The organism is Nocardioides sp. SLBN-35 (genome assembly GCF_006715725.1).
GTDB lineage: Bacteria > Actinomycetota > Actinomycetes > Propionibacteriales > Nocardioidaceae > Nocardioides.
Genome location: NZ_VFNU01000001.1, coordinates 3,369,699 through 3,483,367 on the forward strand (window position 1 = coordinate 3,369,699; position 113,669 = coordinate 3,483,367).

The 113,669-nt window shown below is 71.9% G+C and carries 104 protein-coding genes and 1 pseudogene (1 of these 105 only partly in view); 49 read left to right on the plus strand and 56 right to left on the minus strand.

What is annotated here, in order from left to right; all coding sequences use genetic code 11:
• Positions 1 to 26: 26 nt before the first annotated feature.
• The 10 genes from FBY23_RS16395 to FBY23_RS16440 form a co-directional block, all read right to left on the minus strand.
• Positions 27 to 437: a DUF3037 domain-containing protein gene (locus FBY23_RS16395; protein WP_141799118.1), complete on the minus strand. Its 411-nt coding sequence runs from the start codon at positions 435 to 437 to the stop codon at positions 27 to 29.
• Entirely contained in the window at positions 434 to 1,219 is a 786-nt protein-coding gene (locus FBY23_RS16400; protein ID WP_260806039.1) for a HipA family kinase, read from the minus strand. The genes FBY23_RS16395 and FBY23_RS16400 overlap by 4 nt, the downstream gene beginning before the upstream one ends.
• Complete coding sequence (locus FBY23_RS16405; RefSeq protein ID WP_141799119.1) at positions 1,216 to 2,073, minus strand: polyphosphate kinase 2 family protein; 858 nt, start codon at positions 2,071 to 2,073, stop codon at positions 1,216 to 1,218. The genes FBY23_RS16400 and FBY23_RS16405 overlap by 4 nt, the downstream gene beginning before the upstream one ends.
• A gap of 1 nt (position 2,074) precedes the next feature.
• Positions 2,075 to 2,587 carry a phosphoribosyltransferase gene (locus FBY23_RS16410; RefSeq protein ID WP_141799120.1) on the minus strand — a complete coding sequence of 171 codons (513 nt, stop codon included), beginning with the start codon at positions 2,585 to 2,587 and terminating at the stop codon, positions 2,075 to 2,077.
• Positions 2,577 to 3,128 carry a regulatory protein RecX gene (locus tag FBY23_RS16415; protein WP_141799121.1) on the minus strand — a complete coding sequence of 184 codons (552 nt, stop codon included), beginning with the start codon at positions 3,126 to 3,128 and terminating at the stop codon, positions 2,577 to 2,579. The genes FBY23_RS16410 and FBY23_RS16415 overlap by 11 nt, the downstream gene beginning before the upstream one ends.
• Positions 3,129 to 3,132: 4 nt before the next feature.
• Complete coding sequence (gene recA / locus FBY23_RS16420) at positions 3,133 to 4,185, minus strand: recombinase RecA (RefSeq protein ID WP_141799122.1); 1,053 nt, start codon at positions 4,183 to 4,185, stop codon at positions 3,133 to 3,135.
• A gap of 196 nt (positions 4,186 to 4,381) precedes the next feature.
• On the minus strand, positions 4,382 to 5,662 hold the full coding sequence (locus FBY23_RS16425) for an MFS transporter (protein WP_260806040.1): 1,281 nt from the start codon (positions 5,660 to 5,662) through the stop codon (positions 4,382 to 4,384).
• Positions 5,659 to 5,853 carry a DUF3046 domain-containing protein gene (locus tag FBY23_RS16430; protein WP_141799123.1) on the minus strand — a complete coding sequence of 65 codons (195 nt, stop codon included), beginning with the start codon at positions 5,851 to 5,853 and terminating at the stop codon, positions 5,659 to 5,661. Before FBY23_RS16430 ends, FBY23_RS16425 begins: the two co-directional genes overlap by 4 nt.
• Positions 5,850 to 6,398, minus strand: a complete 549-nt coding sequence (locus FBY23_RS16435) for a DinB family protein (RefSeq protein WP_141799124.1) — start codon at positions 6,396 to 6,398, stop codon at positions 5,850 to 5,852. The genes FBY23_RS16430 and FBY23_RS16435 overlap by 4 nt, the downstream gene beginning before the upstream one ends.
• Positions 6,399 to 6,446: 48 nt before the next feature.
• Positions 6,447 to 6,971 carry a hypothetical protein gene (locus FBY23_RS16440; RefSeq protein WP_141799125.1) on the minus strand — a complete coding sequence of 175 codons (525 nt, stop codon included), beginning with the start codon at positions 6,969 to 6,971 and terminating at the stop codon, positions 6,447 to 6,449.
• 51 nt (positions 6,972 to 7,022) lie between these two features.
• On the opposite strand from FBY23_RS16440, the gene FBY23_RS16445 reads away from it, so the two are divergent.
• Both FBY23_RS16445 and FBY23_RS16450 read left to right on the plus strand, forming a co-directional pair.
• Positions 7,023 to 8,387 carry a TrkH family potassium uptake protein gene (locus tag FBY23_RS16445; protein ID WP_260806042.1) on the plus strand — a complete coding sequence of 455 codons (1,365 nt, stop codon included), beginning with the start codon at positions 7,023 to 7,025 and terminating at the stop codon, positions 8,385 to 8,387.
• Positions 8,380 to 9,045, plus strand: coding sequence for a TrkA family potassium uptake protein (locus FBY23_RS16450; protein WP_222117848.1), 666 nt, complete (start codon positions 8,380 to 8,382; stop codon positions 9,043 to 9,045). The genes FBY23_RS16445 and FBY23_RS16450 overlap by 8 nt, the downstream gene beginning before the upstream one ends.
• On the opposite strand, the gene FBY23_RS16455 is transcribed toward FBY23_RS16450, so the two are convergent.
• The 6 genes from FBY23_RS16455 to hutH are packed head-to-tail and all read right to left on the minus strand — an operon-like array spanning position 9,046 to position 16,536.
• Entirely contained in the window at positions 9,046 to 9,621 is a 576-nt protein-coding gene (locus tag FBY23_RS16455) for a DM13 domain-containing protein (RefSeq protein ID WP_141799126.1), read from the minus strand.
• A gap of 27 nt (positions 9,622 to 9,648) precedes the next feature.
• Positions 9,649 to 10,806 carry an imidazolonepropionase gene (hutI, locus tag FBY23_RS16460; protein ID WP_141799127.1) on the minus strand — a complete coding sequence of 386 codons (1,158 nt, stop codon included), beginning with the start codon at positions 10,804 to 10,806 and terminating at the stop codon, positions 9,649 to 9,651.
• A complete protein-coding gene (locus FBY23_RS16465; protein WP_141799128.1) occupies positions 10,803 to 12,110 on the minus strand; it encodes a formimidoylglutamate deiminase in 1,308 nt (435 codons plus the stop codon). The genes hutI and FBY23_RS16465 overlap by 4 nt, the downstream gene beginning before the upstream one ends.
• Positions 12,107 to 13,315, minus strand: a complete 1,209-nt coding sequence (locus FBY23_RS16470; protein WP_260806045.1) for an allantoate amidohydrolase — start codon at positions 13,313 to 13,315, stop codon at positions 12,107 to 12,109. The genes FBY23_RS16465 and FBY23_RS16470 overlap by 4 nt, the downstream gene beginning before the upstream one ends.
• A 6-nt stretch (positions 13,316 to 13,321) precedes the next feature.
• Entirely contained in the window at positions 13,322 to 14,995 is a 1,674-nt protein-coding gene (gene hutU / locus FBY23_RS16475) for a urocanate hydratase (RefSeq protein ID WP_141799129.1), read from the minus strand.
• Entirely contained in the window at positions 14,992 to 16,536 is a 1,545-nt protein-coding gene (hutH, locus tag FBY23_RS16480) for a histidine ammonia-lyase (RefSeq protein ID WP_141799130.1), read from the minus strand. The genes hutU and hutH overlap by 4 nt, the downstream gene beginning before the upstream one ends.
• Before the next feature lie 109 nt (positions 16,537 to 16,645).
• On the opposite strand from hutH, the gene FBY23_RS16485 reads away from it, so the two are divergent.
• Complete coding sequence (locus FBY23_RS16485) at positions 16,646 to 17,404, plus strand: IclR family transcriptional regulator (RefSeq protein ID WP_141799131.1); 759 nt, start codon at positions 16,646 to 16,648, stop codon at positions 17,402 to 17,404.
• A 72-nt stretch (positions 17,405 to 17,476) separates the two neighbouring features.
• The gene (locus FBY23_RS16490) at positions 17,477 to 18,286 is read left to right on the plus strand and encodes an NPCBM/NEW2 domain-containing protein (RefSeq protein WP_141799132.1); all 810 of its coding nucleotides are present in this window, start codon (positions 17,477 to 17,479) and stop codon (positions 18,284 to 18,286) included.
• A gap of 10 nt (positions 18,287 to 18,296) precedes the next feature.
• On the opposite strand, the gene FBY23_RS16495 is transcribed toward FBY23_RS16490, so the two are convergent.
• Positions 18,297 to 18,677 carry a VOC family protein gene (locus FBY23_RS16495; protein WP_141799133.1) on the minus strand — a complete coding sequence of 127 codons (381 nt, stop codon included), beginning with the start codon at positions 18,675 to 18,677 and terminating at the stop codon, positions 18,297 to 18,299.
• Positions 18,674 to 20,128 (minus strand): class I SAM-dependent DNA methyltransferase, encoded by a 1,455-nt coding sequence (locus FBY23_RS16500; RefSeq protein WP_141799134.1) that lies wholly within the window; start codon positions 20,126 to 20,128, stop codon positions 18,674 to 18,676. Before FBY23_RS16500 ends, FBY23_RS16495 begins: the two co-directional genes overlap by 4 nt.
• 60 nt (positions 20,129 to 20,188) lie before the next feature.
• On the opposite strand from FBY23_RS16500, the pseudogene FBY23_RS16505 reads away from it, so the two are divergent.
• The 7 genes and pseudogenes from FBY23_RS16505 to FBY23_RS16525 form a co-directional block, all read left to right on the plus strand.
• Positions 20,189 to 21,472: pseudogene (locus FBY23_RS16505) on the plus strand (nicotinate phosphoribosyltransferase); the annotation flags it as partial.
• A 27-nt stretch (positions 21,473 to 21,499) separates the two neighbouring features.
• Positions 21,500 to 22,084, plus strand: a complete 585-nt coding sequence (locus FBY23_RS26935) for an isochorismatase family protein (protein WP_160158384.1) — start codon at positions 21,500 to 21,502, stop codon at positions 22,082 to 22,084.
• Positions 22,081 to 22,806, plus strand: coding sequence for an NUDIX hydrolase (locus tag FBY23_RS16510; protein WP_141799136.1), 726 nt, complete (start codon positions 22,081 to 22,083; stop codon positions 22,804 to 22,806). Before FBY23_RS26935 ends, FBY23_RS16510 begins: the two co-directional genes overlap by 4 nt.
• 151 nt (positions 22,807 to 22,957) lie before the next feature.
• Positions 22,958 to 23,332, plus strand: coding sequence for a helix-turn-helix transcriptional regulator (locus FBY23_RS16515; protein WP_141799137.1), 375 nt, complete (start codon positions 22,958 to 22,960; stop codon positions 23,330 to 23,332).
• Positions 23,329 to 23,835 carry an SRPBCC family protein gene (locus FBY23_RS26235; protein ID WP_174245222.1) on the plus strand — a complete coding sequence of 169 codons (507 nt, stop codon included), beginning with the start codon at positions 23,329 to 23,331 and terminating at the stop codon, positions 23,833 to 23,835. Before FBY23_RS16515 ends, FBY23_RS26235 begins: the two co-directional genes overlap by 4 nt.
• Positions 23,832 to 24,404 (plus strand): TIGR03086 family metal-binding protein, encoded by a 573-nt coding sequence (locus FBY23_RS26240; RefSeq protein WP_174245223.1) that lies wholly within the window; start codon positions 23,832 to 23,834, stop codon positions 24,402 to 24,404. Before FBY23_RS26235 ends, FBY23_RS26240 begins: the two co-directional genes overlap by 4 nt.
• 60 nt (positions 24,405 to 24,464) lie before the next feature.
• Positions 24,465 to 25,664, plus strand: a complete 1,200-nt coding sequence (locus FBY23_RS16525) for a hypothetical protein (protein ID WP_141799138.1) — start codon at positions 24,465 to 24,467, stop codon at positions 25,662 to 25,664.
• Positions 25,665 to 25,666: 2 nt separating this feature from the next.
• On the opposite strand, the gene FBY23_RS16530 is transcribed toward FBY23_RS16525, so the two are convergent.
• Positions 25,667 to 26,650 (minus strand): hypothetical protein, encoded by a 984-nt coding sequence (locus FBY23_RS16530; RefSeq protein ID WP_141799139.1) that lies wholly within the window; start codon positions 26,648 to 26,650, stop codon positions 25,667 to 25,669.
• An 84-nt stretch (positions 26,651 to 26,734) separates the two neighbouring features.
• On the opposite strand from FBY23_RS16530, the gene FBY23_RS16535 reads away from it, so the two are divergent.
• The 3 genes from FBY23_RS16535 to FBY23_RS16545 all read left to right on the plus strand — a co-directional run bounded on the left by FBY23_RS16535 (position 26,735) and on the right by FBY23_RS16545 (position 29,702).
• Positions 26,735 to 27,082, plus strand: a complete 348-nt coding sequence (locus FBY23_RS16535) for a TfoX/Sxy family protein (protein WP_141799140.1) — start codon at positions 26,735 to 26,737, stop codon at positions 27,080 to 27,082.
• The gene (locus FBY23_RS16540; RefSeq protein WP_141799141.1) at positions 27,034 to 28,347 is read left to right on the plus strand and encodes an MFS transporter; all 1,314 of its coding nucleotides are present in this window, start codon (positions 27,034 to 27,036) and stop codon (positions 28,345 to 28,347) included. Before FBY23_RS16535 ends, FBY23_RS16540 begins: the two co-directional genes overlap by 49 nt.
• Before the next feature lie 68 nt (positions 28,348 to 28,415).
• Positions 28,416 to 29,702 (plus strand): MFS transporter, encoded by a 1,287-nt coding sequence (locus FBY23_RS16545; protein WP_141799142.1) that lies wholly within the window; start codon positions 28,416 to 28,418, stop codon positions 29,700 to 29,702.
• On the opposite strand, the gene FBY23_RS16550 is transcribed toward FBY23_RS16545, so the two are convergent.
• The gene (locus FBY23_RS16550) at positions 29,695 to 30,363 is read right to left on the minus strand and encodes a class F sortase (protein WP_222117849.1); all 669 of its coding nucleotides are present in this window, start codon (positions 30,361 to 30,363) and stop codon (positions 29,695 to 29,697) included. The genes FBY23_RS16545 and FBY23_RS16550 overlap by 8 nt on opposite strands.
• Positions 30,364 to 30,410: 47 nt before the next feature.
• On the opposite strand from FBY23_RS16550, the gene FBY23_RS16555 reads away from it, so the two are divergent.
• The 3 genes from FBY23_RS16555 to htpX are packed head-to-tail and all read left to right on the plus strand — an operon-like array spanning position 30,411 to position 36,665.
• Positions 30,411 to 34,946: an ATP-dependent helicase gene (locus FBY23_RS16555; protein WP_141799143.1), complete on the plus strand. Its 4,536-nt coding sequence runs from the start codon at positions 30,411 to 30,413 to the stop codon at positions 34,944 to 34,946.
• A complete protein-coding gene (locus tag FBY23_RS16560; RefSeq protein ID WP_141799144.1) occupies positions 34,939 to 35,736 on the plus strand; it encodes a DNA-formamidopyrimidine glycosylase family protein in 798 nt (265 codons plus the stop codon). Before FBY23_RS16555 ends, FBY23_RS16560 begins: the two co-directional genes overlap by 8 nt.
• Before the next feature lie 56 nt (positions 35,737 to 35,792).
• Entirely contained in the window at positions 35,793 to 36,665 is an 873-nt protein-coding gene (gene htpX, locus FBY23_RS16565; RefSeq protein ID WP_141799145.1) for a zinc metalloprotease HtpX, read from the plus strand.
• Positions 36,666 to 36,781: 116 nt separating this feature from the next.
• Here the strand turns inward: htpX and FBY23_RS16570 are convergent, their stop codons facing one another.
• The 7 genes from FBY23_RS16570 to FBY23_RS16600 form a co-directional block, all read right to left on the minus strand.
• Entirely contained in the window at positions 36,782 to 37,090 is a 309-nt protein-coding gene (locus FBY23_RS16570; protein ID WP_141799146.1) for a helix-turn-helix domain-containing protein, read from the minus strand.
• Positions 37,091 to 37,146: 56 nt separating this feature from the next.
• Positions 37,147 to 37,650: a CinA family protein gene (locus FBY23_RS16575; RefSeq protein ID WP_141799147.1), complete on the minus strand. Its 504-nt coding sequence runs from the start codon at positions 37,648 to 37,650 to the stop codon at positions 37,147 to 37,149.
• Between the two features lie 59 nt (positions 37,651 to 37,709).
• A complete protein-coding gene (locus FBY23_RS16580; RefSeq protein ID WP_141799148.1) occupies positions 37,710 to 42,815 on the minus strand; it encodes an ExeM/NucH family extracellular endonuclease in 5,106 nt (1,701 codons plus the stop codon).
• Between the two features lie 210 nt (positions 42,816 to 43,025).
• A complete protein-coding gene (gene pgsA, locus FBY23_RS16585; protein WP_141799149.1) occupies positions 43,026 to 43,667 on the minus strand; it encodes a CDP-diacylglycerol--glycerol-3-phosphate 3-phosphatidyltransferase in 642 nt (213 codons plus the stop codon).
• On the minus strand, positions 43,664 to 45,121 hold the full coding sequence (gene rimO, locus FBY23_RS16590; RefSeq protein ID WP_141799150.1) for a 30S ribosomal protein S12 methylthiotransferase RimO: 1,458 nt from the start codon (positions 45,119 to 45,121) through the stop codon (positions 43,664 to 43,666). Before rimO ends, pgsA begins: the two co-directional genes overlap by 4 nt.
• A 55-nt stretch (positions 45,122 to 45,176) precedes the next feature.
• Positions 45,177 to 46,757 carry a helix-turn-helix transcriptional regulator gene (locus FBY23_RS16595; RefSeq protein WP_260806587.1) on the minus strand — a complete coding sequence of 527 codons (1,581 nt, stop codon included), beginning with the start codon at positions 46,755 to 46,757 and terminating at the stop codon, positions 45,177 to 45,179.
• A gap of 5 nt (positions 46,758 to 46,762) precedes the next feature.
• Complete coding sequence (locus FBY23_RS16600) at positions 46,763 to 49,369, minus strand: DNA translocase FtsK (protein ID WP_141799152.1); 2,607 nt, start codon at positions 49,367 to 49,369, stop codon at positions 46,763 to 46,765.
• A gap of 99 nt (positions 49,370 to 49,468) precedes the next feature.
• Here FBY23_RS16600 and FBY23_RS16605 point away from each other — a divergent pair, with 99 nt between their 5' ends.
• From FBY23_RS16605 to FBY23_RS16615, 3 genes are all read left to right on the plus strand, one after another.
• Positions 49,469 to 49,897 (plus strand): hypothetical protein, encoded by a 429-nt coding sequence (locus FBY23_RS16605; RefSeq protein ID WP_141799153.1) that lies wholly within the window; start codon positions 49,469 to 49,471, stop codon positions 49,895 to 49,897.
• A complete protein-coding gene (locus tag FBY23_RS16610) occupies positions 49,894 to 50,319 on the plus strand; it encodes a heavy metal-responsive transcriptional regulator (protein ID WP_141799154.1) in 426 nt (141 codons plus the stop codon). Before FBY23_RS16605 ends, FBY23_RS16610 begins: the two co-directional genes overlap by 4 nt.
• Before the next feature lie 249 nt (positions 50,320 to 50,568).
• Positions 50,569 to 53,685 carry a M4 family metallopeptidase gene (locus FBY23_RS16615; protein WP_260806588.1) on the plus strand — a complete coding sequence of 1,039 codons (3,117 nt, stop codon included), beginning with the start codon at positions 50,569 to 50,571 and terminating at the stop codon, positions 53,683 to 53,685.
• Between the two features lie 118 nt (positions 53,686 to 53,803).
• Here the strand turns inward: FBY23_RS16615 and FBY23_RS16620 are convergent, their stop codons facing one another.
• Positions 53,804 to 55,489 (minus strand): ribonuclease J, encoded by a 1,686-nt coding sequence (locus FBY23_RS16620; protein ID WP_141799156.1) that lies wholly within the window; start codon positions 55,487 to 55,489, stop codon positions 53,804 to 53,806.
• Complete coding sequence (gene dapA, locus FBY23_RS16625) at positions 55,489 to 56,376, minus strand: 4-hydroxy-tetrahydrodipicolinate synthase (protein WP_141799157.1); 888 nt, start codon at positions 56,374 to 56,376, stop codon at positions 55,489 to 55,491. Before dapA ends, FBY23_RS16620 begins: the two co-directional genes overlap by 1 nt.
• Positions 56,377 to 56,461: 85 nt before the next feature.
• On the opposite strand from dapA, the gene FBY23_RS16630 reads away from it, so the two are divergent.
• Positions 56,462 to 57,127, plus strand: coding sequence for an alpha/beta fold hydrolase (locus FBY23_RS16630; protein WP_160158270.1), 666 nt, complete (start codon positions 56,462 to 56,464; stop codon positions 57,125 to 57,127).
• Here FBY23_RS16630 and FBY23_RS16635 read toward each other — a convergent pair.
• A complete protein-coding gene (locus FBY23_RS16635; protein ID WP_141799159.1) occupies positions 57,111 to 58,055 on the minus strand; it encodes an LLM class F420-dependent oxidoreductase in 945 nt (314 codons plus the stop codon). The genes FBY23_RS16630 and FBY23_RS16635 overlap by 17 nt on opposite strands.
• 123 nt (positions 58,056 to 58,178) lie before the next feature.
• Here FBY23_RS16635 and FBY23_RS16640 point away from each other — a divergent pair, with 123 nt between their 5' ends.
• Both FBY23_RS16640 and FBY23_RS16645 read left to right on the plus strand, forming a co-directional pair.
• Positions 58,179 to 58,556 carry a hypothetical protein gene (locus tag FBY23_RS16640; RefSeq protein ID WP_141799160.1) on the plus strand — a complete coding sequence of 126 codons (378 nt, stop codon included), beginning with the start codon at positions 58,179 to 58,181 and terminating at the stop codon, positions 58,554 to 58,556.
• Positions 58,556 to 59,755 (plus strand): hypothetical protein, encoded by a 1,200-nt coding sequence (locus FBY23_RS16645; protein WP_141799161.1) that lies wholly within the window; start codon positions 58,556 to 58,558, stop codon positions 59,753 to 59,755. Before FBY23_RS16640 ends, FBY23_RS16645 begins: the two co-directional genes overlap by 1 nt.
• 10 nt (positions 59,756 to 59,765) lie before the next feature.
• On the opposite strand, the gene FBY23_RS16650 is transcribed toward FBY23_RS16645, so the two are convergent.
• The 5 genes from FBY23_RS16650 to gcvT are packed head-to-tail and all read right to left on the minus strand — an operon-like array spanning position 59,766 to position 63,338.
• Positions 59,766 to 60,287 (minus strand): dihydrofolate reductase, encoded by a 522-nt coding sequence (locus FBY23_RS16650; RefSeq protein WP_141799162.1) that lies wholly within the window; start codon positions 60,285 to 60,287, stop codon positions 59,766 to 59,768.
• Positions 60,284 to 61,078, minus strand: coding sequence for a thymidylate synthase (locus FBY23_RS16655; protein ID WP_141799163.1), 795 nt, complete (start codon positions 61,076 to 61,078; stop codon positions 60,284 to 60,286). The genes FBY23_RS16650 and FBY23_RS16655 overlap by 4 nt, the downstream gene beginning before the upstream one ends.
• Before the next feature lie 27 nt (positions 61,079 to 61,105).
• Positions 61,106 to 61,954: a PhzF family phenazine biosynthesis protein gene (locus FBY23_RS16660; RefSeq protein ID WP_141799164.1), complete on the minus strand. Its 849-nt coding sequence runs from the start codon at positions 61,952 to 61,954 to the stop codon at positions 61,106 to 61,108.
• A complete protein-coding gene (locus FBY23_RS16665; protein WP_141799165.1) occupies positions 61,951 to 62,220 on the minus strand; it encodes a hypothetical protein in 270 nt (89 codons plus the stop codon). The genes FBY23_RS16660 and FBY23_RS16665 overlap by 4 nt, the downstream gene beginning before the upstream one ends.
• A 2-nt stretch (positions 62,221 to 62,222) precedes the next feature.
• Positions 62,223 to 63,338, minus strand: coding sequence for a glycine cleavage system aminomethyltransferase GcvT (gene gcvT, locus FBY23_RS16670; protein WP_141799166.1), 1,116 nt, complete (start codon positions 63,336 to 63,338; stop codon positions 62,223 to 62,225).
• 33 nt (positions 63,339 to 63,371) lie between these two features.
• Between gcvT and FBY23_RS16675 the strand changes: the two genes are divergently transcribed.
• Entirely contained in the window at positions 63,372 to 64,907 is a 1,536-nt protein-coding gene (locus FBY23_RS16675; RefSeq protein ID WP_141799167.1) for a leucyl aminopeptidase, read from the plus strand.
• Here the strand turns inward: FBY23_RS16675 and FBY23_RS16680 are convergent.
• Complete coding sequence (locus tag FBY23_RS16680) at positions 64,849 to 65,211, minus strand: hypothetical protein (protein ID WP_174245224.1); 363 nt, start codon at positions 65,209 to 65,211, stop codon at positions 64,849 to 64,851. The genes FBY23_RS16675 and FBY23_RS16680 overlap by 59 nt on opposite strands.
• A 112-nt stretch (positions 65,212 to 65,323) precedes the next feature.
• Here FBY23_RS16680 and sucB point away from each other — a divergent pair, with 112 nt between their 5' ends.
• Together sucB and FBY23_RS16690 are read left to right on the plus strand one after the other, a co-directional pair.
• On the plus strand, positions 65,324 to 67,123 hold the full coding sequence (gene sucB, locus FBY23_RS16685) for a 2-oxoglutarate dehydrogenase, E2 component, dihydrolipoamide succinyltransferase (protein ID WP_141799169.1): 1,800 nt from the start codon (positions 65,324 to 65,326) through the stop codon (positions 67,121 to 67,123).
• Positions 67,124 to 67,148: 25 nt separating this feature from the next.
• Positions 67,149 to 68,066, plus strand: a complete 918-nt coding sequence (locus tag FBY23_RS16690) for a TIGR01777 family oxidoreductase (RefSeq protein ID WP_141799170.1) — start codon at positions 67,149 to 67,151, stop codon at positions 68,064 to 68,066.
• On the opposite strand, the gene FBY23_RS16695 is transcribed toward FBY23_RS16690, so the two are convergent.
• Complete coding sequence (locus tag FBY23_RS16695; protein ID WP_141799171.1) at positions 68,000 to 68,611, minus strand: hypothetical protein; 612 nt, start codon at positions 68,609 to 68,611, stop codon at positions 68,000 to 68,002. The genes FBY23_RS16690 and FBY23_RS16695 overlap by 67 nt on opposite strands.
• A gap of 71 nt (positions 68,612 to 68,682) precedes the next feature.
• Here FBY23_RS16695 and lipB point away from each other — a divergent pair, with 71 nt between their 5' ends.
• From lipB to FBY23_RS16720, 5 genes are all read left to right on the plus strand, one after another.
• Positions 68,683 to 69,414: a lipoyl(octanoyl) transferase LipB gene (lipB, locus tag FBY23_RS16700; protein WP_222117850.1), complete on the plus strand. Its 732-nt coding sequence runs from the start codon at positions 68,683 to 68,685 to the stop codon at positions 69,412 to 69,414.
• A gap of 4 nt (positions 69,415 to 69,418) precedes the next feature.
• Positions 69,419 to 70,363, plus strand: coding sequence for a lipoyl synthase (gene lipA, locus FBY23_RS16705; protein ID WP_141799172.1), 945 nt, complete (start codon positions 69,419 to 69,421; stop codon positions 70,361 to 70,363).
• A 17-nt stretch (positions 70,364 to 70,380) separates the two neighbouring features.
• Positions 70,381 to 71,097 (plus strand): DUF4191 domain-containing protein, encoded by a 717-nt coding sequence (locus FBY23_RS16710; RefSeq protein ID WP_141799173.1) that lies wholly within the window; start codon positions 70,381 to 70,383, stop codon positions 71,095 to 71,097.
• 116 nt (positions 71,098 to 71,213) lie between these two features.
• The gene (locus tag FBY23_RS16715; RefSeq protein ID WP_141799174.1) at positions 71,214 to 71,792 is read left to right on the plus strand and encodes a DUF6318 family protein; all 579 of its coding nucleotides are present in this window, start codon (positions 71,214 to 71,216) and stop codon (positions 71,790 to 71,792) included.
• Positions 71,793 to 72,016: 224 nt separating this feature from the next.
• On the plus strand, positions 72,017 to 72,514 hold the full coding sequence (locus tag FBY23_RS16720; RefSeq protein WP_141799175.1) for a PKD domain-containing protein: 498 nt from the start codon (positions 72,017 to 72,019) through the stop codon (positions 72,512 to 72,514).
• Between the two features lies 1 nt (position 72,515).
• On the opposite strand, the gene FBY23_RS16725 is transcribed toward FBY23_RS16720, so the two are convergent.
• On the minus strand, positions 72,516 to 72,911 hold the full coding sequence (locus FBY23_RS16725) for an RDD family protein (RefSeq protein WP_141799176.1): 396 nt from the start codon (positions 72,909 to 72,911) through the stop codon (positions 72,516 to 72,518).
• Between the two features lie 140 nt (positions 72,912 to 73,051).
• Between FBY23_RS16725 and FBY23_RS16730 the strand changes: the two genes are divergently transcribed.
• Both FBY23_RS16730 and glnA read left to right on the plus strand, forming a co-directional pair.
• The gene (locus tag FBY23_RS16730; RefSeq protein ID WP_141799177.1) at positions 73,052 to 75,229 is read left to right on the plus strand and encodes a glutamine synthetase III; all 2,178 of its coding nucleotides are present in this window, start codon (positions 73,052 to 73,054) and stop codon (positions 75,227 to 75,229) included.
• Positions 75,230 to 75,444: 215 nt separating this feature from the next.
• On the plus strand, positions 75,445 to 76,866 hold the full coding sequence (gene glnA, locus FBY23_RS16735; RefSeq protein ID WP_141799178.1) for a type I glutamate--ammonia ligase: 1,422 nt from the start codon (positions 75,445 to 75,447) through the stop codon (positions 76,864 to 76,866).
• Between the two features lie 143 nt (positions 76,867 to 77,009).
• Here glnA and FBY23_RS16740 read toward each other — a convergent pair whose 3' ends face one another.
• Both FBY23_RS16740 and FBY23_RS16745 read right to left on the minus strand, forming a co-directional pair.
• Complete coding sequence (locus tag FBY23_RS16740) at positions 77,010 to 78,095, minus strand: lipase family protein (protein WP_141799179.1); 1,086 nt, start codon at positions 78,093 to 78,095, stop codon at positions 77,010 to 77,012.
• Positions 78,092 to 79,543 (minus strand): M28 family peptidase, encoded by a 1,452-nt coding sequence (locus FBY23_RS16745; RefSeq protein ID WP_141799180.1) that lies wholly within the window; start codon positions 79,541 to 79,543, stop codon positions 78,092 to 78,094. Before FBY23_RS16745 ends, FBY23_RS16740 begins: the two co-directional genes overlap by 4 nt.
• 88 nt (positions 79,544 to 79,631) lie before the next feature.
• Between FBY23_RS16745 and FBY23_RS16750 the strand changes: the two genes are divergently transcribed.
• On the plus strand, positions 79,632 to 80,669 hold the full coding sequence (locus FBY23_RS16750; protein WP_160158271.1) for an AsnC family transcriptional regulator: 1,038 nt from the start codon (positions 79,632 to 79,634) through the stop codon (positions 80,667 to 80,669).
• Here FBY23_RS16750 and FBY23_RS16755 read toward each other — a convergent pair.
• The 5 genes from FBY23_RS16755 to FBY23_RS16775 form a co-directional block, all read right to left on the minus strand.
• The gene (locus tag FBY23_RS16755; RefSeq protein ID WP_141799182.1) at positions 80,584 to 81,906 is read right to left on the minus strand and encodes an MFS transporter; all 1,323 of its coding nucleotides are present in this window, start codon (positions 81,904 to 81,906) and stop codon (positions 80,584 to 80,586) included. The genes FBY23_RS16750 and FBY23_RS16755 overlap by 86 nt on opposite strands.
• An 80-nt stretch (positions 81,907 to 81,986) precedes the next feature.
• Positions 81,987 to 83,006, minus strand: a complete 1,020-nt coding sequence (locus tag FBY23_RS16760; RefSeq protein ID WP_141799183.1) for an aromatic ring-hydroxylating dioxygenase subunit alpha — start codon at positions 83,004 to 83,006, stop codon at positions 81,987 to 81,989.
• Complete coding sequence (locus FBY23_RS26715) at positions 83,003 to 85,408, minus strand: cytochrome P450/oxidoreductase (RefSeq protein WP_141799184.1); 2,406 nt, start codon at positions 85,406 to 85,408, stop codon at positions 83,003 to 83,005. Before FBY23_RS26715 ends, FBY23_RS16760 begins: the two co-directional genes overlap by 4 nt.
• 156 nt (positions 85,409 to 85,564) lie before the next feature.
• Positions 85,565 to 85,918 carry a cupin domain-containing protein gene (locus FBY23_RS16770; protein WP_141799185.1) on the minus strand — a complete coding sequence of 118 codons (354 nt, stop codon included), beginning with the start codon at positions 85,916 to 85,918 and terminating at the stop codon, positions 85,565 to 85,567.
• A 75-nt stretch (positions 85,919 to 85,993) separates the two neighbouring features.
• A complete protein-coding gene (locus tag FBY23_RS16775) occupies positions 85,994 to 87,334 on the minus strand; it encodes an FAD-binding oxidoreductase (RefSeq protein WP_222117851.1) in 1,341 nt (446 codons plus the stop codon).
• A 120-nt stretch (positions 87,335 to 87,454) separates the two neighbouring features.
• Here FBY23_RS16775 and FBY23_RS16780 point away from each other — a divergent pair, with 120 nt between their 5' ends.
• The 4 genes from FBY23_RS16780 (at position 87,455) to FBY23_RS16795 (ending at position 90,537) form a co-directional block, all read left to right on the plus strand.
• A complete protein-coding gene (locus tag FBY23_RS16780) occupies positions 87,455 to 88,123 on the plus strand; it encodes a 1-acyl-sn-glycerol-3-phosphate acyltransferase (protein WP_260806058.1) in 669 nt (222 codons plus the stop codon).
• A gap of 122 nt (positions 88,124 to 88,245) precedes the next feature.
• Positions 88,246 to 88,848 carry an antibiotic biosynthesis monooxygenase gene (locus tag FBY23_RS16785; protein WP_141799186.1) on the plus strand — a complete coding sequence of 201 codons (603 nt, stop codon included), beginning with the start codon at positions 88,246 to 88,248 and terminating at the stop codon, positions 88,846 to 88,848.
• A gap of 167 nt (positions 88,849 to 89,015) precedes the next feature.
• Positions 89,016 to 89,570, plus strand: a complete 555-nt coding sequence (locus FBY23_RS16790; protein ID WP_141799187.1) for a hemerythrin domain-containing protein — start codon at positions 89,016 to 89,018, stop codon at positions 89,568 to 89,570.
• A 1-nt stretch (position 89,571) separates the two neighbouring features.
• A complete protein-coding gene (locus tag FBY23_RS16795; RefSeq protein ID WP_141799188.1) occupies positions 89,572 to 90,537 on the plus strand; it encodes a TIGR03557 family F420-dependent LLM class oxidoreductase in 966 nt (321 codons plus the stop codon).
• 112 nt (positions 90,538 to 90,649) lie between these two features.
• Here FBY23_RS16795 and FBY23_RS16800 read toward each other — a convergent pair whose 3' ends face one another.
• Complete coding sequence (locus FBY23_RS16800; RefSeq protein WP_141799189.1) at positions 90,650 to 91,597, minus strand: carbamate kinase; 948 nt, start codon at positions 91,595 to 91,597, stop codon at positions 90,650 to 90,652.
• 132 nt (positions 91,598 to 91,729) lie between these two features.
• Between FBY23_RS16800 and FBY23_RS16805 the strand changes: the two genes are divergently transcribed.
• Genes FBY23_RS16805 through FBY23_RS16820 form a run of 4 tightly spaced genes read left to right on the plus strand, consistent with a single transcriptional unit; the run spans position 91,730 to position 96,262 of the window.
• Positions 91,730 to 92,680 (plus strand): DUF2877 domain-containing protein, encoded by a 951-nt coding sequence (locus tag FBY23_RS16805; protein WP_160158272.1) that lies wholly within the window; start codon positions 91,730 to 91,732, stop codon positions 92,678 to 92,680.
• A complete protein-coding gene (locus tag FBY23_RS16810; RefSeq protein ID WP_141799191.1) occupies positions 92,677 to 93,279 on the plus strand; it encodes an ankyrin repeat domain-containing protein in 603 nt (200 codons plus the stop codon). Before FBY23_RS16805 ends, FBY23_RS16810 begins: the two co-directional genes overlap by 4 nt.
• A gap of 11 nt (positions 93,280 to 93,290) precedes the next feature.
• Positions 93,291 to 94,838, plus strand: a complete 1,548-nt coding sequence (gene fdrA, locus FBY23_RS16815) for an acyl-CoA synthetase FdrA (RefSeq protein ID WP_141799192.1) — start codon at positions 93,291 to 93,293, stop codon at positions 94,836 to 94,838.
• Complete coding sequence (locus FBY23_RS16820; protein ID WP_141799193.1) at positions 94,838 to 96,262, plus strand: DUF1116 domain-containing protein; 1,425 nt, start codon at positions 94,838 to 94,840, stop codon at positions 96,260 to 96,262. The genes fdrA and FBY23_RS16820 overlap by 1 nt, the downstream gene beginning before the upstream one ends.
• A 29-nt stretch (positions 96,263 to 96,291) precedes the next feature.
• Here the strand turns inward: FBY23_RS16820 and FBY23_RS16825 are convergent, their stop codons facing one another.
• The 4 genes from FBY23_RS16825 to FBY23_RS16840 are packed head-to-tail and all read right to left on the minus strand — an operon-like array spanning position 96,292 to position 100,073.
• Complete coding sequence (locus FBY23_RS16825) at positions 96,292 to 96,993, minus strand: spermidine synthase (protein WP_141799194.1); 702 nt, start codon at positions 96,991 to 96,993, stop codon at positions 96,292 to 96,294.
• 2 nt (positions 96,994 to 96,995) lie between these two features.
• Positions 96,996 to 98,750: a DUF429 domain-containing protein gene (locus tag FBY23_RS16830; protein ID WP_141799195.1), complete on the minus strand. Its 1,755-nt coding sequence runs from the start codon at positions 98,748 to 98,750 to the stop codon at positions 96,996 to 96,998.
• A gap of 11 nt (positions 98,751 to 98,761) precedes the next feature.
• Positions 98,762 to 99,103, minus strand: coding sequence for a DUF1801 domain-containing protein (locus FBY23_RS16835; protein WP_141799196.1), 342 nt, complete (start codon positions 99,101 to 99,103; stop codon positions 98,762 to 98,764).
• Positions 99,093 to 100,073, minus strand: a complete 981-nt coding sequence (locus FBY23_RS16840) for an Lrp/AsnC family transcriptional regulator (protein WP_222117852.1) — start codon at positions 100,071 to 100,073, stop codon at positions 99,093 to 99,095. The genes FBY23_RS16835 and FBY23_RS16840 overlap by 11 nt, the downstream gene beginning before the upstream one ends.
• 198 nt (positions 100,074 to 100,271) lie before the next feature.
• On the opposite strand from FBY23_RS16840, the gene FBY23_RS16845 reads away from it, so the two are divergent.
• The 4 genes from FBY23_RS16845 to FBY23_RS16860 are packed head-to-tail and all read left to right on the plus strand — an operon-like array spanning position 100,272 to position 104,000.
• Entirely contained in the window at positions 100,272 to 101,711 is a 1,440-nt protein-coding gene (locus FBY23_RS16845) for an amidase (RefSeq protein WP_260806059.1), read from the plus strand.
• The gene (locus FBY23_RS16850) at positions 101,708 to 101,992 is read left to right on the plus strand and encodes a hypothetical protein (protein ID WP_141799198.1); all 285 of its coding nucleotides are present in this window, start codon (positions 101,708 to 101,710) and stop codon (positions 101,990 to 101,992) included. Before FBY23_RS16845 ends, FBY23_RS16850 begins: the two co-directional genes overlap by 4 nt.
• Positions 101,989 to 103,413, plus strand: a complete 1,425-nt coding sequence (locus FBY23_RS16855; protein ID WP_141799199.1) for a sodium:solute symporter — start codon at positions 101,989 to 101,991, stop codon at positions 103,411 to 103,413. The genes FBY23_RS16850 and FBY23_RS16855 overlap by 4 nt, the downstream gene beginning before the upstream one ends.
• A 29-nt stretch (positions 103,414 to 103,442) precedes the next feature.
• The gene (locus FBY23_RS16860; RefSeq protein ID WP_141799200.1) at positions 103,443 to 104,000 is read left to right on the plus strand and encodes a hypothetical protein; all 558 of its coding nucleotides are present in this window, start codon (positions 103,443 to 103,445) and stop codon (positions 103,998 to 104,000) included.
• On the opposite strand, the gene FBY23_RS16865 is transcribed toward FBY23_RS16860, so the two are convergent.
• Genes FBY23_RS16865 through FBY23_RS16885 form a run of 5 tightly spaced genes read right to left on the minus strand, consistent with a single transcriptional unit; the run spans position 103,949 to position 108,516 of the window.
• Positions 103,949 to 104,863, minus strand: coding sequence for a LysR family transcriptional regulator (locus tag FBY23_RS16865; protein ID WP_141799201.1), 915 nt, complete (start codon positions 104,861 to 104,863; stop codon positions 103,949 to 103,951). The genes FBY23_RS16860 and FBY23_RS16865 overlap by 52 nt on opposite strands.
• A 35-nt stretch (positions 104,864 to 104,898) precedes the next feature.
• Positions 104,899 to 106,299: an aspartate ammonia-lyase gene (locus FBY23_RS16870; RefSeq protein WP_141799202.1), complete on the minus strand. Its 1,401-nt coding sequence runs from the start codon at positions 106,297 to 106,299 to the stop codon at positions 104,899 to 104,901.
• Positions 106,296 to 107,423: a M20 family metallopeptidase gene (locus tag FBY23_RS16875; RefSeq protein ID WP_141799203.1), complete on the minus strand. Its 1,128-nt coding sequence runs from the start codon at positions 107,421 to 107,423 to the stop codon at positions 106,296 to 106,298. Before FBY23_RS16875 ends, FBY23_RS16870 begins: the two co-directional genes overlap by 4 nt.
• The gene (locus FBY23_RS16880) at positions 107,423 to 108,091 is read right to left on the minus strand and encodes a DUF1028 domain-containing protein (RefSeq protein WP_141799204.1); all 669 of its coding nucleotides are present in this window, start codon (positions 108,089 to 108,091) and stop codon (positions 107,423 to 107,425) included. Before FBY23_RS16880 ends, FBY23_RS16875 begins: the two co-directional genes overlap by 1 nt.
• On the minus strand, positions 108,088 to 108,516 hold the full coding sequence (locus FBY23_RS16885; RefSeq protein ID WP_141799205.1) for a RidA family protein: 429 nt from the start codon (positions 108,514 to 108,516) through the stop codon (positions 108,088 to 108,090). Before FBY23_RS16885 ends, FBY23_RS16880 begins: the two co-directional genes overlap by 4 nt.
• A gap of 169 nt (positions 108,517 to 108,685) precedes the next feature.
• Between FBY23_RS16885 and FBY23_RS16890 the strand changes: the two genes are divergently transcribed.
• From FBY23_RS16890 to FBY23_RS16900, 3 genes are all read left to right on the plus strand, one after another.
• The gene (locus tag FBY23_RS16890; RefSeq protein ID WP_141799206.1) at positions 108,686 to 109,960 is read left to right on the plus strand and encodes an NAD(P)/FAD-dependent oxidoreductase; all 1,275 of its coding nucleotides are present in this window, start codon (positions 108,686 to 108,688) and stop codon (positions 109,958 to 109,960) included.
• The gene (locus FBY23_RS16895; protein WP_141799207.1) at positions 109,957 to 111,087 is read left to right on the plus strand and encodes a class II histone deacetylase; all 1,131 of its coding nucleotides are present in this window, start codon (positions 109,957 to 109,959) and stop codon (positions 111,085 to 111,087) included. The genes FBY23_RS16890 and FBY23_RS16895 overlap by 4 nt, the downstream gene beginning before the upstream one ends.
• A gap of 75 nt (positions 111,088 to 111,162) precedes the next feature.
• Positions 111,163 to 112,797 (plus strand): glycosyl hydrolase, encoded by a 1,635-nt coding sequence (locus FBY23_RS16900; protein ID WP_141799208.1) that lies wholly within the window; start codon positions 111,163 to 111,165, stop codon positions 112,795 to 112,797.
• Here FBY23_RS16900 and FBY23_RS16905 read toward each other — a convergent pair.
• Positions 112,766 to 113,669 carry the 3' portion of a GMC family oxidoreductase gene (locus FBY23_RS16905; RefSeq protein WP_141799209.1) on the minus strand. It continues 647 nt past the right edge of the window, so the window shows 904 of its 1,551 coding nt (coding positions 648–1,551); the start codon falls outside the window, past its right edge; its stop codon occupies positions 112,766 to 112,768. The two genes, FBY23_RS16900 and FBY23_RS16905, sit on opposite strands and share 32 nt — an antisense overlap.

Sequence of the window (113,669 nt, forward strand, 5' to 3'; positions counted from 1 at the left end):
AGTTCCCGTTATGTCGGCACTCGGCGCTAGAGGACCAGCTGCTCCAGCAGGTGCTCGAGCGTGCGGGCCGGATCGGCGGTGACCCCACCGTGGACCGGCCCGGGCTGCAGCACCGTGCTCCTCGGCGCCTTGAGGAACCCGAAGCGCGTGCTCGCGTCGTCCTTCTGCGCCCGTGAGCCGTACGCCGTCGCGCGCACGCCCACGCCGAACGCCGCGTGGGCCTCGCCGCGACAGACCCGGTCGATCGCGTCGAGCGCGGCTCGGACCGAGGCGATGTCGACGTCCGCGTCGAGCGCGCGGATCCGGTCCGCGTCGACCGACGAGCGCACGCCGAGGTAGTCCTCGGCCGGGCAGTACAGCACCACGCCCACGTTGACGAACTCCTCGCGCTCGACACGGGGGACGCAGCGCAGGGTGACGTACTGGTAGGGCTTCACGAGGCCATCTCCGGCGCCGGGAGCCAGGCCCGGCCACCGTCGCGGCGTGCGGCGAGGAAGGCGACGTACCGCTCCCGCAGCGCGTCGGGCGTCTCCGCGCCTGGGACCGGCTCGAGCCAGTCGTCGCACACGTCGGCCAGCACCCGCGCGAGCGCGTCGTCGGTCAGCCGGGCCGCGAGGTCGGCGTCCTGGGCAGCCGCCTGCGGGGCGTACCCGCGCAGGATGTGCTCGGAGGCGTCGTACGGCTGCGCGGCGAAGCGCGCCGGGTCGCCGGGGCCGCCGGACCAGGAGTGGTGGAAGTAGAGCGACGCACCGTGGTCGATCGCCTGCAGGGTGCCGCGCCAGACCAGCAGGTTGGGGTTGCGCCAACTGCGGTCGACGTTGGCGGTGAACGCGTCGAGCCACAGCACGCGGCCGGCCAGGTCGGCGTCGGGGGCGCTGGTCGGGTCGTAGCCGAACGAGCCCGGCAGGAAGTCGATGCCGAGGTTGAGGCCGGTGCTGGCGTTGATCAGGTCCTGCACCTCCTCGTCGGCCTCGTAGCGCGCGATCTCCGGGTCGAGGTCGAGCACCACCTGGTCGGGCGTGGGTACGTCGAGCAGGCGGGCGATGCCCGCCACGACGACCTCCGCGACCAGCACCCGGGTGCCCTGGCCGGCGCCGCGGAACTTGCACACGTACGTACCGAGGTCGTCGGCCTCGACGATGCCGGGCAGGCTGCCGCCCTCGCGCAGCGGCGTGACGTACCGGGTGACCTTGACCTGCTCCATCCGTCCGCTGCTCACAGGGCCTTCTCGTCGAGGAGCCGCTGCTTCTCCTTCTCGACGTCGAAGTCGGCCTCGGGCCAGTCGAGGTCGAAGGACTGCAGAGCGTCGTGCAGCAGGGTGCCGATCGCGAGGTTGCGGTACCACTTCTTGTCGGCCGGGATCACGTGCCAGGGCGCGACCTCGGTGTTGGTGCGGGCGATCGCGATCTCGTAGGCCTCCTGGTAGGCCGGCCACAGCTCGCGCTCGTCGACGTCGCCCGGGTTGTACTTCCAGTGCTTGGTCGGGTCGTCGAGCCGCGCCAGCAGGCGCTCCTTCTGCTCAGCGGCCGAGATGTGCAGCATGCACTTGATGATCGTGGTGCCCTCGGACGCCAGCTCGGCCTCCCAGGCGTTGATGGCGTCGTACCGCCGCTCGATCTCCGCCGGCGGCGCGAGCTCGCGCACACGCGCGATCAGCACGTCCTCGTAGTGCGAGCGGTCGAAGACACCGATCAGTCCGACCGGCGGCAGCGCCTTGGTGATCCGCCACAGGAAGTCGTGGGCACGCTCGTCCTCGCTGGGTGCCTTGAACGAGGTGATCCGCACACCCTGCGGGTCGACCAGGCCGACGGTCGAGCGCAGCGTGCCGCCCTTGCCGGAGGTGTCCATGCCCTGCAGCACCAGCAGGACCGAGCGGCGCCCGCCCGACTTGCCGTCGGCGAACAGCCGCTCCTGCAGGTCCGCGAGGTTCGGGCCGAGCTCGGCGAGGGCGGCCTCGCCGTCCGACTTGCCGCCGTCGAAGCCGGGCGCGGCGTCGGTCTCGATGTTGCCCAGGTCGATCGGGCCGGGCGCGACGCGCAGCGTGGACGTGAGGTCCGAGAGGGGGAAGGCCATGTCAGTGGGCCTGGCCGCCGCGCCGGTCGACCAGCGGTGGGGTCGATGACCAGGGGAAGTCGATCCAGGCGTCGGTACGGCGCCAGACGTACTCCGGGCGGATCACCGTCCACGGCTTCTCGTAGATCACCGCGGTCCTGGCCTCGGCCACGTGGTCGGCGAAGAAGTCGCGGACCACCTCGAGCGTCTTGCCGGTGTCGGCGACGTCGTCGGCGATGAGCACCCTCATGCCGGTCAGGTCGATCGCGGCCGGCGTCGGCGGCAGCATCATGGGGACGTCGAGGCGCTCGTTGATCCCGGTGTAGAACTCGACGTTGACCGCCGACAGGTTCTTCACGTCCAGCGCGTAACCCAGGCCCATCGCCAGGCCGAGTCCGCCGCGGGCGATCGCCAGCACGATGTCCGGCTCGAAGCCGTCGTCGACGACCTGCTGGGCGAGGTCGCGCACCGCGGTGCCGAACAGGTCGTAGGTCAGGATCTCGCGCTCGGGCGCCGGCGCCGCGTCAGTCGTCACCCGCCCATTCTGCACCGGCCTCGACCGACTCCGCCGCTGCCCCGAGCTCGCGCCGGACCACGGCGTACGCGACACCGGGTGAGTAGCCCTTGCGGGCGAGCATCCCGACCAGGCGCCGGGTCGCGACCGGGGCCTCGAGGCCGCGCATGCTGCGCAGCTTCTTGCGGACCAGCACGGCCGCCGTCTCCTCCTCGTGCTCCGGGTCGACCTCGGCGAGCACGGTCTTCGTGGTCTCGTCGGGCACGCCCTTGCGACGCAGCTCGGCCGCCAGCGCCTTCGTGGCGAGGCCGCGGCTGCGTTGGCGGCCCTCGACCCAGGCGCGGGCGAAGGCCTCGTCGTCGACCAGGCCGACCTCCTCGAAGCGGTCGAGGAGGCGGGTCGTCACGTCGTCCGGGACGTTGCGGCGCGCGAGGCGGTCCTCGAGCTCCTTGCGGCTGCGGGCCTTGAGGCTGAGCTGGTCGAGGAGGATCTTGCGGGCCACCGACTCGGGGTCGGCATCCTCGGTCCAGCCGTCGTCCTCGGGGGGTTCTTCGTCGCGCATCGGATCAGAACGAGTCGACGCCGATCGGCTCGTCGGAGAGGTCGTTGAACTCACCGTCGACGGTGGGGGTGACGCCGAGCTTCTCGAGGATCTTCTTCTCCAGCTCGTTGGCCAGGTCGGGGTTGTCCTTGAGGAAGGAGCGCGCGTTCTCCTTGCCCTGGCCGAGCTGGTCGCCCTCGTAGGTGTACCAGGCACCGGCCTTGCGGATCAGGCCGGCCTCGACGCCGACGTCGATCAGGCTGCCCTCGCGGGAGATGCCCTTGCCGTACATGATGTCGAACTCGGCCTGCTTGAAGGGCGGGGCGACCTTGTTCTTGACGACCTTGACCCGGGTGCGGTTGCCGACCATGTCGGTGCCGTCCTTGAGGGTCTCGATGCGGCGCACGTCGAGGCGCACGGAGGAGTAGAACTTCAGCGCGCGACCACCGGTGGTGGTCTCGGGCGAGCCGAACATGACGCCGATCTTCTCGCGCAGCTGGTTGATGAAGATGGCGGTCGTCTTGGACTGGTTGAGGGCACCGGTCATCTTGCGCAGCGCCTGGCTCATCAGGCGGGCCTGGAGGCCGACGTGGCTGTCGCCCATCTCGCCCTCGATCTCGGCACGGGGCACGAGCGCGGCGACGGAGTCGATGACGATGAGGTCGAGGGCGCCGGAGCGGATCAGCATGTCGGCGATCTCGAGGGCCTGCTCACCGGAGTCGGGCTGGGAGACGAGGAGGGCGTCGGTGTCGACGCCGAGGGCCTTGGCGTACTCGGGGTCGAGCGCGTGCTCGGCGTCGATGAAGGCCACGATGCCGCCGGCGGCCTGGGCACTGGCGACGGCGTGCAGCGAGACCGTGGTCTTACCGCTGGACTCGGGGCCGTAGATCTCCACCACGCGGCCACGCGGGAGGCCACCGATGCCGAGCGCCACGTCCAGCGCGATCGACCCGGTCGGGATCACGTCCAGGGGGGCGCGCGAGTCGTCGCCGAGGCGCATCACCGAACCCTTGCCGTACTGCTTCTCGATGTTGAGCAGGGCGGTCTCGAGCGCCTTCTGCCGGTCGTCTCCAGCCATGGTCCTCAGTCCTTCGTGTCGTGGTGGGCCAGGTACAGAGGCGACGCTAGGGCGAGGTCCCGACACAACCTGATCAGTCGTGTCGTGGGTGTGGACAACCCGCCCGGACGTCGTACCTGTGGACAGCCGAGGGACCCTGGCGGGACCCACGTTCTGCCGTACGACCAATCTAGCCGAACACCTGTTCGAAGTCGTGTCAGGCGAGTCGGCGTGTCGCGGCGCCGCGCGACTCCGCGATGGCCCGCGCCGCGCAGCCGAGCACGCCGACGACGAGCAGCAGGCTCCCCAGCGCCAGGGCGGGATAGCCGGCTCCGCCGACCACGACGCCCGCGACCGCGCCGGCGGCCGCGGCGGTCAGGCCCATGACGAGGTCGGAGACGCCCTGGACGTCGGTGCGTACGTCGAGCGGCGCGTGCTCGGCGACGAGGGTGGAGGCCGACACCATGGCGAGCGACCAGCCGACGCCGAGCAGGAACAGCCCGGCGGTCACCTCCCACGACATCCCGGTCGGGGACGACGCGCAGAGCAGCAGCGCGGCGAGCAGGACGACTCCCCCGGCGGCCAGGACCGGCGGCCGGCCGACCCGGTCGGCGAGCATGCCGACGAACGGCGAGAAGGCGAACATGCCGAGCACGTGGACGCTGATGACGATGCCGATGACCTCGAGCCCCGAGCCGCCGTGCTCCATGTGCAGCGGCGTCATCGTCATCACGCCGATCATCGTGGCGTGGGTGAGCGCGAGCCCGGCGATGGCGTAGCCGAGGACCGGGCGCTCACGGACTGTCGCGGCCGCGCGGCTCCACGACGACCCCGTCCGTACGACGCCCGGCACCGTCCGCGCGGCCGCCTCCTGCGCGGTCAGCAGCGGGTCGGGCCGCAGCAGCAGGCCGACGAGGACGGCCGCGGTGAGCATGCCGATGGCACCGATAGCGAACGGCCCGGTCAGCTCGGGGATCCCGACGGCGTCGGCGAAGGAGCCGGCCGGGCTGGTCAGGTTCGGCCCGGCGACGGCGCCGATCGTGGTGGCCCACACGACGAGCGACAGCGAGCGGGCGCGGTTCTCGTCGGTGGCGAGGTCGGTGGCGGCGTACCGCGCGGCGTTGTTGGCCGACGTCGTCGCGCCGAGCATCATCGCGCCGACGAGCAGCAGCACCATCGAGCCGGCCACCCCGGCCAGCACCGCGGTCAGGGCGCCGGCCGAGCCGACGACGTACCCCGTCATCAGTCCGCTGCGACGCCCGCGACGGGCCATCAGTGGAGCCAGCAGGAACGAGATGACCGCGGCGCCGAGGACCTGCGCCGTCTGCGCCAGCCCGGCCATCGACTCCGACCCCGACAGGTCGCGGGCGAGCAGGGAGGCGGTGGCGATGCCGATGGTGATGCCGACGGCGCCGACCGCCTGGGTGAGCACGAGGACCCGGACCGTGCGCCGCTGCACCCCGCCCAGGACCAGGTCGGGCTCGACGACGCCGGTCACCGCTCGCTCTCCGGAAGCTCGCGGACCTCCCAGACCGCGCGCCAGACCTCCTTGGGCGAGACGCCGGCCGCGAGCGCCTCGCTCGGCGTGCGGTGGTCCAGCGTGCCGATCACGAAGCTGTCGGCCCACACGTGGGCGTAGGCCCCACCGAGGTTGCGCTCCATGCGTGCCCAGAACTCGGTGTGCCTCACTCGCCCATGATCCACCGGACGTCCCAGCGGTGGTGCACCAGGTCGTGCAGGTGGTAGCTGCCGAGGGTCTCGACGGTGAAGACGCTGCCGTTGCTGCGCCGTCCCGGGCGGTCCCAGGCGTCGTCGGGGACCCGGTCGTAGGCGTCGGCGACAGCGTCGGCCGCGGCCAGCAGGTCGGGTACGACGTCCGCAGCCCGCTGCTGGTCGTACCGCTCCGCGACGGCGGTCTCGTCCTGGTCCCAGTTCGCGAAGCGCGGGTCGTCCTCGGTGAGCATCTGCTCGACGCGGCCGACGAAGACGCGGTGGACGTCACGGACGTGGCAGGCGTACTCGGTGGGCGACCAGACCGTGGGCTCGGGCCGCTCGCCGGCGCGCGGCGACTCGAGGACGGAGACCCAGAACGCCGCGTTGTCGCGGATGACGTCGCCGAAGGCGACCCGGTCGACGGCTGCCGGGTCGAACCCGCAGTCGGGGCACGGGCGGTCGAGCACCCAGGTCCAGTCCTTGGTGTCGGGGGCGATCTCGGCGGTCGTCTCGTTGGTCACGAGACCATCCTCCTGGCGCGCGAAGACCCACCACGACCCGGGATCCGGTCAATCGCCGTCGATCAACTGCCAGCGCCGTGCTGTGGCCGGGCGGGTGAGCCCGAGCAGGTTGAAGCGGGTCAGCCGGCCGAGGACAGGGCCCGGGTCGAGGTCGAGCAGAGCGGCGACCTCGTCGATCGCCTCGTCGGTGCTCTCGGCCGCGCGGATCACAGCCACCACCTCCTCGAGCCGATCGCCCACGGCGGCCGCGAACCGGAGACGGTCGAGCGCCGCCGCGCGCTCCACCGCGGGGTCCTGGGGATCCGGGGCCCGGCGGACCACCTCGTCGGCGTACTGCTCGCCATCGACGGCCCAGCTCTCCTCGACGCGCCGTGCCATGAGCTGCAGCAGGGCGCAGAGCTGGGGCACCTGGTCGGTGCGGACCACCAGGTCCTCGAGGTCGGACGCCGACACCCGCAGGTGGGGACCCGGGGTACCGGCGTCGGCGTGGGTGGCGAACCAGCCCGAGACGACGACCGACTGGTTGCGGCGCGCGCTCGGCATGGCCGCGGTCAGCTCGCGGGACGGCTCCATGCCCGCACGCTAGCCCGAACCGCGCCGGCGGGGCGGATAGGCTGCGGGATCGTGTCGAGATCGGGAGCCGTGCAGCCACGCGGTCGTCGCCCGTGGCTGCGGCACCCGGCCCAGGCCGTGGTGGTGGCCTTCCTCGTCGCCGACCTGATCGGCACCGCCCTGCTGATGCTTCCTGTCGCCCGGTCCGGCAGCGGTGGCGCCGACCCCCTGACGGCGCTGTTCACCTCGACGAGCGCCGTGTGCGTCACGGGCCTGTCGACGGTCGACACGCCGGCGTACTGGTCGACCTTCGGCGAGCTCGTCATCCTCAGCCTGATCCAGGTGGGTGGCTTCGGCATCATGACGCTCACCTCCCTGCTCACCTTGCTGGTGTGGCGTCGACTCGGTCTGCGCTCCCGGCTCACCGCGGCAGCGGAGACGAAGTCGCTCGGGCCCGGCGATGTGCGCTCGGTGCTGAAGGGCGTCCTGCTCCTCACGGTGCTCTTCGAGGCCGTGGTCGCGGCGGCGCTCACCCTGCGCTTCGCCCTCGGGTACGACGAGTCGTGGGGCCGCGCGTCGTACCTCGGCGTCTTCCACGGCATCTCGGCGTTCAACAACGCGGGATTCGCCCTCTACAGCAACAATCTCGTCGGGTTCGTCGACGATCCGTGGATCTGCCTTCCGATCGCGTTCGCCGTAATCGCGGGCGGGCTCGGGTTCCCGGTCTGGCTGGAGCTGATCCGGCACGGGACCCGGTGGCGGCAGTGGAGCATGCACAGCACGATGACCGTGGGAGCGACGGTCGCCCTCCTGCTGATCGGCACCGTCGCCGTCACCGTGGGCGAGTGGAGCAACCCCGCCACCCTCGGGTCCCTCGACACTCCCGGGCGGCTGCTCGCCGGTTTCTTCCACGCCGTGATGCCGCGGACCGCCGGGTTCAACGCGATCGACTACGGCCAGGTGGAGGACAGCACGCTCCTGGTGACCTGCCTGCTCATGTTCATCGGTGGCGGATCCGCGGGCACCGCCGGCGGCATCAAGGTGACGACCTTCCTGCTGCTGTTCTGGGTGATCTGGGCAGAGGTGCGCGGCGAGCGTGACGTCACGGCGCACGGCCGGCGGATCGCCGACCGCACGATCCGGCAGGCCCTGACCGTCGCGCTCCTCGCCGTCGGCGTGGTGACCGCGGCGACGATGCTCCTCTCGGTGCTCACGGACCTCGCGCTCGACGCGATCTTCTTCGAGGTCGTCTCGGCATTCGCGACGGTGGGCCTCTCGACCGGGATCACCGGCACCCTGCCCGGGTCGGCGCAGCTGGTCCTCGTCGCGCTCATGTTCCTCGGCCGTCTCGGCACGGTCACCCTCGTCTCGGCGCTCGCGCTGCGCGACCGTGACAACCTCTACCGCCTCCCGGAAGGACGGCCCCTCATTGGGTAAGAACCTGACCAACGGTGTGGTCGTGATCGGCCTGGGCCGGTTCGGCCAGTCCCTCGCGCTGGAGCTCGTCGCCCACGGCGAGGACGTCCTCGGCGTCGACTCCGATCCGCGCGTGGTCGCCTCCCTCGCCGGCCGGCTCACCCACGTCGTCGAGGCGGACTCCACCAGCCAGGCCGCGATGCGCCAGCTCTCCGTGGGCGAGTTCTCGCGCGCGGTGATCGGCATGGGGACCAATCTCGAGGCGAGCATCCTGTCCGCGACGGTCGCCCTGGAGCTCGGGGTCGAGCACGTGTGGGCGAAGGCCATCAGCAGCTCCCACGCCCGGATCCTCGAGCGGATCGGCGTGCGCCACGTGGTCCGCCCCGAGCACGACATGGGCAAGCGGGTGGCGCACCTGGTCCGTGGCGAGGAGATCCTCGACTATGTCGAGTTCGACGACGACTACGCCTTCGCGAAGGCACCGGCGCCTCGGGCGCTGCACGGCCGTACCCTCGGCGGCTACGGCGTCCGTCAGGAGTTCGGGATCACGGTCGTCTCGGTCAAGCACGCAGGCTCGAGGTTCGAGTACGCCACGCCCGAGACGGTGATCCGGGCCGGCGACGAGGTGATCGTGTCCGGACCGGCGGCGAAGGTCGAGGAGTTCAGCAACCTGAGCTGATCAGGCCTCGCCTCGACCGATCGCCGCGGTCCCGAAGGCGACGTTGAAGCGGTCGCACCAGATCACGACCGAGCGCATGGCGGAGAGGTCGGCGGAGGCGGGGATCTCGTAGCTCTGGTCGCCTCGGTTGCCCTTGAGCTCGCCGAGGCGGACGTAGGCGTCGTCGTCGTAGATCCCCCACGAGTCGCGGCACCCGTCGCACGAGCCGCCGCTCGGCTTGTCGGTGAGCCAGACGTGGAGGTCGGGGCCGTTGGAGGTGGCGAGGTCCTCGATGCGCAGGAAGCGGCTGCCGTCGCTGCGCCGGTAGACCGTGGCCCGGCCGGCGGTGTCGTGCTCGCCGTCGATGAAGTCGGCCGAGGCGAGCACCACCCGGGTGAGCTCGTCGCCCGACGCGGAGGGCACCGCGGTGTCGGTGAGCCCGCCGCTCGCCGTACCGACGACCGCGGCGGGGTCGTCGGCGTCGTCGGCGGTGCGGTCGACGACGAGCAGCCAGGGCTCGAAGATCGCCAGAGCCGCGACGAGTACGACGACCAGGACGCCCCCGATCGCCAGCCAGGTCGCGCGTCGGCGGCTCATGCCGCCCACCCTAGGCCAGCGTGCCGCTCAGGCGCTCCAGGTGCGCGCGACGAGCGGCACACCCGGCCGGTAGGCCAGGTGCACGTGCGTCGGCGCGTCGAGCAGGACCAGGTCGGCGCGGGCGCCGGGGACGAGCACGCCGACGTCGCTGCGACCGAGAGCGGCGGCGCCACCGGCGGTGGCGGCCCACACGGCCTCGCCCGGGGTCATCCCCATCTCCCGCACGGCCAGCGCGATGCAGAACGGCAACGAGCTGGTGTAGCAGGAGCCCGGGTTGCAGTCGCTGGCGATCGCCACGGTGACGCCGGCGTCGATCAGGCGGCGTCCCGAGGGGTACGGGTGGCGGGTGCTGAACTCGACGCCGGGCAGCAGGGTCGCGACCGTGCCGGCGTCGCGCAGCGCGTGCACGTCGTCGTCGGTGAGGTAGGTGCAGTGGTCGACGGCGGTGAGGCCGAGCTCGGCGGCGAGCCGCACGCCGGGGCCCTCGCCGAGCTGGTTGGCATGGAGGCGACCGCGAAGGCCGGCTGCCGCACCGGCGGCGAGGATGGTGCGGGCCTGGTCCTCGTCGAAGGCGCCGCGCTCGCAGAACACGTCGATCCACGACGCGTGGGGAGCGGCGGCCTCGAGCATCGGGCCGGTGACCAGGTCGACGTACCCCGCCGGGTCGTCGGCGTACTCGGGCGCGACCACGTGCGCACCGAGGAAGGTGGTCTCGTCGGTGAACCGGCGCGCGACCTTCAGCGAGCGGGCCTCGTCGTCGACCGAGAGGCCGTAGCCGGACTTGATCTCGAGGGTGGTCGTGCCCTGGCGGCGCATCTCGGCGACGTGGCGCGCGACGCCGGCCGCGAGCTGGTCGTCGGAGGCCGCCCGGGTGGCGGCGACGGTGGTGCGGATGCCGCCGGCGGCGTACGACTCCCCCGCCATCCGGGCCTGGAACTCCAGCGCGCGGTCGCCGGCGAACACCAGGTGGCTGTGGCTGTCGACGAAGCCGGGGATCACCGCGCGGCCCTGGGCGTCGAAGACCTCGTCGGCGGCGGGCGCCTCGGCCGCGGCGCCGACCCACTCCACCTTGCCGTCGGCGAGGACGACCGCGGCGTCGGTGCGCACGCCGAGCAGGTCGCCCGCCTGCGCGGCCGCCGGGTCGTTGGTGACCAGCTCGCTGATGTTGGTGATGAGCAGGCTCATGCCCAGACCTTCCCGATCGCGTCGGCGAGCGCGCGGCCCACCTGGTCGTGGTTGCCGTCGAAGACGACCTTGCCGTCGCCGACGACGTGGGTGACGTCGGCTCCGGTGGCGGCGAAGACGGCGGTGTGCTCGTCGCCGCCGGTGCCGGCGGTGCGCGCCGAGGCGAGGTCGATGGTGACGAGGTCGGCGCGCTGGCCGACCGCGATCTCACCGGCGTCGGCGAAGCCGAGGCTCCGGTGGCCGTCGGCGGTCCCGGCGAGCAGCAGCTCGGCGGCGGTCCAGTGGCCGCGTGCCTGGCTGGCGAGACGCTCGTTCATCTCGACCGCCCGCATCTCCTCGAAGGCGTCGATGATCGCGTGGCTGTCGGAGCCCAGGGTCAGGACCGCGCCGGCGTCCTGCAACGGACGGGCCGGGCCGATGCCGTCGCCGAGGTCGCGCTCGGTGGTCGGGCAGAACGAGGCGAAGGCGCGCGCCTCGCCGAGCAGCCGGATGTCCTCGTCGGTGAGGTGGGTGGCGTGGACGGCGCTCGTCATCGGGCCGAGCACACCGTGGTCGGCGAGCAGCCGGGTGGGCGTGACGCCGTGCGCGGCGACGCAGTCGGCGTTCTCCTTGACCTGCTCGGAGAGGTGCACGTGGACCGGGGCACCGCCGTCGACCCAGGGGGCGAACGCCTTGAGCGCGTCGGCCGGGACCGCGCGCACCGAGTGGGCCGCGACGCCGATCGCCGAGTCGGCGCCGGTCAGCGGCGCCAGGGCCGCGACGCGCTCGTGCCACGCCTGGGCGCTGCCGTCGGAGAAGCGCCGCTGGACACCCTCGGGCTCGGCGCCGAAGCCGCTGGAGAGGTAGAGCGTGTCGAGCAGCGTGATCCGGATGCCGGCGTCGCGGGCCGCGGCGAGCAGGGCGTTGCCCATCGCGTTCGGGTCGTCGTACGGCGTCCCGTCGGGCTGGTGGTGCAGGTAGTGGAACTCCCCCACCGACGTGTAGCCCGCGGCCACCATCTCGGCGTACGTCGCCCTGGCGAGCTCGTAGTAGGTGTCCGGGTCGAGGCGCCCGGCCACGGCGTACATCTGCTCGCGCCAGGTCCAGAAGGTGCCGCGGTCGGTCTGGGTGCGACCACGCAGCGCCCGGTGGAAGGCGTGGCTGTGGGTGTTGGCGAAGCCGGGCAGGGTCAGGCCCCGCAGCGGTACGCCGGTCTCGGTGGCGTCGGGCACGACCGAGGTGATCCGGCCGTGCTCGACCTCGACCCGGACCGTGTCGTGCACGCGGCCCTCGACCCACGCGTGCTCGAGGAGGTACGCGGTCACTTCACAAGTCCCGTCAGCGCGTCTGCAAGTGCCTCGACGCCGGCCAGACAGTCGGCCATCTCGGCGCTCTCGTACGGCGAGTGCGAGACGCCCGACGGGTTGCGGACGAACAGCATGGCGGTGGGGATGCCGGCGTCCTGCAGGATGCCCGCGTCGTGCCCGGCCTGGGTCGGCAGGACCGGGACGCCCCCCAGGCGTCCCGCGAGCTCGTCGCGCAGCGCGACGTCGAAGGCGACCTCGCCGCTCACGGACTCGGCGGTGACGGTGACCGTGGTGCCGTCGCGCCCGGCGCGCTCGGTGGCCTGGCGCTCGATCTCGCCGACCAGGGCGGCGAGGGCGGCGTCGGACTCGGCGCGGGCGTCGAGCCAGCCGGTGACGTGGGAGGGCACCGCGTTGGTGCCGTTGGGCCGGACGTCGATCCGGCCGAAGGTGGCGCGCTGGCCCTGCACGCGCGCCTGCTTGTTGGCGGCGAGCGCGGTCATCGCGTAGGTCAGCATCGGGTCGACCCGGTCCTCCATGCGGGTGGTGCCCGCGTGGTCGGCGCGACCGGCGATGTCGTAGCGGTAGCGGCCGTGCGGCCAGATCGCGTCGTGCACGCCGACCGGAGCGTCGAGGTCGATCAGGCCGCGGCCCTGCTCGACGTGGAGCTCGACGTAGGTGCCGACCCCGTCGAGCATGGTGGACCCTGCGCCGTCGGCCGGACCCTCGATGACGTCGCCGAGGCGGACGCCCTCGCGGTCGGTGAGCTCGCGCGCCACGTCCCAGGTGGTGGCACCGACCGCGAGCCGGGAGCCGAGGCAGGCCCGGCCGAAGCGCGAGCCCTCCTCCTCGACGAAGGCCGCGACACCGAGGCGCCGGGACGGCACCACCCCGCGCTCACGCATCAGGTCGAGCGCGGCGAAGGAGGAGACGACACCGAGCGGGCCGTCGTACGCACCGCCGTCGAGGACGGAGTCGAGGTGGGAGCCGGTAAGGACCTTGCCGGTCGCGGCGAAGTCGGCCGCCGGCCCCCACCACGCGACCAGGTTGCCGAACGGGTCCTCCTCGATCTCGAGCCCGCGCGAGGTGGCCGCCTCGCGGAACCACGCACGGAGCTCGAGCTCGGCCGCGTGCCACGGCTGGCGGAAGTAGCCGCCGGAGGACGCCGAGCGTCCGACGGGCGTGAGGTCACGCCACATCTGCTCGAAGTCGGCAACCTGGTCCACGCCTGCTCAGCCTTCCTGCATCGGGATCCGGACGCCGCGCTCGGCAGCGACCTCGATGGCGCGGTCGTAGCCCGCGTCGACGTGGCGGATGACGCCCATGCCGGGGTCGTTGGTCAGCACGGCCTCGATCTTCGCAGCAGCGAGCTCGGTGCCGTCGGCGACGCAGACCTGGCCGGAGTGGATCGAGCGGCCCATGCCGACGCCGCCGCCGTGGTGCAGCGACACCCAGGTGGCGCCGGAGGCGACGGCCGTCATGGCGTTGAGCAGCGGCCAGTCGGCGATGGCGTCGGAGCCGTCGAGCATGGACTCGGTCTCGCGGTACGGCGAGGCGACCGAGCCGCAGTCGAGGTGGTCGCGACCGATCACGATCGGCGCCTTGAGCTCACCGCTCCTGACCATCTCGTTGAACTTCAGGCCCGCCAGGTGGCGCTCCTTGTAGCCCAGCCAGCAGATGCGCGCCGGGAGGCCCTGGTAGTGGACCCGCTCCTGCGCCATGCCGATCCACTTGTGGAGCCGCTCGTTGTCGGGGAACAGCTCGAGGATCGCCTTGTCGGTCGCGGCGATGTCGGCCGGGTCGCCGGACAGCGCGGCCCAGCGGAAGGGGCCCTTGCCCTCGCAGAACAGCGGGCGGATGTACGCCGGCACGAAGCCCGGGAACTCGAACGCGCGGTCGTAGCCGCCCTTGCGTGCCTCGTCGCGGATCGAGTTGCCGTAGTCGAACACCTCGGCGCCGGCGTCCTGGAACTCCACCATCGCCCGCACGTGGGCGGCCATCGACGCCTGCGCGTCCTTGGTGAAGCCCTCCGGGTCGCGCTCGGCGGCGGTGTGCCAGTCCTCGAAGGCCACGCCGACGGGGAGGTAGGACAGCGGGTCGTGCGCCGAGGTCTGGTCGGTCACGATGTCGATCGGCGCCTTCATCTCGAGCAGCTGCGGGAAGATCTCCGCGGCGTTGCCGAGCAGGCCGATGGACAGGCCGCGCTTCTCGTCGCGGGCCTGGACGGCCAGCTCGAGGGCGTGCTCCAGGTCGTCGGCCTGGACGTCGAGGTAGCGGTGCTCGATGCGGCGGGTGATCCGGCTCTGGTCGACGTCGACACAGATCGCCACGCCGTCGTTCATGGTGACGGCGAGCGGCTGGGCACCACCCATGCCGCCGAGGCCGGCGGTGAGGGTGATGGTGCCGGCGAGGGTGCCGTTGAAGCGCTTGTCGGCGACCGCGGCGAAGGTCTCGAAGGTGCCCTGCAGGATGCCCTGGGTGCCGATGTAGATCCACGAGCCGGCCGTCATCTGGCCGTACATGGTCAGGCCGAGCTCCTCCAGGCGGCGGAACTCCTCCCAGTTGGCCCAGTCGCCGACCAGGTTGGAGTTGGCGATGAGGACGCGCGGGGCCCACTTGTTGGTCTTCCACACGCCGACCGGCTTGCCGCTCTGGACGAGCATGGTCTCGTCGTCCTCGAGGTCGCGCAGGGTGCGCACGAGGGCGTCGTACGCCTCCCAGTTGCGGGCGGCCTTGCCGGTGCCGCCGTAGACGACGAGGTCCTCGGGACGCTCGGCGTTCTCGGGGTCGAGGTTGTTCATCAGCATCCGCAGCGGCGCCTCGGTCTGCCAGCTCTTGGCAGTGAGCTCGGTGCCGGTCGCGGCGTGGATGGGCAGGCGGGGGTTGTCGAGCTTCTGGTCGGTCATGCGAGTTCTCCGATCACGTTGGCGACGGCACCGGTGACGGACCGGTCGGCGACGAGCTGGTAGGCGATTTCGATATCGGGGGCGAGGAACCGGTCGATGCCGGGACCGCCCACGCCGGCATTGCGGAGCAGCTCCACGACGGCGCCGGTGGCCGGGCTGGGGGTCAGCGGGGCGCGCAGGTCGAGCGCGCGGGCGGCGGTCATCAGCTCGATGGCCAGCACGCGGGTCAGGCCGTCGACGGCCCGGCGCAGCTTGCGCGCGGACGACCAGCCCATCGAGACGTGGTCCTCCTGCATCGCGCTGCTGGGGATGGAGTCCACGCTGGCCGGGTTGGCGAGACGCTTGAGCTCCGAGACGATCGCGGCCTGGGTGTACTGGGCGATCATCAGGCCCGAGTCGACGCCCGGGTCGTCGGCGAGGAACGGCGGCAGGCCGTGGTTGCGGGCCTTGTCGAGGAAGCGGTCGGTGCGACGCTCCGCGATCGAGGCGAGGTCGGCCGTGACGATCGCGAGGAAGTCGAGCACGTAGGCGACAGGCGCGCCGTGGAAGTTGCCGTTGGACTCGACGCGGTTCTCGTCGGCGAGGACGACCGGGTTGTCGACGGCCGAGGCGAGCTCGCGGGAGGCGACGGAGACGGCGTGGGCGACGGTGTCGCGGACGCCGCCGTGCACCTGCGGCGAGCAGCGCAGCGAGTAGGCGTCCTGGACCCGGTTGCAGTCGGGGCCGCGGTGGGAGGCGACGACGCCGGAGTCGCGCAGGATCGCGGTGAGGTTGGCCGCGGAGGCCGCTTGGCCGGGGTGCGGGCGGATGGCCTGCAGCTCGGGGGCGAACACGCGGTCGGTGCCGAGCTGGCCCTCGACCGACATCGCGGCCGAGATGTCGGCGACCTTGAGCAGGTCGGTCAGGTCGTTGATCGCGAGCACCAGCATGCCGAGCATGCCGTCGGTGCCGTTGATGAGGGCCAGGCCCTCCTTCTCCTGCAGCTCGACCGGGGTGAGACCGGCCGCGGCGAGCGCGCTGGCGGCGTCGGTCAGCTCGCCGGCCGCGTTGCGGACCGGTCCCTCGCCCATGAGCGCGAGCGCGCAGTGCGCGAGCGGGGCGAGATCGCCGGAGCAGCCGAGCGAGCCGTACTCGTGGACGACCGGCGTGATGCCGTGGGTGAGCAGGCCGGCGAGCAGCTCGGCGGTCTCGCGGCGTACGCCGGTGTGGCCGGTCGCGAGGGTCGACAGGCGCAGCAGCATGAGGCCGCGGACGACTTCGCGCTCGACCTCGGGGCCGCTGCCGGCGGCGTGCGAGCGGACCAGCGAGCGCTGGAGCTGGGCGCGCAGCTCGGGAGCGATGTGACGGGTGGCGAGGGCGCCGAACCCGGTGGAGACGCCGTAGTGGGGCGTCGGGGACGCGGCGAGGTCCTCGATGACCGCGCGCGCCTTGTCGATCGCGGCGAGGGCCTCGTCGCTGAGCACAACAGCGGCGCCGCCACGGGCGACCGCAACCACGTCGTCGAACGAAACCGCGCCCGAACCGATCGTCACTTTCTCCATGCCTCGATCTTGGGCCCTGGGACTGGCGCCCACCAGCGTCCCGCGGCATGATCGGTCTCAGATCCGAGACACCCTGGACCGGCCTCGCAGCCGTGGGAGGACGTACGACGTGGCACAGGTACCCGCAGCGACCCGGGCCCTGCGGGTCCTGCGCTTCCTCGCCGGCCAGCCGGAGCCGGTCGCCGTCGAGCGGATCGCGCGCGAGCTCGGGATCCCCCGCTCCACGACGTACCACCTGCTCCAGGCGATGGCCGACGAGGGTTTCGTGGTGCACCTGGCCGACGACCGCCGCTACGGCCTCGGCGTCGCGGCGTTCGAGGTCGGGTCCGGCTACCAGCGGCAGGCGCCGCTGCAGCGCCTGGCCCGGCGCCCGCTCGCCACCCTCGTCGACCGCACCGGCCACAGTGCCCACCTCGCGGTCCCGCACGGCCGCGACGTGCTCTACGTCGTCGAGGAGCGCGCGCCCGGCCGGCCGCCGCTGGTCACCGACGTCGGCGTACGGCTCCCCTCGCACCTGACCGCCAGCGGCCGCGCGATCCTCGCCCATCTGCCTGCCAGCCAGGTCCGTGCGCTCTACCCTGACCGGGCCTCCTTCGTCGACCGCACCGGTGTCGGCCCGGGCTCCCCCACCGCGCTGCGATCGGTGCTGTCCGAGACCCGGCAACGCGGGTTCGCGATCGAGGACAGCGAGGTCACCGCGGGCATGGCGAGCGTCGCGGCGGCGGTGCTCGACCACAACGAGATGCCCGTCGCCGGCGTGGCGATCACCTACCCGACCGAGGAGCTGGACGAGCGCCAGCGCGAGCGGCTGGCCGGCGCGGTCGTCGCGACGGCCGGGACGCTCAGTCGGCGGCTGCGAGGCCGGTAGGGGTCCTGCGACAGGTGCGACCGGCGTGACGGATGGGGTTTCGGCAACCCTTCTCGTGGGGATCGGTCCCCCATGAGAATCCTCACCGCTGGGCCGTCAGCACTGCTGCTGACCGCCGCACTCGCCCTGGCCACCCCCGCTGGCGCCACGACCGCACAGACGCCGTCCTCGGCCGACCGGGCCGCCGCCGGCCCGGCCATCACCATCGCCGTCAAGAGCCCCGTGGTCACGCGCGGCAAGAAGGTCGTCGTCACCGGCACCGTGACCAACAAGAAGGTCACCAAGGTGACCCTCCAGCAGAAGCGCAAGGGCACCTCGTGGAAGGCCCAGGCCACCGCCAAGGTCAAGGCCGACGGCACCTACAAGCTCAAGGACAAGACCACCACCGCGGTGACCCGGAAGTACCGCGTCATCAGCGCGACCGGGCCCAAGAAGAAGTCCGCGAAGGTCACCGTCGGGGTCTACGAGTGGAAGGACCTGACGAAGCTGAAGGTCCGCACCAGCATGGGCTGGAGCCAGCAGAACACGGTCCAGATCAACGCGACGACCTACAGTCCCGCGCTGGTCGGCTACGTGTGGAGCGGCCCGTCGTTGGTCGACTACAACCTCAACCACAACTGCATCTCGCTGCGGGCCCGACTCGGTCTCAGTGACAGCTCGGACTCGACGGCGCAGGCGACCATCTCTGTCCTCAGCGACGACACCGCGGTCTACGCGAAGTCCTTCCGCCTGACCCAGTCGGAGGTCGTGACCGTCCCGCTGGGAAGCCCGTTCCGCGTCGGCCTCAGCTTCACCGCCGACAACCCGGGCAACCTGACGCCGGCGCCCAGGACGGTGCCCGTCGCCGCCGACCCCGAGGTCTTCTGCACCTCGGGGAAGTAGCCGGTCCGGCTCAACGCTCTGCCGCGAGGTCGGCTCCGGGATTGCCCCCGAAGCCGACCTCGTTGCCGTCCGGGTCGCGGTAGATCACCTTGCGCACGCCGTCGCCGTAGACCTCCTCGGTGGCCGGCTCGACACCGCGCTCCGCGATCGCCGCGACCCGGGCGTCGAGGTCGTCGACGAAGAGCGTCTGGGCGGCGTAGCCCGCCCGTTCCGGTCGCTCCTCCACGACCAGCCAACGGTGCGGAGCCACCTCCCAGACCGACTCCGACTCGTGCGCCATGAACGACGGCGGCCCACCGAGCAGCGCCTCGTACCACGGTCGGGCCCGCGCGTGGTCGCGCACACAGATGCCAGCGAACAGCTCGACTCCGTCAGCCAGGAACTCGCTCATACAGGGGTGGACCCGGAGGTCGCGCCGGAGTCATCGGTACGCCGCACCCGGGCCGCCCACCACGCGTGGACCTCGGCGTCCCCGCCGTAGGCCGTGGTCATCACCCGGCCGGTGGCCGCCAGCAGGTGGGGCCGCTCCCCGGCGTCCGCCGCCTGGGCCCGGCGCGCCAGCGCGGCGCCCTCGGCCCAGGCCGCGGCGTCCGTGGGCAATGGCAGCGCGGCGAGCTGGCGCGCGCTGACCTTGACCGAGCCGGGGGTCAGGCCGGTGCCGAGGTAGCGGGCGGCGGCGTGCGCGACCACCGGCGGCGCGAGCAGCACGGCCAGCAGCCGCCACAGGTCCGACCGGTCGTGCGGTACGACGCTCACCACCGGCACCGACGGCAGCCAGGCCCCTGCCTCGTCGGCGACCGCCTCGATCACCCGGCCCTGCCCGGCGACCAGCAGCTTGGGGACCAGCCGTGCCTCGGCCCACCGGGCGAGGGCGCCGTCGGCACGCAGGGCGGCGAGGTCGACGGCGGGGGCGTCGTACCGCCGGCGGGCAAAGCGCGTCGGCGCCCTCCCCCAGCGCGACTCGGCGGGGTCGATCAGGCCGGTGGTGACCAGCGGGGTGCCACCGGGCAGGCGGTCGTGGACGAAGGGCGCCAGACCGTAGTACTGGTCACGGAAGTCGGCGGTGCAGGTGGCGAGGTCACCGAGCACTCCGGAGCCGGTGAGGGCGACGGCGGGGATGCCGAACCCGGGTGCGGCGAGCGCCCCCCAGCCATCGGGCTCGGTCGGCGGCGTGGCGCCGATCCGTACGACCGGGACGCAGGTGAGCACGGTGGTGCCGTCGAAGACCGGCCGGTCGCCGCACCAGAAGTCGGTGACGGCGCCGTGCTCGGCGACCGCTGCCCGGACCGGGCCGGCGTCTCGGGTGGCGAGGACCGACAGTGGCTGCACGAGGGCGACGACGCCGCCCGGGCCGGCCAGGTCGAGCGCGCGGTGCAGGAAGACCGCGCTGGTGTCGGTGTAGGCGCCGAGGGCCCGCCGGTGAGTCTCGCTCCGCCCGGCGGAGTGCCGGCGCAGCTGTCCCAGGAAGGGCGGGTTGCCGACGACGGCGTCGAACCTGCGCCCCTCCCACGCGGTCAGCCCGTCGGCGACGACGACCCGCTCGGCGATCTCCGCGGCCGGTACGTCCGGCGCCAGCGCCTGCAGCCGCTCGCGCGCGATCCGTACCGCCTCGGGGTCGAGGTCCGAGCCGTGCACCGCCCGGACGCCCAGGCGCTCCGCGGCGGCGACGAGGAAGTGCCCGGTCCCGCAGGCGGGATCGAGCACCGAGGCGGCGCCGGGCAGCGTGCGGTCGAGGATCCAGGCGACGAGATCGGGCGGGGTGTAGAACGACCCCTGGGCCCGGCGCCGGTCGGGCTCGTGCTCGGCGAGGTGCCGTTCATAGGCATCAGAGGCACCCGCCATGCTGGTGAACGCTAGACCACCGCGTTATAGTCATACTGACTACAACATCCAGGAGTCGCGATGGACCGCACCGGACTGCTCACCGACCGCTACGAGCTGACCATGCTCGACTCGTTCGTCCGCGACGGGAGCGCCCACCGCCCCGCCGTGTTCGAGGCCTTCGCCCGCCGGCTGCCCGAGGGCCGGCGCTACGGGATGCTCGCCGGGCTGGGCCGACTGCTCGAGGCGATCGAGTACTTCACCTACGACGCCGACGAGCTCGCCTGGCTGCAGGAACAGGGCGTCATCGGCGCCGAGACGGCCCAGTGGCTGGCGGAGTTCCGGTTCTCCGGCGACGTCGACGGCTACCGCGAGGGCGACCTCTACTTCCCCGGCAGCCCGATCCTCACCGTCACCGGCACCCTGGGCGAGTGCCTGCTGCTGGAGACGCTGGCGCTGAGCATCCTCAACCACGACACGGCCATCGCCAGCGCGGCCGCTCGGATGGTCGACGCGGCCGGCGGGCGGCCGATCATCGAGATGGGGGGACGCCGCACCCACGAGGAGGCGGCGGTCGCGACGGCCCGCGCCGCCTACCTGGCGGGCTTCGCGACGACCAGCAACCTCGCGGCCGGGCGCCGGTTCGGCGTACCCACCGCCGGCACCGCCGCCCACGCCTTCACCCTGGCCCACGACACCGAGGCCGAGGCCTTCCGCAGCCAGGTCGAGGCGCTCGGCGTCGGCACCACCCTGCTGGTCGACACCTACGACATCGCCCAGGGCATCCGCACCGCCGTCGAGGTCGCCGGCACCGGCCTCGGCGCGGTCCGGATCGACTCCGGCGACCTGGCCGAGGAGTCCCACAAGGCGCGGGTTCTGCTCGACTCGCTCGGCGCGACGGGGACCCGGATCGTGGTCACCAGCGACCTCGACGAGTTCGTCATCACCGCGCTCGCGGACGCCCCCATCGACGGGTACGGCGTCGGCACCCGCGTCGCCACGGGCTCGGGCCACCCGACCGCGAGCATGGTCTACAAGCTGGTCGCGATCGCCGACGCGCCGGGCGAGCCGCTGCGCTCGGTCGCCAAGAAGTCCAAGGACAAGGGCTCGGTGGGCGGGCGCAAGCACGCCTTCCGGGAGTACGACGCCACCGGAACGCTCGTCGCCGAGTGGTTCACCGGCCAGGACGCTCCTTCGCCCGGCCCTGGCGCCCGGCCAGTCCAGGTCGCCCTGATCCGCGCGGGCGAGGTCGTGCACCGGCCCGCGCTCACCGAGGTCCGCGACTTCGCGGCCGCGACCCTGGCCACCCTGCCGGCCGAGGCCCGCACGGTCGCCGCCGGTCCGGCGTACCTCACCACCACCCTGCGTGACCCAGCACGAGAGGAGACAGCGATGGACAGCACCCGCGCCCTGGTCGTCGTCGACGTCCAGAACGACTTCGTCGAGGGCGGCTCGCTCGGCGTCACCGGCGGCCGCGAGGTCGCCGAGCGGATCAGCGCCCACCTCGCCGACCACGCCGGCGACTACGCGGTGGTCGCGGCGTCCCGCGACTGGCACCACGCCGGGGAGACCAACGGCGGCCACTTCCACGCGCCCGGCGAGGAGCCGGACTTCGTCACCACCTGGCCGGTGCACTGCGTGCAGGGCGAGGCGGGCTCGGAGTACGCGCCCGAGCTGGTCACCAGCGCCGTGACGCACCATGTCGTCAAGGGCATGGGCGAGCCGGCGTACTCGGCCTTCGAGGGGGTCACCGCCGAGGGCGCGCGGCTGGCCGACGTCCTGCGCGGCGCCGGCGTCACCGAGGTCGATGTCACGGGTATCGCCACCGACTACTGCGTCCGGGCCACCGCGCTGGACGCCGTGAAGGCGGGCTTCCGGGTCCGGCTGCTCGACGGGCTGCACGCCGGCGTCGCCCCCGACTCGTCGAAGGCGGCACTCGAGGAGCTCGCCGCGGCCGGCGTGGAGGTGGCCCGATGACCTTCACCTCCGAGCACCCGCCGTTCGCCGTCGCCGTCGACCTGGCCGTGTTCACGATCCGCGACGGCGCGCTCGCCGTCCTGCTGGTCGAGCGCGGCGAGGAGCCCTTCGCCGGCTCGTGGGCGCTGCCCGGCGGCTTCGTCGAGCCGGACGAGGACGCGGAGCAGGCCGCCTGGCGCGAGCTGCGCGAGGAGACCGGCCTGGGCGAGTCGGCGCGCTTCTCCGGACACCTCGAACAGCTGCGCACCTACTCCGCCCCCGACCGCGACCCGCGCCAGCGCGTGGTCTCGATCGCCCACGTCGCCCTGGCCCCCGACCTGCCCGAGCCGCAGGCCGGCACCGACGCCGCTGACGCCCGCTGGTGGGTGGTCGACGACCTCCTCGAGGGCCCCGACGACCTGGACGGCCCGACGCTGGCCTTCGATCACCGCCAGATCCTGCTCGACGCCCGCGAGCGGGTCCGCGCCAAGCTGGAGTACACGACGCTCGCCACCGAGTTCGTCGCCGAGCCGTTCACCCTCCCCGAGCTGCGCCGGGTGTACGCCGCGGTCTGGGGCTCCCCGCCCGACCTCGGCAACTTCCGCCGCAAGGTGCTCGGCACCGACGGGTTCGTGGTCCCGACCGACGTCCGCGGCGAGGCCACCGAGGCCGGCGGGCGGCGGGCGCTGCTCTACCGGCGGGGCCCGGCGACCGTCGTACAACCGCCGATGGCGCGGGGCTGATCCTTTTCGCGGAGGCATGCGGTTTGGTCCCAAACCGCATGTTCTCTCGGCGTGTCGTTGCGGTTTGGGACCAAACCGCAACGGTTCTCGCGGACTCACGTACTCAACCCAATGGTTGACAAGCGCCCGATCAATGCCTTTAATCAACCACATGGTTGAGCAAGACGACCGGCTGTCGCGGGTCTTCGGCGCCCTCGCCGACCCGACCAGACGCGACATGGTGGCCCGGCTGGCGGCGGGCGACGCGACGGTGAGCGAGCTCGCGGCGCCGTACGACGTCTCGCTCCAGGCCGTCTCCAAGCACCTCAAGGTGCTCGAGGAGGCCGGCCTGGTGCGGCGCAGCCGCGACGCGCAGCGCCGTCCGGTCCATCTGGATGCGGAGGTGTTCGACCTGATGACGAAGTGGATCGAGCGCTACCGGCAGCAGGCCGAGGAGCGCTACCGCCGACTGGACCAGGTCCTGGCCCGGATGCAGGGCAAGGACACCGACCCGAACGAGCAGCGACACGAAGGAGCAGCAGGATGACCACGAGCAGCACCGCACCCGAGACCCTGATCGAGGCCGACCCCGACGTCCCCACGGTCCGGATCGTCCGCGAGTTCGACGCCCCGCGCGACCTCGTGTTCCGCGCGCACGTCGAGCCCGAGCTGGTCAGGCAGTGGCTGGGACCCGACACGGTCGGCATGGACATCGGCGTCTGGGACATCCGCACCGGCGGCGAGTACCGCTACACGGCGACTCGCGAGGGCGTGGAGATCGCCCACTTCTACGGTGCGGTGCACCGGGTCGACCAGAACGAGAGGATCGTGCAGACCTTCGGCTTCGAGGAGATGCCCGAGGCGGTCAGCCTCGACACGATGGTCTTCGTCGAGCTTCCCGATGGCCGCACCCGACTCGAGTCGCTCTCGGTGGTCTACGACTTCGAGTCGCGCGCCGGCATGCTCGCCAGCGGCATGGAGGTCGGCATCAACGAGGGCTACGCCGCCCTCGACCGCCTCCTCGCGTCGCTGACCGGGGCGGGCAGGTGATCCCGGACGGGCCCGCCGAGGAGCACCGCAGCATCGCGGCCACCTTCGGCGATCGGGTCCGGGGCGTGGCGGCCGACGGATGGGACGCACCCACCCCGGTGCCGGAGTGGCGGGCGCGCGACGTCGTACGCCACCTCGTGGAGTGGTTCCCCGCCTTCCTCGCCGACGGCTCCGACATCGAGCTCCCGCCCGGCCCGGACGTCGACGCCGACCCGGTCGCCGCGTGGGAGCACCACGCCGCCGCCGTCCAGGCGGTCCTCGACGACCCGGCCAACGCGGAGGTCACCTTCGCGCACCCCCGTCTGCCTCAGATGCCGCTCCCCCGCGCGATCGCGGAGTTCTACACCGGCGACGTCTTCATGCACACCTGGGACCTCGCCCGAGCCACCGGCCAGGACGACACGCTCGACGCGGAGCGCTGCCGCACGATGGTCGAGGGCATGGCGCCGCTCGACGAGATGCTGCGCCAGAGCGGGCAGTACGGCGCGAAGGTGCCGGTCGCCGAGGACGCGCCCTGGCAGGACCGGCTGGTCGGGTTCATCGGCCGCGACCCGCGGTGGCGCCCCTGACCCACTCCGTGTGCGTCGACCACTACGGTCGACGCACACGGAACGTCTTGGGGGTCTCGGATGCAGCTGATCGTCGACAACGCATGGATCATCCTGGTGGCCGGAGTGGCGCTGGGGCTCCTCGGCGCGCTGCGCCGCCGGCGGGTGTCCGCCGGGCAGCGCCGACACCCGGCGGCTGAGCATCCCGGTGGCCGGTTCGAGCCGTACGAGCAGACCCACGAGGACATCGACGAGGCGCTCGAGGAGGCCCGCGAACGGCGCGACGCCGCGTTGGCCCGGCATGACTACCCGGAGGCGCGGCGGTGGGCGACCGAGGTGGTCCAAGGTCATCCGGAGGAGGACTGGCTCGACCTCATCGAGCTCGGCACGGCGACCGCGCTCGACGGCGATCACGAGCAGGGCTGGCAGATGGTCGACCACGCGGTCGAGCAGTGCGAGCGCGCGGAGCCTCGGTTGCTGCCCGCGATGCTCGTCCACCGAGCCATCGGCCTCCTCATGTCCGGGGCCCCGAGCGAGCGTTTCATCGCGGCCGCCGAGGCGGCGAGGCGGGCGAGCCCACGCGACGAGAACCTCACCGTCCCGCTGCTGTGGTCGTTCGCCTACCAGGGACGCTTCGACGAGGCCGAGGAGCTCGGGCGGCAGCGCAGCTGGAGTGACGACGGGGGCATGGTGGCCAGCATGCTCGACATGGTCGCCACCTTCCGCCGGGTCGCCGAGCAGACCGGCACCACCCTCGAGGACCTGCACCGCCGAGGGTTCTTCACGCCCCTGTGGGACGAGCTGCGCGCCCAGCAGCTCGGGTTCGGCCTGTCGGACGCTCTTACGGCACTCGACGAGACGATGCCCCCAGCGCTCAGGGATGTCCTGCGACGTCCCGCCGGCGAGAAGGCGATCGCGGAGTCCGGTGGGGAGCGCAAGGTCCTGGCCTGGCACGACGGGCAGGACGCCGGCGCCGGTGCGGCGTGGGGCCTGGACGGCGACTTCCGCCTGATGTCGTGCGCCGAGATCCAGACGATGGATGCGGCGATCGACGCGTCCCCCGAGAAGTTCCAGCAGTGGGACGTCGAGAACGTCTACGGGGTGGCCACGCAGGTCATGACCGACGACCGGGGCGGCTACCTGATCACGATCGGTGGCGGGCGCGCGGTCCTGCGGCGAGAAGGCGTCGACGACGTCGCCGTCGCTCCCACCCTGGCCGACTTCTTCTGGGACCGGGTGGCGGCCTGGGGAGGACGCGATCCCCGTCCGCCGGCACGCTGACGTCAGCGGCGGCCCCGCAACACCCACTTCCACCAGGTCGCGTGGTACTCCCCCTCCTCCACATCGAAGACCGACCCGCACGAGGTGCAGGCGACCTCGCGCCGCGGGCGAGCACCGGGCGCGCTCACGGTCTCGCTCTCGATCCTGACCCAGCCCTTGTCGGCCTCACGCTGCGGGTCGGCGCTGCGTCGGGGGTACGTCGCGCACAGGCAGCCGCCCGAGCGAACGATCTCCAGGCGGTCCACCGCCAGCTCGACAGGGTTCCCGTCGACGATCACGAAGTCGGCTGCCCGGATCGAGGCCAGGACCGCGCGGAGCTCGGCGGCCACCGGAGCGAGCAGGGCGGCGTCTCCCGAGCCGTTGACGACGTCGATGGCGGAGTTGATCCGGGTCTTGTCGCGGCTCAGGAAGTCCTCGAGCAGCTCGGAGCGCACACCTGCCGACCTCCGCTTCCTGTTGCCGCCCTTGCCCGCCTTGCGGATCCGGGCATACATCTCGGCGTCCGCGACCGCGAGCCGGTCGACCGGCTTCTCGAGGTACGACGCCTCCAGCACCAGAGCCACGCAGAGGGCGGCACCCGACACGTGGTCGGGGTTCACCGCCAGGAGGAGAGCGCTGTCCCCGAATCTCCAGAACTCGGCCTCGGTCGCGCCCATCGCCTCCAGCGCAGCGGCGGGTACGGCGCGCGGGTCGAGGATGTGCGCCGGGTCGCCCTTCGGCGTCACCGCCGCGCAGGCGAACCTGTGCCGCTTCCCCCACCGCTGGTCGGCCGCGACGGCCAAGCGGGTCGCGAGCTCGTGGACTCGTGCCCGGTCAGGGTGCGAGGCCAGGCCGAACACGTGCATCCGGTCGAACGACTCCCCCTCGTGACCGGCCACGCTCCAGTCCAGCTGGTCCCCGCGGGCGGCGTACGGCAGGGCGGGGAGCTGGGCGATGACGTCCAGGATCTCGGCGGGGGTGCCGTGCTCGACGAAGCGCTCGGTCATGGGCGCCATCCTGCACAAAGGGTCTCGACCACACGCCGACCGCATCCGGGCGGAATGTCGGTGCCCGCGCCTAGTGTCCTTCCCATGGCGTACGACGAAGAGCTGGCCGGGCGGGTCCGTGACCTCCTCGCGGACGAGCCGGGAGCAGCCGGCCGGGAGCTGACCGAGAAGAAGATGTTCGGCGGCCTGGGCTTCATGGTCGGCGGCAACATGGCGGTCGCGGCCAGCGGCCAGGGCGGGCTGATGGTGCGCGTCGACCCGGCCGAGGGCGAGGAGCTGGTGGCGACCACGGCGGCGTACCCGATGGAGATGCGCGGTCGCTCGATGAGCGGCTGGCTGCGCGTCGACCTCGACGACGTGGCCACCGACGAGGCGCTGGGTGCGTGGGTGCGCCGCGGTGCGTCGTACGCCGCGACGCTGCCACCGAAGTGAGGTCGTTCTGGGCGGCCCTGCCCACCGAGGGCCGCTGGCTCCTGTCGACGGTCGCGATCCAGACGCTCGGGCGCGGCCTGACCCTGCCGTTCACGCTGATCTACCTCCACGAGGTGCGCGGCTTCGAGCTCGGCCTCTCCGGCACGCTGATGGCGCTGATCGCCGTCGTCGGCTTCCTGGTGACCGGGCCGGGCGGCGCCATGGTCGATCGCTACGGCGCCCGAGCGGTGCTGCTCGTCGGCCTCGCGGCCATGATCGTGGGCAACCTGACCCTGGCCTTCGCGACGACACCCGCAGTGGCCGCGGTCGCTCTGGTGCTGGTCGGCTTCAACTTCGGGGTCTCGTGGCCGGCGTTCAACGCCTTGATCGCGGCGGTCGTGAGCGGCGAGCTGCGCCAGCAGTACTTCGGCATCAACTTCGCGCTGGTCAACCTCGGCATCGGTGTCGGCGGGGTGGTCGGCGGGCTGTTCGCCGACGTCGACCGGCCGGACACCTTCACCGCGATCTTCGTCGGCGACGCGCTGACCGGGCTGGTGCCCCTGGCGCTGCTGCTCGGACCATTGCGCCACGTCCACGGCCGCGCCACCGCGCCCGAGGACGGCACGGCCCCGGCGAGCGTCGGCTACCTGGCCATCCTCCGCCAGCCCGCCGTGCGCTGGCTGACCCTGCTCACCTTCGTCGGCACCTTCATCGGCTACGGCCAGCACGAGGCCGGGTTCCCGGGCTTCGCCCGCCAGGCCGCCGAGGTCTCGACCCGCACCGTCGGCCTGGCGTTCGCCGTCAACACCGTGGTCATCGTGGTGCTGCAGTTCTCGGTGCTCAACCGGATCAAGCGACACCTGCGCACCCGGGTGATGGTCGTGATGGCCGCGATCTGGGCGGTCGCCTGGGGTCTGCTCGGCGCCGCCGGCATCGTCCCGGGCGGCGGCCTGGCGATCGCCGGGGTGCTCGCCTACATGGCGGTGTTCGCGCTCGGCGAGACGCTGCTGCAGCCGACCGTTCCGGCGATGGCCAACGACCTCGCGACCGACCACACCCGCGGGCGCTACAACGCGATCACCGCGGCGGCCTTCCAGGGCGGGGCCATCGCCGGCCCGGTCGTCGCGGGCTTCCTGCTGCAGCACGACCTCGCGGCGGCGTACATCGCGGTCATGGTCGCGGGCTGCGCGGCCATCGCGGTGATGGCGCTGGTGCTCGAGCGACACGTCCCCGTGAGCGCCAATGGCGGAGCAGAGGTGAGGTCCCCCACAACCGAGGTCGTTTGACCCCACACGATTCGGTTGTCCATCGGCAACTTCCGTAGCATTTCCTGCGTGAAGCACACGGTCCACGCATGATCTCGTTGAAGTCGTTCTGGACCGCACTTCCCACCGAGGGCCGGTGGCTGCTGTCCACGGTGGCGATCTCCACGCTCGGCCGCGGCCTGGTGCTGCCGTTCACGCTGATCTACCTCCACGAGGTCCGCGGCTTCGGCCTGGGCCTGTCCGGCGTGCTGATGGCGGTCATCGCTCTGTCGGCGTTCGTGGTGACCGGACCGAGCGGTGCCCTGACCGACCGGTACGGCGCCCGCGCGGTCATGCTCGGCGGTCAGTCCGCGATGGTGGTCGGCACCGTGCTGCTCGCCTTCGCGACCACCCCGGCAGCCGCGGCGATCGCCCTCGTCCTGATCGGCGTGAACTTCGGCTCCTCGATGCCGGCGTTCAACTCGCTGATCGCGACGGTCGTCGAGGGCGAGGTGCGCCAGCAGTACTTCGGCGTGAACTTCGCCCTCATCAACCTCGGCCTCGGCGTCGGCGGCATCGTCGGCGGCCTGTTCGCCGACGTCGCCCGGCCCGAGACGTTCACCGCGATCTACCTCGCCGACGCGGCCTCCGGCCTGATCCCGCTCGCCCTCTTCCTCGGCCCGCTGCGGCACCTGCACGGCCGGGTCCTCCACCCACCGCGCGACCTGGAGGCGGGCCTGGAGACCGGGCGGGCGCCCGGCTACGGCGCCATCTTGCGCAGCCCCGCCGTGCGCTGGCTGACCCTGCTCACCTTCGTCGCCACGTTCATCGGCTACGGCCAGTTCGAGGTCGGCCTGCCCGCCTTCGCCCGCGGCGACGCCGGCATGTCGACCGAGTTGATCGGCCTCGGGTTCGCCCTCAACACCTTCGTCATCGTGGCCTTCCAGTTCACCGTGATGGGCCGGATCCGCGGCCGGCGCCGTACCCGGGTGCTGTCGGTGATGGCCCTGCTCTGGGCCGCCGCCTGGCTGCTGATGGGCGCCGGCGCCCTCGCCCCCGGCAGCGCGCTCGCCGTCACCGGCCTGCTCGGCTTCGGGATCGTGTTCGGCATCGGGGAGACCCTGCTGCAGCCCACGCTGCCCGCGATCAACAACGACCTCGCCGCCGACCACCTGCGCGGGCGCTACAACGCGCTCAACGCCGCCGCCGTGCAGGCCGGCACCGTCGCCGGCCCGGTGGTCGCCGGGTTCCTGCTCGAGCGCGGCCACGGAGGATCGCTGATCGGCCTGATGGTGATCGGGTGCGGTGCGATCGCGGTGGTGACGTCCGTGCTGGAGCGGCACCTGCCGGCTGCGGTGAACGGGCGGGCGGCCGCCGTACCGGAAGCGGTCAGGTAGCGGTCGCCGGGCTGGCGAACCACAGCGTCCGGTGCGTCCAGTTCCCCGGCCCCAGCCGCTTGCCCGAGCACACCACGATCACGACCTGCGGCGGCCCGTCGACCGCGTCCCACCCCGGGAACCCGTCGCTGGCGAGGACCTCGGTCCGCTCGGTCACCGTGTAGCAGGCGACCTGTGGCCCCGCCCGCAGCACGATCCGGCCGCCCACGTCGAGGCCGGCGAGCAGCCTGTTGCCCATCGCTGTCCCGTCGGGCCAGGTGTGCGTGTTGAGCAGCACGTGCCCGGCCGTCGAGCCGGGCTCGATGCCGCCACGGTCCCAGGCGAAGGCGAGCTTGTCGGAGACGGGAGGTACTCCGGGCACACCGGCCGCGTCGCGCGGCAGGGCGAGCACCCGTGCCCGGCGAGCCACCCCGGGGACGGTGATCGCCGTCGGCACGAACCCGGCCGTCGCGGGCCGCGCGCACGGGTCGGCGGGCGGGTCGGCGGGCGGCGCCGGGGCCGGCGTGGGAGACGGCGAGGCCGCGGGCGGCTCGGCGGCAGGCGGTGACGGCTCGTCGCCGCCGCGCAGCAGCAGCCACCCGACGAGCACGGCGAGCACGAGCGCGACCACGAGCGCGACCAGCGCGAGGTCGCGCCGCCGGTTCCCCTCCTCCACAGCCACCCGTCCATTGTCGCGGCAGTGTCGGTGCCGTGCGGGAAGATGACGGAATGGAGGACGCCCTGGCTCGATTCAGCGAGGCGACGCGGACCTGGTTCCGCGCCGCCTTCGCCGAGCCCACCGCCGCCCAGGCCGGCGCGTGGGACGCCATCGCGCGCGGGCAGCACACACTCGTGGTCGCCCCGACCGGCTCCGGCAAGACGCTCAGCGCCTTCCTCGCCGGCCTCGACCGTCTGCTCACCACGCCGGCGCCCCACGACAGGCTGCACCGCACCCGCGTCCTCTACGTCTCGCCCCTCAAGGCGCTCGCCGTCGACGTCGAGCGCAACCTGCGTGCGCCATTGACCGGCATCCGCCAGACCGCCGAACGGCTCCATCCCGGCCGGCCGTTCCCCGAGGTCAGCGTCGGCATCCGCTCCGGCGACACCCCCGCCAACGAGCGCCGCCGGCTCGCGACCCGACCACCCGACGTCCTCATCACGACACCGGAGTCCCTCTTCCTCATCCTCACCAGCCAGGCCCGCGAGACCCTGCGCGGCATCGAGACGGTGATCGTCGACGAGGTGCACGCGGTCGCCGGCACCAAGCGCGGCGCGCACCTCGCGCTCAGCCTCGAACGTCTCGACGCCCTCCTCCCCCGGCCGGCGCAGCGGATCGGGCTCTCCGCGACGGTCCGGCCCACCGAGGAGGTCGCCCGGTTCCTCGGTGGCACCGCCCCCGTCGAGATCGTCGCGCCACCGACCCACAAGGAGTGGGACCTCCGTGTCGAGGTGCCGGTCGAGGACATGACCGAGCTCGGACAGGTGGTCGAGGACGACGACCCGACGGCACCGCCGAGCCGGGCCAGCATCTGGCCCCATGTCGAGCAGCGGGTGGCCGAGCTGATCGGCGAGCACCGATCGACGATCGTGTTCACCAACGGCCGGCGTACGGCGGAGCGGCTGACCGCGCGCCTCAACGAGATCGCCGCCGAGATGACGACCGAGGGGATCCTCCCGCCGGCGCAGGTGATGGCGCAGTCGGGGGCCGCGGCCGGCGCTCCCCCGGTGCTGGCCCGCACCCACCACGGCTCCGTGTCCAAGGAGCAGCGCGCGCTCGTCGAGGACGACCTCAAGTCCGGCCGGCTGCCGGCGGTGGTCGCCACCAGCAGCCTCGAGCTCGGCATCGACATGGGCGCGGTCGACCTCGTCCTCCAGATCGCCTCGCCGCCCAGCGTCGCCAGCGCCCTGCAGCGTGTCGGGCGCGCGGGCCACCAGGTCGGCGAGACCTCGGCGGGCGTCTTCTTCCCCCAGCACCGCGGCGACCTCGCCCCGGCCGCGGTCGCCGTCGCCCGGATGCGCACCGGCGGCATCGAGGCGCTCCGGGTCCCGGCCAACCCGCTCGACGTGCTCGCCCAGCAGGTCGTCGCCGCGACCGCCGCCGACGAGTGGGACGTCGACGAGCTGTTCGCGCTGGTGCGACGCAGCGCGCCCTACGCCCACCTGCCCCGGTCGGCGTACGACGCCGTGCTTGACCTCCTCGCGGGGCGCTACCCCTCCGACGAGTTCGCCGAGCTCCGCCCCCGGATCACCTGGGACCGGGTCACCGGCGTGATCAGCGGTCGCCCCGGCGCCCAGCGGCTCGCCGTCACCAGCGGCGGCACCATCCCCGACCGCGGGCTCTACGGCGTCTTCCTCGCCGGCGAAGGCACCAACCGGCGCGTCGGCGAGCTCGATGAGGAGATGGTCTACGAGAGCCGGGTCGGCGACGTGTTCGCGCTCGGCGCGACGAGCTGGCGGATCGAGGACATCACCCACGACCGGGTGATCGTCACCCCGGCGCCCGGCGTGCCGGGACGACTGCCGTTCTGGAAGGGTGACACCGCCGGGCGCCCGACCGAGCTCGGCGAGGCGATCGGCGCCTTCACCCGCGAGCTCGCCGCGTTGCCCGACGCCGCCGCGGAGGCCCGGGCGCGCGAGGTCGGGCTCGACGACAACGCCGCCACCAACCTGGTCGCCTACCTGCGCGAGCAGGTCGAGGCCACCCGGGTGCTGCCCAGCGACACCACCGTCCTGGTCGAGCGGTTCCGCGACGAGCTCGGCGACTGGCGCCTGGCCGTGCACTCCCCCTACGGCACCGCCGTCCACGCACCCTGGGCGCTGGCGATCAACGCCCGGCTGCGGGAGCGCTACGGCGTCGACGGGCAGGCGCTGGCCTCCGACGACGGCATCGTGATCCGGATCCCCGACACCGACGCCGACGCGCCCGGCGCCGACCTGATCGCCTTCGAGCCCGACGAGATCGAGGAGATCGTCACCCGCGAGGTCGGCGGCTCCGCCCTCTTCGCGGCCAGGTTCCGCGAGTGCGCCGCCCGCGCCCTGCTTCTCCCCCGCCGCGACCCCGGCCGGCGCTCGCCTCTGTGGCAGCAGCGCCAGCGTGCGGCCGCGCTGCTCGAGGTCGCCGCCCGCTACCCGGCGTTCCCGATCGTGCTCGAGACCGTCCGCGAGGTGCTCAACGACGTCTACGACCTGCCGGGCCTGACCACCCTGCTGCGCCGCGTCGACCAGCGCGAGGTCACCGTCACCGAGGTCGAGACGACCCAGCCCTCGCCCTACTCCCGCACGCTGATGTTCGGCTACGTCGCCCAGTTCGTCTACGAGGGCGACTCGCCGCTCGCCGAGCGCCGGGCCGCGGCACTCACCCTCGACCAGGGCCTGCTGGCCGAGCTGCTCGGCCGGGCGGAGCTGCGCGAGCTGCTCGACCCCGACGTGCTGGCCGAGGTCGAGGCAGAGCTCCAGCGCACCACCCCCGAGCGCCGCTCCCGCGACGCCGAGGGCCTCGTCGACCTGCTGCGCCTGCTCGGCCCACTCACCGCCGCCGAGGTCGCCGCCCGCGCCCGCGACGACGCCCCGGTCACCGAGTGGCTGGCTGACCTGGTCGCGTCGCGCCGCGTGGTCGAGGTGCGGATGGCCTACGGCGACGCGTGGGCCGTCGTCGAGGACGTCGCCCGGCTGCGCGACGGCCTGGGCGTCCCGGCGCCGCCCGGCACCCCTGCTGCGTTCACCGAGCCGGTCGACGATCCACTTGCCGACCTGGTCGGTCGCTACGCGCGCACCCACGGGCCGTTCACGGATCTGCAGGTCGCGACCCGGCTGGGCCTGGGCGTCGCCGTCGTCCGCCACACCCTGCAGCGGCTGGAGGCGCAGGGCCGGGTGCTGTCCGGCGAGTTCCGGCCGGTGGGCGCGGGCGAGGAGTGGTGCGACGTCGAGGTGCTGCGGCGGCTGCGGCGCCGCTCCCTGGCCCGGCTGCGCCACGAGATCGAGCCGGTCGAGCCGACGACGCTGGCGCGGTTCTCGACGGCGTGGCACCAGATCACGACCGGCAAGGGGCCGCGGGGCGTCGACGGCCTGCTGCACACGATCGAGCAGCTCGCCGGGGCGCCAATGCCCGCGAGTGCGCTGGAGTCCCTCGTCCTGCCGGCCCGGGTGCGCGACTACGAGCCGGCGCTGCTCGACGAGCTGACCGCGACCGGCGAGGTCGTCTGGTCCGGCCACGGCGCGCTACCCGGCAGCGACGGCTGGGTCTCGCTCCACCTCGCCGACCGGGCCCACCTCACCCTGCCCGACCCGGGCCCGGTCGAGGACCCGCTCCACCAGCGGGTGCTCGACGTGCTCGCGCCCGGCGGGGCCTGGTTCTTCCGCCAGGTCTCCGACCAGGTCGCCCGCGCCTGCCGCGACGCCGGTGAGGACGCTCCGCTCGACGAGGCGGTCAGCGCGGCGCTCTGGGCGCTGGTGTGGAGCGGACACCTCACCAACGACACCCTCACCCCGCTGCGCGCGCTCACCCGCTCCGGCCGGGCCGCCCACCGCACCCGGCGGGCTCCGGCGCGGCCCGGGCGCGTCGCCCGCACCGGACCGCCCGAGACCGCGGGCCGCTGGGCGCTGTTGCCGCCGATCGACACCGACCCGACCCGTCGTGCCCACGCCGCCGCCGAGCAGCTGCTGGAGAGACACGGCGTCGTGACCCGTGGCGCGGTCGTCAACGAGCGGGTGCCGGGCGGATTCGCGGCGGTCTACAAGGTGCTCAGCGCGTTCGAGGACGCGGGCCGCTGTCGCCGCGGCTACTTCGTCGAGGGCCTCGGCGCCGCCCAGTTCGGGACCGCCGGAGCCGTCGACCGGCTGCGGTCGTTCGCGACGCCGGTCGGCGAGGGGCTCGACGCCAAGCCGGTCGCGATCGCCCTGGCCGCCACCGACCCGGCCAACCCCTACGGCGCCGCCCTGCCGTGGCCCACCGCCGAGCGCGAGCAGGAGAGCGCGGGTCACCGACCGGGCCGCAAGGCCGGCGCGCTGGTGGTGCTGGTCGACGGCGCGCTGGTCCTCTACGTCGAGCGCGGCGGGCGGACCCTGCTCACCTGGACCGACGATCCCGACCTGCTCACCCCCGCGGCGGAGGCCCTGTCGACGGCGGTGCGGCGCGGGACGCTCGGGCAGCTCACGGTCGAGAAGGCTGACGGCACCGCCCTGCTCGGCAACGCAGGACCGCTGCGCGACGCCCTCGCCGCGGCAGGGTTCGTGGCCACCCCGCGCGGACTGCGGGTCCGTGCCTGAGGGGGACGCGGTCCGTCGTACCGCCGACCGGCTGGACCGGGCCCTCGCCGGCCAGGTGCTCACCGGCTCCGACCTGCGGGTCCCCCGGCTCGCCACCACGGACCTGGCGGGTGCCACCGTCGAGCGGACCGCCACCCACGGCAAGCACCTGCTGACCCGCATGGCCATGCCCGACGGCACGCCGCTCACCCTGCACACCCACCTCAAGATGGAGGGCAGCTGGCGGGTGATCGCCCCCGGCGCTCGGTGGCCCGGGCCCGCCGCGGACGCGCGGGTCGTGCTCCGCACCGAACGGGTCGAGGCCATCGGGTTCCGCCTCGGCCTGGTCGAGCTGCTGCCCACCGCCGAGGAGGCCTCCGTCGTCGGACACCTCGGTCCCGACCTGCTCGGCGCGTGGACCGACGCCGAGCGCGACGAGGCGGTCGCCCGCCTGACCGCCCGCCCCGAGCGCGTGCTGGGCGAGGCGCTCCTCGACCAGACGGTGGTCGCGGGCATCGGCACCATCTGGCTCGCGGAGAGCTGCTTCGTCCACGGGGTGAGCCCGGTCGGACCGGTCGCCACCCTCCGCGATCCCGCCCGCTTCCTCGACCGCGCCCGGAAGATGCTGCAGGCGGCGATGCGCTCCGGACGCCCCCTCACCACCGGCGACCGGCGCAATCCCGTCTGGGTCTACCGCCGGCAGCGCCAGCCGTGCCTGCGCTGCCGCACGACGATCGAGGCCGGCCAGGTCGGCGAGGCCGGCCGGGAGCGGACGACGTACTGGTGTCCGCGCTGCCAGCCCGCCACGTGACCCGGGTCTCTCGCGACGTGCGGAACGCGACACCCACCGTCGTTCGTTGACCAGGCATGCACCAGCACTTCAACGGGCTCAAGACCGCCGGCCTGTTCGGCGCGATCTTCGCGCTGCTGCTTGCGGTCGGCGGACTGATCGCGGCCGCGACCGGCAGCTCGGCGTTCATCTGGATCTTCGCGCTGATCGGCGTCGGTACGACGGCCTACGGCTACTGGAACTCCGACAAGCTCGCCATCAAGGCGATGCACGCCTACCCGGTCTCGCAGTCGCAGCAGCCGGCGATGTACCGGATCGTGCGCGAGCTCTCCGAGCGGGCCGGCCAGCCGATGCCGGCGCTGTACGTCTCCCCCACCCAGGCGCCCAATGCGTTCGCGACCGGCCGCAACCCGCAGCACGCCGCGGTGTGCTGCACCGAGGGCATCCTCGGCCTGCTCGACGAGCGCGAGCTGCGCGGGGTGCTGGGCCACGAGCTGATGCACGTCTACAACCGCGACATCCTCACCGGCTCCGTGGCCGCCGCCGTGGCGGGGGTGATCAGCTCGGTCGCGCAGTTCCTGGCGTTCACGTCGATCTTCGGCGGCGGCAACGACGAGGACCGGCCCAACCCGCTGGTCATGATCGGCACCGCACTGCTCGCGCCGTTCGCGGCCGCGGTGATCCAGATGGCGATCAGCCGCACCCGGGAGTACGACGCCGACGAGGACGGCGCCCGTCTCACCGACGACCCGCTGGCCCTCGCCTCGGCGCTGCGCAAGCTGGAGACCGGCACCGCCCGCGCTCCCCTGGCGCCGACGCCGCAGCTGCAGAACGCGAGCCACATGATGATCGCGAACCCGTTCCGGGCGGGCGACGTGCAGAAGATGTTCTCGACCCACCCGCCGATGGCAGACCGGATCGCGCGCCTGGAGGCGATGGCGCGCCGCTGAGCGGGCCGACATAACCGGAGGTTGGCCGACAAAACTGGTGCTGAGACGAGGAAGTTTCCTCGTCCCAGCACCAGTTTCACCGGTCGGCCGGTGAAACTCCCGCGACGACGGGGTCGTCAGGCGGCGGAGGCGACGACAGCCGGGCGGCGCGGCGTGATGGGGGTCGGGGCGGCGGCCACCACGGCCGCGGCCTCCTCGAGGGCCACCGCGTCGGCGACCTCGCGCAGCACGTCGGACAGCGGCATCTCGAGCGCGTCGCACAGGGACGCCAACAGCTCGGAGGACGCTTCCTTCTGTCCGCGCTCGATCTCGGAGATGTAGCCCAGGCTCACGCGGGCGGCCCCCGAGACCTCACGGAGGGTCAGTCCGAGCTCGGCACGGCGACTCCGCAGGATGTCACCGAGCGATCGGCGAAAGAGCACCATCGCGAACTCCTCTCCGTGGGTTGGGGGGTGGGTGTGGTCGGGTCCTGGGCCCAACGCTACCCGAGCCCCGAATCTTCCGCTGGCTGCCCGGCCGGTGAGACCGCGTCGAGCAGGGCCGCGACCGCGGCGTCCACCGTCGCGACCTGGATCTGCAAGCGGTCCCCGGCGAGGTCCAGGGCCACCACCCGGGTGCCGCCGGGCCCGGCCAGGCCGACGTACACGGTCCCGACCGGCTTGTCCTCCTGCCGGTCCGGCCCCGCCACGCCGGTCGTGCTCAGCGCGTACGCCGTCCCGAGCAACCGCCGCGCCCCGTCGGCCATCGCCCGGGCGCACTCAGCCGACACGACGCCGTACGTGTCGACGACGTCCTGGGGCACGCCGAGCACCTCGACCTTGATGTGCGTCTGGTAGCTCACCACGCCGCCGGCGTAGACCACCGACGAGCCGGGCACCGCTGTCAGGCGAGCGGCCAGGAGTCCACCGGTGAGCGACTCGGCCGTGGCCACACTGGCGCTGGCGGCGCGCAGCATGCGAACGAGGGCCTCGGCCGGTGACTCCATGACCGCATCGTGTCACGGGGCACCGACCGAGGCCCTCGGTCAGCCCAGGTGTGTCGGGGTCAGCGGCGCACCACCTTGATCTTCGTGGTCGCCGTCGCGGTCAGGTACGTGGCCGTGGCGGGGAAGGTGACAACGACGTTCTTCTTGCCGGGCGTCGTGAATGCCTTGAGCTTGACCGTGGCCGTGCCGTCGACCACCGTCACGGTCCGGGCCTTCTGCCCCTTGGCCTTGACGGTGACGGTCCCGGTGACCGGCTTGCCCGTGGCGTCGACCACCTTGACGACGACCTTCGCGCGGGTCTTGCCGAGCACGACCTTCTTCGGCTTGGTGGTGACGGTGAGCGTCACCGCCTGCTGCCCTGCCGGCGGCGTCACGACACCGCCGGACACCGCGATCGGGACCCGCACCTCGGTGCCGGTCTGGGCGCCGACCAGGGTCAGCGTGACGACACCCCCGGGCGTACTGGCGGGCAGGACCACGTCGACGGCGGCCGTTCCGTAGTGGTCGTAGACCGCCGTGCCGATGCTGTTGTCCACCGCGCCACTACCGAGGACCTGGTCACCGAGCTTGACCTGCAGCTCGGCGTCCTTGGGGTCGGAGCCCGACATCGCCCACGAGCCCACGTCGAACGTCACGTGGCTGCCGGGGGCGTACGACTCGGGGGCGCCGGCGGGGAACTCCACCTCGACCGCGTGCTGAGAGCCGTCCACAGGCAACGGCGTGCCGGACGCCTTGGCCGCCATGTAGTCGACCATCGCCTGCAGGTCGATCTTCCCGGTGTCCTTCTTGCTCGCGCCGTTGGCCAGCTCGAAGAAGTTGTCGCCCCCGGAGGCGAGGAACGAGTTGACCGTCACCGAGTACACCTGTGCCGCATCGACAGGTACGCCGTTCAGCCACATGCCCGTGACCTCGCCCTGGAAGGTCTGCGTCCCGCTCACCGTCACCGGAGTCTCGACATAGGTATAGGTGAACCCGCTCGACACGCCGAGCCGAAGGAACGGACGCGACGGTACCGCGCCGGCGGTGGTGCGCTGCCACTGCTGCTCGAGGACCGTCTCGATCTGAGCACCGGTCAGCTTCATGTTGACCAACGTGTTCGCAAACGGCTGGACCACCGCGGCCTGCTTGTAGGTCAGATCACGCGGGCTCCCGGTCCCCGTTCCGACCATGTCCTGCCGCAGACCCCCGGGGTTCATGAACGCGATCTGGGCGCTGCCGGACTCCGGCTGCTCGGTGGCCCAGCGCTGGACCTCGGCCACCAGGTTGCCGAGCGTCGACTCGCCGCCGCGGTTCTCGGTGCTGCCGTTCTGCAGCTTCGCCCGGTTGAACGGCCCCTGGATCTTGCCGAGGACCTTCGCCCCGAGGACGTCGGCCTGGGCGACCGCGGAGGACACGATCGGGTCGACCTTCGGGTCCGTCGGGTATCCCGTGCCGGCGATGCCGATCACGTCCTGACCCACCGCCACCAAGTCGTCACCGGCGTAGGTGAAGACCAGCTGGTTGAGGTTCTGACCGTACTGGCCGGCGGAGACGACCGGCCGCTTCGTGACGTCGCGGCCCTCGCTGGCCCACTCGTCGACGGTGTACGAGCAGTTGTAGAGCAGGTGCGTGTGACCCGAGATGATCGCGTCGACGTCGGCCGAGGTGTTCTGGGTGATGTTGCCCCACACGGTCGACGGGTCCGTGAAGCTCGGCGAGGAGCAGTCGGTCGTCGGCGAACCCTCGTGCACCAGCAGGATCACCAAGTCTGCGCCGTCGTCCTTGAGCTGCGCGGCGGCGGAGTTGGTCGCGTCCACGATGTCGGTGACCGTCACGCCCTGGATTCCGGCCGGGCTGACCAGCGACGGCAGGTCCTCGGTCACCGCACCGACGAAGCCGATCGTCACGCCGTCGACCGTCTTCGTCCAGGTCTCGGCGAGCTTGTCCGGCTTCCCGGCCGGCTCCTCGACGTTCGCTGCGATATAGGTCCAGTTCGCCCGGTCCTGGATGCGGTCGACGAAGTCGGCGTATCCGCGGTCGAACTCGTGGTTGCCGGCCGCCGACACGTCGAGGCCAGCCTTGTTGAGCGCGTCGATGGTCGGGTTGTCGTCCTGGATGAAGGACTCGAAGGTCGACGCCCCGACCAGGTCACCGGCGGCAGCGAACACCGTGTTCGGGTTGTCGGCCCGCAGCGACTTCACCGCTCCCGACAGCACCGAGGCTCCAGCGCTGTCTCCGCCCGAGGGCAGGATCCGGCCGTGGAAGTCGTTGGTGCCCAGCACCTGGACCTTCTTGAACGGACCACCGACGATGTCCGGAACGTCGATGCCGACGACCTCCGGGTTGTGGTCGGACGCTGCGAACGGCAGGTCCGGCTGCCACAGGTCGGTGACGTTGTAGTTGAACCGGCTGTACTGGTACGCCGGGGACTCGGCCGCGTTGATGTCCCACACGTCCGCGCCGGTCACCATCGCCTTCGCGGCATCGTTGGCGAGCACGTGGTCGAGGGAGCCGGAGAGGCCGGAGTAGGAGTAGCTCTCCTCGTCGGGGTCCAGCGTTGAGTCGACCAGGTGGTAGCCACGCTTGGTCAGGACCCGGATCGGGTCCTCCTGCGAGTAGGAGTTGAAGTCACCCGCGAGGAAGACCGCGTCGATGCCCCGCGCGGCCGCGAAGTCGTCCGCGAACTCGCGCAGGCGGTACGCCTGCCGGGTCCGGTCGCCGTTGAAGGCGCCGGTGTCGGCGTTGTTGGCGTTGTCGCCGGTCGCCGCCGGGTCGCTGTCGCCCTTGGACTTGAAGTGGTTGAGGACGACCGCGAACGCGTCGCTGTCGAGCGCTCCCTTGGCCTTGAACGCCTGGGCGAGCGGCTCGCGGGCGTTGGCGAACTCGGTGGTCCCGAACAGGATGTCGGAGCTTCCCACGGTCTCGACGCTCGCAGCGCGGTAGATGAACGCCGGCCGGATCACATCCTGCTCGGCAACCGCAGCGGCAACGGTGGCCTCGCCCGGGCTGTGCACGAACTTCCAGACCTCGGAGCCGGCAGCGTCGTTGAGCGCCGTGACCAGCGAGCGAAGTGCGTCGTCGCGGTCCGTCTCGCCGAGCAGCTTGATCGAGTTCTCGACCTCCTGCAGACCCACGACGTCCGCGTTCAACGCGTTGATCGCGGTGACGATCTTCGCCTTCTGGCGGTCGAGGCTCGCCTGGGTGGCCGCACCGCGAGGACCGTTGCCGGCGTTCACGCCGTTGGTGACCACACCGCAGCGGTTGTCGGCGATGTGGTTGCCCTGCCGGTCGTCGTACCAGGTGCACTGGGTGTTGACCGGCGGCGACTGGGCCGCACCGGTCGCGACGTACTGCTCACCGGTGGTGTTGAAGTAGTTGAGGACGTTGAACGTCGCGATCTTCAGGTCGCCGCCGACGGCACCTGGGGCCAGGTTGCCTGCCCGGGTGTCCTCGAAGGTCGCCGTGCCCGCGCCGTTGTCGAAGATGGGCGAGATCGGCTGGAACTTCCAGGTGTTGTTGCGGAAGTCGAGGACGACCGGACCGGTGAGGGTCACCGCCGCGCCCACCCGCACGGCATTCGTCTTGGTGAGCCACGGCAGGGGCTGATTCTTGGCGGCGGCATTCGTCATGTAGTTGAGCGATGTTCCGTCGTCCAGGGCTACGGCACGAGCCGCGTTGTCCGCCTTGATCGCGTCGAGCTCGGTGGTGTCGGTGTCGGCCGCGTGCTCGGTCGGCTGGCGCAACGGACGGTCGCCGGTGGCGAGGCCGATCTCCCCGAAGGTGTTGATGTTGTAGGAGTTGGTGACCGTGAAGTCGTCCGTGGGTGCGAGCAGCATGCCCTCCTGCGCCTCGCGCCCCGCCTCGGTCGTCGGGTAGGCGATCGCGAGGGGCGTCACGCCCTCGAGCGGCTCCGCGAGCTCGGTGACGCCACCGGCCCCGGGGGTGATCTCGGTCAAGGCGTCGAAGGCTTCGCTCACGGTGCCGGTGACCTGCACGGAATCACCGATCGCCACGTCGGACGGCATGGCGTTGGCGCCATAGACGAAGATCGCGTCGGACGCACCGGGCGTGGTGTCCGTGGCACCGGTGCCGCCGGTCTGGATGTACATGCCGTCGAAGCTGGAGTCGGCGAACGACGGGTCCTTGTACATCGCCGTGACGACACCAGTGGTCGTGACGACCTGCCCGGCCTTGGGTGAGGTGGCTCCCGTGCCCTGGATCTCGGCGATCGTGAGGGTCGTGGGCGCCGCCGCGATCGTGATCGTGAAGTCGACCGTGTCAGTCAGGGCCGTGCCGGCCGTGCTGTCGGTGACCGTCGCGGTGACCGGGAACGACCCCACGCCGCTCGGGGTACCGCTCAGAGCGCCGGACGGGCTCAGCGTCACCCCGGTGGGCGGCGTGCCGCTGGTGATCGCCCAGGTGTACGGCGCGACGCCGCCGGTCGCGGACAGGTTGACCTGGGTGAGAGCCACGCCGTTGTAGCCCGTCACCTCGGTCTGGTTCGCCGCTTCGAGCGGCTGGACCGCGTTCTCGTGGCTGTTGGTCGGCGTCGGCGCGCCGACCGTGAAGTCGGTGTTGTTCGCGTCCGTGTCGGCCCCTGTCGCCGAGCGCGCAGCCGACGTCGTGCCCGAAAGCGTCGTGCCCTGGGCGAGGGACTCGAAGGTGTTGGCCGTCCCGTAGCCGACGGCGTCGACGACGCCCGTCGTGTTCTTGATATCGCCCGTCGGCAAGTTGAGTGTGCTCTGGTTGCCAAGGACCACCAGGCCCGAACTGGTGCTCATCGCCAGGTTGCCGGTGACGTCGGCCGCGGGCATCGCCGTGCCGTTGGCCACGTTGCCCGACCCCTGGATGAGGTAGTGGCCGTGCGCCGGGATAGAGCCCGTGAGGTCGGTCTTGTTCGTGATGTTGGACGGGTTCGCCCGTGTCGCGCTGCCGTAGAAGACGGCCCAGCCGCTCAGGTCAACCGCAGTATCCGTCGGGTTGTAGAGCTCGATGAAGTCATTGGTGAACGACGACACCGGGAAGCCGCCGCCGGCGGCGAGCCCGCCGCCGCCGTACACCTCTGAGATCACCACACCCGTGCCGCCGGGGTCCGCCTGAGCGGGCGTGGTCTGGACGGCGGCGAGTCCCGTGGCGGCGATCGCCGCGCCGAGGGAGCCGAAGAGGAGCTGTTTCACTGAGCGCATGAGCTACTTCCGAGGTCGTCAAAGCGGCAAAGGACAGCCGATCGCGCGCGCCCGAGATGCCAGCGAGAACGGGGGGAAGGGTCCTTAACCTAGGCTGCGCCTCGGTCCGACTGGCAAGGGCCTGAGGAAAATCAAGTGACGAAAAGGCGACGCCCTGCCGTCAGATGTTGCCCTTGCGGTCCGGTGGACCGGACGATCTCAGCGAGACGCTCAGGCGGCCGACGGCTTGCGGATCGAGTGGCGCTGCTTCCAGACGTCGCGGAAGAACTCGTAGCCGGACCAGATGGTCAGCACGAACGCGACGAGCAGCAGCACGATCGCGCCGACGTAGACGACCTCGCCGGGTACGTCGAGCCAGCCGTCGACCTCGAGCAGCGGCAGGGTGAGGAAGCCGAGGGCGAGGGCCTGGGCGGCGGTCTTCCACTTGCCGCTCTGGGCGGCGGCGATGACGACCGACTTGAGCACCGACAGGCGCAGCAGGGTGACCGCCCACTCGCGGACCAGGACGACGATCGTGATCGTCCACATCCACCAGGTGTCCATGATGATCGACAGGCCGATGAAGGCCATGCCGGTGATCGCCTTGTCGGCGATCGGGTCGGCGATCTTGCCGAAGTCGGTGACCAGGTTGCGGGCCCGGGCGATGTCGCCGTCGACCTTGTCGGTGACCATCGCGACGAAGAAGATCGCCCAGGCGACGGTGCGCCAGGTGATCGAGTCGCCCCCGTCGTACAGCAGCGCCCAGCCGTAGAAGGGCACCAGCACGATCCGCAGCGTGGTCAGCGCGTTGGGGAGGTTCCAGTTGCTCGGCTTGGCCGCGGTCGGGGTCTGCCCCGTGCTGGTCTCGCTCATCCCTGTCCTCCTGCGGGTTCGGCGATCAGGTCGACGCCGTCGGTGGCGACGACGACCGCGGTGACGAGGTCACCCACACGCGCGTCGGGCGCGCCGAGCACCCGGGTGGTGCCGTCGACCTCAGGGCCCTGTTGGGCGGCGCGTCCCTCGATGGTGCCGTCACCGGTGCCGTCGGGGTCGAGCTCCTCGACGAGCACCTCGACGGTGCTGCCGATCCGCTCCTCCGCGCGCTGCGAGGTGAGCTCGGAGACCAGGTCGTTGAGGTGCTGGACGCGGGCGTTGATCTCGTCCTCGTCGAGCTTGCCGTCGAGCTTCTCGGCCTCGGTGCCGTCCTCGTCGGAGTAGCCGAACACACCGGTCACGTCCATCCGCGCGGCGACCAGGAAGTCGCACAGCGTCTGGAACTCCTCCTCGGTCTCGCCGGGGAAGCCGACGATGACGTTGGAGCGCACGCCCGCCTCGGGCGCGAGTCCGCGTACCTGCTCGAGCAGGCCGAGGAAGCTCTCCGGGTCGCCGAAGCGGCGCATCCGGCGCAGCACCGTGGCGCTGGCGTGCTGGAACGACAGGTCGAAGTACGGCGCCACGCCGGGGGTGGTCGCGATGGCGCGGACCAGTCCGGGGCGGGTCTCGGCGGGCTGCAGGTAGGAGACCCGGACCCGCTCGATGCCGTCGATCCCGGTCAGCTCGGGCAGCAGCGTCTCGAGCAGGCCGAGGTCGCCGAGGTCCTTGCCGTAGGACGTGGAGTTCTCCGAGACGAGGAACAGCTCCTTGACGCCCTGCTCGGCGAGCCAGTGCGCCTCCTGCAGGACGTCGGAGGGCCGGCGGCTGACGAACGAGCCGCGGAACATGGGGATCGCGCAGAAGGTGCAGCGCCGGTCGCAGCCGCTGGCGAGCTTGAGCGGGGCCATCGGGCCGCCGTCGAGGCGGCGCCGGATGGCGGAGCGGCCCGGGATGGCGATGTCGACGTCGGCGCCGAACCCGGCGGTCTCGGCCGTCTCGACGACCGCCTGCCGCTCAGCGGGGCTGATCGGCAGCAGCAGCCGCCGGTCGCGCGGGGTGTGCGGGTGCGGCCGCTCGCCGGCCAGGATCGAGCGCAGGCGGCCGGAGATGTCCTGGTAGTCGTCGAAGCCCAGCACGGCGTCGGCCTCGGGCAGCGAGTCGGCGAGCTCCTCGCCGTACCGCTCGGCCAGGCAGCCCACCGCCACGACGGCCTGCGGCCGGCCCGACTCCTTGAGGTCGGCGGCAGCGAGCAGGGTGTCGATCGAGTCCTTCTTGGCCGCGTCGACGAAGCCGCACGTGTTGACCACGACCGTGTCGGCGTCCTCGGGGTCCTCGACGAGCGTGAAGCCGTCCGCGGCGAGGCGGCCGGCCAGCTCCTCGGAGTCGACGTCGTTGCGCGCGCACCCGAGGGTGAGCAGCGCGACCGAGACGGGGTTCGTGGGTGTGCTGGTCATGTCCGGTCGAGGATACCGGCGGACGTGGGCCCGCCGGCATTCCTCGGTCGTGTGATCAGGAGCCCGCGACGGTCTTGGAGACCTCGGACCCGGTCTCGCCGAGCGCCTGCGGCTTCTTGCCGCCGATCGCGTAGGTCACCGACCCGTCGGAGCTCCAGATCCGCACCGGCGGCACCACCTTGAGCTCGGAGGTCTGCCCGAAGGCCAGGTTGCCGTCGAAGACGATCTCGCCGGCGGCGTCGCGGATGACAAGCTGGGCTCCCCCGCCGGCCGCGACCAGGCTCAGCTTGACCGGGTCGCCCTTCGCGGCGGCGGCCTTGGAGATGCCGCCGCTCTGGTTGAGGACGGGGGTGTCGCCGACCGGGGCGGGGCCGCCCATGACCAGACGGGCCACGGACCAGACCAGCACCGCGCCCATCACCGCGGCGATGAGCACCGACCAGTTGCGGCCGCCGCGGGTGCTGCGGATCGAGCCACCGGTGCCGGTGGCGAGCTCGGCCTCGAACACGCGACGAGGGTCGACGGGGGCGTCGGCATAGGTGTCGTCGTACGACGCCACGAGCGGACCCGCGTCGATGCCGAGCACCCGCGCGAGGGTGCGCAGGTGGCCACGGGCATAGAAGTCGCCACCGCAGGGAGCGAAGTCGTCGACCTCGATCGCCTCGATGACGTGGGGACGGATCCGGGTCCGCTCGGAGAGCTGGTCGATCGTCAGCCGCAGACGGTCGCGGGCGGCGGTCAGCTCGGGCCCGATGACCGGCTGGGCGGCCGGCTGCAGCGCGAGGTCCTCGAGGACGACGGTGACGTCCCCGGCCTGCTCGGTCGCGAGCGGCGCGTCGACGACCGGCGCCCGGATGAGGGTCGGGCGGTCCAGCTCGACCCGCGCCGCGAGCACGGTGGTGCGCTCGGGAGTGGGCGTCTCTTCCTCGACGGCAGCGAACTCGTCGGTGGTCTCGGTGTCCTCGGCGAGGACCACCTCACCGGTGTCCTCGAAGTCGGCCTGCCGACCGCTCAGTCCGGCTGCCACCCGCGCGGCGATGCCGCGCCGGGCCTCGGGGGCGGCCGGCGCGTCGTCGGGGTACAGGTCGCTCAGCGTGGGCACCGACTCGGCGCGGGGCGCGGTGCCCTCGTCGGCCAGGCCCGGCACCACCTCCACCACGTCGGCACGGCCGTCGGCGAGGTCGGCCAGCGCGTCGCTCAGGGAGCCGGTCTCGACGCCGACCACGCGAGTCGCCAGCGTCAGCGGTACGACGAGCTGCTGGTCGTCGTACCCGTCGACGAGGACGTGCCCGTCGCGGACCAGGCCACGTCGCGGCAGGTGCTCGAGACAGTCGATCTCGGGCCAGGCGATCCCGCGCCAGGTCGCCCCCTGGCGCACCCGCACGCCGTGGTGGTCGGCGACCAGCAGCGGAGCACGACCGTCGACGAGGGCGGCCACGTGCGCGACGGCGACCAGGGCCAGCACGCCGAAGGACACCCAGTCCAGGGTGCTGCCGCCACTGAAGGCGCGCACCGCGAAGGCGACCGTCAGCAGCGCGGCGAACCCGCCGACCGAGGCCGACAGGGCGATGTTGCGGCGGACCTCGATCTGGCGGCCGGTGGTCTCGATCGGGTGCTCGGTCGGGTTCTCGCTCATCTCGCTCACGCCTCCCCCTGGATGGTCATGATCACGGCATCGATCTCGTCGGGCTTGACCAGCACGTCGCGCGCCTTGGACCCCTCGCTGGGCCCGACGACGCCGCGGCTCTCGAGGATGTCCATCAGCCGGCCGGCCTTGGCGAAGCCGACACGGAGCTTGCGCTGCAGCATCGAGGTGGAGCCGAACTGCGTGGAGACCACGAGCTCGATCGCCTGGATGACCAGGTCCATGTCGTCGCCGATGTCGTCGTCGAGCACCTTGCTGGACGCTGCCGGCGCGGTGACGTCCTCGCGGTAGCTCGGCTCGAGCTGGCCCTTGCAGTGCTTGACGACCTGCTGGATCTCGGGCTCGCTGACCCAGGAGCCCTGCACGCGGATCGGCTTCGAGGCACCCATCGGCAGGAAGAGACCGTCACCCTGGCCGACCAGCTTCTCGGCGCCCGGGGTGTCGAGGATGACCCGGCTGTCGGCGAGGCTGGACGTCGCGAACGCCAGACGGGACGGGACGTTCGCCTTGATCAGGCCGGTGACGACGTCGACCGACGGGCGCTGCGTCGCGAGCACCAGGTGGATGCCAGCGGCACGGGCGAGCTGGGTGATCCGGACGATCGAGCTCTCCACGTCACGCGGAGCGACCATCATCAGGTCCGCGAGCTCATCGACGATCACCAGCAGGTACGGGTACGGCGTCAGCGTGCGCTCGCTGCCCGGCGGGACCTCGACCTTGCCCTCGCGCACGGCCTTGTTGAAGTCGTTGATGTGCCGGAATCCGAAGTTGGCCAGGTCGTCGTACCGCATGTCCATCTCGCGGCAGACCCACTCGAGCGCCTCGGCGGCCTTCTTGGGGTTGGTGATGATCGGCGTGATCAGGTGCGGGACGCCCTCGTAGGCGTTCAGCTCGACCCGCTTGGGGTCGACCATGATCATCCGCACCTCGTCGGGCGTGGAGCGCATCAGCACCGAGGTGATCATCGAGTTGATGAAGCTCGACTTTCCGGAGCCGGTGGCACCGGCGACCAGCAGGTGCGGCATCTTCGCGAGGTTCGCGACGACGAAGCCGCCCTCGACGTCCTTGCCGAGGCCCGCCACCAGCGGGTGGTGGTCGGTGCGAGCGACGTTGGAGCGGAGCACGTCGCCGAGGGAGACGATCTCCTTGTCGGTATTGGGGATCTCGACGCCGACCGCGGACTTGCCGGGGATCGGGCTGAGGATGCGGACGTCCTCCGAGCCGACGGCGTAGGAGATGTTGCGCTGGACGCCGAGGATCTTCTCGACCTTGACGCCCGTGCCGAGCTCGATCTCGTAGCGGGTGACCGTCGGGCCGCGCGTGTAGCCGGTGACCTGTGCATCGACGTTGAACTCGTCGAGCACGCCCTGCAGCCGGCTGACGACGTCGTCGCTGGCCTTGGAGCGCGCCCGGTGCGGGTCGCCCGGCTTGAGCGCGGTGGCGTCGGGCAGCGTGTAGACGATGTCGCCGGACAGGGCGAGCTGCTCGACGCGCTGGGGCAGGTCGGCGTGCGGCGGCGGCTCGAGCTCGCCGGTCTCGTCGTCGGCGGTCGTGGACTGCGCCAGCCGACGGGCGATGAGCGCGTTCGACCCTGCCTCCGGGTCGACCGGCTCGTCGTCGACGAGCGGCACGTCGATGGGCGTGAGCAGCTCCATCGACTCCTCGGCCGGGTTCGGCTCCTCGTCCTTCTTGCGCCGCCGCTTCTTCGGCTCGGCGAGGACCGGGGAGTCGTACGCCGGGTCGCCCATCCGCTCGAAGGTGTCGTCGATGCTCAGCGGACCGGCGTTCTCGTCGTCGTGGTGGCGGCCGAGCAGCAGGTCGCCGATCTCGCGCAGCCGGTCGGGCACGCGGTACAGCGGCGTCGCCGTGATCACGAGGACACCGAAGAAGGCCAGCAGCGCCAGCAGCGGTACGACGACCGCCGGCGCACGGAGCAGGTCGAGCAGCAGCGCCGAGACGACGTACCCGACCGCGCCGCCGCCGTCGCGCAGCGGCGTGGTGTCGCCCTGGACGGGCTCGGGGCTGCCGTTGGCGATGTGGACGATGCCGAGCAGCCCGAACGCGAAGGCGGTCCAGCCGATGACCTGGCGACCGACCGGGCCGTTGCCGACCGGGTCGCGCATGACGCGCCAGCCCGCGGCCAGCACGAGCAGCGGCACGAACCAGCCGATCTTGCCGACCGAGCCGGACACCGCGGCGCGGGTGAAGTCCATGACGCCACCGGGCACCTCGAACCAGACCGCGCCGGTGATGATCAACGCAAGCGCGACCAGGAGCAGGCCGAAGCCGTCGCGACGCTGCTCGGGGTCGATGTCACGGGCGCCGTGACCGACTCCGCGGGTGACCGCGCCGATGCCGTGGGCGAAGGCGAGCCACAGGGCGACCACTCCCCTGCCGAGCGCGGTGAACGCGCGCAGCACCGGCCCGGGCCCGCTGCGCACGGCGCGCGGGGCAGGCCGCTTCGCCGCCGACTTCTTGGCCGGCGGTCGCTTCTTGGTGGTCGTACTCCGGGTACGCGAGCTGGCTGTCTTCTTCACGCCCGAGCGGGAGGAAGAACTGGTCCTGCTGCGCGACGCCGGCGGGGAAGACGTACGGGTCGCCATGACACCAAACCTAGGCGATCGTCCCACCAGTCACAGGGACCACAGAGGGGTGTGTCTCGCTTGACTCTGCACCATGGTGCAGGGTCGATCGTCACGTCCATGAAGATCACTCCTCAATCAGCCCGTCGCGTCGTGCGCGCCTCCGCCGTCTACGACCTCATCGCCAGCGCCGGCTTCGCCCTGCCGTGGACCGTGGCCGGCACCTTCGCGCTGCTCGACAGCCTGCACCGGGCCTTCGGCCTCACCGGAGCCGTGCCCGACGCCGACGCGACCTTCACCGTCCTGTTCGCCAACCTGACCGGCAGCCTGGTCGTGGTGTGGTCCGTCGTCCGGATCTGGCGTCCCACGCTCGCCTTCGGCGCGGCCGACACCGTCGCGCGGGTGCTGTTCTCGGCCGCCATGCTCAGCGCCCTCGGCAGCGGCGCGAGCCCGGTCGTCCTCGCGTTCCTGGTCCCCGAGCTCACCTGGGCCGTGGTCCAGGGCGGCGCCGTCGCGTTGGCGAGCGGTCGTCGTACCCTCGCGGCGTGAACATCGCCGAGCTGGCCGAGCGGGCCGGGGTGAAGGTCTCGACCCTGCGGTTCTACGAGCGCCGAGGCGTGCTGCCGGAGCCGCCCCGGACCACGAGCGGCTACCGCGACTTCGACGAGTCGGACGTGGTCCGGGTGCGCTACCTGCGCCGCGGACAGCAGCTCGGGTTCACTCTCGCCGAGCTCGGCGAGCTGACCGCGCTGTCGGGGACCCGGGTGGTCGTGGCGGGCGAGGTCGCCGCTCGCGGGCGGGACAAGCTCGCCGAGATCGACGCCCGGATCGCCGACCTGGTCCAGCTCCGCGGTGCCCTGGCCGGCCTTCTCGCCCTTCAGTGCACGGATCCCGACGAGCCCTGCCCGATCATGCATTCGCTCGGGAGCGAGGCCGGTCCCGAAGTTCCTGCGGCCCAGCGGCCCGCCTGACGCAGAGTTTGCTCCGAACCTCTGGACCGCCCGCATTCCTGCCCCTAGGGTGCCGAGAACGTGCGCGGGAGCCGGTACCCCTAGACCTGCCGAGGGCACGTTCTATCTCGAGGAGAACATTTCGTGAGACTCAACCTTCCTGACGCCCTGAGGAAGGGCGTCGGACTCTCTCTCGTCGGGGCGGCCCTCGTGGTCATCCCCTCGACGGCGACGGTGGCAGCACCGAAGGATCCCTCCGTCGTGCAACAGATGCGCGGCGAGGCCAGCGGAAACGTCGCGGTGACGACCTCACCGGCCACCGACAAGGTCAGCTTCATCAGCGCGACCGAGGACCTCTACCCCTCCGAGCAACTGGGCAAGTCCCGCGGCGGAGCCGAGGCCAAGGCCAGCGGGTACGTCGACAAGTACGCCCGCGCGTTCGGTGCGACCTCCGCCCAGATGAAGCAGACGACCACGACCCAGACGCCTGCCGGCTACACGGTCGACTTCGCGCAGTCCTACCAGGGCGTGCCCGTGTTCGGCGCGAAGCTGCGCGCCCACGTCGACACCCAGGGCGACCTGACCTCGGTGACCGGGTACGTCGTACCGAAGATCGATGTGAACGTGACTCCGCGCCTCGACAAGGACGCCGCGGTCGCCAAGGCGATCAAGCTCGCCGCCGAGGCCCCGGCCGGCCGGGGTGAGGCCGCGACGGCGAAGCCGAAGGCGAGCGACCTGAGCGCGACCAAGGCGGACCTGGTGGTCTACCGGATGGGCGCGATCCAGGGCGTCGAGGGACGCAACCTGCTGGCGTGGGTGGTCGAGGTGACCGACGGGAAGCAGGTCCGCGAGACGTCGGTCCTCGACGCGGAGACCGGCAAGCCGGTCAACCGCTACACGATGATCGCGCACGCGCTCGACCGCGAGCTCATCGAGGCCCACGACGGCGACGCACCGCGCGAGACCGTCTGGGTGGAGGGCCAGCCCTTCCCCGGCGCACTCGACGAGGACCAGCAGAACGAGGTCCAGGGCACCGGTGAGGCCTACTGGTTCTTCAAGAACTCCTTCGGCCGCGACTCCTACGACGGCGAGGGCGCGAAGATGGTCACGGTCAACAACGACCCGGCCATCAACTGCCCGAACGCCAACTGGAACGGCGTGTCGACCAACTACTGCTCCGGGGTGTCCTCCGACGACACGGTGGCGCACGAGTGGGGCCACGCCTACACCGAGTACACCTCCGGCCTGCTCTACCAGTGGCAGCCGGGAGCGATGAACGAGGCCTACTCCGACATCTGGGGCGAGACCGTCGACATGCTCAACGACCGGTACAACGACGTCACCGTCGAGGGACCGGACGGCGATGTTGTTCTCGACGAGACGACCCACCGCAACGACGACGGCCGCTGCTCCCTGGCGACCCCAGGCGATCTCACCTTCACCATCAACACGCCCGCCTCGGTCGCCGGTCCCTGCGCGGTCGTGAAGCCGACCTGGTCGGCCGATTTCGGCGACAAGTTCGACCCGGCCAACACGGGCGTCACCTCCGACCTCGTGGTCGCGACCGACACGGACCCGAACCCCGACCCGGCGGTCGGCAGCACCACCGACGGCTGCGACGCCGTATGGGCCAACGCGGCAGCGGTCCAGGACAAGCTCGCGTACGTCGACCGGGGCTCGTGCACCTTCCAGGAGAAGATCGACCACGCGGTCGCCAACGGCGCCACCGGCCTGGTCATCGCCAACAACGTGGACGGCATGATCAGCCCGCCGGGGACCGCTCCGGCCGGCTTCTACGGCGCGTCGGTGTCGAAGGCGGACGGAGACAGGATCAAGTCGGTGGGCACCGCCAACATCACGATCAAGGAGAGTCTCGCCAACCGTGACGAGAGCGCGCGCTGGCTCTCGGGCGAGGACGACCCGGCCTTCGGCGGCGCGATCCGCGACATGTGGAACCCGACCTGCTACGGCGACCCGGGCAAGGTGTCGGACGAGGAGTACTCCTGCTCCACCGACGACAACGGCGGCGTCCACAGCAACTCGGGCGTGGTCAACCACACCTACGCGCTGCTCGTCGACGGTGGCACCTACAACGGCGTGACCGTCGAGGGGATCGGCCTGGACAAGGCCGCGCAGATCTTCTGGCGCACGCAGAACGAGTACCTCACCTCGACCTCCGGTTTCGCGGAGCTGGCTGACGGACTCGAGCAGTCCTGCGCCGACCTGCGCGGCATCGGCGGACTGAACAAGCTCGCGGTGGGCACCAGCCCGACCGGCGGCGCGGCCGTGGCTCCGGCGGACATGGCGCCCATCACCGCGGCCAACTGCGCAGCAGTGGCGGCCGTCGCCCAGGCGACCCAGCTCCGGGTCGAGCCCGTCCAGTGCAACTTCCAGCCGATGTTCAAGACCGGAAGTGTGAGCTGTGGCGCTGGGACGAAGACCGACGTCTTGTGGTCCGAGGGCTTCGAGTCCGGCCTCCCGGCCGGCTGGGAGGAGTCGGTCGACGCACCGAACGCGCACTTCCCGACGAAGCTGACGACCGACCTGCCGATCGTCACCGAGGGCGGCACGCAGCACAAGGGTGGCGGCACCGTGCTCTACTTCGACGACAAGGGCGACGACGGCAACTTCGGCAGCTGCCAGGGTGACGCCGACGACTACTCGTCGCGGGTCAGCATGGCCACCAAGGAGCTGACCGTGCCGAGCGGCACGCTGCCCCGCTTCTCGTTCGACCACTACATGGCCTCCGAGGTCGAGTTCGACGGTGGCAACGTGAAGGTGTCGGTAAACGGCGGCGCCTACGCCCTTGTCCCGGACGACGCCTGGCTGCTCAACGCTCCGGGCGGACACCTGGAGACCGAGGAGGGCGGCAACACCAACCCGATGGCCGGCGAGCCTGCGTTCACCGGTGCCGACGGCGGCCAGCCGACCGGCGCCTGGGGCACCTCGGCCATCGACCTGTCCAAGGTGGCCAAGGCCGGCGACAAGGTGAAGGTCCGGTTCGACTTCGGCATGGACGGCTGCAACGGCAACAACGGCTGGTTCGTCGACAACGTCGAGATGAGTGTCTGCACCGCCGGCACCCCGCCGGCCGCGGGCACCGCGACCGTCTCGCCGAAGGCGAGCGCCAAGAACGGCGTCGTGAAGATCAAGATCGCCACCGCCGGCGGCGTCGCGCTGGCCGGTCCGGTGACGGTCACGATCAAGGGCAAGACGTACACCGGGACCGTGGTCGACGGCGTACTGAAGATCAAGGCCAAGAAGCAGCTCAGGAAGCTGTGGAGGCAGGGCAAGCGCAAGGTCAAGGCGAGCGTGAACTACCCCGGTGACGCGAAGATCGCCGCGTTCAGCGCGAAGGTGACGATCAAGCTGAAGGGCAAGCAGTAGCGGTCACCCACAGGGTGCATGAATCCCCGGCCAGCCGGGGATTCATGCACCTGTCGGGGGTTGCAACCCCCATCAAGTGCTGGAATCCCCGGTCGACCGGGGATTCATGCAGCCCGACCTAGGCCTCCACGACCACCGGGATGATCATCGGGCGTCGCTTGTGGGTGTTGCTCACCCAGCGGCCGATGGTGCGGCGCACAGTCTGCTGCAGCTGGTAGGTGTCGGTGCTGCCCTCGCTGAGCGAGCGGTTGACGGCATCGATGATCGGCTGCTTGATCGACTCGAAGTCGGAGTCGGCCCAGGCGTGGCCGCGGGCGTGGATCTCGGGGCCGGCGGAGACCTTTCCGGCAACGGAGTCGACGACCACGATGACCGAGATGAAGCCCTCCTCGCCGAGGATCCGGCGGTCCTTGAGCTCGGACTCGGTCACGTCGCCGACCGACTGGCCGTCGACGAACACGTAGCCGCACTCGACCTTGCCGACCACCGAGGCCACGCCGTCGACGAGGTCGACCACGACGCCGTCCTCGGCGTACACGACGTTCTCGACGCCGGTGGCCTTGGCGAGGTCGCCGTTGGCGAGCATGTGCCGGACCTCGCCGTGGACGGGCAGCACGTTCTTGGGCTTGACGATGTTGTAGCAGTAGAGAAGCTCGCCGGCGCTGGCGTGGCCGCTGACGTGGACGAGGGCGTTGCCCTTGTGGACGACGTTGGCGCCGAGGCGGGACAGGCCGTTGATCACCCGGTAGACGGCGTTCTCGTTGCCGGGGATCAGGCTGGAGGCGAGCACGACGGTGTCGCCCTCCTCGAGGTGCACGAAGTTGTGGCTGCGCTGCGCGATCCGGGCCAGGGCGCTGAGCGGCTCGCCCTGGGAGCCGGTCGAGATGAGGACCTGGCGCTCGGGGGCGAGGTCGGCGAGCTCCTTGGCCTCGACCATGACGCCCGGGGGGACGTGGAGGTAGCCGAGGTCGCGGGCGATCGCCATGTTGCGGACCATCGAGCGGCCGACGTACGCCACCTTGCGGTCGTACTTCACCGCGGCGTCGAGGACCTGCTGGACGCGGTGCACGTGGGAGGCGAAGCACGCGACGATGATCCGTTGCTTCGACTCGGCGAAGGCCTGCTCGAGCACCGGGGTGATCTTGCGCTCGGCGGTGGTGAAGCCGGGGACGTCGGCGTTGGTGGAGTCGGTGAGGAAGAGGTCGACGCCCTCCTCCCCCAGCCGCGCGAACGCCCGCAGGTCGGTGATCCGGCCGTCGAGCGGCAGCTGGTCCATCTTGAAGTCGCCGGTGTGGAGCACCATGCCCGCGCCGGTGCGGATCGCGACCGCGAGCGCGTCGGGGATGGAGTGGTTGACCGCGACGAACTCCAGGTCGAAGGGACCGAACGAGATCCGGTCGCCCTCCTTGACCGTGTGGAACGGCGTCTGGCGCAGCCGGTGCTCGCGCAGCTTGGAGTTGACCAGTGCGAGGGTCAGTTGGGAGCCGACGAGCGGGATGTCCTGTCGCTCGCGCAGGAGGTACGGCGTCGCGCCGATGTGGTCCTCGTGCCCGTGGGTGAGCACGAGCGCCTCGACCTTGTCGAGCCGGTCCCGGATCGCCGCGAAGTCGGGGAGGATCAGGTCGACGCCCGGGTGGTGGTCGTCGGGGAAGAGCACGCCGCAGTCGACGATGAGCAGCCGGCCGTCGTACTCGAAGACGGTCATGTTGCGCCCGACCTCGCCGAGGCCGCCCAGCGGGATGACCCGCAGGCCGCCCTTGGGGAGCTTCGGCGGCGCGGAAAGCTCGGGGTGCGGGTGGCTCATCAGAGCAGGCCCGCCGCGGCGAGTCCGGCGCGGAGGTCGGCGACCTCGGCGTCGTCGAGGGCCATCAGTGGCGCTCGGACCGAGCGGTTGCCGAGCACTCCGACCAGCTCGAGGGCCGCCTTGGCGGTGGTCGCGCCGTAGTTGGGCACGCCCATGATCGCCTCGAAGGCCGGGACCAGGCCGGTGTGGATGCGCAGCGCCTCCGCGTGGTCGCCCGCCAGGAAGGCGTCGATCATGGCGCGCAGCTGGGTGCCGGCGACGTGGCCGACGACCGAGACCAGTCCGGTGGCGCCGTACGCGAGGTAGCCCAGGGTGTTGACGTCGTCGCCGGAGTAGACGACATAGCCGAGGTCGACCAGCTGGGCGGCGCGGGACAGGTCGCCGGTGGCGTCCTTGACCGCGATGACGGTCTCCCACTGCTTGGCCGCGACGTAGGTCTCGAGCGCGATCTTGGTGCCGGTGCGGCCGGGCACGTCGTAGAGCATGACCGGGACGGCGGTCGCCTCGACGACGTGGCGGAAGTGGTTGAGCACGCCGGGCTGGCTGGGCTTGTTGTAGTAGGGCGTGACGAGCAGCAGCCCGTCGGCGCCGACCTTCTCGGCCTGCCTGGCGAGCTCGACCGAGTGGCGGGTGTCGTTGGTGCCGACCCCGGCGACGACCTTGGCCCGGTCGCCGACCGCGTCCTTGACCGCGGCGAGGGTCTCGCCGTCCTCGGCACCCGTGGTGGTCGGCGACTCGCCGGTCGTGCCGGACACCACGATGCCGTCGTTGCCGTTGTCGACCAGGTGCTTGGCGACCTTCTGCACCCCGTCCAGGTCGACCGAGCCGTCCTCGAGGAACGGCGTGACCATCGCGGTCAGCATGGTGCCGAAGGGTGCAGAAGTCATGGGTCAAGGCTATCGCCCCCGGCCGGTTTCCCTCACGTCGCCACGACCCCCGGCACTGTCGGTGGCCGGTGGCAGGGTCGTCGTCATGACCGAACCCGTCCTCTTCCTCAGCGGCTCAGGCCTTCCTGCCTGGATCTGGGGCGACGTGCGCGCCGGGCTCGGCGAGTCCGCGGTGGCACCCCGCCCGGACTCCCCCGACGCCGGTCCGATGGAGTACGCCGTAGCGGCGCTCGGCTCCGTGGAGTGGCCCCGGTTCGCGGTGGTCGCACACTCCGTCGGCGGCGTGGTGGCGCAGGCGATGCTCGCAGCCGCGCCCGACCGCGTCGCGGGCGTGCTCGGCGTGGCCGCCGTCTGGCCGGCGCCCGGGCGCTCGTTCACGGCTGCGCTGCCCGTGCCCCAGCGCTGGCTGCTCCCTGCGATCCTCCGGCTGGCCGGCACCCGTCCGCCGGAGAAGCAGTTGCGCGCCGGGTTCGGCGCCGGCCTGCCGGCCCCGACCGTCGATCGCCTGGTCGCGGAGTTCACGCCCGAGTCCCGTCGCCTGTTCGTCACGGCGGCGCCCCGGGGCCGGGCGCCCGAGCGGGCCGGCTACGTCCACACGACCGACCGCGAGGTGCCGCCCGACCTGCAGCGGCGCTGCGCGCAGGCCCTGGGCGCGGACTTCACCCGCGAGCTGGCGACGGCTCACCTGCCGATGTTGCAGGACCCCGCCGGCCTCCTCGCCGCGGTCGCCGACTTCACACGTGCGGCATGACCTCCGCCGCGACCAGCCGCAGGTGGTCGAGGTCGGCGAGGTCGAGGACCTGGAGGTAGATCCGCTGGGCGCCGAGGTCGCCGTACCGCCTGATCTTCGCCACGACCTCCTCCGGAGTCCCGGCCAGCCCGTTGGCGCGCAGCTCGTCGACGTCCCGGCCGATGGCGGCGGCGCGGCGGGCGATCGCCGCCTCGTCCCCACCGACGCAGAGCACCAGCGCGTTGGACCAGGTGATCGAGGCCGGGTCGCGGCCGATCTCCTCGGCGGCCCGCCGGACCCGCCCGAACTGGACGGCGGTGAGCTCCTCGTCGACGAACGGCAGGTTGAACTCGTCGGCGTAGGCCGCGGCGAGTGCCGGCGTCTGCTTCTTGCCGACCCCGCCCACCAGCAGCGGTACGCCGCCCCGGTGACCGCTGCTCTGCACCGGCTTGGGCAGCGCCGGGCTGTCCGCGAGCTGGTAGTGCTGCCCGTCGAAGGCGTACAGCTCGCCGACCGGGGTGGACCACAGGCCGGTGACCAGCTCGAGCTGCTCGGCGTACCGCTCGAAGCGCCCGCGGGTGTCGGGGAACGGGATGCCGTAGGCGGTGTGCTCCTGGGCGAACCAGCCGGCGCCGATGCCGAGCTCGACCCGTCCGCCGCTCATCTGGTCGACCTGGGCGACCTGGATCGCCAGCACGCCGGGGTGGCGGAAGGTGGCGCTGGTCATCATGGTGCCGAGCCGGATCGTGCTCGTGTCACGGGCCAGGCCGGCAAGGGTCGTCCATGCGTCGGTGGGGCCGGGCAGCCCGTCGCCGCTCATGTGCAGGTAATGGTCACTGCGGAAGAAGGCGCCGAAGCCGAGCCGCTCGGCCTCGAGGGCGACGGCCAGCAGGTCGTCGTACGTCGCACCCTGCTGCGGTTCGGTGAAGACACGAAGCTGGACTCCCATGCCGTCCACCCTGCCAGGTGCCCGGCTGGCCGGGACCCGGGCCCCTGACGCTGCGGTTTTGACCACACCCCGGAGGGGTAGTTGGCTCGCGGCACACACAGCAGGCCGTGGAGGAAGTCAACAGTGACGATCGACATCAGGATCGACCGGATCTACCGGGCGGCGCACAAGCAGATCCCGGCGCAGGCCGCGGAGTTCAGCAAATGGGGTGTCGACATCGCGCACGCGACGGCCACGATCCAGAAGGAGATCGCGCCGACCAGTCACGCCATCGGCGGCCAGATCGGGGCGCTGGGCGAGGAGATCACCTTCCGGCTGCGGCAGCTGACGCGCACCCTGAACGACTGCGCCGTCGCGCTCGACCAGATCGCCGACGACTTCTCCGCGCGCGACGCGGAGGCCCAGGCCTTCCTGGCCGGCCACGCCAAGTGGCTCGAGACCAGCGGCTACGAGGGCACTCCCGACCAGGCCCCGCTCCCCGACCTCCCGAAGGACCTCTGATGAACCAGGCTGCGCCCGACGGCGGTGGCGGCGGGGACTTCCGCTCGGAGCTGGTGGCGGAGCTGAGCGTCGCCTGCCAGTACTTCCGTGAGCTCGCGGTCAACGAGGAGGCGGTCGAGCAGCTGACCCAGCTCGACCAGCGCCGCATCGAGTGCTCCGAGAACGGCGCGACCTACTACCCCTGGCCGGTCTCGGTCAGCTTCCCCGGGTCCCACGGTTTCTGGGCCCACACGATGATGAGGACCGCCGTCGGCGCCGGCATCCAGATCAACGACCTGATGTGGGGCGGCGACAACGGCACCCAGTTCAACGTCAGGGCCCAGCAGCTCGTCGACGCGGCGGACAGCTACGCCATGTCCCTTCACGGCGGCACCTGCGAGTACCTCTGCAACGTCATCCTCGACACCGACACGGCCGCCCTGTCCTCCGCCGCGCAGAAGCTGGCCGGCGCCGCCTCGGGCCTGATCAAGATGACCGATCCCTACACCAGCGACGGCGACTCGCTGCCCGGCTTCGTGACCGAGCTCCGGGCCAGCGGCTGGACCCCGGGATCCCTCGGCTCCGACTCGTTCTACGACTTCTACGGAACGCTAGCCATCACGGCCGAGGACTACGCCGAGTCGACCCAGATCCTCGCGGTCACCAGCATCGCCGTCGCCGCGGTCATCCAGCAGTACCGCAACAACATGATCGCGATCGTCAAGGGGGCGCGGAAGAGCGCCGAGAAGGCCCTCCAGCACTGGCAGGACTCCGCGGGACCGGTCTACGTCTCCCAGTGGGCCTCGCTGATCCGCGACGACGACATGAAGGTGCTCGACGGGATCAGCACCGCTCTGGACATCCTCGGCTTCATCCCGGTCGTCGGCGACGCCACCGGCACCCTGGCCAATGTCGTCACCGCCGGACAGTTCCTGGGCAACCTCAAGTTCCCCGCGGAGTGGAAGGTGGTCGCCGAGAGCCGCGATCTCCACGAGAACCTGCACGTCGCGATGATCGCCTGCGAGGCGGAGCTGCTGAAGGCCCTCGACACGGTCCTCAACAGCGACCAGCAGTCGGTCGTCGACGCCGACGGCAAGGCTGCCGACGCGGACGGCGACGGGAAGCCGGACACGATCACCAAGCCCCGGTCCTTCGCCGAGGAGGTCCAGCACGCCGAGGGCAACCCTTCCTGGAAGCTGCCGTCCGTCGAGTTCAGCTGACGCCGGGGGGTCAGGACCCGCCGCAGGCGAACACCCGCTCCCACCACACGATGGTGAACCCGTCTCGTGGCTCACGACGCACCTCGGCCCAGCGCTTGCGGCTGAACTCCGGGTAGTGGGTGTCGCCCTCCGGCGACAGCGGGATCTCGGAGATGACCTGCTCGTCGGCGTACGGCATCGCGGCGGCGTAGACGACAGCTCCGCCGCCGATCATCACCTGCCGGTCGTCGGGCCCGCCCTCGAGGATCCGGTCGGCGAGCGCGAGGGCGTCGGTGATCGAGTGGGCGACCTCGACCCCCTCGGCGGCGTACTCCTCGTCGCGGGTGAGCACCACGGTGGTGCGGCCGGGCAGCGGCTTGCCGATGCCCTCGTGGGTGGTGCGGCCCAGGACCAGCACGTGGCCCAGGGTGGTGGCCTTGAAGTGCTGGAAGTCCTCGGAGATCTTCCACGGGATGTCCTCGTCGGCCCCGATGACGCCGTTCTCGGCCACGGCCGCGACCATCGTGACGCGGCGGCCTGCGGGGGTGCTCATACCGCGATCGGTGCCTTGATGACGGGGTGCGGGTCGTAGCCCTCGACCGTGATGTCCTCGAGCTCGAAGGCGTCGATCTCGGTCACCGCCGGGTTGAGGATCAGCTTGGGCAGGGGGCGCGGCTCGCGGGTGAGCTGGAGCCGGGCCTGCTCGAGGTGGTTGGAGTAGAGGTGCGCGTCGCCGAGCGTGTGCACGAAGTCACCGACCCCGAGCCCGGCGACCTGGGCGACCATGTGGGTGAGCAGGGCGTACGACGCGATGTTGAACGGCACGCCGAGGAAGACGTCGGCCGAGCGCTGGTAGAGCTGGCAGCTGAGCCGGCCGTCGGCGACGTAGAACTGGAAGAGGCTGTGGCACGGCGGCAGCGCCATGTCGTCGACCTGGCTGGGGTTCCAGGCGGAGACGATGTGGCGGCGGCTGTCGGGGTTGGCCCGGACCTGCGCGATGACCTGAGCGAGCTGGTCGATGTGGCCGCCGTCGGGGGTGGGCCACGACCGCCACTGGGCGCCGTACACCGGCCCGAGGTCGCCGTTCTCGTCGGCCCACTCGTCCCAGATGGTGATGCCACGCTCCTGCAGCCAGCGGACGTTGGTGTCGCCGCGCAGGAACCAGAGCAGCTCGCCGAAGACCGACCGGGTGTGGATCTTCTTGGTCGTCACCAGCGGGAAGCCCTGGGTGAGGTCGAAGCGCATCTGGTGCCCGAACACGCTCAGCGTGCCGGTGCCGGTGCGATCGCCCTTCTCGGTGCCCTCGTCGAGGACCCGCTGGACGAGGTCGAGGTACGCGCGCACGGCCTCAGGCTAGTCGGCGGCCGGTCGTCACAGCGCGACCGTCCCGTGGATGGTCGTCAGGGTGTCGCCGCCGATCCAGATCGTGCCGTCGGCGTCGGTGTCGACGTGGACCCGGCCACGACGTCCGATCACGGTGCCCTGCGCGGCGACGTACGACGGCGGCAGGGTCCCGTCGGCGGTCAGCCACTGCGCGAGGGAGGCATTGAGCGACCCGGTCACCGGGTCCTCGGCGATGCCCGCCGCGTGGGGCACGAACGCCCGGACCTCCACCGCGCACTCGGCGCCGTCGGGGTGGGGACCGACGACGCCGACGTCGACCGGGAGCCGGCCGTGGTCCGGCGTGAGCCCGAGGACGGCCTCGGCGCTCGCGAGGCGGACGCCGACCCAGCCGGGGCCGTTGTCGGCCCAGGCGATGTCGAGGATGTCGGTGCGTGGGAGACGCAGGGCGTCGGCGATCTCGCCGATCAGGGCGTCCTCGACCGGGCCGGAGCGGAGCAGGTCGGGCGCGGCGAAGGCGAGGCGGCCACCGTCGCGGCGCAGCTCGACGAGCCCGACGCCGCACTGCTGGACGATCCGCTCACCCGCCGGCACGCCACCCTGCTCGAGCCAGGCGTGCGCCGACCCGAGGGTCGGGTGGCCGGCGAAGGGCAGCTCGGTCTCGGTCGTGAAGATCCGCAGCCGGTAGTCGGCCCCGGGCTCGGTCGGCTCCAGCAGGAAGGTCGTCTCGCTGAGGTTGGTCCAGCGCGCGAAGCGCTGCATCTCCTCCTCGCTCATCCCGTCGGCGCCGTGCACGACGGCGACCGGGTTGCCGAGCAGCGGCTCGGCGGTGAAGACGTCGACCTGGCGGAAGGCGCGGGTCGTCGTACCTGCGCTCATGCGGACAGCGACATCGGCCCGTAGACCTCGCGGTCGACCTCGAAGAGCGTCACGTGGGTGACGCCCAGGTCGGCGAGCGCCGACCAGGTCTCCCCGATCCAGGACTCGGCGTCGCCCTGGTTGGGGAAGGCCACCTCGGCGTACTCCGTCGCGTCGGCGCCGCTCAGCGTGACCTCGGCGCCGGACGCGTCCTCGAGGCGCCAGTGCCAGGGGTTCTCGGCAGGGGCGGAGGGACGGTACGGCGCGGGCTGCTCGGGGAGGCTCATGGCTACGACTCTCGCACGGAGGGCTCGACGAACGGCGGCTTGGTGATCTGGAAGACCTCGGGCCGGCCGCGCACGTCGACCATCACCTCGGCGCCGTCGTCGACGACGGACGAGACCAGCGCGAGAGCGATGCCCTTCTTCATGGTGGGCGAGAAGGTGCCGGAGGTGACCTCGCCGAGCGGGACGTCGCGCAGCAGGCGCACGCTCATGTGCGGGCGCGGGATCGCGCGGCCGGTGGAGACCAGGCCGACGAGCTTGCGGCGCGGGCCCTCCTCACGCTCGGCGAGCAGCCTGTCGCGGCCCCAGAAGGCGGGCTTCTTCCAGCCGACCGCCCAGCCGAGGCGCGCCTCGTTGGGCGTGATGTCCGGGGAGATGTCCTGGCCGTGGAGCGGGTAGCCCATCTCGGTGCGCAGCGTGTCGCGGGCCCCGAGGCCGGCGGGGACCAGGCCGTACGGCTCGCCGGCCTTCATCAGCGCGTCCCACAGGGCGGGGGCGACCTCGGACGGCGCGATCAGCTCGTAGCCGCGCTCGCCGGTGTAGCCGGTGCGGCACACGACGACCTCCGCGCCCTCGAACGGCGCCTCGACGAAGGTGAGGTAGTCGTGCCCCACGGGCAGCCCGACGCCGGCGACGACCTCGTCCGACTTCGTGCCCTGGACCGCCAGCACGACGTAGTCCCGGTGGTGGTCGAGGACCTCGACGCCCTCGGGCGCGGCCTCGACCAGGCGACGGCGTACCTCGTCGTTGTTGGCGGCGTTGGGTACGACGAGCACGTGGTCGTCGTCGCGGTAGTAGGTGAAGACGTCGTCGACGATCCCGCCGGTCGCGTCGTCGACGACGAGGCTGTACTGCGCCTTGCCGGGGCCGATCCGGTGCAGGTCGTTGGTGAGCGTGGCGTTGAGGAACTCCACCGCGCCCGGGCCGCGCACGACGAGCTTGCCGAGATGGCTGACGTCGAAGATGCCGACGCCGCCGCGGACCGCGGCGTGCTCCTTGACGACACCGGTGGGGTACTCCAGCGGCATCAGCCAGCCGCCGAACTCCGAGAACTTGGCGCCGAGCGCCTCGTGCCGGTCGTGCAGCGGGCTGGTCAGCGGGGACGGGGTCGCGTCGGCCATGGTCGGCAATCTATCGCTCGATATCCTGCGCGGGTGACGACCTTCGCCCTCCGCACGGCCAGCCCCGCCAAGACCCGCGCCGAAGCGGTCGTCGTCGGGGTGCTGCCCGACGGGAAGCTGGCGCCCGGCGCCGAGGACGTCGCGGCGGCGTACGGGCGCAAGCTCGCCGGCCTGCTCGCCACCGTCGGCCTCAAGGGCGCCCCCGGCGAGGTCGCCAAGGTGCCCACCGGCGGCACCATCGCCTCCCCCCTCCTCGTGCTGGTCGGCCTCGGTGCCGAGCCGGACGCGGCCGCCGTACGCCGCGCCGCCGGCAACGCCGCCCGCGCCGTCACCAACGCGGCCTCGGTCGCGCTGGCCCTGCCCGCCGACACCCCGGAGCTGGTCCGCGCCGTCGTCGAGGGCTACCGGCTGGGCGGGTACGCCTTCACCGCCTACAAGAGCAAGCCGGCCACGCCCACGACGCCGGCCGAGGTGGTCGTGCTGACGCCCGCCGCGCGCCGTACCGAGGTCGTGGCGGCCGTCGAGCCCGCCCAGGTCCTGGTCGACGCCGTCGTCGCCGCTCGGGACTGGGTGAACACGCCGCCGGGCGACCTGACGCCGCCGGCCTTCGCCGACGCGATCGCCGCCGCGGTGAAGGCGGCCAACAAGGGACTCGGCAAGGGCGCGACGAAGGTGAAGGTCGACGTGTTCGACGAGGACCGCCTGGCCGAGCTCGGCTGCGGCGGACTGCTCGGCGTCGGTGCCGGGTCGGCCGCTCCCCCGCGCCTGGTCGAGCTGACCTACGCGCCCAAGGACGCCGTCGCCCACGTCGCGCTGGTCGGCAAGGGCATCACCTTCGACTCGGGTGGCCTGTGGATCAAGCCGGCCGCCAGCATGGCCACCATGAAGGAGGACATGGCCGGCGCCGCGGCCGTCGTCCAGGCCACCCTCGCCGCCGCCCGCCTCGGCCTGCCGGTCCGGATCTCCGCGTACGCCGCCCTCGCCGAGAACATGGTCGGCGACGCGTCGATGCGTCCCGGCGACGTGCTGACGACGTACGACGGCACCACCGTCGAGGTCTCCAACACCGACGCCGAGGGCCGCCTCGTCCTCGCCGACGCGCTCGGCCGGGCCGTCGAGGCCGCGCCGGACGTGATCCTCGACATCGCCACCCTGACCGGCCACATGGTGATGGCGCTGGGCGACAAGATGGCCGGCGTCATGGGCGACGACGACGTCGTCGCCGACGTGCTCGCCTCAGGCGAGGCGGCCGGCGAGGACGGCTGGCCGATGCCGATCCCGGAGTTCATGGACGGGCGGATCCGCAGCTCGACGATCGCCGACCTCGCGCAGTACGACGGGATCCGCTGGGGCGGCGGCCTGTTCGCCGCGGCGTTCCTGCGCGAGTTCACCGGCGGCCTGCCGTGGGCGCACCTCGACATCGCCGGGCCGACCTTCAACAAGGGCGGCCCGTCGGGTCACCTCGCGGCGGGTGCGACCGGCTACGGCGTCGCGACCCTGCTGGAGTACCTCAGGACTCGCTCGACTGCTGGCCCCGCTGCTGCTCCCGCTGCTTCTGTGCCTGCCTGACGCGGGAGTTGTAGTCCCGCATCCGCTGCGGGATGCCGACCACCGCGGCGTCGTACGACGGGACCTGGTGGCGGTTGCAGAAGTCGTGGGCCCAGCTGATCGACGGCACCCGGCGCCGGGTCCACTCGCCGTCGTGGGCGACGAGCAGCAGGGTGACCTCGCTGACGGCGGTGCGCGGCTCGACGAACCCCTCGACGCCACGTCGCTCCTGGATCCAGGTGCGCAGGTGCTCCTCGTCGGCGCGGTCGGCTGCCCGTACCCGCGTGGAGCCGGTGCGCGTCGCGTCCCGGGCGGGGTTACTCATGCGTACCTTCGAGCGCCCGCGGAACCGGTCGAACAAACCCATGGTTCCAGTTTGCCCGAACCGTGGGTGGGCCGTTGCGACTTGGCTCGCTCGTGGTGCAAGGATGAGACCCATGGCGACCGAAGTCACTCTCCCCGCGCTCGGTGAGTCCGTCACCGAAGGCACCGTCACTCGCTGGCTCAAGCAGGTCGGCGACCAGATCGCGATCGACGAGCCCCTGCTCGAGGTCAGCACCGACAAGGTGGACACGGAGATCCCGTCTCCCGTTGCCGGCACGCTGGTCGAGATCCGCGCGAACGAGGACGACACGGTCGAGGTCGGCGCGGTCCTGGCCGTCGTCGGCGAGGCCGGCGAGGCTGCTCCGGCCGCCCCCGCTGCCGAGGCTCCGGCCGCCGAGGCGCCTGCCGCTCCGGCCGCTCCGGCCGCTCCGGCCGAGCCCGAGCCGGCTCCGGCCGCCGAGGCTCCCCCGACCCCCGCCGCTCCGGAGACGCCGTCGGCACCCGCCGCTCCCGAGCCCGCCGCCTCGGGTTCCGCCGAGGGCACCGCGGTCACCCTTCCCGCCCTGGGCGAGTCGGTCACCGAGGGCACCGTCACCCGCTGGCTCAAGCAGGTCGGCGACGCCGTCGCCGTCGACGAGCCGCTGCTCGAGGTCTCCACCGACAAGGTCGACACCGAGATCCCGTCGCCCGTCGCCGGCACGCTGCTCGAGATCAAGGCCGCCGAGGACGAGACCGTCGAGGTCGGCGCCGAGCTCGCGATCATCGGATCGGGTGCGCCTGCTGCTGCTCCGGCCGCTCCCGCCGCCCCCGCCGCTCCCGCCGCTCCCGCCGAGGCTGCTCCGGCTGCCGAGGCCCCGGCCCCGCCTGCGCCGGCCGCGGCCACCCCGGCGCCCGCCGCTCCCGCTCCGGCTGCCGAGGCACCTGCGGCTCCCGCCCCGGCTGCACCTGCTGCCCCTGCCCAGGCCGCCGCCCCGGCCCACGCCGCCGACTCCACCGACGGTCCCGGCTACGTGACCCCGCTGGTCCGCAAGCTCGCCGCGCAGCACGGCGTCGACCTCGCCCAGGTCAACGGCTCGGGCGTCGGTGGCCGGATCCGTAAGCAGGACGTCCTCGACGCCGCCGCGTCGAAGGCGCCCGCCGCTGCCGCCGCTCCGGCCGCCGCCCCCGCGGCGTCGGCCGCCGCCCCCGCGACGCCGTCCCCGCTGCGCGGCCAGACGGTCAAGGTCAGCCGGCTGCGCAAGATCATCGCCGAGCGGATGGTGGAGTCGCTGCACGTCTCCGCCCAGCTCACCCAGGTGGTCGAGGTCGACGTCACCAACATCGCCCGGCTGCGCGAGAGCGTGAAGGCGGACTTCCTGGCACGCGAGGGCGTCAAGCTGACGTACCTGCCGTTCTTCACCAAGGCCGCGATCGACACCCTCAAGCAGCACCCGTCGCTCAACGCGAACCTCGACCTCGAGAAGGGCGAGATCACCTACTACGACCGCGAGAACGTCGCGTTCGCCGTCGACACCGACAAGGGCCTGCTGACCCCCGTCGTCAAGGACGCGGGCGACCTGTCCATCTCCGGTCTGGCGAAGAAGATCTCCGACGTCGCCGAGCGCACCCGGACCAACAAGATCGGTCCCGACGAGCTCTCCGGCGGCACCTTCACCATCACCAACCTCGGCAGCTTCGGCGCGCTGTGGGACACCCCGATCATCAACCAGCCGCAGGTCGCCATCCTCGGTCCCGGTGCCGTGGTCAAGCGTCCCGTGGTCATCGACGACGAGGACCTCGGCGAGACCATCGCGGTGCGCCACATGGTCTACTTCGCGCTCACCTACGACCACCGCGTGGTCGACGGCGCCGACGCCGGCCGCTTCCTGCGTGACCTGAAGAAGCGCCTCGAGGCCGGGCAGTTCGAGGTCTGAGCCGACCCGGACAGCGGGAGTCAACGTGCACGTGGTCGTCGCCGGCTCGTCCGGCTTCCTCGGCCGCCGGCTCGTCACCGAGCTGCGCGGCCGAGGCCACGACGTCACGTGCCTGGTCCGTCGTGACCCGGCCCCCGGGCACGCCCCCGGCACCGCCGAGTCCCGCTGGGACCCGCAGTCCGGCCTGGTCGACACCGGGCTCGTCCGAGGCGCCGACGTCGTCGTCAACCTCGCCGGCGCGCCCCTGATCGGCAACCCCCACTCCAAGAAGTGGGCGCGCGACGTCATGACCAGCCGCCGTGCCACCACCGGCCTGCTCGCCGCCACGATCGCCGCGGCGCCGAGCCCGCCGGCCCTGGTGAACGCCTCCGGCGTCAGCTGGTACGGCGACCACGGGCCCGCGGAGCTGACCGAGGCCTCGGACACCCGGGGCCACGCCCTGCTCACCCGCGTCGCCCGCGAGTGGGAAGCGGCCACCCAGCCCGCGGCCGGGGCCGGCGCGCGCGTCGTACGACTGCGCACCGCTCCCGTCCAGGACCGGAGCAACGCGCCCCTGCAGCAGCAGCGCCTCCAGTTCCTCGCCGGTCTCGGCGGTCGCCTGGGCAATGGTCGTCAGTACTACCCCCTCATCTCGCTGCGCGACTGGATCGGCGCAGCAGCGTTCCTCGTCGAGCACCCGACGGCGTCGGGTCCGTTCAACCTGTGCGCGCCGGTCACGCCCACCAACGCGGAGTTCACCCGGGCGCTGGCCCGGCTGGTCCACCGCCCGGCGCTGCTGCCGGCACCCGCGGCGGCGATCCGACTGGCTGCCGGTCCGATGGCCGACGAGGTCCTCGGCTCGCTCAACCTGCGCCCGGCAGCGCTGCTCGACCTCGGCTACGGCTTCGCCGACCCCGACGTCGAGTCCGTGCTCGCGACCGGGCTGCGCGCCACCACGGCCTGAGCCGACGCGAGCAGCCACGCGTCGCCCGACCGGACGAACACCAGGCGCCGGGTCGAGGGGCCGTCTCGCGGCAGCGCCACTCGCTCCCCCGACCCCGGCCGCACGCCCATGGCGCCCGCCAACCGATCCGTGACGACGAGCACGAGCCGCCGGTCGGTGCGCCGCTGCAGCTCGACCGTGAGGACCTGCATCGCCATCCCCTCGACCCGCAGGCCGCGCCGCAGCCAGGCACGCAGCATCGCCACGTCCCGTGTCCCCGCGGGCGAGCCCCGCACGTAGAGCGCCCGGAGCGCATCGACGTCGCCGCTCGCCCAGGCCCGCGCTCGCGAGCGGTCCCAGTCGCGCAGCACCGCCAGCGAGCCCACGGCGCGAGCCACGCCGACCCGGCCGGCGGCGGGCGCGACGACGGCACGAGGGCCGGCGGCCGGCGTACCGGACGACGGCGGGCCGCCCCCGCGCAGCACCAGGACCGCGACCGCCGCGACGACCGTGAGGACGATCGCGGCGGTCCCGAGAAGGACGGCCCGAGGACCCGAGATCCGCATGGGAAGATCCTGGACCCGACCTCCGACAGGTGCCGGATCTCATCCACAGGCCCTGGAGTACGCTCGACGTCGTGACGCTGACCTTCCGCGAGGACGGACTGGGACCGGACTTCATCGACTACGTCACGGCGTCGGACCTGCAGCGCGAGCTGCACGCGCAGGTCGTCGCCGGCGAGCTGACCGACACCGTGCTCCTCCTCGAGCACCCGCCCGTCTTCACCGCCAGCCGCCGCACCGAGGCCCACGAGCGCCCCGCCGACCCGGGCGGCGCCCCGATCATTGAGGTCGACCGCGGCGGCAAGATCACCTTCCACGGCCCGGGCCAGCTGGTGGCGTACCCGATCGTCCGGCTGCCCGACCACGTGAAGATCCTCGACTACGTGCGCCGGCTCGAGGAGGCGATCATCGCCGTGTGCGCCGAGCTCGGCGTCACGACCGCGAGGATCCCGGGCCGCACCGGCGTGTGGCTCAAGGCCGACGAGAAGGGCGGCGAGCGCAAGATCGCGGCCATCGGCATCCGGGTCCGCAACGGCGTCGCCATGCACGGCTTCGCACTGAACTGCGACGTCGACCTGAGCTGGTACGACCGGTTCGTGCCGTGCGGCATCTCCGACGCCGGTGTCACCTCGCTGAGCGCCGAGCTGGGGCGCGACGTACCCGTGCGCGAGGTCCTCGGGTCCGTACGACGGCACCTGGCCGAGCTCCTGGAGTGGAAGGACTACGTCCTCACCCCCGACTACGAACCGCGGCCCGACCCTGCGAGGGTGGCCGTGCCGGTCGTCAGCTATCCCCGAGTAGGCTGAACCGGTGAGTGCGACACCCGAGGGGCGCAAGCTCCTCCGCCTGGAGGTCCGCAACGCGGAGACCCCGATCGAGCGCAAGCCGTCCTGGATCCGCACCAAGGCGGTGATGGGCCCCGAGTACCGCGGCCTGAAGAAGCTGGTCCAGACCGAGGGCCTCCACACCGTGTGCGAGGAAGCCGGCTGCCCCAACATCTTCGAATGCTGGGAGGACAAGGAAGCCACCTTCCTCATCGGCGGCGACCAGTGCACCCGCCGCTGCGACTTCTGCCAGATCGACACCGGCAAACCCCAACCGCTGGACCGCGACGAACCCCGCCGCGTCGCCGAGTCGGTCCAGACCATGGGCCTGAAGTACGCCACCATCACCGGCGTCGCCCGCGACGACCTGCCCGACGGCGGCGCCTGGCTCTACGCCGAGACCGTCCGCGCCATCCACGACCTCAACCCCGAGACCGGCGTGGAGAACCTCATCCCCGACTTCAACGGCGACCCCGCACTGCTCGCCGAGGTCTTCGAGTCCCGCCCCGAGGTCCTCGCCCACAACGTGGAGACCGTCCCACGGATCTTCAAGCGGATCCGCCCCGGCTTCCGCTACGAGCGCTCCCTCGACGTACTCACCCAGGCCCGCGCGTTCGGGCTGGTCACCAAGTCCAACCTGATCCTCGGCATGGGCGAGACCCGCGAAGAGGTCTCCCAGGCCCTGCGCGACCTGCACGAGGCCGGCTGCGAGCTGGTCACCATCACCCAGTACCTGCGCCCCTCGGTCCGCCACCACCCCGTCGAGCGGTGGGTCAAGCCCGAGGAGTTCGTCGAGCTCGCCACCGAGGCCGAGGAGATCGGCTTCGCCGGAGTGCTCTCGGGACCGCTCGTGCGTTCGTCGTACCGCGCCGGTCGTCTGTATCGTCAGGCGATGGCCGCGCGGGACGCCCGCGCCGAAGCAACTGCCTGAGGAGAACGCAGCACCCCATGTCGAACACGCCTCTCGACCCGTCCACGATGAGCCGCCGCCGGCAGATCCTCGAGACCTACAAGATGTCCCGGGAGGTCGACCCGGCCATCCGCTGGTGGATGCTCGGCTCGTTCCTGGTGTTCGGCGGCCTCGGCCTGGCGCTGTTCCGGCTGGTCCTGCCCCACAACGACTCGGTCTTCAGCTGGATCCTCGCCGGCGTCGCGACCTTCCTGATCGGCCTGCTGGCCGTGATGATCGTCTTCGGTCGCCGCGCCCAGAAGGCGGCGTTCGCCCGCCTCGACGGCCAGCTCGGCGCCGCCGCCCGCGCGCTCACCATGCTGCGCCGCGGCTGGGTGATCGAGGAGGTCGTCGGCTTCACCAAGCAGCAGGACATGGTCCACCGCGTCGTCGGCCCGCCGGGGATCGTCCTGGTCGGCGAGGGCAACCCCGCGCGCCTCAAGGCGCTGATGGCCAGCGAGCACAAGAAGCACGAGCGCGTCGCCGGCGACTACCCCGTCCACGACGTGCTCGTCGGCAAGGACGAGGGTCAGGTCCCGCTCAACAAGCTGGTCCGCCACGTCCAGAAGCTCGGCCGCCAGGTCAAGCCGGCCGAGATCACCGAGCTCCGCCAGCGGCTGCGGGCCCTCGACGCCCAGCGCCCGAAGGTCCCGCTCCCCCGCGGCCCGGTGCCCACCTCGATGAAGGGGATGCGCGGCAACCTCCGCGGTCGCTGATCCGCGTCTGCTCCTCTCTCCACAGCCCGCCGCCTGTTGGTGGCGCCTGCCGCCCGGATCGGGATAGCGTCGCGAACGCGTCCCCGGTCCGGGCGCTGCAATTCTCGGGAGGACCCATGGGCACGACGCTCCGCGCCGCCGCTGCAGCTGCCGTGCTGCTGCTCGTGGCTGGGTGCTCCGACGACGGCCCGTCCCCACGGGACCCGACCTCGACCTGGAGCCCGACGGGGAAGATGGAGACGCCCACCTCCGCCGCGCCCGACCCGGTCGAGCCCGAACTGCCTGCTGTGGCGGCCGAGGCGAGTGAGGCCGGGGCTCGGGCGTTCATCGGGTACTACTGGGAGCTGATCAACTACGCCCAGGCGACGGGCGACGTGAAGGCGCTCAAGGCGGTGTCCGGGCCGAACTGCGACGGCTGCAAGGCGGGCATCCGCGGCGTCCAAGATCTCTACTCCGATGGCGGCCACATCGAGGGCGGCAACTATTCAGTCCACCTTGACAAGGTGAACCAGCTAAAGAACAAGGATTCATCTCAATACGCGTTCGAAGCGAAGATGTCGGCCTCGACGGACAAGCAGCTCGTCGTGTCGGGCGACGGCAGCTCGACGACCAATCCGGCGGCGACGTCCGAGGTCGTGGTCGCTGTCGCTTGGCTTGGCTCGCAATGGCGCCTGGAAGCGATGCAGGTGTCGTGAGAAGGCTTCTGGCTACTGCAATCACGGCCGCTGTCATGCAACAGACTGCCGTGGCTGCTGCTGACGACGACACCGGAGCCGGGACCTCCGGCGCTGGCTTCTGGATTCAGAAGGTGCACCAGGACCAGGGAGGCCATGGCTCAAGCGGAGGCGACGTCGGCGGTGCAGGCCCCAAGTCCCAACCGGTATTGATTGGCAACGGGGCCTGCGATGCCGCTGATCAGGTGGCTGGCGAGTTCCTCAACGCAGGCTTCTGCAACACCGAGGACCAGCAGCCCGTACTCACGCTGGCCGACGTGCAGAAGGCCTTCGCCGAGCTCAAGCTCGACCCCGGCACCCTCGTCGTCCAACCACCCGACGGACTCACCCTGGTCAACTTCAAGACCAACTTCTACACGACCACAACCACCCCGACGACCTTGACCGTCACCCTCCTCGACCAACCCGTCACCCTCGAAGCCACGCCCGCCACCTACACCTGGCATTTCGGCGACGGCCAGACCACCAGCACCACCGAACCCGGCGCCGCCTACCCCGCCCTCACCATCACCCACGAATACCTCCGCAAGGGCGACTACCGCCCTAGCCTCTCCACCACCTACACCGGCCGCTACAAGGTCGCCGACGGGCCCTGGCAGACCATCCCCGGCACCGTCACCATCGACGGTCCCGGCCAACCCCTGCGCGCGATCGAGGCGAAGCCCAAGCTGGTCGGCTACTGACCTACTTGGTCAGGGTGCGCAGCGTCGCGAAGGTGACGGTCGACGTACCGGCGAACAGGTCGTGCAGGCCGCGGCCGTCGGGACGGAACACGAGCGGTGGGATGACGAGCGCGACGAGGACCTGGCGGCCGATGGCCTTGACGGGGCTGAGGCGGCGCAGGTGCCCGTCGGCGGGTACGACGCACAGGCCGGTCAGCAGCTTGCCCGCCGAGCCGCCCCCGAGCCAGGTCATCAGCCCGGACTCGACGACGAACACGATCAGGACGGCGCCGGAGGCGAAGGAGCCTGGCTTGGTGTACTCGTCGAGGCCGAAGATCGCGATCACGACCAGGGTGCACAGCAGCCAGTCCACGAGCAGGGCGAGGATGCGGCGACCCCAGGAAGCGTTCTCGATCACGCCCCAACGCTAGCGAAGCCCCTCCAGGCAACCTGTTACATGCCCGAAACACGAGGGCAACCCTGAGAAATCTGGACGCCCTAGCGTCACCTGTGCGTCGCCCGCGCGACGGCATCTGTTGAGACCACCAGGGAGTTCACATGACTTCGAACCCGACCCGCTTGGGTGCGATCCGCAACATCGAGGCGAACGAGGCGCCGGCGGCGTTCTTCGACGTCGACGAGAAGACCGGCGCCATTTACGGCGAGAACGTCTTCTCCCTCGCGGTGATGCAGAAGCGCCTGCCGAAGTCGGTGTTCAAGTCGGTCTTCGCGACCATCCAGAACGGCCAGAAGCTCGACCCCGCCGTCGCCGACATCGTCGCCTCGGCGATGAAGGACTGGGCGATGGAGAAGGGCGTGACGCACTACGCCCACGTCTTCTACCCGCTGACCGGCCTCACCGCCGAGAAGCACGACTCGTTCATGGAGCCGGTCGGCGACGGTACGGCGGTCTGGGAGTTCTCCGGCAAGACGCTGGTCCAGGGCGAGCCGGACGCGAGCTCCTTCCCCAACGGTGGGATCCGGGCGACCTTCGAGGCGCGCGGCTACACCGGCTGGGACGTCCAGTCGCCGGCGTACATCCTCGAGAACCCCAACGGCAACACCCTGTGCATCCCGACGATCTTCGTCTCGATGACCGGTGAGGCCCTCGACCACAAGACCCCGTTGCTGCGCTCGCAGAACGCGATGTCCGAGCAGGCCAAGCGCGTCCTGGCGCTGTTCGGCCACAAGGACATCGACAACGTGGTGTCGTACTGCGGTCCCGAGCAGGAGTACTTCCTGGTCGACACCGCGTTCGTGAACTCGCGCCCCGACCTGCTCAACGCCGGGCGCACCCTGTTCGGCGCGAAGCCGCCGAAGGGCCAGGAGTTCGACGACCACTACTTCGGTGCCATTCCGGAGCGCGTCCTGGGCTTCATGCACGACACCGAGCGGGCCCTGTTCAAGCTCGGCGTCCCGGCGAAGACCCGCCACAACGAGGTCGCGCCCGGCCAGTTCGAGATCGCGCCGGTCTTCGAGCGCGCCAACCTCGCCTCGGACCACCAGCAGCTGATCATGTCGACGTTCAAGTCGATCGCGAAGACGCACGGCTTCGAGTGCCTCTTCCACGAGAAGCCGTTCGCGGGCGTCAACGGCTCGGGCAAGCACGTGAACTTCTCGTTCGGTAACGGCAACCAGGGCAACTTCCTCAACCCGGGCGACAACCCCCACGACAACGCGCAGTTCCTCGTCTTCTGCGCCGCGGTGATCCGCGCCGTCCACCTGTACGGCGGCCTGCTGCGGCTCTCGATCGCCAGCGCCGGCAACGACCACCGCCTCGGCGCCAACGAGGCCCCGCCGGCGATCATCTCGATCTTCCTCGGCGACCAGCTGCAGGACGTCTTCGAGCAGATCGCCAAGGGCGGCGCAACCTCGTCGAAGCAGAAGGGCGTCCTGTCCGTGGGCGTCGACACGCTGCCCGACCTGACCAAGGACGCCGGCGACCGCAACCGCACCTCGCCGATGGCCTTCACCGGCAACCGCTTCGAGTTCCGCGCCGCCGGCTCGAACCAGACCGTCGCGGCGCCGATGGTCGTGATCAACACGATCATGGCCGAGGCGCTCGACTACCTGGCCACCGAGCTCGAGGCCGCCGTCGAGGCCGGCACCGAGTTCAACGACGCCGTCCAGTCGGTCCTCGCGAAGGTCGTCGAGAACCACGGCGCGGTCGTGTTCAACGGCAACGGCTACTCCGAGGAGTGGCACGCCGAGGCCGAGCAGCGGGGTCTGAAGAACCTGCGGACGACGGTCGACGCGCTGCCGGAGTACCAGACGCCGGAGGCCAAGAAGCTGTTCTCGACGTACGGCGTCTTCAGCGAGGCCGAGCTCGAGTCCCGCTTCGAGGTGGGTGTCGAGCAGTACGTCATGACGATCAACGTCGAGGCGAACCTGACCGAGGAGATCGCGCGTACGACGATCCTCCCGGCCGCGGTCCGCTACCAGACCGAGCTCGCCACCAACGTCGCCTCGCTCAAGGCAGCCGGCGTCGATGCCGACACCACCGACCTGCTCGCCGTCACCGAGCTGGTGACCACGCTGCGCACCGGCATCGCCGCCCTCGTCGCCGCCCAGGCCGGCGCCGTCGACCACCACGGGCTGGACGAGGCGGCGTACCACCGCGACACCGTCCTGCCCGCGATGCTCGCTGTCCGCGAGGCCGCCGACGCGCTCGAGGCCGTCGTCGCCGACGACCTGTGGTCGCTGCCGACCTACCAGGAGATGCTCTTCATCCGCTGACCCGGTCCGCCACCGGCCTGCCCCGCACTCAACGAGTGCCGGGGCAGTTCGGCGTGCGCGTTGTTAACACGGACGAAACAAACCGGTACTGCGACGGCAACAGGTCATTCGGTAGGTTGCCGGGGAGGGTTTCCGGCCCATCGCCGTACCGGTGCCCCCGAACGCACAGGCTGAACCGATGGCTGGGCCGCGGCGCCACAGCCGAGGAGGACCGAATGTTCAACAACAGCGAAGAGCTGCTCAAGTACATCAAGGACGAGGGCGTCGAGATGATCGACGTCCGCTTCTGCGACCTGCCCGGTGTGATGCAGCACTTCACCGTGCCGGCCTCGTCCTTCGACCAGTCCGTGTTCGACGACGGCCTGGGCTTCGACGGCTCCTCGATCCGCGGCTTCCAGGCGATCAACGAGTCGGACATGTCACTGTTCCCCGACCCGACCACGGCGTACGTCGACCCCTTCCGCAAGTCGAAGACCCTCAACGTCAACTTCTTCATCCACGACCCGATCACGGGCGAGGCGTACTCGCGCGACCCCCGCAACATCGCGAAGAAGGCGCTGGCGTACCTCGCCTCGACCGGCATCGCGGACACCGCCTTCTTCGCCCCCGAGGCCGAGTTCTACATCTTCGACAACGTGCGGTACTCCACCGGCGTCAACGAGGGCTACTACCACATCGACTCCGTCGAGGGCTGGTGGAACTCCGGCAAGGACGACGGCGAGAACAAGGGCTACAAGACGCGCCTCAAGGGCGGCTACTTCCCCGTCGAGCCCTACGACCACTACAGCGACCTGCGCGCCGACATGGTCAAGAACCTCGAGGCCTGCGGCCTCCAGGTCGAGCGGGCGCACCACGAGGTCGGCACCGCCGGCCAGGCCGAGATCAACTACCGCTTCGACACGCTGCTCAAGGCCGCGGACGACGTGATGAAGTTCAAGTACCTCATCAAGAACACCGCCTGGGAGCAGGGCAAGTCCGTCACCTTCATGCCGAAGCCGATCTTCGGCGACAACGGCTCGGGCATGCACGTCCACTCCTCGCTGTGGAAGGACGGCTCGCCGCTGTTCTACGACGAGACCGGGTACGGCGGCCTGTCCGACCTCGCCCGCTGGTACATCGGCGGCATCCTCGACCACGCCCCCGCGCTGCTCGCGTTCACCAACCCGACGGTGAACTCGTTCCACCGCCTGGTCCCCGGCTACGAGGCCCCGATCTCGCTGGTCTACTCCTCGCGCAACCGCTCCGCCTCGATCCGCATCCCGATCACCGGCAGCAACCCGAAGGCCAAGCGCGTCGAGGCCCGCTTCCCCGACCCGTCGGCGAACCCGTACCTCGCCTTCTCGGCCCTGATGCTCGCCGGCCTCGACGGCATCCAGAACAAGACCGAGCCGCCCGCCCCGGTCGACAAGGACATCTACGAGCTCCCGCCGGACGAGATGGCCGAGATCGCCCAGGTGCCGACCTCGCTGGGCGCGGTGCTCGAGGCGCTCGAGGCCGACCACGACTTCCTCACCGTCGGCAATGTGTTCACGCCCGACCTGATCGAGACGTGGACGTCGTACAAGCGGGAGAACGAGATCGCGCCCGTGCAGCTGCGGCCGCACCCGCACGAGTTCGAGCTGTACTACGACATCTGAGTCGTGTCCCGGGCCGGCACTGCTGGCTCGTCTGAGTGATGGCCCCGGGGTTTCCCGGGGCCATCACTCATTTCAGGCGGGAGGCGCCGGCAGGACGAACAGGACGTCCGTCGGCTGCTGGCCAGCCTCACCCGGCTTGCCTGTCAGCGTTCGCAACGGCTCCGCGCGTTTGAGGCGAGCAGCCGGGCCACCCACGCGGCGGCCGGCGCCGGCGCCCGGCCCGGAGCCAGGACGCCGGAGTGGCCGGTGCGCCACCAGTGCGGCTCGACTCGCAGGCCGGCGGCCCGGTAGCCGCGGACCAGCGAACGGGTCAGCCAGCAGGGGGCGACCTCGTCGAGGGTGGCGGCGTCGATGCGCAGCGGCGGGTCGACAGGCAGGGACAACCCGGCGACGTCGTGGGCGCGCAGGGAGCCCAGCAACCGGTCGCGTACGACGTCCCCGCGGGCTCCGAGCAGGGCGCCGGGAGCGAGGCCGCCGAAGGAGGAGCGGTGGGCGAGCTCGGTGAGGGTGCGCTCCCCGAGCTGGGGCCACAGACGGCGGGCGCGGTCGCTGAGGCCGTCGCCGTCCACCAGCACGGCCAGCTCGGGATCGACGGTGGCGGCGCCGCTGATCATCAACCCGACCAGTGCGGGCACAACGCCGAACCCGGGTGGGGTGAGCGGCCAGCGCAGCGAGAGACCGATGGTCCGGTCCATCCGGGTGACGGGCGCGAAGACCGCGCAGCCGAGCAGCGAGACGCCGGCCGGCGGGCCCGAGGCGGCGGCGTGGAGCGCGGCGACAGCACCCTCGGAGTGTCCCGTGGAGACCCAGCGGTCCGACAGGTCGAAGGACGCACGCGCCGCGACGAGCAGGTCGAGCACAGAGGTCGCCAGCGCGGGACCGATCAGGTACGGATGGGGGCCCGGGCTGCCGAGGCCCGCGTAGTCGGGCTGCAGGACGGCGATCCCCCGCTCCAGCAGCTGCGCGGCGAAGCCGTCGCCCTGCGTCATCCGGCGCAGCTCCGGGTGCCCGTCGACAGCGGTGCTCGGCGCCGAGCGGTCACTGCCGCCGGTTGTCATGTGCCCGTAGGTCACCACCGGCCAGCCGTCGACGGGCGGCGCTGCGGCCGGCAGGTGGACCAGCCCGGTCAGCACGGAGGAGCCCGAGGGGTACGACACCCGCCACGACTCCCCTGCCGCGGCGAGCGCCGCCCGTCCCCGCGCCGGCTCGCGGGCCACGACCGCGCTCACCAGCGTCCCCGAGGCAGCAGCCGGCGGACGCGGCGCGGGATCAGTCCGAGGCGCCCCGGGTGCCGCCCGTCGGCGAACGCCATCAGGTCGGCGAAGGCGTTCGCCACGGGGACCAGCTGGTCGACGTCGACCTTGTCGAGGGTGTCGGCCTCGTCGTACAGGTAGAGCGGGCCGGAGACCAGGCTGATCGTCGGTACGCCGGCCGTGAAGGTGAACGACGCGTCGGTCGGCATCCCGTCGAGCGTGAACTCCAGCAGCCCGGCGTTGAGCATCGAGGTCGCGCCGAGCCGATGGCGGCGGATCGCCCGCGCCACCGCGAGCTTCATCGGCAGCGAGACGTTCTCGAAGAAAGCCCGCGGCTCGCTGTGGTCGAGGGTCTCGAAGCACTCGTCGGCGGTACGACGCGCGCGCAGCCCGACGTGCTCGACGGTCAGGTTGAGCGCGAGCGGGTACGGCGAGTCGGCGTCGATCGTGTAGCGGCGGGCGAAGGCGCGGTGGGACTGGTAGCCGGTGAAGTGGCTGTCGAAGGTGACGAACATGAGCGTCTTGGACCAGGGGCGGCCGGCCCGGGCCCGCTCGACCGCGTGCTCGGCGAGCGCGACGACCTCCGCCGTACCGGTGGCGTCCTCGACCGCGCCGGGACCGATGGAGTCGTGGTGGGACTGCACCATCACCGTGTCCCGGGACGCGCCGTGGAGCACGCCGACCACGGTGCGCGCGGTGACTCGGCGCCGCTCGGCGACGAGCCGGAGCGATGCGACCGAGCCGGCGTGCAGCCGACGGCGCAGGGTGTCTCCCGCGGCCCGGGTGATCCACACGCCGGGCAGGGTGAGCAGGGTCCGGCGGTAGTACTCGTTGTGGTAGCCCAGTGACTCCGGGTAGTCGCGCAGCACTCCGACCACCGCCACGGCACCGGCCGCCGCGGCGTCGCGCAGCGTGCGCGTGAGCGAGGTGATGTAGGGGTTGCGGGAGCCGAGCGCGTCGCGGTTCAGCATCTGCCGCTCGGGGTCGTGCACGTACTCGCTCAGGGGCAGCAACGCCCACTGCGGCAGGTCGAAGGTCAGGTCGAAGAGCACGATCCTGCCGGTGACGTCGCGGCTGCCGACGCCGTCGGCGCCGATGTCGACGACCTCGGCCTCGACACCGTCGACACCGGTGCCGAGCGTGCCGACGTGCTCGTGGGCGGGCAGCGCACAGTGCCGGATCGGCGCGCACGGGACCTCATCCCCGTCGACGTTCAGGCCGGCCACGGAAGGCTCCCAGGCGAAGGAGCCGGCCTCCTCGACCCACACCTCGTCGAGGCCGGCGCGGCGGAACCGGTCCTCGACGTACGCCGCCGCCCGCTCACCGCCCGGCGTCCCGGTCGCCCGCGGCGCCATCGCGACCAGGTCCTCGATCGTGGCCATCAGCTGGTCGACGTCGGTCACGTCAGCGGTGCGCCGGCTCATGGCACGACCCTAGGTAGGTCGTCATATCGGCGACATCGGGCGCCGGAAAACCGACAGGTCTCAGCCGTCGATGGGCAAGACTGATCGCATGACGCCCACCGATGACGGGATCGGTCACCTCGAGATCCTGCCCGAGATCGACCTCGCACTGATCGACGCACTCCAGGTGAACCCGCGGGCGCCGTGGACGACGATCGCCTCGGTGCTCGACATCGACGCGGTGACCGCGGCTCGCCGCTGGCGCCGGCTGCACGAGGAGCGGCTGGCGTGGTGGGTGGTCACGCCGTCCGCGGCACGGCTCACCCCCTACCTGGACGCGACCCTCGTGCTGCTGCGCTGCGCGTCCGGCGCCGCCGAGGACGCGGCCGAGCGGGCCGCGGCGCCCGACTGGGTGCACACCGTCGACCTCGTGTCGGGCACGGCGGACCTCGCCGTGGTGGTGCTCGGCTCCGGGCTCGCCGAGGTGCACCGGCGCGTCGACGAGCTGGCGGTGCTGTGCCGGGGCGAGGTCGTCGAGCGCCGGGTCGTGGCCGACGTGCACGCCGAGGACGCCGGCTGGCGCCTCGGGATCTGCTCGGCCTCCCAGCGGCGCGCATTGCTGCCGCGCACCGACCAGCCGCGTCCCGCACCTCCTCGGGCCGCGCTGGTCGACGACCTCCTCGCGGCGCTCGGCGACGACGCCCGGCTCAGCGGGCAGGAGCTCGCGGCGCGGGTGGGCGGCTCGGAGCCGACGGTACGACGGGGCCTGGACCGGGCGCTGCACTCGGGAGCGATCCGGCTGGGCTGCGACCTGGCGACGCCCGCCGCCGCGCTCGGCCGCGGCGTGCTGCTCGAGGTCGAGGTCGAGGACCCGGACCGGGCCGGCCGAGCGCTGGCGGGTGCCGCGCCGGTCCACCGCTGCGTCCAGACCGTCGGCGCCGGCAACCTGACCCTCGGGGTGCGGCTGGCCTCGCTCGCCCAGCTGCCGCGGATCGAGACCGACCTCGCCGCACTGGCGCGGGGCTGGCAGGTGCGCAGCCGATCGACCGTGCTCCGCCCGGTCAAGCGGCAGGGGCAGGTGCTGGACTCCTCGGGGCGACGCGCAGCTCCTCGTCGAGGCGGTAGGCGCGGATCGCGAACAGGCTGACCAGCACCAACGCGGCGGGGACGACGGACGTGCCGGCCAGGACCGCGAGCCGGGCGGGGGCGTCGTACCGGTCGAGGCCTCCCTCGTAGCCGCCGATCGCCAGCACCACGCCGAGCAGGCCGGGCCCGAGCGCGAAGCCGAGCAGCTCGCACCCGGCCCACACCCCGGCGAAGAGGCCGATCCGGTTGTGCCCGGAGGTGCGGGCGTCGTGGGCGGCGACGTCGGGGAGCATCGCCAGCGGGAAGACCTGGATACCGGCGTAGCCGGCGCCCGTCACCGCCGACCAGACCAGGCACCACACCAGGCTGCCGGACCACACGCCGACCAGGGCGAGGAGCCCGCCGCCGAGCACGGCCGTGGCCACGAGGTACCCGGCCTTCTTGCCGCGGTGGCGCCCGAGCCAGGCCCACAGCGGCGCGGACAGGACGCCGGGCACCACGAAGGCGGCGAACAGGTAGCTGCCGGTCGTGGCGTCGCCGAGCAGCACCCGGGCGGCGTACGCGACCGCGGCGAGCAGCATGCTCGTGCCCGCGGCCTGCAGCACCAGGGCCGCGATCAGCGGCCGTGCGTGCGCGTTGCCGAGCACGACCCGCAGCTGGTCGCGCAGGCCTCCCCCGGCTGTCTCCGTGCGGACCACGGGTGCGCCGCGGGTGCACCGCCAGACCGCGAGCGATCCGGCGACGACCACCAGTCCCGCGACCGCACCCATCGCGCGGTAGCCGCCCGCGGTGGTCACCAGCCACGGCGCGACCACGCCGGAGACCGCGATCGCGGTGGTCACCACCCCGACCCGCCAGGCCATCATCTGGGTGCGGACCCCGTAGTCGCCGGTCACCTCGGCCGACATCGCGAGGTAGGGCACCTGGAAGAACGCGTACGCCGTCGCGGCCACCAGGTTGGCGAGCAGCACCCAGACCAGCGCGAGCAGGAAGGGCGTGCTCGGCCCGGTGAAGACGAACGCCAGGCCCACCCCCATGAGGGGGCCGGCGACCAGCAGGAACGGACGGCGCCGGTCGTGGCGTCGTACCCGATCGCTGAGCCGGCCCGCGAGCGGGTTGCACACGAAGTCCCACGCCTTGGGCGCGAACACGACCAGTCCGGCGAGCAGCGCGCCGACGCCCAGCTCCTCGGTGAGGTAGGGCATCAGCAGCAGCGACGGCACCGTGCCGTAGACACCGGTGGCGACGCCACCCAGCGCGTAGCCGCGCCGGATCCGCGCGGGCAGCTCGTCAGGCATGCGCCGAACGTAGAGGACATTCGGCTGGAGGCATCCAGATGCAGGAATCCGTCACGACGACACGTCACGACGACACGTCGCTAGCGTCCCCGCTCGTCCTCCACCATCGACGTCAGGATTCGCCGAGCACGTACGGCGGCCCGATCGGCCTTCACGTTGAAGTAGCGCCGCGGGGTCGTGTCCTCGTCGAGGTAGCGCTGCATGGTCTCGAGCACGGCGCTGTCCCGGCTGGCCATCTCGTGGAAGACGGCGGCCAGCTGCTCGCCCGCGTCGGGTGGGACCGCGGCACCGCGCCACGAGATCTGCAGGAACACGTGCGTCGCGCCCGAGGACCGGGGGGTGAAGGCATGGGTGCGCACGAGCTCCAGCTCGGGGCCGCCGGAGCCGGAGATCGTGTAGGTCTGCTTGTGCAGGCCCGGGGTCACGAAGGCACCGGTCTCCGTGCGACCGAACGACTCGTCACTGTCGAGACCGGAGACCTGGGCCTCCCAGGGCGCCAGGGGCGCCTTGGGCAGCTCGCGCTTGTAGGACACGGAGAGCTCGGACACCTCGACCTCCTCCAGCGGCGGCAGCGCCTCGATGCCCGGCGGCACCATCTCCGGGTGCATCGCGAACACGTTGGTCAGGTCGAGGTAGTGCTCGTGCAGCAGCAGCAGGTCGGCGGCGACGTCGCGCCGCTCCCCCACGCTGCTCCAGGCACCGTCGTGGAGCCAGGGCGTCGCGGGAGGCGGGCGCAGCCGCTCGCCGCCGGGGGTGCCGATCCAGATCCAGACGAACGGGCCGTGCTCGACGACGGGGTAGGTGCGCACCCGGGCGCCCGAGGGAGGGTTGTCCTGGGAGGGCACCCTGACGCAGCGCCCGGTCGCGTCGTACGTGCAACCGTGATAGCCGCACACCACCAGATCGCCCTCGCGGTGGCCGGCCGAGAGCGGGTAGGGCCGGTGCGCGCAGCGGTCCTCGAGCGCGGCGACCGAGCCGTCGGCGAGCCGGAACAGCAGGACGAGCGTGTCGAGGAGGCGCCGAGCGGTGAAGCCGTCGCCGGCCCCGTCCAGCTCGTCACGGGTGGCGGCGACGTACCAGCAGTCCTTGGGGTAGCTCACAGGTCCAGCACCAGCTTCTTCGACAGGGAGCGGGAGACGCAGGTCATGATCGTGTCGCCCCGCTCGCGCTCGGTCCTGGACAGCACCGAGTCACGATGCTCAGGCGTGCCCTCCAGCACGTCGGCCTCGCAGGTGCCGCAGATGCCCTCCATGCAGGAGCCCATCACGTCGACGCCGGCCTTGTCGACCGCGTCGAAGATGGTGGTCCCCTCCGGCACCGCCACCGTCACCCCCGAGCGCGAGCACTCGACCTCGAACGTGTCCAGCGCGTCCTCGGATGCCTCGACCTTCTTGGCCACGAACCGCTCGAGGTGCACGCTGCCCTCGGGCCATGCCGAGCAGCCCGCCTCGACGGAGTCCATCAGAGCCTCCGGGCCGCAGCAATAGACCTCGGTGTCTCGCCGCGGCGTCCCGAGCACGGACGCCAGGTCGAACCGGCCGCACTCGTCGCTCGGCCACACCGTCACCCGGTCATCCCCCTCGAACCGGTCGAGGAATGCCATCGACGCGCGGGACCGGCCGACGTACAGCAGGCTCCAGTCGGCGCCGCGCAGCTCGGCCGCCTCGATCATCGCGAGGATCGGGGTGATGCCGATCCCGCCGGCGATGAACTGGTAGCGCGGCGACGCGACGAGCGGGAAGTGGTTGCGCGGACCGCGCACGCGGACGGTCGCGCCCTCGGTCAGCATCTCGTGGACGTACGCCGAGCCGCCCCGGCTCTCCGGGTCGAGGAGCACCCCGACCTTCCACGAGGACTCGTCGGCCACGCTGCCACACAAGGAGTACTGCCGGGTCAGGGTCGGGCCCAGGACGAGGTCGATGTGGGCGCCGGCGGTCCAGGACGGGAGACGTACGCCGGCGGGGGCGGCCAACGTGAGCTCGACGATGCCGTTCGCCACCTCGCGGCGAGCGGCGACCTGCAGCTCGGCCTCGGTCTCCGCGGTGCTCGTCACCCAGCCCTCACGGGAGCGCAGACGCGTCGGCCGGGGAGCGGAGATCCTCCGTGGGCCGGGTCGGCGCTCCTGGCCGATCGGCGTGAGGACGACCTGCATCCTGGTGTAGCCGCGGACGAAGTTCGACTGCTGGTACTCCGGCTCCTCGACGACCTCGATGTCCTCGAACCTGGCCAGCAGCTCCTCCCACAGGATCCGCAGCTGGAGCTCGGCCAGCCGGCTGCCCATGCAGCGGTGGACGCCGATCCCGAAGGAGAGGTGGTGGCGCGCGTTGTGCCGGTCGATGACGAAGTCGTCGGGGTTCTCGAAGGTGCGCTCGTCCCGGTTCGCCGAGGCGTACCACATCACGATCTTGTCGCCCTTGCGGATGAACTGGCCGTTCAGGACGGTGTCCTGCTTGGCGATCCGGCGCATGTAGGCCAGCGGCGTCTGCCAGCGGATGATCTCGTGGACCAGCTTCGGGATGAGCGAGTGGTCGGCCCGGAGCCGGTCGAACTGCTCCGGGAACTGGTTGAGCGCGAGGACGCCGCCGGACATCGAGTTGCGCGTCGTGTCGTTGCCGCCGACCACGAGCAGGATCAGGTTGCCGAGGAACTCCATCGGCCGGTCGATCAGGTCCTTGGTGTCCTCGGACATCTGCATCAAGGTGATCAGGTCGTAGCCGGGCTTCTCGCCGGCGGCCAGGCGGGCGGCCTTGTCGTGCCACAGCGCGCTGAAGCTCCTCGCCATCTCCGCCGAGGCTCGCCACATCTCGTCCACGTCGCTCTGACCGCCGGTCGTGGAGGCGCCGGCCGCGGTCACCTCGGTCCAGTAGACGAGCTTGCGACGCTCCTCGTAGGGGAAGTCGAGCAGGGTGGCGAGCATCCGGGCCGTCAGCTCGATGCTCACTTTGTCCACCCAGTCGAACGGCTCACCGACCGGTAGGTCGTCGAGGACCTCCTTGACCCGGGAGCGGATCAGGCCCTCCATCTCCTCGAGGTTCTGCGGGGCCACGACGCCCTGGACCGCGCCGCGCTGCTGGTCGTGTCGCGGCGGGTCCATCGCGATGAACATCTCGATGTCCAAGCCCTGCGGCGGGGTGCCGATCACGATCTGCGGCTCGGCGGAGAACCTCTCGAAGTCCTTGTCGACGGTGACGATGTCGTCGTACCGGGTGATCGACCAGAACGGCCCGAACGGGCTGTCGGCCTGGTAGTGCACCGGAGCCTCGTCGCGCAGCCGCTTGAAGTACGAGCGCCACTGCCCCTGCCCGAACAGGAAGGGGTTGCTCACATCGATGTCGGTCAGCTCGAGCTCGTCTACGTCGGGGATCGGGCGCTCGACGAAGACCGGCTGCTTGTCACCGACCACCCGGCGCTTGGCCTTCTGGAACAGGTGCATGCCCTGCACCTGGCGCTCCATCGGGATGGTCGCCTGGGCCTTGTTGATGACCTGGTCGAGCACGCTCATGACGGGAACCGCCTAGTCAGAGGATTTGCGGGGCTTGTCCGAACCAAACCACGCGCCGGCGACCGGAGTCACCCGCCCTCTGCCCAGCGTGACCGCGACCTTTTGTTCCTCTGCACTAGCGGATCCGGTCGGGCCCGACACCGATCGGACTCGGCCTCAGGTCGGCTTGGCGTACGCCGCGACCCCGGTGTCGAGGATGACGCAGGCCTCGTCGCCCACGGTCCAGGCGTCGTGGCCCGGGTCGAGGTCGATGACGTCGCCGGGACCGATGTCGAACTCCGCGCCGTCGTCGGGCTTGATCGTCATCCGGCCGGAGACGCAGATGCCGGTGTGGTGGACCTGGCAGGAGTCGGTGCCGGCGATCGGCCTGACGTCGTTCGACCAGCGCCAGCCGGGCTCGAAGGTGCCGCGGCCGAGGGTGAAGTCACCGAGGGTGACCACGTCCATGTGGCCGTGGTCCTGGAAGTCGCGGCGCTCGTGCGGGGAGTCGATGCTCTGCTTGTCGGACATGGCTTCTCCTCTGTTCGGGGTCTGCTCGGGTCTGCTCGGGTCTGCTCGGGTCTGCTCGGGTCTGCTCGGGTCTGCTCAGACGGTCGCGCGGGGGCGGATGTTCTGGTTTCCCGCGAACACGTTCTCGGGGTCGTACTCCGACTTGATGGCCACGAGACGCTCGTACTTCTCGGCACCGAAGGCGGCCCGGATCCGCTCGTCGCCCTCGTCGCCGATGAAGTTGAGGTAGACGCCGCCGGTGGTGAACGGGGCGTTGGCGCGGCGGTAGTCGCGGACCCAGGCGATGTTCTCCTCGTCGTCGGCCTCGTCCATCCACGTCGCGAACGGGTGGCTGACCCAGCGGGCGGCCCGCTGGTTGAGCGGGGTGGCGTCGGCGTCGACGCGGGCCAGCGCGCCACCCCACGGGAGGAGGAGGTGCTGGGTCATCGGCGAGGGCCGGCCCGCGCCGGCGGCGAGGAAGACGTCGAGGGCCGCGTCGGGGAAGCTGTCGTGGTAGTCGGCGCTCCAGTACTGCCGCAGGCCGGGCGGGTCGTCGATCATCTGCTGGAACGCGGCATACGGCATCGGCCCGACCAAGTCGACCGCCGGCCCGAGGTCGCGCATCACCTGGACCAGCTCGGTGCCCACGGCGTGGTCGCCGTTCCAGCAGACGGCGAGGCCGACCGCCGGCTCGCCTTGGAGGTACGCCGGCACGAACTCCTCGGGCGGACCGCTGATCACGACCAGCGCGGTGCCCAGCTCGTCGGGCGCGTCGTCCGCCCAGTCCCGGTAGGCGTGCGCGACCTCGGAGGCGCGGTCGAAGGGCCACAGCATCAGACCGGCGAGGATCGTCGGTCCGACCGGGTGCAGCCGGAACTCCAGCGCGGTCACGACACCGAAGTTGCCCCCGCCGCCCTTGCTGGCCCAGAGCAGGTCGGGGTGCTGGCGCTCGTCGGCCCGCAGCTCGCGGCCGTCCGCGGTGACCAGCTCGATCGCGAGCAGGTTGTCGCAGCTGAGCCCGTACTGGCGCTCCAGCCAGCCGGACCCGCCGCCGAGCGTCAGCCCGGCGACCCCGGTCGTGGAGACCCGGCCGCCGGTGGTGGCCAGGCCGTGCTCCTGCGCGGCGGCGTCGAACTCGCCCCAGGTGCAGCCCGCGCCGACCCGCGCGCGGCGGGCGGAGGCATCGATCTCGATCCCCTTCATCGGGCGTACGTCGACCACCAGGCCGTCGTCGTTGGTCGACTGCCCGGCCACCGAGTGCCCACCGGACCGTACGGCGACCGCGAGCCCGTCGCGGGCGGCACGCTCGAGCGCCTCCCGGACGTCCGCCGGTCCGTCGCAGGCCGCGATGACGCGGGGCCGCTTGTCGATCATGGCGTTGAAGAGAGCGCGCTGCTCGTCGTACCCGGCCTCGTCGGGGCCGCACCACTTCGTCATGCTCCTGGCCTCCTGGCCTCGTGGCCCCTCCCCCACCAGCCACGATCCCCGCGCCGGGCCGCCGTGGCATCCCGTGGAATGGGGAAAAGGTCCGGACCCGGGCAGAACTAGGCTGGCCCCGTGCTGTACTCGGTCCTTCACACCACGGTCCCGCCCCTCGCCCGCGCCGTGTGGCGGCCGACCATCGAGGGCGTCGCCAACGTGCCGCTGACCGGTGCGGTGCTGTTCGCGAGCAACCACCTCAGCTTCGCCGACAGCGTGGTGATCCCGATCGTCGCACCGCGCAAGGTGGTGTTCCTGGCGAAGGCGGAGTACTTCACCGGGCCCGGCATCAAGGGCCGGCTCAGCAGGGCCTGGTTCGAGGGACTCGGCATGGTCCCGGTCGACCGCAGCGACACCCGCGCGGCGCTGAACTCGCTCGACGTGGCGCTCGACGTGCTCGGCAAGGGCGAGGCGTTCGGGATCTATCCCGAGGGCACCCGCTCCCGCGACGGGCGGCTCTACCGCGGCCGGACCGGGGTGGCGCAGCTCGCCCTGACGGCCGGCGTACCCGTCGTGCCTGTCGGGCTGACCGGGACCGACCAGCTGCAGCCGGTCGACGCCCGGTTCCCCCGGCGGGCGAAGGTCACCGTGCGGTTCGGGAAGCCACTCGACTTCGCCGGGCGCTTCGAGGGCGTCGCGCCGGGCCGGGCGCGACGGGAGGCGACCGACGAGATCATGGACGCCATCCACGCGCTGACCGGCCAGGAGCTGGCCGGCGCCTACAACGAGCGACCGGTCGACGCCTGAGCTGCGCGCGCCCGCTCCGCCCGCCCACTCCGGAGGGCTGGCGTGTCGCTCTGCCCAGGAGTAGGCAGGGACCTACCGGCGATGCCGGTCGGGCGTCGCCCTGCCCCTGAGAGGAGTGGGTCGTGTACGCACGTTCGAGCACGTTCCACGGCAACCCCGCCAAGATCGACGCGGGCATCAAGTTCGTCGAGGCCGAGGCGGCCCCGACGCTCAGCAAGATGGAGGGCTGTCTCGGGCTGTCGCTGCTGGTCGACCGCGCGACCGGCTACTGCATCGCGACCAGCTCGTGGGAGACCGAGGAGGCGATGACCGCGAGCGACGCGATGCTGCGGCCGATGCGCGACCGAGGCCGCGACGTCCTCGGTGCCTCGATGCAGGTCGACAGCTGGGAGATCGTCGTCATGCACCGCACGCACCACGCAGCGTGCTGCCGGGCCAGCTGGCTCGAGGGCGACCTCGACGCCATGACCGAGACCTTCCGGGTCGCGCTGCTCCCCCGCCTGGAGGAGATGGACGGCTTCTGCAGCGCCAGCCTGCTCGTCGACCGGGCCACCGGCCTCGGCTGCGCGACGACGGCCTGGGAGTCGCACGACGCGATGGTGGCCAGCCGCGCGATGGCCGACGAGATGCGTGAGCGCGCGGCGACGGAGTCCTCCGGCGTCGTCGTCGAGGTGCACGAGTTCGACCTGGCGTACGCGCACCTGCACGTGCCCGAGATGGCCTGAGTCTCCCGGGGTCGGGTGTGTGTGAGTGACCACTGGCTCACCCTCACCCACCCAACTCGCCGAGGCGCTGACTCCCCGCTCTCGGTATCCGCGGGGCGTTCACGGGTACGGCCTCCCTCGGGTCCGGACGTGGACCCGCGCACCCACGGACCCTCGAGGAGCAGGCCATGAGCAAGGACGTCGTCGACCTCATCATGAACGACCACCGGGAGCTCGAGAAGCTCTTCGACACTCTCCTCAACGAGCCGGACAAGAGGGCAGCGCTGGTGCCCGTGATGACCACGCTGCTCACGGCCCACAGCCGGGCCGAGGAGTCCGAGGTCTACCCGGCGGCGAGCGAGGCCGGCGGTGCCGACGACGTCGAGCACAGCCAGAAGGAGCACCTCGAGGCCGACCGGCTCGCCCTCGCACTCTCCGAGACCGACCCGTCGTCGCCGGACTTCCCGACCGCGCTGAAGAAGCTGGTCGACGCGGTCAGCCACCACGTCGAGGAGGAGGAGACGACCGTGCTGCCCGGCATGCGTGAGCACCTGGACGAGGCGCGGCGGGCCGAGCTCGGCGAGGCGTTCCTCGCCGCACGTGAGGAGCACCTCGGCGAGCAGCCGGCCGACATCACGAAGGCCGAGCTCGACCAGCAGGCCGCCAACGCCGGCGTCTCCGGCGCCTCGTCGATGAGCAAGGACGAGCTGCAGGGAACGCTCGAGGCCGAGGCGGAGTCGTGAGGTGAGGATCGGCTACTTCCTGTCCAGCGAGGAGTACACGCCGAGCCAGCTCGTCGAGCAGGCGCTGGCAGCGGAGGACGCGGGGTTCGACGGGCTGTGGATCAGCGACCACATCCAGCCCTGGAACTCCACGCAGGGGCAGAGCCCGATGGTCTGGCCGATGATCGGGGCGATCGCCCAGGTGAGCGCCCTGCCCATCATGACCGCGGTGACCTGTCCCATCGGTCGGCAGAGCCCTCTCATGGTCGCCCACGCGGCAGCGACCTGCGCCGTGCTCAACCCCGGGTTCCGGCTCGGGGTGGGCACGGGCGAGGCGCTCAACGAGCACCTGACCGGTCAGGGGTGGCCGTCCTTCGACGTACGCATCGAGATGCTGCGCGAGGCGGTCGACCTGATGCGGGCGCTGTGGACCGGCGAGACCGTCGACCACCGCGGCCGGTGGTTCACGGTGGACGACGCGCGCCTGTGGACGCTGCCCGGCACCCCGCCGGAGATCTGGATGTCGGGCTTCGGCGAGAAGGCGACCCGGGTCGCCGCCGAGATCGCGGACGGCTACGTCAACACCGCGCCCGGCGCCGAGCTCCGCTCGCTGTTCAGCGAGGCGTCGGGTGGGCGGCCGACGGCAGCCGGGCTGAAGGTCGCCTTCGCCCCCAGCAGGGAGGAGGGCGTCGAGCACGCCCACCGGCTGTGGGCCAACGCCGGGCTCCCGGGCGAGCTGGCCCAGGTCCTCCCGTCACCGCGGCACTTCGAGCAGGCCTCGGAGCTGGTGACGAAGCAGGCCACCGCCGAGAGCGTGGTCGCGGGCTCGGCCGCGGGCGAGCACGTCGCGGCCGTGCGCGAGTACGCCGAAGCCGGGTACGACGAGGTGTACGTCTCCAACATGGGTCCGCACTACCGGGAGATGATCGAGTTCTACGGCGAGCAGGTGCTGCCCGGGGTGCGGAGGTCGACGAGCGCGGCGGACTGATCGCTGTCGCTGCGGTCGAGACCACGATCCCCCAGGCCGTCGAGGACCTCGTCGTCGCCTACACCGCTCGCGGCTGACGGCCAGCCCCGCGCGTCAGCTCGTCACGGATCTTTCAGGCGGCAGGCTCGCGCTCGAGGAAGACGATGCCCTCGTCGAGCGTCGGGACGATCTCGGTGCCGACCTTGCGGGCCAGGAGGTCGTCGAGCCGGTCGAGCGGACCGATCAGGACCCGGCCGCCGGCGCGGGCGACGCGGATCGCGGCGTCCACCTTGGGCTGCATCGAGCCCTCGGCGAACGTCAGCTCGGCGATGGCGTCGGCCGAGGCGGTGACGATGTCGCGCTGCTGGGGAGTGCCCCAGTTCTCGCTGACGTAGTCGCCGTCGGTGAGCATGATCAGCACGTCGGCGCCGATCTCGGCGGCGAGGGCAGCGCTGGCCTGGTCCTTGTCGACGACGGCCTGGACGCCGACGTGGCGGCCCAAGCTGTCGAGGCGGACCGGCACACCGCCGCCACCCACGCACACGCACAGGGTGCCGTCCTCGAGCAGCCGCTGGATGAGCGGTGCCTGGACGATGGTGAGGGGCTGCGGCGACGGGACGACGCGGCGGAACGCGTTGCCGTCCTTGGCGATGGTCCAGCGGTACTCGGCCGCGGCCTCGGCCGCGTCGTGCGCGGAGTACTGCGGGCCGATCAGCTTGGTGGGCCGGTCGAAGGCCGGGTCGTCCTCGGAGACGACGGTGGTCGTGATGATGCCCGCGACCTCACGCTCGCCCTTGACGGCGTTGGCCAGCTCCTGCTGGACGACGTAGCCGATCATGCCCTGGGTCTCGGCGCCGAGGATGTCGAGCGGGTACGCCGCGACGTCCTGGTAGGCGAGGTTCTGCAGTGCCAGCAGGCCGACCTGCGGTCCGTTGCCGTGGGTGATCACCAGCTCGGTGGTGCGAGCCAGCTCGGCGAGCGCCTGGCACGTGGAGCGGACGTTGGCCCGCAGGTACTCCGCCGTCATCGGCTCGCCTCGACGCGCGAGGGCGTTCCCGCCCAGGGCCACTACGACTCGCATGAACATCCTCCTGCTTGCTGGGGTACGGCTTGGTATACCATTTAGTAGAATGGTATACCATCAGCTGAGGGACTGAGGCCCCGCTCACGGGTCCCTCACGAGAACTCACGAGCCCAGACGAAGGAGTCCCGGGTGGTGGCGACTGCCGGAGAGCACGCGGTACGGCTGGTCGACGCCGTCTCCGTCGACGCGCTGCTCGCCGACGGGCTCCCCACCGACGGGCGCACCGGCGCCGTCCACTCCGTGCACACGAAGGTCGTCAACCTGCGCACGCCCGACGGCCTGCTCTGCTGCCTGTCGAGCGACGAGCTCGACGACGCGCCGCGCACCGTCCGGATCGCCGCCGCCGACTGGGCGCGGATCGACTGGCACCTCGACGACCCGGTCCGGTTCGGCCCCCACCTGACCCACGAGTACGACGGCACGACGGTCGTGCTCGCCGGCGCAGCGCGCTGGCAGCCCTCCCCCGCCGACGCCACGGCGCTGGCCGCGCTCGCCCCCGACGAGCTGCGGGCCGCGGCCGCCACCATCGAGCGGCACCTGACGCCCCCGGCCGGCCGCACGCCGTTCGACGTCCTCAGCGCCGACGAGCTCGGCCGTCGTACGGCGGTCCTGGGCGACGCCGTCCGCGACGGCGACCGCGAGGCGACCACTGCAGCCGCGGCCCGCCTGGTCGGGCTCGGCTCCGGGCTGACCCCCAGCGGCGACGACGTGCTGACCGGCCTCGCCGTGCTCGCGGCGGCCGGCGGCATGCTGCTCGAGCGGATCCGGCCGGCCCTGGCCGATGCGGTCCTCGGCGGCAGCCCGCTCGAGGAGCGCACCACCGAGGTCAGCGCGGCGACCCTGACCGAGGCCGTCGCCGGCCGGGGGCGCCAGCGGATCCACGTCCTCGTCTCCGCCCTCGGCGCGACCGGTACCACCCCGGCCCTGGTCGACGCCGTGCTGCGGGTGCGCGCCATCGGCCACACCTCGGGCGCCGACATCCTCACCGGCCTGCGCCTCGGGCTCGCGCTCGAGGCGGACCTGCGCCAGGCGGACCGCCTCGCGGTTCCGTCACCCATCCACCCGAAGGAGATCTCGTGACCACACCCCCAGCCGACGAGCGGTACCTCGCCGCCGCGGCCGCCGGCGACCTGGACGGCGTACGCGCCGCCCTCGCCGACGGCGCCGACAAGGACGCCGTCGACCGGGAGGAGGCGAGCGCCGTCCTGGCGGCCGCGCGCGGCCGGCACCACGACGTGGTGCGCTTCCTGATCGGCGAGGGGGTCGACATCGACGCGCAGGACCAGACCTGCTTCAACCCGTTCATCCACGGGTGCATCCACGACGACCTCGAGCTCGTGAGGATCATGGTCGAGGCGGGCACCGATCTGAAGCGGCTCACCCGCTTCGGCGGCAACGGCCTCACCCCGGCCGCCGAGAAGGGCCACCTCGAGATCGTGCGCTACCTGCTCGAGAACACGAACATCAACGTCAACCTGACCAACACCCTCGGGTGGACCGCCCTGATCGAGACGATCATCCTCGGCGACGGCGGCCCGGTCCGCCAGCAGACCGCGGAGCTGCTGCTCGAGCACGGCGCCAAGCCCGGCATGACCGACGAGTGGGGCGTCACGCCCCTCGACCTCGCGCGCAAGCGCGGGTTCGACGACCTCGCCGCCGTGATCGAGCGCTACCTCTGAGAGGACCTGAGATGACCAGGTACATCGACATCCGCAAGAACACCTACCTCGACTCGGTCTCGCTCATGTCCATGAGCACCAAGGCGAACGCCGTCGAGGGCGTCACCCAGGCCCTGTTGGGCATGGCCACGCCGATGAACAAGGAGGTCCTCGCCAACGTCGGCGTCCACGACCCCGCCATCGACGCCGCCAGGCCGAGCGACCTGATGATCGTCATCGACGCCGCCGACGACCTCGTCGAGGACGCGATCCAGGCCGTCAACGACATCCTGGCCCGCAAGAGCACGGGCGCCGAGGGCACCGCGGAGGTCCGCTACCGCACGCTCGACGGCGCGTTCTCCGAGGTCCCCGACAGCAACCTCGTGCTGATCTCGGTAAACGGTGCCTTCGCCGCCCGCGAGGCCCGCAAGGCGCTCGTCGCCGGCAAGCACGTGATGATCTTCTCCGACAACGTGTCGGTCGAGGACGAGATCGAGCTCAAGAGCCTGGCCCACGACAAGGGCCTGCTGCTGATGGGACCCGACTGCGGCACGGCGATCGTCAACGGCACCGGCCTCGCGTTCTCGAACGCCGTGCGCCGGGGCTCGGTCGGCATCGTCGGCGCCTCGGGCACCGGCAGCCAGGAGATCTCGGTCCGGGTGCACGACTTCGGCGGCGGCGTCTCGCAGCTGATCGGCACCGGCGGTCGCGACCTGTCCGCCGAGGTCGGCGGCCTGATGATGGTCGACGCCATCCAGGCCCTCGCAGCCGACCCGGAGACCGAGGTCATCGTGGTCGTCTCCAAGCCGCCGGCCGAGGAGGTCGCCGAGAAGGTGCTCGCCGTCCTCGGCGCGACCGGCAAGCCGGCCGTCGTCTGCTTCCTCGGCTCACCCCGCACCGAGTCCGGCCACGCCAACGTGCAGCTCGTGTCGGGCACCAAGCCCGCCGCGCTGGCCGCCGTCCTCGCCACCGGCGTCGACGAGTCCACGCTCGACCTGCACGCCCTCAACCTCCCGCTGATCGAGGAGGTCCGCGCCAAGCTGGCTCCCGAGCAGCGCTACGTCCGCGGACTGTTCTGCGGCGGCACCCTGTGCGACGAGGCGATGTTCGCGGCGCTCGCGACGTTCGACAACGTCTACTCGAACATCCAGAAGGACCCGTCGTACGTCCTCGGGGCCACCGACCCGTCGAAGGAGCACACCTTCCTCGACATGGGCGACGACGACTTCACCGACGGTCGCCCGCACCCGATGATCGACCCGTCGCTGCGCCTGCAGCGCCTGGTCCAGGAGGCCGACGACCCCGAGGTCGGCGTCATCGCGATGGACTTCATCCTCGGCTTCGGCTCCCACGAGGACCCGGTCGGCGTCACCATCCCCGCCATCGAGGAGGCCAAGGCCAAGGCCGCCGCGCGCGGCCAGCACCTGGAGATCCTCGGCTACGTCCTCGGCACCGACCTCGACACCCCGGCGATCGCCGACCAGGTGGCGCAGCTCGAGGCCGCCGGCGTGACCATCGCCTCCTCCTCCACCAACCTCGGCCTGCTGGCCCGCGAATTCGTTGCGAAGGGTGACCACTGATGAGCATCACCAGCCTGTTCTCGACCGGCCTCAAGCCGGTCAACCTCGGTCTCGACATGTTCGCCGAGGACCTCACCGCCCAGGGCGTGGCGCCGGTCCGGATGAACTGGACCCCGCCGGGCGGCGGCGACCCGGAGATCATCGCGGCCCTCGGCCGCCTCGAGCGTCCCGAGCTGGCCGAGAGGATCGACGCCGCCAACGAGGAGGCGGTCAGCCGGGTCCTCGCCGCGCAGCCCTTCCTCGAGGGCTTCGGCCAGGCGATCGACACCGTGCCGGGGATGACCAGGAGGACCATCCTGCACGCCGGTCCGCCGATCAGCTGGGAGCGGATGTCGGGCCCGATGAAGGGTGCCGTCACCGGTGCGCTCGTCTTCGAGGGACTCGCCAAGGACCTCGACGAGGCCGGCGAGCTCGCCGGCTCCGGCGAGATCACCTTCTCCCCCTGCCACGAGCACCAGTCGGTCGGCTCGATGGCCGGTGTCACCAGCGCCAGCATGTGGGTCCACAAGGTCACCAACCGCACCCACGGCAACACCGCGTACACGAACCTGTCCGAGCAGCTCTCCAAGATCCTGCGCTTCGGCGCCAACGACCAGTCGGTCATCGACCGCCTCAACTGGATGCGCGACGTGTTCGGCCCGATCCTCGCCGGCGCGATGGAGCTCAACGAGGGCGGCCTCGACCTGCGCCTGCTCCTGTCCCAGGCCCTGCACATGGGCGACGAGGCCCACAACCGCAACGTGGCCGGTACGACGCTGCTGATCCAGGCGCTCGCGCCGTACATCCTCGAGGCGGACTTCACGACCAAGGAGAAGCGCGAGGTCTTCGACTTCGTCGCGTCCTCGGACTACTTCTCCGGCCCGACCTGGATGGTCACCGCCAAGGCCGCGATGGACGCCGCCGCGGGCATCGAGGACTCGACGGTGGTGACGGCCATGTGCCGCAACGGCGTCGACTTCGGCATCCGCGTCTCCGGCACCGGCGACCAGTGGTTCACCGGTCCCGCACAGCAGGTGATCGGCCCGATGTTCGCCGGCTACACCGAGGCCGACTCCGGCCTCGACATGGGCGACTCGGCCATCACCGAGACCTTCGGCATCGGCGGCTTCGCGATGGCCGCAGCGCCCGCGATCGTCGCGCTCGTCGGCGGCACCGTGCAGGAGGCGATGGGCTACTCGAAGACGATGAACGCCATCACCACGACCAACAACCCCAATGTCACCATCCCGGCACTGGACTTCATGGGCGTGCCGACCGGGATCGACGTCCGCAAGGTCATCGAGACCGGCATCCTGCCACTCATCAACACGGCCATCGCCCACAAGGACCCGGGCATCGGCATGATCGGCGCCGGCATCGTCCACCCGCCGCTCGAGGCGTTCCAGCAGGCGATCGTCACGCTCGCCGACACCATCGGCGCCTGAGGGGATCGGTCGGTACGTCCGCAGGACCGCTACGTCGCGGCCTTCCCGCCGCCGAAGGCGTCGGCCACAGCCCGGCCGCGGAACACGCGGTACTCCAGGGGCGAGGGCTCGCCGAACGCACCGGCCGGGACCTCGCCGCTGGCGACGACCAGGTTGCCCGGGCGTCGGCCCTTGAGGGTCGCCGGCTCGGCTCCGACCGCGACGTCGCCGAGCGCGCGGACGGCGGCGACGAACGCCCGGACCCGGGGGTACGGCGGCCGGTCGACCAGGTTGGCGACGAACATCCCGTCCGGCGCCAGGACCCGCCCGACCTGCTCCACGAAGCCGGCCGACGTCAGCGACTCGGGCACCCTCCCGCCGGCGAAGGCGTCGAGGACGACCACGTCCTGGGAGCCGTCACGCACCGCGAGGATGCCGGTCTCGCCGTCGACGGGACGCACCTTGATCCCGCTGCGCGGCGGCAGTGGCGCCTCGGCGCGGACCCGCTCGACGACCTCGGTGGCGGGCTCGAGCACGATCTGGGCCGAACGGGGCCGGGTGGCCGCGACGTAGCGCGGCAGGGTCATCGCGGCACCGCCGACGTGCAGCACCCGCAGCGGCCCCGCGGGCATCACGTCGAGGAGGTCGCCGATGCGCCGGACGTAGTCGAAGACCAGGCGGGTCGGGTCGCCGAGGTCGACGGCCGACTGCTGCATGTCGTCCAGGTCGAGGATGTAGAGATCCCCGCCCACGCTCAGTCCTCGCCGCGCATCTTCGCCCACCGGGCCCGCAGGGCGGGCGCCCGGTGCGCGTTGCCGCGCAGGTCGGCGTACCGCTCGCCGTGGACCCAGAGCAGCGCGTCGTCGAGGCGGCGTACGGCGCCCGGTGGGTAGCGGTAGCCCATCCGCTCGCGCAGCGCGTCCTCGTCGACCGAGCGCAGGGTCTCGCCGAGCGCGGCGAGCGAGGTGATGCCGAGCTCGAGCAGGAGCGCGGAGATCCAGGCGTAGTGGTCGGTGCGCGACCAGCCGGCGTCGGCGTACTGGCCGGCGAGGAAGGCGGCCAGCTCGCGCGGGCTGATCCGCGGGTCGTCCTCGTCGTACGGCTCGTCCTCGCCGGCGGCGGAGCCGACCGGGCCCTGCAGCAGGTCGCGGATGGTGGAGAACTCTCGGTCGGCGAGCTCGAGCAGCCCGGCCGCGAGGGTGAAGCGGCGGTCCAGCTCGAGGACGTGCTCGGGCGGGACGCTGCCCTTGTAGCGGATGTCGTGCTCGAACTCGGCCCAGGCGTGCTGGAGGACGGTGCGGATCTGGATCGCGGCCTGGTGGCCCTGCAGCGGGCCCTCGGAGCCGGGCTCGAGGCCGACCAACAGGTGGCGGCTGGAGTAGCCGAACCGGCCCTCGCTGGCGGTCTCCTGGCCGAGGTCGCGGTCGTCGTGGACGACGACCTGGTCGTCGAGGAGGTCGACGACGGCCTGCACGTCGCTGTGGACGTAGGTGATCACGCGGACGCCGACCTGGTCGGTGATCTCGTGCAGCGGGTCGGCGTACAGGGGGCGCCCGTCGACGGTGCGCGCGGCCTTGGCGGCGAACGAGGAGACCGACTTCGTACGGCCGGTGACGGTCAGGTAGTTGATGCCGGCCTCGTCGAGGATCGAGGTCACCAGCGCCACGAAGCCGTCGGTGACCCCGCGCAGACCGGGCTGCACCTCGGCGTAGCGGCGCACGGCGGAGCCGACGTCGAGCGGAGGCGCGCCGCGGCGCGGGCGCGGGGTGGGCTCGAGGTCGGCGGGCAGCGTCGGGGTCACGATGTAGCCGGTCTGCAGGTCGCCGTACGTCGTGGTCTGTTCGGGCCGGCGCTCGGCGAACAGGCCGATGTAGGCGCACACGACGGCGTCGACCTGGTCCTCGACGACGCGCAGCTCGCTCTTCCGGGTCGCGGTCTCGGCAGCGGCACGCAGCGCCTGCCAGGCGGGCAGGACGGCGACGTGCAGCGGCGGCTCGGCGGCAGCCAGGCCCTCGACCAGGCCGATCAGCACGACCAGCTCGGCCCGCAGCTGCTCGAGGTCGCGGCCGGCCTTGTCCTTGTACTTCAGGGTCCGGCCGAGCCGGAACAGCGCGACCGTGGCGGGGTGCGGGTAGACCTCGATGGCCCGGCGCGGGCGGCGCGAGCGCGGGTTGACGTCGAGTCCGAGCCGGGCCGCCACCCGGGCCGCGCGCGGCTGCTCGCGGAACTCCGGCTTGCCCGTGTTGGACGGGTGCGCGCCTGCGTCGAAGCGGGCGAAGTCCTTGTTGAGCGCCGCCTCGGCGGGGCGGTTGCCCGTGGCGTTGGGTACGACGATCGGCGCGTCGATCGCGACCAGGCACTCCCCCTCGACGTACGGCGCCAGCGCGGCGACGATCTCGTCGTCGTCCTGGACCGCAGCGACCGTGACGAGGGTGCCCTCACTGTCGACGACCGCGAGCCCGGTGGGCCTGCGGTCGCCCCAGGCGAGGTCGATGCCGACGAAGTGCATGCGGGCAGGGCTCAGCCGCGGTTGATCGCGACGGCCTCGCGGACCAGCGCGACGAACGCGTCGTCGTCGAGAGCCTCACCCTCGAACACGTCGACCGCGCGGCGGGTGCCGGCGTCCATGCTGGCGTTGAAGATGCCGGTCGGGTCCTCGAGCGATGCGCCCTTGGCGAAGGTGACCTTGACCTTGTCCTTGTAGGTCTCGACGGTCGCGACCAGGCCGTCGGCGGAGAAGGTCGGCACGCCGTCGGGGTTGGAGGCCTTCTTCCACTTGGCCTCCTCCACCACCGCGGGCTCCGCCGCCACGATCAGGGACCGGATCTTCTCGACGGTCTCGGCCCGCCAGTCAGCGCTCATGCGAGGACCCTACCGAGGCGTCGACCAGGACGCCGCCGCGCTTGTAGGCACGCAGCAGGGGTGTCGCGACGACCTGGTCGGCGCCGCCGATCCAGGCCGGGTCGGTCAGCAGGGCGCGGAGCCCGTCGACGTCGGGGGTCGTCACGTCGACGAGGAGCTGGTCCTCGCCGGCGACGAACGTGCAGTAGCGCACCAGCGGCGATCCGACGAGGGCTCGTCCGACGGCGTCGACCTCGGTCGGGCGGACGCGCACGCGCAGCAGGGTCTCCACCGGCAGGCCGAGGAGAGCGGGCTCGACGACGGCCCGGATCCGCAGCACCCCGCGCTCCACGAGCTGCTCGACCCGGCGCCGCGCGGTCGCGTCGGAGCAGCCGAGCAGCTCGGCGATCTCCTGCAGCGGGGTGCGGCCGTCGGCGGCCAGTGCGTCGAGCAGGGTCCGCTCGACGTCGTCGAGGCGGAAGTGCGTCTCGGGCGAGAACGGCTCCGCAGGAGGGACTCCACCCAGCGCGGCGACCTCCTCGGCGCTCAGCAGGCCGGGCAGCCACTCCGCGATGGTGCGGAAGTAGAGCAGTGCGGAGTCGGCCTGCACCTCCTCGACCCCGTCGAGGGCGGGCAGCTCGTCGAGGACCAGAGCCGCCAGCGAGGCGTACGGCGTCATCACCTCGGCGACGATCTCGGGCGCCCGGCCGAGGGCATAGACGAAGACGGTGTCGCGACGGGCCGCGACGGCAGCGGCCACGGCCGCGGTCGTGCCTGCACGGCAGCGGATCCGCAGCAGATGGGTCGGGTCGGTGTTGGGCAGGCCCACGACCTGGACCGTGCGCTCCTCGAGCAGGGCCGCGCCGCGGCGGGCCACGGTACGCACGGGCTCGTCGAGGACCTCGGCGATCCTGCGCCACGAGGCGCGCCCGTCGACCTGCAGGGCTCCGACGATCCGCTGCGACAACGGGTCCAGGGGGGCGCTCGACACGCGGCCAGTATCCGGCACCCGGCCACCTGGACCGGGGAAGACGGCCCGCATGTTCACGAAGACCTCGCCATTTGTCTCATTTTACTATTTCTTCGCGATCTATTGACCCAGATCGACATCATGACAAAGACTGTGGCCCAAACAACAGTGTGGGGTGGGTCACCCGGACCCACCGCGCACCGCCCCTGGAGGAGAACCGTGGTCGATGACCTGACCGAAGCCACCGCCCGCGAGCTGGTGGCGGGCCAGCAGGAGGGGACGTTCTCCGCACGGGAGGTCCTCGCCGCCCACCTCGAGCGGATCGAGCGCGACAACCCGGTCGTCAACGCCATCGTGACCCTCGACCGCGAGGGCGCCGAGCAGGCCGCCGCCGCGGCCGACGAGGCGGCCGTACGGCGCCGGGCGGCCGGCGTACCTCTGGCGCCGCTGCACGGCGTGCCGATCTCGTTCAAGGACACCCACGCCACCGCCGGGCTGCGCACGACCTACGGCTCGCCCCTGCATGCCGACGACGTCCCGGCCACCGACGACGAGGTCGTACGGCGCGCCCAGGCCGCCGGGGCGGTCCGGGTGGGCAAGACCAACGTCCCCGAGTTCGCGGCCGGGTCACACACCTTCAACGAGGTCTTCGGCGCCACCCACAACCCCTACGCGATCGGCCGCACCGCCGGCGGCAGCAGCGGCGGCGCGGCCGCGGCCCTGGCGGCGCGCTTCCAGCCGGTCGCCGACGGCAGCGACATGGGCGGCTCGCTGCGCAACCCGGCCGCGATGTGCAATGTCGTCGGCCTGCGCCCGACCCCGGGCCTGGTCCCCGAGCCCACCACCGGCGTCGTCTTCAGCCCCCTCGCGGTCTCCGGGCCGATGGGCCGAACCGTCGACGACGTCTCCCTGCTGCTCTCCGTGCTCGCCGGTCCCCATCGCGACGACCCGCTCTCCCACCACGGCGACCGACCCGGCGCGGCGACCGTGACGACCGCCGACCTGTGCGGACTGCGCGTCGCGTGGGCGCCCACGCTCGGTGGCCGGATCCCCGTGGAGCGCCAGGTGCTCGACGTGCTCGAACCCGCGGTCAAGGTCTTCGCCGAGCTCGGCGCCCACGTCGAGGACACCTGCCTCGACCTCGACGGCTCCGACGAAGCGTTCCGCACGCTGCGGGCGGCCGAGTTCGACCTGCTGTGGGGCGACCGGCTGGCCGTGCAGCCCGACGCGTTCAAGGCCGACCTGGCCTGGAACATCCGCCAGGGCCAGCGGCACACCGGCCGTGACGTCCTGCAGGCGTTCGCCGAGGTGACCCGGCTGCAGCGCGCCGCCCACGAGTTCTTCGACGAGTACGACGTCCTGCTGGCCCCGGTCAGCCAGGTCGCCCCCTTCCCGGTCGAGCAGGCCTGGCCCACCGACGTCGACGGCATCGCCCTGCACACCTACCTGGACTGGATGGCCGCCAGCTATCTGCTCACTCCCCTCGGCGTACCGGCGATCTCGGTGCCCGCGGGGTTCACCCCCGACGGGCTGCCGATCGGTCTCCAGGTCGTGACCCGGGCCCGGACCGACTCCACCCTCCTCGGCATCGCCGCCGCATTCGAAGCAGCGACCGGCCACGGCCGCTGCGCCCCTCGCCTCCCGGAGGTCCTCTCGTGAACCCGTCCACCCCCACCCTGGCCAGTCCGGCCCGGCTGGCGATCGCGGCCGTCCCGGTCGCCGGCTTCCTGGCCACGCCGCTGCTGCCGTTCGTCAACGGGCCGCACCTGTGGTTCGGCCTGCCGTCGGTCCTGGTCTGGACCGCCCTGTGCGTCGTCGGCACCGTCGTCGCGCTGCAGATCGTCGAGGCGAGCTACCGCCGCAGCGGCGGTGCAGAGCTCGACGCCGCCGAGCTCGCCGCATCGGAGGTCCGCCACGACGCCGAGGAGGACCAGCGATGATCCTGACCACCGCCATCATCCTCGGCATCGTCGCCCTCGGCGCGCTCGGCATGAGCGGGCGCCGCAGCACGAGCATGGCCGACTGGACCGTCAGCGGCCGCGGCTTCCCGCGCTGGACCTCCTGGTTCCTCCAGGCCGGCGACTCGCTGACCACGTTCAGCTTCCTCGGCCTCGCCGGCATCGCGTTCGGCGGCGGCGTGGTCGGCGTCTTCGCCCTCGCCTACCTCTCGATCTGCTCGATCGGCCTCTACTTCGTCGCGCCCCGGATCCGCCAGCTCGGCGAGCAGCGCGGCTACCTGACCCAGGCCGACTTCTTCTCCGACCGGTTCGACAGCCCACTGCTCGGCAAGGTGTCCGCGTTGGTCGGCGCGATCTTCCTGCTGCCCTACCTGCAGCTGCAGATCACCGGCCTGGGCCTGATCGTCGAGCTCGCGACCGGCAGCGAGGCCGGCCGCGGCCTGTCCATGGTGGTGGCCAGCCTGCTCGTCGTGGTCTTCGTCATCTGGTCCGGCATCCGCGGCATCGCCCGGGTCGCCGTGGTCAAGGACGTGCTGATGATCGCCGCCCTGCTGATCGTGCTCGGCGGCGCCGTCTTCGGCATCGCCGGCATCCCGGACACCTTCGCCCACATCCACAGCGTGGGCCCGCAGCTGCTCGACTTCAGCCAGCCCGGCTGGGACACGACGTTCTTCCTGACCGCCGTCATCGTGACCAGCATCGGCGCCGGCCTGAACACCTTCCCCCACCTGTGGCCGCCGGTCCTCGCGGCCAAGTCCGGCGAGGTGCTGCGCAGCAACTACAAGTGGCTCGCGCTCTACCAGCTGATGCTGTTCGCGCCGATCATCGTCGGCCTCACCGCCACCCAGGCGCTCGCGGCCGACACGACGGGCAACCACGTGCTGCTCGACACCGCCAACGCGACGCTGCCGTCGTGGCTGGTCGCGGTCGTCGCCATCGCCGGCGCGTCGGCCGCCATGGTGCCGGCCGCCGCCATCGCGATGGGGATCTCCTCGCTGCTCTCGACCAACCTGGTGCCGGTGCGGGAGTCGCTGCGGTTCCGGCTCAACACCGTGTTCGTCGTCGCGGCGATCAGCCTCTCGCTGGTGTTCGGCCTGGCGAACTCCGACATCGCCTCCCTGCTGCTGCTCACCTACGGCGGGCTCACGCAGATGGCCCCCGCCACACTGATCGGCCTGCGCTCGCGGGTCACCGTCGGTGCGGTCCCCGTCCTGCTCGGCATGGTGGTGGGCGTCGTGACGGTCGCCTGGATCACCTTCTTCGAGGTCCCGATCGGCAGCTGGGACTCCGGCCTGATCGCGCTGGCGCCGAACCTGGTGGTGCTGGTGGTCGCGGAGGCGGTCCGGCGCCGTACCCGGCCCTCGGTGGCCCCCGACCGGGCGGAGGCAGCGTTCGCTGGGTGAACACGAGGTGAACGTGACACCATTCCCCGGTGAACACGGCCCCTGTCGCGCTCTGGCGCCTCCTCGTCGTCGCCAGCGCGACGTGCGGGGTGGTCCTCGCGGCGCGGGAGTACGACGTGTGGTGGACCGCGCTGTCCCAGCTCTCCAACCTCGCCGTCGCCGTGTGCTTCCTCGCCCTGGCCGTCCGGGAGCCCCGCTCCCCCTGGCTGCGCGGCGCGCTGACGACCCTGATGGTGCTGGTCGGCCTGGCCTACGTGCCGATGCAGAACGGCAACCTGTGGCACGCCTGGTCGCTGCTCGAGCACGTCGTGACACCGTCCCTGGTCGTGCTCGACTTCGTCCTGGTCGGTCGCAACCACCACGCGGTGCGCTGGTGGCACCCGCTGACGTGGCTGGTGCCGCCGACGGCGTACCTGCTCTGGTACGTCGGCGACGACCTCGCCGTCTACGCGGCCCTCGACGCGGCGCACCCGGCGCAGTTCGGCCAGCGGATCGGGGTCCTGCTCGGCCTGCTGCTGACGACCGGCTTCGCGCTCTACGCCCTGGGCCGGCGCCGGGTGCCGACCGCGGACCTCACGAACGCCTGAGCGCGCGCGGTCAGCCGGACGCCCTTCATCGAGGCGACGACCACCTCCAGCGGCTCGACCGGGTCGGCGATCTCGAGCGTGACCACCTCGGCACCGTCGTAGGTCATGTCACTGGCGGGGCGCTGGTTGAGCACCGACCAGCCCTGGCCGTTGGCGACCATGGCGCGCACGGTCTCGAAGCCGGAGGTGCGGTGCCGCACGGTGGGGCGCACGCCGACCGAGGCGACCAGGCGCTCGAGGTACTGCCGGCTGTGCGGCAGGTCGAGCAGCACCATCGGCTCGTCGGCGAGCTCCTTCAGCGCGACCTTCTTGCGCCGCGCGAGGCGGTGGTCGCGCGGGAGCAGGACGTACGGCGGTGCGCCGCCGACCCGGACGTGGTCGATGTCGTCGTCCAGGTCGTAGCCGTACATCAGCGCCAGCTCGCACCGACCCGAGCGCAGCGCCTGCTTGAGCGCCGCGTGCTCGTCCTCGACGACCGAGATCCGGATGCCGGGGTGGTCGGCCTCGCAGGCGGCGAGCAGGCGCGGCAGCTCGAACGGGCCCAGCGTGGTGAAGCAGCCGACGGTCAGGTCGCCGGTGAGCGCCTGGCCGGCCGAGCGGGCCACCTCGGCGAGCTCGCTGGTGTGCACGAGGTAGCTGCGCAGCTCGCGCTGGAACGCCTCGCCGGCCGCGGTGAGGGTGAGCCCGCGGGCGTGGTGGCGCAGCAACAGCTGGACGCCGAGCTCCTTCTCGAGCTGCGCGACCGCGGTCGAGACGGCCGACTGGGAGACCATCAGCTCCTTGGAGGCCGCGGTCATGGAGCCCAGCTCCGCCGCCGCGGCGAAGTACCGCAGCTGCGTGAGCGTGAAGCCGACCTCCGCCATGGCGGCCATCCTGCCGTACCTCCCGGTCCCGGTGCTCAGCAGTCGAGGTCGTCGAGGTTGGCGAGCCGCTCGGGCCGGAGCAGGTCGTCGAGCTCGGCGGCGTCGACCCCGCCGGCCAGGGCCAGCTCGCGGACGTCGCCCCGGCCGCCGAGTGCCGCCTTCGCGATCTCGGCCGACGCGGCGTAGCCCAGCAGCGGCGTCAGCGCGGTGGCGAGCCCCGCGTTGCTCGCGGCACTCGCCGCGAGCCGCTCCTCGTCGACGGTGATGCCTTCGACGCACAGCTCGCGCAGCGCGTCGAAGGCGGCCGCGGTCCAGGCGAAGCCCTGGAGCAGGCCGTGGCAGATCACCGGCTCGAAGGCGTTGAGCTGGAGCTGGCCGCCCTCGGCGGCCATGGTGACCGTGGTGTCGGTGCCGATCACCCAGAACGCGACCTGGTTGACCATCTCCGGGATGACCGGGTTGACCTTGCCGGGCATGATGCTCGACCCGGCCTGGCGCGGCGGGAGCCGCAGCTCGCCGAAGCCGGCCTGCGGGCCGGAGGACAGCAGTCGCAGATCGTTGCAGATCTTCGAGGCCTTGACCACGACCCGCTTGAGCACGCCGGAGACCTGCACGAAGGCACCGGTGTCGCTGGTCGCCTCGACCAGGTCGCCGGCCGCGATGAGCGGTCGGCCGGTGATCTCGGCGAGGTGCGAGAGCGCGCGGCGGCGGTAGTCGGGGTGGGCGGTGATGCCGGTCCCGATCGCGGTGGCGCCGAGATTGACCTCGCACAGCAGCGAGCGGGAGTCGGCGAGCCGGGCCAGCTCCTCGCGCAGGGTGACCGCGAAGGCGCCGAGCTCCTGCCCGACCGTCATCGGTACGGCGTCCTGGAGCTGGGTCCGCCCGACCTTCGGCACCGTGCGGAAGCGGGTCGCGCGGGCGGCGAACGCCTCGGCGAGGGCGGCGGTCGACTGCTCCAGCCGGTCGATCGCCGACAGCAGGGCGATCCGGACGGCCGTCGGGTAGACGTCGTTGGTCGACTGGCAGCGGTTGACGTGGTCGAGCGGGTGCACCTCGTCGTAGGTGCCGCACGGCAGTCCGAGGATCTCGAGCGCCCGGTTGGCGATCACCTCGTTGGCGTTCATGTTGGTCGAGGTGCCGGCGCCGCCCTGGATCACGTCGACGACCAGCTGGTCGTCCAGCGCGCCGGCGCGCAGCTCCTCGGCGGCCGTCTCGATCGCGCCGAAGCGGCGCTCGTCGAGCAGGCCGAGCTCGTGGTTGGCGCGGGCCGCAGCCAGCTTGACCGCACCGAGGGCCGCGACCAGCTCGCGGTGGCGCCCGACCGGCGTACCGCTGATGGGGAAGTTCGTCAGCGCGCGGGCGGTGTGCACGCCCCAGTACGCCGAGGCCGGGACCTCGTGGGGCCCGAGCGAGTCGTGCTCGGTGCGGGTCGTCATCGCTCGGCGCTCCCGGCCACGTCGAGCGCGGTCCAGGCCAGCGCCGTGGCCGCGTCGAGCAGCGCCCTCTCGGCGTCGCCGCCGACGCAGTGCGCGGCGAACTCCGGCTGGTGGTTGAGGGCGGTGCCGGAGTTGATGCCGATGTAGGGGTGGATCGCATTGACGACCTGGGAGACGTTGCCCATGTCGGTGGAGGCACGGTTCATCCGGCGCGCGGGAGAGGTCTCGTCGAAGGTGCGCCCCAGCTCCTGCGCATTGCGCCGGTACGCCGCCAGTGCCGGGGCGAAGGTGCGGAACTCGGCGTACGGCTTGCTCTCAGGGGTGATCTCCAGGCTCGCGCCGGTGGCCAGGGCGCCGGCCTGGAAGCACTTCCAGACCCGGTCCTCGGTCTCGGCGAGCTGGGCCATCGACTCGGCGCGGACGTACCAGCGGCCCTCGGTGCGCGCCGGGATCGCATTGGGCGCCTCTCCCCCGTTGGTCATCACGCCGTGCACGCGCACCGTCGGCGGGAGCTGCTGGCGCAGCATGCCGATCGCGACCTGGGCGATGGTGAAGGCGTCGGCGGCGTTGACGCCCTGCTCGGGGTACGCCGCCGCGTGGGCCGCCTTGCCGCGGTACTCGACATGCGAGTGGGACACCGCGAACGGCTCCGCCTCGGCGACGTCGACCGGCGCGGGGTGGGCCATCATCGCCAGGTCGAGGCCGGCGAAGGCACCGCGCTCGAGCAGCTCGATCTTGCCGCCGCCGCCCTCCTCGGCCGGCGTGCCGTAGACCTCGATGGTCAGCCCGGCCACGTCGGCGAGGGGAGCCAGCGCGCGGGCGGTGCCGACGGTGATCGCGGAGATCAGGTTGTGGCCGCAGGCGTGTCCCAGGCCCGGCAGGGCGTCGTACTCGGCGCACAGGCCGAGCCGGAACGGGCCGCTGCCGATGGTGGCGTGGAAGGCGGTCTCCAGCCCGAGGTAGGCCGGCGTGACGTCGTAGCCGACCTCGGCGAGGGCCTCGGCGACCCAGCGCGAGGAGTCGTGCTCCTCCCAGCCGAGCTCGGGGTGGGCGTGCAGCTGCTCGGAGAGCCGGATCAGGCGCTCGGCGTCGGCGCCGACGGTGGCGGCGGCCCGGTCCTTCATCACTCGTCCCCGGGGACGCCGTACGACGGCGCCGTGGTCGGGTCGAGCCCGCGGGTGACGTAGTCGTCGCGCTGCGGCAGCCAGACGCCGAGCAGCTCGCGGAGCTGTCCGATCGGGTCCTCGCTCCAGTCGACGCGCAGGTCGGTGACCCGCCAGGCGACGTCGCGCACCACCGACAGTCCGGCCGAGCGGACCGGTCCGGCCTCGCCGCCGGCGGCCAGGCCGGCCTCGAGCGCGGACAGCAGCCGCTCCTCGAGCTCGCCGGTGGCGGCGCTGAAGCCGGCGGCGACGGCGTCGACGACCGCGGGGTCGGCGAGGAGGTTCCCGGCGGCGACCACGCTGTCGCCGACGACCTGGTGGTGCACGCCGAGCGAGCCCTCACCGGAGAACGCGGCGCCCTTGCCGTCGAGCCCGAGGACGGTGAGCTGGCGGTGCTGGACGTGCTCGCGGCCGTCGGTGACCTCCGCCAGCGCGGCCTCGGCGTCGAGACCGCTCTCCAGCGCGTCGAGGAGCTCGGTGCCCAGCCGCGGGTCGGTGATGTTCTGCGAGGACGCGCCACCGACGCCGGGGCGCAGGTGGATGCAGCGCGCCGCGACGGCCGGGCTGGAGGAGGTGACGGCGATGCCGACGGCGCCGGTGCCGTCGGTAGCCAGGACGGAGAAGGTCACTCGGAGATCACCGCGATCGCGTCGACCTCGACCAGCCACTCGGGACGGGCGAGGGCGGAGACGACGATGCCGGTCGAGATCGGGTGCACACCCTTGGTCCAGCGGCCGATGGTCCGGTAGACGCTCTCGCGGTAGCGCGGGTCGACGATGTAGATGGTGAGCTTGACCAGGTGCTCCATGCGGGCACCGGCCTCCTCGAGCAGCATCTTGATGTTGGCCATCGCCTGCTCGGTCTGCGCCTCGACGTCGCCGATCCCGACGGACTCGCTGGTGTCGAGGTCCTGGCCGATCTGGCCGCGGACGTACACCGTGTTGCCCGCGACGACGGCCTGGCACAGGTCGTTGTCGAGGTTCTGCTCCGGGTAGGTGACGCTGGTGTTGAACGGACGGATGCGGGTGTGGCCGCCGACGACGATGCTGCTCATGCGCACCAGTCCACCGGACCGCGGGCCATGTGTCCAACAGATCTTTCCGACCCCACTCATCAATGGAACAGATGCAACAGGATCGCCTCCCCGGACATCTGGGAAACGAATGCAGTGGACCAATAAGATCTGTTGGACAGGACCAACGGCGGCGCCCGACGATCGTCCCATGTCCCACCAGGAACCCCAGCAGGTCGAGGTCCTCGTCGTCGGCGCCGGTCAGGCCGGCGTGGCGATGAGTGAGCACCTCAGCGACAACGGCATCCCCCACCTCGTCCTCGAGCGCGAGCGGATCGCCGAGCGCTGGCGCACCATGCGCTGGGACTCGCTGGTCGCCAACGGCCCCGCCTGGCACGACCGCTTCCCCGGCCTGGAGTTCCACGACGTCGACCCCGACGGCTTCGCGACCAAGGACCAGGTCGCGGCCTACTTCGAGGCGTACGCCGAGAAGATCGCCGCCCCGATCCGCACCGGCGTCGAGGTCACCTCGGTGACCCGCAACCAGGGCCGCCCCGGCTTCCGGGTCGAGACGTCCGACGGCGTCGTCGAGGCCCGGTACGTCGTCGCCGCGACCGGCCCGTTCCAGCGGCCGGTCTTCCCGCCGATCGTCCCCGAGGGCCCCGACAGTCCCGTACCGGTGCAGATCCACTCGAGTGACTACCGCAACCCCGCCCAGCTGCCCGAGGGCAACGTCCTGGTGGTCGGCGCCGGCTCGTCCGGCGTCCAGATCGCCGACGAGCTGCAGCGCTCCGGCCGGCAGGTGTACCTCTCGGTCGGCCCGCACGACCGCCCGCCCCGCAGCTACCGCGGCCGCGACTTCTGCTGGTGGCTGGGCGTCCTGGGCCTGTGGGACCTCGAGACCCCAGCCGCCGGTGCCGAGCACGTCACCATCGCCGTCAGCGGCGCCCGTGGCGGCCACACCGTCGACTTCCGCGCACTCGCCGCGCAGGGCATCCAGCTCGTCGGCATGACGGACCGGTACGCCGACGGCGTGCTCACCTTCCGCGAGGACCTGGCTGCCAACATCGCCGCCGGCGACGCCAACCTGCTGGCGCTGCTCGACCGGGCCGACGCCTGGGTGGAGGCCAACGGCATGGACCTGCCCGAGGAGCCGGAGGCTCGCGTGCTCGGCGCCGACCCGGCCAGCGTCACCGACCCCATGCTCGCGCTCGACCTCGCCGAGGCGGGCGTGACCTCGATCGTCTGGGCGACCGGCTTCGCCACCGACTACGCCTGGCTGCCCGACGGCGCCCTCGACGAGACCGGCAAGCCGTCGCACCGGCGCGGCGTCTCGTCCGAGCCCGGCATCTACTTCGTCGGCCTGCCCTGGCTCTCACGTCGCGGGTCGAGCTTCATCTGGGGCGTCTGGCACGACGCCAAGCATGTCGCCGGGCACATCGCGACCCAGCGCAGCTACCTGACCTACGAGGCACCGAGCGCATGAGCGGGCAGCCGCGGACCGCGTTCTACCACGACGAGCGGTGCCTGTGGCACAGCACCGGCGAGGCCGTGCTGTTCCTCCCCGTGGGGGGCTGGCTCCAGCCGCTCGCCACCGGCGGCCACCCCGAGTCGCCCGAGTCCAAGCGCCGGTTCAAGTCGCTGATGGACGTCTCCGGGCTCACCGACCGGCTGGCCGTGCACAGCGCCGAGCCGGTCACCCGTGAGGACCTGCTGCGGGTCCACCCGGCGTCGTACGTCGACAACTTCCGCGAGCTCTCCGCCGGCCGTGGCGGCGAGATCGGCCCCGAGGCGCTGTTCTCGCACGGCGGCTTCGAGATCGCCGCCCTGTCGGCCGGCCTCGCCAAGCGCGCGGTCGCCGACGTCGTCACCGGCCGCTACCGCAACGCCTACGCCCTCTCGCGCCCACCGGGCCACCACTGCCTGCCCGACGAGGGGATGGGCTTCTGCCTGCTCGCCAACATCGCGATCGCGATCGAGGCGGCCAAGGCCGAGCACGGCCTGGGCAGGGTCGCCGTCCTCGACTGGGACGTGCACCACGGCAACGGCACCCAGGCCGTCTACTACGAGCGCGACGACGTGCTGACCGTCTCGATCCACCAGGAGAACTGCTTCCCGGTGGACTCCGGCGGCACCGAGGAGCGCGGCACCGGAGCCGGCGAGGGCTACAACCTCAACGTGCCCCTCCCGCCGGGATCGGGTCACGAGACCTACCTCGCCGCGATGCGCGACATCGTGCTGCCGGCGCTGCGCGCCTTCTCCCCCGACCTGATCGTGATCGCCAGCGGACTCGACGCCAACATGGTCGACCCGCTCGCTCGCCAGCTCCTCTACGCCGACAGCTTCCGCCAGATGACCGCCATGGTCATGGACCTGGCCGACGAGGTGTGCGAGGGCCGCGTGGTCGCCGTCCACGAGGGCGGGTACGCCGAGTCCGAGGTCCCCTTCTGCGGCCTGGCCATCGTCGAGACCCTGTCCGGCATCCGCACCGAGGTCGTCGACCCGTTCGAGGAGACCTTCGTCGCCCAGCAGCCGTCCGCACGGACGGTGCGGCACCAGCTGGAGATCGTGGCCGAGCTGGCCGCGGAGCTGCGCGCCCCCGCGGTGGAGTAGTCCCCCAATCGTGGCGATGCCCGGTCGTGCTCCGCAGTGGTCGACTGCGGTGGGCACGATCGGACGGGGGAACACGTGACGACCAACAGGCTCCTGCGGCTGGCCGCGGCACTGACAGGCGCGGTGCTGCTCGCCACGGCGCCGCAGCTCGCGTCGGGATCACCGGACGGCATGAGGTTCGGCGCCGTGAGCCAGCCCCGCGCGGGCGAGAGCTACCAGTCAGCTCTCCTGCGGGCCGAGGCGACCGCCGGTCGCACCTACGACGTGGTCCGCGACTTCCCGCGCTGGGACAGCCCGTTCCCCGACTCGTTCCACACCTGGCTCCAGGGCAGCGGACGCACCCTGATCCTCTCGGTCAAGTCCCGCCGACTCAACGGCCAGACCGTGCTCTGGCAGAGCCTCGTCGACGCCCAGCCCGGGAGCGCGCTCTACGACGACATGGTGCGCTGGGCGGACCGGCTGCGCGACTACGCCGTACCGATCTACTTCACGTTCAACCACGAGCCGGAGTCCAAGGCCAGCTCCACCATGGGCGACGCGTCCCAGTTCATCGCGGCGTGGCGGAAGTTCCACGACATCGTCGTCGCTCGTGGGGCGACCAACGTGAGGTTCATGTGGATCATGACCGACTACGCGTTCATGGTCGGACCGGACGCCCGGAACTACGGCCCGAAGTGGTACCCGGGCGACGGGTACGTGGACGCGATGGGCATCGACGCCTACAACTGGTTCACCTGTCGCACCGGGATCAACACACCCTGGATGTCGCTGGAGCAGATCATCCGTCCCTTCCGGGACTTCGGCGCCCTCCACCCGACCAAGGAGCTGTGGCTGACGGAGTGGGCGAGCGCCGAGGACCCGGCCAACCCCACGCGCAAGGCCCAGTGGTACGCCGCCGCGCAGGCCCTCTTCAAGCGGTCGGACTACGCGCAGTTCGTCGGGGTCTCCGCCTTCGACGCCAAGGGCCCCGACAGCTGCAACTGGTACCCCGACAGCACCACCTCCTCGGCCGGCGCGTTCCGGACCATGGCGACAGACCCGTTCTACGACGGCGGCACTCCCCCACCGCCGCCGCCCGCAACCACCGAGATCTCCTTCGTCGCCTCGGCGAGCAGCAACGCCAACGTCACCAACCACAGCGTCCAGGTGCCCGGCACGGTGCAGAGCGGCGACACCCTGCTGCTCTACTTCACCGCGAACACGGCACCGACCAGCACGTCGGTGCCGGCAGGCTGGACCCAGGTGCGCAGCGCGAACCTGTCCACCGCGCTGAGCCGGGTGTGGGTGCGCACCGCCACCGCCGGCGACGCGGGGTCGACCGTCACGGTCAGCAACTCCTCCCTCACCAAGGGCGACCTCACCGTGGCCGCCTATCGCGGCCCGCCGGGCACCCCGATCGACGTGAGCGCGGTCAACGCCCAGGCCAGCACCACGACGCAGTACGTCGCCCCGTCGGTCACGCCGACCCGGGCCGGGGACTGGGTGGTCGTCTACTGGGCGGACAAGTCCTCGACCAACACCGGCCACGCCATCCCGGCGTCGCTCACCCGGCGCCGTACGACGACCGGCACCGGGGGCGGTCACATCACCGCGACGCTCGCCGACACCAACGCGGCCGTGGCGCTCACGCCGACCGGCACCTATGTCGCCACCGGATCGGTCGCGTCGAGCCAGGCGATCAGCTACACGATCGCCCTGCGGCTTCCCTGACCAGGTCGGCGGCGCGCTCGGCGACCATCATCACCGTCACGACCGGGTTGGTGGCGACCAGCTGCGGGAACACCGACGCGTCGACGACCCGCAGCCCCTCGACCCCGCGCACGGTGAGGTCGGGGCGCAGGACGGCCGCCGGGTCGTCGTCCGCGCCGATCCGGCAGGTGCCGGAGACGTGGTAGACGGTCTGGTGGGTGGCGCGGGCGACCGCGCTGATCTCCTCGTCGCTCTGCACGTCCGGTCCGGGGAACACCTCGCGGACCAGCCGGGACGCGAAGGGCTCGGCCTCGCCGATCCGGCGGGCCAGGCGGACACCGGCCACGAGCACGGCCTCGTCGCGGCCCTCGGGATCGGTGAAGTAGCGGTAGTCGATCGCGGGCGGCGCGTCGGGGTCGGCGGTGGTGATCCACACCCGGCCGCGCGATGCGGGCCGGGCGACGTTGGGGGCGATCGAGACGATCCGCTCGGGCAGCTGCGCGCCGTACGCCTCGGCGTGGACGGCCCACGGCTCGACCGGGAAGTGCATGAGCACGTCGGGCCGGTCGTGGGGGGCGGCGAGGCTGACCAGGGCGCCCGCGTCCCAGCCGCTCGCGCAGGTCGGCGGCGGCAGCTCGGCGAGCTCCCAGACGACCAGGCCCTCGGCATGGTCCATCAGGTTCTCCCCGACGCCGGGCAGGTCGACGACGACCGGCACCCCGGCGTCCTCGAGGACGGCGCGCGGACCGATGCCGGACAGCTGCAGCAGTCGCGGCGAGTCGATGGCACCGCAGCACACGATCACCTCGCGGCGCGCGGCGTACCGCACCAGCTCGCCGTCCACCCGGGCCAGGACGCCCGTCGCGCGGCCGTCGGTGACCTCGACCCGCTCC

Bases quoted from the DNA above. Each gene is read 5' to 3' on its own strand.
- FBY23_RS16635 (WP_141799159.1), bottom strand. From the start codon at position 58,055: ATGGGAGTCCAGCTTCGTGTCTTCACCGAACCGCAGCAGGGTGCGACG.
- FBY23_RS16630 (WP_160158270.1), top strand. From the start codon at position 56,462: ATGACCGAACCCGTCCTCTTCCTCAGCGGCTCAGGCCTTCCTGCCTGG.
- htpX (WP_141799145.1), top strand. From the start codon at position 35,793: ATGCACCAGCACTTCAACGGGCTCAAGACCGCCGGCCTGTTCGGCGCG.
- FBY23_RS16710 (WP_141799173.1), top strand. From the start codon at position 70,381: ATGTCGAACACGCCTCTCGACCCGTCCACGATGAGCCGCCGCCGGCAG.
- FBY23_RS16555 (WP_141799143.1), top strand. From the start codon at position 30,411: ATGGAGGACGCCCTGGCTCGATTCAGCGAGGCGACGCGGACCTGGTTC.
- FBY23_RS26235 (WP_174245222.1), top strand. From the start codon at position 23,329: ATGACCACGAGCAGCACCGCACCCGAGACCCTGATCGAGGCCGACCCC.
- FBY23_RS16730 (WP_141799177.1), top strand. From the start codon at position 73,052: ATGACTTCGAACCCGACCCGCTTGGGTGCGATCCGCAACATCGAGGCG.
- FBY23_RS26935 (WP_160158384.1), top strand. From the start codon at position 21,500: ATGGACAGCACCCGCGCCCTGGTCGTCGTCGACGTCCAGAACGACTTC.
- FBY23_RS16495 (WP_141799133.1), bottom strand. From the start codon at position 18,677: ATGAGCGAGTTCCTGGCTGACGGAGTCGAGCTGTTCGCTGGCATCTGT.
- hutI (WP_141799127.1), bottom strand. From the start codon at position 10,806: ATGAGCCTGCTCATCACCAACATCAGCGAGCTGGTCACCAACGACCCG.
- FBY23_RS16660 (WP_141799164.1), bottom strand. From the start codon at position 61,954: ATGAGCGCAGGTACGACGACCCGCGCCTTCCGCCAGGTCGACGTCTTC.
- FBY23_RS16570 (WP_141799146.1), bottom strand. From the start codon at position 37,090: ATGGTGCTCTTTCGCCGATCGCTCGGTGACATCCTGCGGAGTCGCCGT.
- FBY23_RS16455 (WP_141799126.1), bottom strand. From the start codon at position 9,621: ATGAGCCGCCGACGCGCGACCTGGCTGGCGATCGGGGGCGTCCTGGTC.
- FBY23_RS16575 (WP_141799147.1), bottom strand. From the start codon at position 37,650: ATGGAGTCACCGGCCGAGGCCCTCGTTCGCATGCTGCGCGCCGCCAGC.
- FBY23_RS16595 (WP_260806587.1), bottom strand. From the start codon at position 46,757: ATGAGCGAGAACCCGACCGAGCACCCGATCGAGACCACCGGCCGCCAG.
- recA (WP_141799122.1), bottom strand. From the start codon at position 4,185: ATGGCTGGAGACGACCGGCAGAAGGCGCTCGAGACCGCCCTGCTCAAC.
- FBY23_RS16830 (WP_141799195.1), bottom strand. From the start codon at position 98,750: ATGCACTTCGTCGGCATCGACCTCGCCTGGGGCGACCGCAGGCCCACC.
- hutU (WP_141799129.1), bottom strand. From the start codon at position 14,995: ATGACCGACCAGAAGCTCGACAACCCCCGCCTGCCCATCCACGCCGCG.
- FBY23_RS16750 (WP_160158271.1), top strand. From the start codon at position 79,632: ATGACGCCCACCGATGACGGGATCGGTCACCTCGAGATCCTGCCCGAG.
- FBY23_RS16695 (WP_141799171.1), bottom strand. From the start codon at position 68,611: ATGCGGATCTCGGGTCCTCGGGCCGTCCTTCTCGGGACCGCCGCGATC.
- FBY23_RS16510 (WP_141799136.1), top strand. From the start codon at position 22,081: ATGACCTTCACCTCCGAGCACCCGCCGTTCGCCGTCGCCGTCGACCTG.
- FBY23_RS16895 (WP_141799207.1), top strand. From the start codon at position 109,957: ATGAGCGGGCAGCCGCGGACCGCGTTCTACCACGACGAGCGGTGCCTG.
- FBY23_RS16715 (WP_141799174.1), top strand. From the start codon at position 71,214: ATGGGCACGACGCTCCGCGCCGCCGCTGCAGCTGCCGTGCTGCTGCTC.
- FBY23_RS16855 (WP_141799199.1), top strand. From the start codon at position 101,989: ATGATCCTGACCACCGCCATCATCCTCGGCATCGTCGCCCTCGGCGCG.
- glnA (WP_141799178.1), top strand. From the start codon at position 75,445: ATGTTCAACAACAGCGAAGAGCTGCTCAAGTACATCAAGGACGAGGGC.
- FBY23_RS16755 (WP_141799182.1), bottom strand. From the start codon at position 81,906: ATGCCTGACGAGCTGCCCGCGCGGATCCGGCGCGGCTACGCGCTGGGT.
- FBY23_RS16650 (WP_141799162.1), bottom strand. From the start codon at position 60,287: ATGAGCACCCCCGCAGGCCGCCGCGTCACGATGGTCGCGGCCGTGGCC.
- FBY23_RS16490 (WP_141799132.1), top strand. From the start codon at position 17,477: ATGAGAATCCTCACCGCTGGGCCGTCAGCACTGCTGCTGACCGCCGCA.
- FBY23_RS16605 (WP_141799153.1), top strand. From the start codon at position 49,469: ATGAAGATCACTCCTCAATCAGCCCGTCGCGTCGTGCGCGCCTCCGCC.
- fdrA (WP_141799192.1), top strand. From the start codon at position 93,291: ATGACCAGGTACATCGACATCCGCAAGAACACCTACCTCGACTCGGTC.
- FBY23_RS16680 (WP_174245224.1), bottom strand. From the start codon at position 65,211: ATGAGTAACCCCGCCCGGGACGCGACGCGCACCGGCTCCACGCGGGTA.
- FBY23_RS16615 (WP_260806588.1), top strand. From the start codon at position 50,569: ATGCGCGGCGAGGCCAGCGGAAACGTCGCGGTGACGACCTCACCGGCC.
- FBY23_RS16645 (WP_141799161.1), top strand. From the start codon at position 58,556: ATGAACCAGGCTGCGCCCGACGGCGGTGGCGGCGGGGACTTCCGCTCG.
- FBY23_RS16775 (WP_222117851.1), bottom strand. From the start codon at position 87,334: ATGACGAAGTGGTGCGGCCCCGACGAGGCCGGGTACGACGAGCAGCGC.
- FBY23_RS16745 (WP_141799180.1), bottom strand. From the start codon at position 79,543: ATGAGCCGGCGCACCGCTGACGTGACCGACGTCGACCAGCTGATGGCC.
- FBY23_RS16790 (WP_141799187.1), top strand. From the start codon at position 89,016: ATGAGCAAGGACGTCGTCGACCTCATCATGAACGACCACCGGGAGCTC.
- FBY23_RS16835 (WP_141799196.1), bottom strand. From the start codon at position 99,103: ATGAGCGCTGACTGGCGGGCCGAGACCGTCGAGAAGATCCGGTCCCTG.
- FBY23_RS16870 (WP_141799202.1), bottom strand. From the start codon at position 106,299: ATGACGACCCGCACCGAGCACGACTCGCTCGGGCCCCACGAGGTCCCG.
- FBY23_RS16620 (WP_141799156.1), bottom strand. From the start codon at position 55,489: ATGAGCCACCCGCACCCCGAGCTTTCCGCGCCGCCGAAGCTCCCCAAG.
- pgsA (WP_141799149.1), bottom strand. From the start codon at position 43,667: ATGAGCGAGACCAGCACGGGGCAGACCCCGACCGCGGCCAAGCCGAGC.
- sucB (WP_141799169.1), top strand. From the start codon at position 65,324: ATGGCGACCGAAGTCACTCTCCCCGCGCTCGGTGAGTCCGTCACCGAA.
- FBY23_RS16800 (WP_141799189.1), bottom strand. From the start codon at position 91,597: ATGCGAGTCGTAGTGGCCCTGGGCGGGAACGCCCTCGCGCGTCGAGGC.
- FBY23_RS16875 (WP_141799203.1), bottom strand. From the start codon at position 107,423: ATGAAGGACCGGGCCGCCGCCACCGTCGGCGCCGACGCCGAGCGCCTG.
- FBY23_RS16440 (WP_141799125.1), bottom strand. From the start codon at position 6,971: ATGGAGCCGTCCCGCGAGCTGACCGCGGCCATGCCGAGCGCGCGCCGC.
- FBY23_RS16600 (WP_141799152.1), bottom strand. From the start codon at position 49,369: ATGGCGACCCGTACGTCTTCCCCGCCGGCGTCGCGCAGCAGGACCAGT.
- FBY23_RS16515 (WP_141799137.1), top strand. From the start codon at position 22,958: ATGGTTGAGCAAGACGACCGGCTGTCGCGGGTCTTCGGCGCCCTCGCC.
- hutH (WP_141799130.1), bottom strand. From the start codon at position 16,536: ATGGAGAAAGTGACGATCGGTTCGGGCGCGGTTTCGTTCGACGACGTG.
- FBY23_RS16580 (WP_141799148.1), bottom strand. From the start codon at position 42,815: ATGCGCTCAGTGAAACAGCTCCTCTTCGGCTCCCTCGGCGCGGCGATC.
- dapA (WP_141799157.1), bottom strand. From the start codon at position 56,376: ATGACTTCTGCACCCTTCGGCACCATGCTGACCGCGATGGTCACGCCG.
- FBY23_RS16890 (WP_141799206.1), top strand. From the start codon at position 108,686: ATGTCCCACCAGGAACCCCAGCAGGTCGAGGTCCTCGTCGTCGGCGCC.
- FBY23_RS16885 (WP_141799205.1), bottom strand. From the start codon at position 108,516: ATGAGCAGCATCGTCGTCGGCGGCCACACCCGCATCCGTCCGTTCAAC.
- FBY23_RS16770 (WP_141799185.1), bottom strand. From the start codon at position 85,918: ATGTCCGACAAGCAGAGCATCGACTCCCCGCACGAGCGCCGCGACTTC.
- FBY23_RS16530 (WP_141799139.1), bottom strand. From the start codon at position 26,650: ATGACCGAGCGCTTCGTCGAGCACGGCACCCCCGCCGAGATCCTGGAC.
- FBY23_RS16415 (WP_141799121.1), bottom strand. From the start codon at position 3,128: ATGCGCGACGAAGAACCCCCCGAGGACGACGGCTGGACCGAGGATGCC.
- FBY23_RS16865 (WP_141799201.1), bottom strand. From the start codon at position 104,863: ATGGCGGAGGTCGGCTTCACGCTCACGCAGCTGCGGTACTTCGCCGCG.
- FBY23_RS16665 (WP_141799165.1), bottom strand. From the start codon at position 62,220: ATGAGCCTCCCCGAGCAGCCCGCGCCGTACCGTCCCTCCGCCCCTGCC.
- FBY23_RS16820 (WP_141799193.1), top strand. From the start codon at position 94,838: ATGAGCATCACCAGCCTGTTCTCGACCGGCCTCAAGCCGGTCAACCTC.
- FBY23_RS16405 (WP_141799119.1), bottom strand. From the start codon at position 2,073: ATGGCCTTCCCCCTCTCGGACCTCACGTCCACGCTGCGCGTCGCGCCC.
- FBY23_RS16525 (WP_141799138.1), top strand. From the start codon at position 24,465: ATGCAGCTGATCGTCGACAACGCATGGATCATCCTGGTGGCCGGAGTG.
- FBY23_RS16500 (WP_141799134.1), bottom strand. From the start codon at position 20,128: ATGGCGGGTGCCTCTGATGCCTATGAACGGCACCTCGCCGAGCACGAG.
- FBY23_RS26715 (WP_141799184.1), bottom strand. From the start codon at position 85,408: ATGAGCGTGCTCGACCAGGTCATCAACAAGGCCCAGGCGACCATCCCG.
- FBY23_RS16545 (WP_141799142.1), top strand. From the start codon at position 28,416: ATGATCTCGTTGAAGTCGTTCTGGACCGCACTTCCCACCGAGGGCCGG.
- rimO (WP_141799150.1), bottom strand. From the start codon at position 45,121: ATGACCAGCACACCCACGAACCCCGTCTCGGTCGCGCTGCTCACCCTC.
- gcvT (WP_141799166.1), bottom strand. From the start codon at position 63,338: ATGGCCGACGCGACCCCGTCCCCGCTGACCAGCCCGCTGCACGACCGG.
- FBY23_RS16535 (WP_141799140.1), top strand. From the start codon at position 26,735: ATGGCGTACGACGAAGAGCTGGCCGGGCGGGTCCGTGACCTCCTCGCG.